Origin of the sequence: Leifsonia sp. NPDC056665, assembly GCF_042791795.1 — a bacterium.
Classification (GTDB): Bacteria; Actinomycetota; Actinomycetes; order Actinomycetales; family Microbacteriaceae; genus Leifsonia.
Map to the genome: position 1 here is coordinate 168278 of NZ_JBHTXK010000004.1, position 97852 is coordinate 266129.

Here is a 97852-nt window from a genome sequence, read left to right on the forward strand (position 1 = left end):
AAGCGAATCAAGGAGAAGGAATCATGACCAACCCTGTCGTCATCGATGCCGTACCCGGCACCTCGTACGCGGACATCACGCGGGAGTTCGAGGCTCCCGTCGAGGAGGTCTTCCGCGCCCACGCCGACCCCGAGCTGTACGTGCAGTGGATCGGCCCCCGAAGGCTCGACAACACGATCACCCACTGGGATTTCCGTACCGGAGGGGGCTACGCCTTCGAGCAGAAGGACGCCGGCGGCGCCGTTTACGCCTTCCGCGGCGTCATCCACACGGTCGTCGAGAACGAGCTGATCATCCAGACGTTCGAGTTCCTCGGCGCACCCGACCAGGTGAGCCTCGACCTCCTGCGCTTCGAGCCGCTCCCCGGCGGCCGCACCCGGCTCGCGGGCCACTCGGTGTTCCCGTCCAAGGAGGCGCTGGAGGCGATGGTCGCCTCGGGCATGGAGTACGGGATGTGTGAGGGCTACGAGAAGCTCGACGAGTTGCTGGCGCGGGGCTGATCGCGATGACCAGGGTCGTCGCCGACATCACCGTCTCGCTGGACGGTTACGTCACCGGGCCCGACGCCGGCCCCGGCAACGGGCTCGGCACCGGGGGAGAGCCGCTGCACCGCTGGGTGTTCTCCGACGACCCCGACGACAAGCGCATCCTCGCCGCGGCGACGGAGCGCTCGGGCGCCGTGGTGATGGGCCGCAACCTCTTCGACATCGTGGACGCCCCGGGAGGCTGGAGCGACGACATCGGCTACGGCGCCGCGGAGGTCGGCAAGCCGGACTTCCTGGTGGTCACGAGCTCGCCTCCGTCGACGGTGCGCCTCACCGGCCTGGACTGGACGTTCGTGACCACCGGTCTGGAGGACGCCGTCGCCGCCGCCCGCTCGCGCGCAGAAGCGGTCTCCGCGGAGCGCGGAGCCGACCTGGACGCGATCCTCATGGGCGGCGGCGGCCTCATCGGCTCGGCGCTCGCCGCGGGCCTGGTCGACACGCTCGTCCTGCACCTGTCACCGATCATCCTCGGCGCGGGCACGCCACTGTTCACCGGGTCGAGGCCGCGCGAGCTCGCGCAGCGGGAGGTCGTGGTCACCACGACGGCGACGCACCTGACGTACGAAGTGGGGTGAGCCGTCGTCTGCTCGTTCGAGCAGAGTGCGTTGCGGTGTGCGCGTCATGGCCGCAACGTGGGAAGCTCTTGATTAGTGAGGCGGGCCGCGACTGGCGACAACGGCCGGCGGCCCGCCGACTCACATCCCCAGCACGACCGTCCGCCCCACGGCTCGCGCATCCGCCGCCCGGTGCGCCGCCCACACCGCGTCGAACTCGATCACCTCCGGCTCGAACGTCCGCAGCCGCCCCTCCGCCACATCCGCGAGCAGTCCCGTCAGCATCCGCCGGTACTCGGGCCGCTTCCGCAGCACCCAGAACGGGACCGAGCACACGACCTCCCGCGGGTGCCCGAACCGCCGCAGCACGGCCGTCGCGGACCCGCGCACCGCGTCTTCCCGCTCGTGGCCCAAACGCCCCGCGAACGCTGTGCGGACGACGACCCCGGACGGGGCGACCGCCTCGCGCACCAGCGGCGAACCGGTGTGGTCGATCGCTGCCTCCACACCGCCCCCGGTCTGCTCGCGGACCGACGCGGGCCAGCCGGGGTCGCGGTAGTCGACGAGGGTCACGTCGGGCGCGGAAAGGCCGGGCGGTGGCGTCGTCCCCGTGCCGAGCACCGTCCGTCCGTCGCGCAGCGCGAGCTGGGCGGCGAGCGACCCGACAGCGCCGGTGATGCCCTGGATGAGGACGCTTCGCGCAGGCCCGGCGTACCGGAGGGCGAGCGCGGCGGTCACGCCGTTAAGGGGGAGGACGGCGGCAGCCTCCGAGGTCAGAGCGTCCGGGACGGCGACCAGGAAGGTCGGCGACACCACGAGCCGGGTCGCGTGGGCGCCCATCCGCGGGAGCACCCCGGCGACGCGCGCGCCGGTGCGGAGGCCGAGCGCCGCCGACACCGCGGACTCCGTCTCCAGCACGCCGACGAAGTCGTAGCCGGGGACGAAACCCGGCACCGGTTGGAGCGCGTAGCCGCCGCGCCGGGCCAGCACGTCCGTCGACCCGAGCGCCGCGTGCGTGACGCGGACGAGGACCTCGTTGCCGCGCGGCGGGCGCAGCGTCTCGCGGGCGATCGCGATCGCGGACGGGTCGCCGAAGCGGACCACGCGCGCCGCCATGCGTTCCACGGGGCGCTCCGCCCGGCCTCCCATCGCCGTCAGCCGGCGCGGCGCTGCAGCAGCCCCGCGCGCTCGGGGTGCGCGTCGAACCACTCCGCCACGTACCAGCACATCGGCACGATCCTCCGGTCGGAGGTGCGCTCGATGTCGTCGACCGCGTAGGCGACCAGGTCGGCCGCGTAGCCGTGGCCGCGGTGCGCGGGGACCGTGAACGCCCTGGTCAGCGAGACGGACGCGCCGAGCACGCTGTAGTCGAGGACGCCGACGAGCTCGCCGTCGATCCGCATGGCGTAGCGGTTCGCGTCCGTCTCGTTGCTGAACTCCGTGGACATGCGCCCATCGTACGTCCGTCGCGCCTCCCCGTCAGGAGAGGTATCGTGAACGAGGTGGGACCCGACCCGCACCGTTCGGGCCCGCGCGCACTCCGCGATCCAGCCACAGCAGGCCAGGCCGCGTGCGACGACCGTCGCCCGCGTCGCGCACCGAACCTGGAGCCGCACCCGTGCCGACCGACACCCCGTCGCCCGCTCTGTCCCCAGCCCACCAGGCCCTGCTCGAGCAGGTCCCGATCGGCGAGCACTCCGTGATCGACGCGGAGGTCGTCCCGTACGAGCACGAGGGCCTCCCGCTGGAGGGTTACCTCGCCAGGGACGTGCAGGCCGACGACCGCCGCCCGGCTGTGCTGATCCTCCACGACTGGCACGGCGTCGGCGACAACGTGCGGATGCGCGCGCAGATGCTGGCCCGCCGCGGCTACGTCGCGTTCGCCGCAGACCTGTACGGCGCCGACGTGCGGCCCAGCGGCGAGGAGGCGACGGCGGTCGCGGGACAGTACTACCGGGACCTCCCGCTGCTCCGCTCCCGCGTGGCGGCCGGTTTCAGCTGGCTGCAGCAGCACCCCGCGGTCGACCCCGCCCGGCTCGCGGTCATCGGCTACTGCTTCGGCGGGACGGCCGCCCTGGAGTTCGCCCGCACGGGTGCGCCGGCCCGCGGGGTGGTGTCGTTCCACGGCGGCCTGATCGCCCACGACCCGTCCGACGCGGCGGCGATCGCGGCCTCGCTGCTGGTGCTGAACGGAGGCGCGGACCCCGTCGTCCCCGACACGGCGGTCGCCGCCTTCCAGGACGAGCTGCGCGCCGCGCCGCACGTCGACTGGCAGCTCACGACGTACTCGGGAGCGCCGCACGCGTTCACGATCCCGGGCGGCGACCGCTACCGCCCGCTGGCCGACGCGCGGAGCTGGCGGGCGCTGGTGTGCTTCCTGGACGAGGTGTTCGCCTGACCTGATTGGCGGTCTGCGAGACCGTCATGTAAGCTCTAACAGGCCCGCGCGGAGAACGCGGTCGGGTCATGCGCCACTAGCTCAACGGATAGAGCATCTGACTACGGATCAGAAGGTTGGGGGTTCGAATCCCTCGTGGCGCACACTGGTTGAGACAGTAGAGAAAGCCCCGCTGAACAGGCAATATGCCGGAACAGCGGGGTTTTTGCTTTGGGGTGATGAGCGAAGCCGGCGTCGTCGAAGCCTGATTGACCGGATGCGCCGAACTCCTGCTTTCACTTCAGCGGTGATGTCGACATCAGACCAGCGGATCCTGAGCGCGCGCTCGTGAACGTCGTGGCGGGGTGTTTGGAAGCCGGTCTCGGCTGGACCCAGTTAGCGCATCTCGGGCAGGACGGGCCCTTCCGGAAGTTCTGCTGCGCTGTCGAATGTGTTCTGGAAGTCGCTGAAACTACGCGAGGCAATCTGTGATGCCCCGATCCTGCCGTTGTCGATCGACTGGCATCCCGTCGTGTTCCACCAGAGGCTGACGTCGGAATGGTGCGGGTAGGAGAAGGCGAGGATGGCGAACGCGCCCGTGTCGTCGGGGCAGTTGACCGTGCCTGTGGGCTGCGCGACGGAAAGGCGCTGAAGGGTGGCTGCGATCCGTCGTGCCTTGCTGGCATCCAGTGTCATCGCCAGGTGCTTGCTCGACGGGTTGAGTGGCCCGCTGTACGCACAGACGAGTACCGCATCCGGCCATGTACCGGCCGGTAAGAGACGTGAGTCGCCCGGGTCGGCGTTGGCCACATCCCGGGCACTTGTCACGGCTGCAGGGCAACCGGCTGCCACTGTGAGACCGATTGTCGGAGTGCGTGGAGTGTCCCAGGTGCCGTCGTCACCGCAGCCGGTCAACACCAGACAGCTACCGACAATCGAGAGCGCAGCGACCGTGATCCGTCCTAGGCGCATGCCACTCCGATCGTCGTGGTGTATCCCTGGCCTGACCCTACCCGCACAGGAATGATGGCAGTGGAAGCCGACCCTGCGGTCGCGAGGTGAATCCCCGAATCGTTGTCTCCGATCTTCAGCCGTCAAGGAGCGCTGGTGGCGAATGCCTCGATGAGTATGTCCGCGAGTGGCTGCGGAGCCTCTTGCGCGACATAGTGGCCGACCCCTTCTAGCTGGATGGCGGTCGCTTCCTGCGTAGTGACGCCGCGGAACGCTTCGTGGGTGAATCCACCGCCCCGAGAGCCGACGGTCGTCACGGGCGCCCGCAGCGGCACGTCTTGTGCGAGGTTGCGCAGCTCTTGGCCTTCCGTGAGCATGCCGCGGTAGAGGCCCACGGCACCCGAGAATCCGCCGGGCCTGCCGTAGGCGCGGGCGAACTCGGTGACGTCCGCAGGGCTGACTGCCGTAGGAGGGACTCCGTAAAGGGGGTACAGGTACTCCCCGACGAACGCGCGGGCTTCCTTCTCGAACAACAGACCGGCGACACCGGGGGATGCCAGGGCGCCGATGTACCAGACACCGCCGTGCGTGACATCTGCAAGTCCTTCAGCGCCGAAGCCTGCCAGGCTCGACTCGATCGCGGTGAGAGTGGCGACGTCCTCTGGGTGGGTGGCGGCGAGTCGATAAACCACACCACCGCTGATGTCCTGCCCCACCACATGAATCGGGCCGATGGAGAGGTGCTCGATCAGCGCGTGGAGATCCTCGGCGGCGACCGCACCCGAGTAGTTCTCGTCGGCGGCGTCAGAGTCGCCGAAGCCGCGGAGGTCGACCGCGTAGACGCGGTGACTGGCGGCGAGAAGCGGGACGAGCTTGTGGAAGGCCCACCACGTTTCCGGGAATCCGTGGACAAGGAGGACGGGCGCGCCTTGGTTCCCGGCGGTGACGTAGTGCAGTCGTGTGCCGTTCACTGCTGCAGTTTCGTGCCGGGCGCCGGGGATGGTTGCCTGGTCGGGTTTCATGAGCGCCTCCTGGCGAACCTCGAGTAGATAGACAACCAGGTTGTCACACGGTGATCGGATAAACAACTAGGTTGTCGATATATTCGGCGTTGCTAAGATCGGCACATGTCCCGAAGTGGTGCCGACCTGGCGTTGCTGCTCCTCGGCGGGTTCCGATTCATGGCCGAAGAGGCGACGGCCCGGCTTGCCGCGCGGGGGTACGCGGGGGTGCGACCCTCGCATGATTTCGCGCTGCGTGCTGTCGCGGCGGGAGCAGGATCGGTCTCCGAGGTGGGGCGTCGCACGTCGGTCTCGAAGCAAGCGGCAGCGAAGACGGTCGCGTTCCTCGAGGAGAGCGCCTACGTTCTCCGTAGCCCTGATCCGCACGACGGGCGAAGAGCACGCCTGATGGTGACCGATCGCGGGCACGCACTCATGCGTGAGGGCGAAGCGGTGTTCGACGAGCTCCGGGCGCAGTGGGAATCCCTCGTGGGCCGTGACCGCGTCGCGGACGTGCAGGACGCCCTGCTGCTCCTTCTCGGGACCGACGAGGCGTCCCTCGGCGGCTTGGCAGAGGACCCTTCGTCTTCTGTTCCGCTTTCGGCCAAAACCGATTCCGCGCTCGCCTGATCCCCCGGCCGTATGGGAGCGGATACCCCCCACTCCCACACGACATTCGGGTAAGACACCGGCGCGTCCGAGACGCCCCCTAACTGCGTGCGCTGCGCCGGTGACCCCTCCAGAGTAACCGCAGAGTAGACCGTACAGTTGACCCTGTTTCGGCGCGGCGGGCCCGGCCGCGGGAGTGCCGCAGGACGGGGCTGCCCCGCGCACCGACCCGCTGGCTATCATGTGCGCCATGAGCACGAAGAGCAGGCAGGCGCCGCATCAGGAGGAGACGCTGCACCTCGGTGCCCATCGCGGGATGTGGGGCGCGTTCGCCGGACTGATCACGGCGGTCCTGATCGCCTATCCCTTGTCGGCAAGCATTGCCTTCGCCACGCATCCGGCGACGCAGAAGCTGTTCGGGGAGCGGCTGGCGTCCGCGTCGCAGGCCGGCTTTCAGGCGTTCTGGTGGATCATCGCGATCGGATGCCTGGCGCTGCCCTTCATCGTGGGGTTCGGGATCGCGAGGATGTCGGGGCGGACGCTCGTCATCATCGGCGGCGTGGTCGTCGTGTTCCTCATCCTGGTGCTCGTGATGGGGCAGTTGTTCCTGTTCTGAGTCGGGCGGTCCGGGCGCCCGCTCAGAGGTCCACCCCGCCCAGGTCTTCCGCGTTGAGGTCGTCCGGCGAGCCCATGACGGCCGGCACGCACTCCGAGAACGCGTAGCGCAGCAGCACCGGCCACTCGCTCGCGTCGACCAGGTCGAACACGTCGACCACCGCCGCGCCCCCGATGTGGGAGGGCACGCGCAGCTCGAACGGGGGCTCGCTCGTGCGCTCGAACTCGATCTCGTACGCGATGTCGCCGCGCTCGAGGACCGCCAGCACGATGTCCATGCCTCCTGTCCTACCCGTTTCGGCGCGACGGCAGAACCCCTACGGGCCAAGAGCTGGCCTGCCTAGAGGTCGAGCAGTCCCCGCCGGAACCCCTCCGCCACGGCCGCGGCCCGGTCGCCGACCCCGAGCTTCGCGTAGATGCTGAGCAGGTGCGTCTTCACCGTCGCCTCGCTGAGGTGCAGGCGCTCCCCGGCGACGCGGTTCGTCGCGCCGTCGGCGACGAGGGCCAGCACCTCCAGTTCGCGAGGTGACAGCAGGTTCGCCTCCGGCGTCCGCACCCGGCCGACCAGCCGGGACGCGACGGACGGCGCGAGCACCGCGTCCCCGACCGCCGCGGCGCGGATCGCGCGCAGGAGGTCTTCCCGCGGCGCGTCCTTGAGCAGGTAGCCGGTCGCGCCGGCCTCGATCGCGGGCAGCACGTCCGAGTCGCCGTCGAAGGTCGTGAGGACCACCACGCGGCACGGCAGGCCGAGCCTGGTCAGCTCGCGGATCGCGGCGACGCCATCCATGCCGCGCATCCGCAGGTCCATGAGCACCACGTCCGGGAGGAGCACGCGGGCGAGCCGCACCGCCTCGGCTCCGTCGGACGCCTCGCCTACGACCTCCACGTCCGGATCGGAGGCCACCATGCCGACGATGCCGTCGCGGACGACGGGGTGGTCGTCCACGACCAGCAGCCGCACGGGGGCGCTCACGCGGGCACCTCCGCGCGGATCGACGTGCCGTGGCCCGGCCGCGACTCCACGACCAGGCCGCCCGCGACCGACTCGATGCGCTCGCGCATGGCGAGGAGGCCGTAGCCGCCGTCCTCCGCCCGGTCGGGGCCGACGGTGCGCGTGGCCGGGTCGAAGCCGCGGCCGTCGTCGCGGACCTCCAGCCGGGTTCCCGTGCCGTCCGTCCGGAGCGTCAGTCGCACGCGGTGCGCGCCGGCGTGCCGCTCGACGTTGGCGAGGGCCTCCTGCGCGGTCCGGAGCAGCGCGACCTCCACGTCGGTGGACAGAGCGCTCGCGTCGCCGGTCGTCGTGACGTCGGCCGGGATGCCGGTGCGCTCGGACCAGGTGCGCGCGAGCTGCCCGATCGCCTCCGGCAGCCGCATCGTGTCGAGGGCCGCGGGCCGGAGGGCACGGACCGAGCGGCGCGCCTCGGCCAGGCCGTCCCGGGCGAGCGCGAGGGCGGCGTCCGTGTGCCGCGTGCGGCCGGCGTCGTCCGGTGCCTGCTCCGCCGCCTGGAGCTGGGTCACGATCCCTGCGAAGCCCTGGGCGAGCGTGTCGTGGATCTCGCGCGCGAGCCGCGACCGCTCGACCTCCGTCGCGGTCAGGTTCACCTGGCGTTCGGCGAGCCGCAACGACCAGGACAGACCGCACATTGCGACGACATTGAGCAGCAGGATCCCGGTCATCCCGACGATCCCGGCGAGGTCGAAGCGCAGGGTGGAGCTCTGTGCGAGCCCCGCGACGACGGCGGTCGCGCCGACCGCCAGCAGCTCCCACGGCCACGGCACGATCGAGTACGCGAAGGTGAAGGTGGCGATCGTCAGGAACCCGAACCAGCTCTCCTGGAGCACCAGCGCCAGGTTGAGCGCGATGAGTCCGGTCATGAACACGGCGACGACGAGCGGCCGTTCACGGACCCGGGACGGCAGCCGCCGCATGGCGATGATCCACGCGACCGTCACCGCAGAGAGGACGAGCGTCGGTGCGAGTGCCGCCCAGTCGCCCCACCGCACTCCGAGCGTGAAGGCGACCAGAACCGCCAGCACCACGTACGGCGTGACCGTGAGGACAGTCCTCCAGCGCGAATCGATCACGTTCAGACCCTACGCGTTCGCGGTTTCCGCAGGGAACAGTGCTCGCGTCCGCGGCAGGTTGACGATGATGGCGACCGGCAGGACGAGCGCGCCGCAGACGGCCTGCTCGAGTCGCACCCAGTCCGGCAGGAAGCCGGGGATGGACACGATGACGACGATCGCGGTCAGCACGATCGGCGAGATGATCCGCAGCCGCAGCAGTGCGCTGCGGGAGCCGCGGGCGGCGGAGACGGCGAAGACGAGCAGCAGCACGGCGCTCGCGAGGACGAACGAGCCGCGGATCCAGATGGCGATGTCCGCGCCGATGCCGACGGCGGCGAGCACCGTGAGGAAGCCGAGCAGTGCGGCGCTGAGCGCGACGAAGCAGCTCAGGAGGACGAGCACCGGGCGGAGGGCCGCGCGGCGGGCCGTGGCGAGCGCGGCGGCGGGGGAGGTGGTGGTCTCGGTCATGGGTCCAGCCTCGCTGGGAGGCTCCGGGTGGCGGATCGACCGAACGGATGGACGCGGTCATCGAACGGTTGGTCTCGAAAAGGTACAAAAAGTACACAATGCATATAATTGCAATTGTGCACGCATGGATGGGCTACCATGTCCGTATGGCCCTTCTCGATGCTTCGATCAGTGCGCGCGACCTCCGTCAGGATCTCGCCGCCGCCGTCGGTCGCGCCGAGTACGGTCACGAGCGGCTGGGGATCACTCGGCACGGCAAGCTCGCCGCCGTCATGATCAGCGTCGAAGACCTCGAACTGCTCGAGCAGCTCGAACTGGAGCGCGACCGGCGCGAGCTGCGCGCCGCCAAGCGCGCCGACACCGGCGAGCGCATCTCGCTCAGCGACCTCCGGGCCGAGTTCGAGGGGTGACGTTCACCGTCGAGTTCACCGCGGCCTCGGCTCGGGAGCTCCGCAAGCTCGACCCCACGGCGCGAAACCGCGTGCTCGCGGCCGTCGCGCGGCTCGAGTCCGATCCGCGGCCCGGCGGAGCGCGTCGGCTGGTCGGGTTCACCGACGCCTGGCGGCTGCGAGTGGGCGACTATCGCGTCCTCTACGAAGTCGTCGACGACACGGTCCTGGTGACCGTCTTCCGCGTCGGTCATCGCCGCAGCGTCTACGCGCACTGATCGCCTCGACGCCGCCTGTTGCCTCCGCCCTCCAGGGGGTGTAGACGGGGTACGACACCCTCACCGACAGGAGGAGCCGGCATGTCTTCGATCGTGGTTCAGTCGTTCGTCACCCTCGACGGCGTCGTCCAGGGGCCGGGTGGCCCCGAGGAGGACACGGAGGGAGGTTTCCAGCACGGCGGCTGGCAGTTCGACTACGACGACGACGGCACCGTCGCGGAGTGGGAGAAGAGAACCGAGGCGCTGCTGCTCGGCCGGAGGACGTACGAGCTGTTCGCGGGCTCGTGGGGAGTCTGGCCGGAGGACGCCGAAGGATTCCAGGGGGAGCTCACCCGGCGGTACAACCGCATCCCCAAGTACGTCGCCTCGCGCTCGCTGACGGAGGTCGGCTGGACGAACTCGTACCTGCTCGGCCCGGACGTGGTGGGCGCCGTGGAGCGGCTGCGCGGCGAGCCGGGCGGCGAGATCCGGGTGTGGGGCAGCACGGAGCTGATCCGCACGCTCGCCGAGCACGACCAGATCGACGAGTACCGGCTGCTGGTGCACCCGCTCGTGCTCGGCGTCGGCAAGAAGCTGTTCGGCGACGGCTTCCCCTACACCCGCTTCGCGCTCGTGGAGTCGCGCTCGACGGCCTCCGGCATCGTGATCAACGTGTACCGTCGCGCGGCGGAGTCGTGATTAGTCGAACATCCGCTCTTTGGGACTTTAGGACTCTTATTGGATTCCAATAAACCCATCTAAACCCAGCTACGTCCCGCGAAAGAGGCCTACGAGGACAAGCTGGACAGTTCTTGCTTCCGGACGGGATCGTCGAGGTCGAACCCGGACTGGGTGAGCAGCAGGCGTGCCGCCGAGCCCGCGCCGAGGTCAGGGCGCGCTCCGACCTGCCCGCGGCGGCGGTCCTAAGCTGACCGCATGGCCGGTGGAGCTCAGGACGACCGCAGCGTTGCGGAACGCGTCTTCGCGATCGCCGACGCCTTCGAGCGCGGCGACGAGCTGACTCTCAGCGAGATCGCCCGCCGCGCCGGCCTCCCGGTGTCGACCACGCACCGGCTCCTGGCCGAGTGGGTCTCGTGGGGCGGTCTGGTCCGCGGGGAGGACGGCCGCTACCGCGTCGGCATCAAGCTCTGGCGGCTGGGTGTCAGGCAGCCGACCGCCCGCCGCCTCAGGCAGGCCGCGCGGCCCTACCTCGACGACCTCCTGGAGTCGACGGGCGAGCACGTGCACCTCGCCGTGCGCGACGGCCTGGGCGCGGTCTACCTGGAGCGGCTGTCCGGCCCCGGCGCGGTGCGCGTCATCAGCGACGTCGGGTCGCGGCTCCCGCTCCACGCCACCGGCGTCGGGCTGGTGCTGCTCGCCTACGCGCCGGAGGGCACGCTCGCGGAGGTGCTCGCCGACCACCCGCGCAAGTTCCAGCCCAACACGCTCACCGGCGAGAAGGAACTGCGCGCGCGGCTGGCCGGCATCCGCGCGACCGGGGTCTCCCACTCGGTCGAGGAGCTCACTCAGGGCGCCTTCTCCGTCGCCGCGCCGGTGCGGGACGCCACGGGCGAGGTCGTGGCCGCGGTCTCGATCATCGCCCACGCCGAGCGGGAGGCCGAGCCACAGTTCACGCTGGGCGTCCGGATGGCCGCGCGCGGCATCTCCGGGGTCCTCGGGCTCGACTACGAGGAGCCGCACAGGTGATCCTCCGGAGGAAACTCTTCCGCTGAGCGGAAACATCGGTCGGGCGCCCACCGGATTCGCACAGGATGGGACGACCTTCCCACCGAAGCGAAAGGCGGAACAATGCGCACCCAGGTCGCCATCATCGGGGCCGGGCCCGCCGGACTCCTGCTCGGGCACATCCTTCGGCGAGCGGGGATCGATTTCGTCATCCTCGAGCAGAAGAGCCGGGAGTACGTGCTCGGCCGGGTGCGCGCCGGCGTCCTGGAGCAGGGCTCGGTCGACGTGCTGCGCGACCTCGGACTCGACGCCGACCTCGCCGCCCGCGGGCTGACGCACCACGGCATCTACCTGCAGTACGAGGGCGAGCGCCACCACCTCGACTTCGACGACCTCGTCGGCCGCACCGTCACGGTGTACGGCCAGCAGGCGCTCGTGCGGCACCTGCTCGCCGAGCACGACCGCCTCGGCTCCGACGTCCGGTTCGAGGTGGAGGGCGTGGCGCCGCACGCCGTCGACACGGATGCGCCGTACGTCACCACCGGCGGCGACGAGCGTATCGACTGCGACGTCGTCGTCGGCGCCGACGGGTACCACGGCGTCTGCCGCCCGGCGATCCCGGGCATCCAGGCCCTCGAGCGCAGCTACCCCTACGCCTGGCTCGGCATCCTCGCCGACGTCGCGCCCTCCACCGACGACCTCATCTACGCGCTGCACCCTGACGGCTTCGCGATGCACTCGATGCGCTCGCTGGAGGTCTCCCGGCTCTACCTCCAGGTCGATCCGGGCGAGTCGGTCGACGACTGGTCGGACGAGCGGATCTGGGAGGCGCTTCAGACGCGTCTCGGCGTCCCCGGCTGGACGCTGAAAGAGGGGACGATCACCGAGAAGTCGATCACGCCGATGCGCAGCTTCGTCGCCTCCACGCTGGAGCACGGACGCCTCTTCCTCGCCGGCGACGCCGGTCACATCGTCCCGCCGACCGGCGCGAAGGGCCTCAACTCGGCCATCGCCGACGTCGCCCTGCTCGGCCGCTCGCTCGCCGCTCACTTCGGCGGCGACGACACCCTCCTGAAGCGCTACAGCGGCGCCGCCGTCGCCCGGCAGTGGAAGGTGCAGCAGTTCTCCCAGTGGATGACGGAGATGCTGCACGTCCACCGGGAGGTCCCCGACGAGGCGGCCCGCGCCTTCCGTTACCGCAGCCAGCTCGGCCAGCTGGAGTACACCACCGGATCGCGTCACGCGCAGGCGGCCCTCGCCGAGCAGTACGCGGGACTCCCCTTCTGAGGCATGTCATGAACGAAGAGCAGGACCAGATCAACGCGGAGATCGCCGCCGCGCACGCGGCTGCGGCGGCCGCCGGGCCGCTGCCCGCGCACCCGCTGCGCGACTTCGGGCCGTACCGCAGCTCGCGGCTGCGCCACCCCACCCACGAGCTGGTGCGGGCCGACCCGGAGGAGATCGAGCTCGTCTCGCCGGCGTTCGGCCACACCGACGTCGCGGCGGAGGAGAGCGACCTCACCATCCAGCACAGCGGAGAGCCGCTCGGCGAGCGCATCATCGTGACCGGGCGCGTGCTCGACGGCGAGGGGCGGCCCGTGCGCAACCAGCTCGTGGAGGTCTGGCAGGCGAACTCCTCCGGCCGCTACGTCCACAAGCGCGACCAGCATCCCGCGCCGCTCGACCCCAACTTCACCGGGGTGGGCCGCGCGATCACGGGCGAGGACGGCTCGTATCGGTTCGTCACGATCAAGCCCGGTCCCTATCCGTGGCGGAACCACCGCAACGCCTGGCGGCCGGCGCACATCCACTTCTCGCTGTTCGGGTCGGCGTTCACGCAGCGGCTCGTGACGCAGATGTACTTCCCGAGCGACCCGCTGTTCGCGCTCGACCCGATCTATCAGTCGATCGCCGACCCGGCCGCGCGCCAACGGCTGATCGCCACGTACGATCACGACGTGAGCGAGCCGGAGTGGGCGCTCGGCTACCGGTGGGACATCGTCCTCACCGGCGGCAACGCGACCTGGATGGAGCCGGAGGAGGGCGACCATGCCTGAGACGAACGAGCACGAGCAGTACCTGCAGACCCCGTCGCAGACGGTCGGGCCGTTCTTCGGCTACGCGCTGCCGTACGACGGCGGGCCGGAGGTCGCTCCGCCGTGGCAGGACGGTGCGATCCGCCTGCACGGCACCGTCTTCGACGGCGACGGCGTGCCGGTCCCCGACGCAATCATCGAGGTCTGGGGCGCCGACGCCGACGGCGCTCCGATCTCCCGGCAGGGCAGCCTCCAGCGCGACGGGCACACCATCACCGGCTTCGGGCGTGCCGCCGTCGACCGGGCGGGCCACTACTCGTTCACGACGGTCCGCCCTGGCGCGCCGGCGCCGGGCCGTGCCCCGTACCTGCTGGTGACCGTGTTCGCGCGCGGTCTCCTGCACCACCTCTTCACGCGCGCCTACCTCGAAGACGGCGACCCGTTCCTGGCGACCGTTCCGGAGGAACGGCGGAGCACGCTGCTCGCCACCCCGGACGGCGAGAGCAGCTACCGCTTCGACATCCGCCTCCAGGGCGACGACGAGACCGTCTTCCTCGACTTCGTGGGGGACGGGCGTGGCTGAACCCTTCGACTGGGGTCTCCTCGAGCCGGCCGGTGCAGTGGGTGTTCCGGCCGGCGACGATCGTGTGCTGGCTGCCATGATCGCGGTCGAGGAGGCCCTGGCCGGAGCCTGGGACGAGCTCGAAGGCTCGGCTGCGGGCCCCGGATACGAGCCGCTCGCGTTCGACGCCGCCGCGATCGACCGGGAGCGGCTGGTGGCGGGTGCACGGGAGGCCGGAGTGCCGGTCATCGCGCTCATCGAGCAGCTCCGCACGCAGGCGGGGGCGCACGCGGGCCGGGTGCATCGCGGCGCGACCAGTCAGGACATCGTGGACTCGGCGCTCGTGCTGGTGTCCCGGGAGTCCCTGGTGCGCGCGCGGGACGCCCTCGCCGTCGCAGCCGCGGAACTCGCGGCCCGTGCGATCCGCTCGCGCGCGACGCCGCTGCTGGCGCGCACCCTGACGCAACAGGCCGAGCCGACGACGCTCGGCGCGTCCCTGGCCTCCTGGCTGGACGCCGTGGTGTCGGCGCTGGAGGTCCTCGACCGGCTCGACTACCCCGTCCAGCTCGGCGGGGCCGTGGGCACGGGCGCGGCCTTCGCGCGGCTCGCCGCTAGCGCCGACGCACCGCAGACCCTCCGCGCCGGCGTCGCCTCCCGCCTCGGGCTGAGCGACCCCGGCCGGGCCTGGCACACCGATCGTGGCCCGGTGCTGGCGATCGTGGACGCCGCGGCGCGGGTCGCCGCGGTGGCCGGCCGGATCGGCCGCGACCTCGGCCTGGCGGCGCGCGACGGCGTGCTCCTGCCCGCCACCGGCGGCGGCTCGTCCGCGATGCCGCACAAGCAGAACCCGGTCGACGCCGTGCTGCTCACCGCGAACGGCCTCCGCGCCCCCGGACTCCTCGCCACGGTGCACACCGCGGCGCTCAGCTCGGACGCGCGGCCGGCGGGGGAGTGGCACGCCGAATGGCAGGCCTGGCGCGGGCTGCTGCGCCTCGCGGCCGAGAGTGCGGAGGTGCTCGCGCACGCGGTCGCGGACCTAGTGGTGGCGGACACCGTCCTGACATCCTCGCCGGTCACGGCAGACGCCGCCGACCTGGCCGCCGCGGGCGCCGTCGTGGACGCCGCCGTCGCGCGCTACCGTGCCCATGCCGAACCAGACCGAGAGGCGGACTCATGACCATCCCGCGACTGCGCGGCTCGATGACCGCAGCCTCCCCGTCCGCCGCCGCGCCCCGCCTCCTGGTGCTGCTGCCCTCCCTCGGCACGACCGCCGAGCTGTGGGACGGCGTCGTGGCGCGCCTGGCCGCCGCGCCTGACTCCCCGCGGATCCTGCGCATCGACCTCCCGGGTCACGGCGCGTCGCCCGCCACGCGCGCGCCGTTCACGGTCTCCGAGCTCGCGGCGGCGGTGCTGGGTCTCGTGGACGAGGTCGGCGGCGGCGCGTTCGACATCGCAGGCGACTCGCTCGGCGGAGCGGTCGCCCTGGAGGTGGCTCTCACCGCCCCGGAGCGCGTGCGCAGCCTGGCGATGTTCTGCTCCGGCGCGCGCATCGGCACGACGGAGGGCTGGGCCGACCGCGCCGCGCAGGTGCGCGCCTCCGGCACGGCGTCCGTGGTGGCGGGGAGCGCGCAGCGCTGGTTCGCGCAGGGATACCTGGCCGCGCACCCCGACGGTCCGGGCGGCCACGCGCTCAAGACCCTGCTCGACGTCGACGACGAGTCGTACGCGCTGTGCTGCGAGGCGCTCGGCGGGTTCGACCGCCGCGACGCCCTCCCGGGCATGCACGTGCCGTCGCTCCTCGTCGCCGGGGCGCACGACCAGGTGACCACCTCGGCACTGATGGCGGAGGACGCCAGGGCACTCCCCGACGCGCGATTCGTGGAGCTGGCGCACGCCGCCCACCTCGTCCCGCTCGAGGACCCGGCCGAGACCGCCGCCCTGCTGGCGGCGCTGCTCGCGGGCCGAGAGGCCGACGTCGTCGCCGCCTTCGAGCGCGGCATGGCCGTCCGGAGGGCGGTGCTGGGCGACGCCCATGTCGACCGCGCGACGGCGGCGATCACCCCGGAGACTGCGGAGTTCCAGGACTTCATCACCCGCTACGCGTGGGGCGAGGTCTGGGCCCGGCCGCAGCTCACCCGGCCGGAGCGTTCGATCGCGACCCTCGCCAGCCTGGTCACCGGCGGCCACGAGAACGAGCTGCGCATGCACGTGCGCGCCGCCCTGCGCAACGGCCTGACCCGCACGCAGATCGCGGAGGTCATCCACCACACCGCGCTGTACGCGGGGCTGCCCGCCGCCAATGGCGCGCTCGCGATCATGCGCGACGTATTCGCCGATGTGGACCAGACGGAGGAAACAATTGGATAAGACGTACGCGTCGGCCGCCGAGGCCGTCGCCGACATCCCGGACGGCGCCTCGCTCGCGGTCGGGGGGTTCGGCCTGTCCGGGGTGCCGATCGTGACGATCCGCGCGCTGCTGGCCCGCGGTGTCAGCGGCCTGGAGGTCGTGTCGAACAACTGCGGGGTGGACGGCTGGGGCCTGGGCGAGCTGCTGGCCGCCGGCCGCATCCGCCGGGTGATCGCCAGCTACATCGGCGAGAACAAGGAGTTCGCCCGCCAGTACCTCGGCGGCGAGGTGGCGGTCGAGCTCACCCCGCAGGGCACGCTGGCCGAGCGGCTGCGCGCGGGCGGCGTCGGCATCCCGGCCTTCTACACGGCGACCGGCGCCGGCACCGCGGTCTCTGACGGCGGCATGCCGATCCGCTACGCCTCCGACGGCTCGGTGGCGGAGGAGAGCGCGCCGAAGGAGCTGCGTCCGTTCGACGTGTTCGGCCGCAGCCGCGAGTACGTGCTGGAGACCGCCATCCGCACCGACTTCGGGCTCGTGCGCGCCGCGGTCGGCGACCGGCACGGCAACCTGCGCTTCGAGAAGTCGACCCGCAACTTCAACCCGCTGGCGGGCATGGCGGGCCGCATCACCATCGCCGAGGTGGACGAGCTGGTCGAGCCGGGCGTGCTCGGTCCCGACGACATCCACCTGCCCGGCATCTACGTGGACCGCGTGATCGCGCTGACCGCCGAGCAGTCGGCTGACCTGCCGATCGAGAAGGTCACCGTCCGCGCCCGACCGGAAGGGAACTGACATGCCCCGCACCCGCGACGAGATGGCCGCCCGCGCCGCCCTCGAACTGGAGGACGGCTCCTACGTGAACCTGGGCATCGGCCTCCCGACGCTCATCCCCAACCACCTGCCGGAGGGCGTGCACGTCGTACTGCATTCCGAGAACGGCATATTGGGCGTCGGGCCCTACCCGTGGGAGGGCGAGCAGGACCCGAAGCTCATCAACGCGGGCAAGGAGACGGTCACCGTCCGGCCCGGGGCGAGCTACTTCGACTCGGCCGCGAGCTTCGGGATGATCCGCGGCGGCCGCATCGCCACCGCCGTCCTCGGGGCCATGCAGGTCTCGGCATCCGGCGACATCGCCAACTGGGCGGTTCCGGGCAAGATGGTGAAGGGGATGGGCGGGGCGATGGACCTCGTCAACGGCGCCGAGCGCGTCATCGTGGTCATGGAGCACGTCGCCAAGGACGGCTCGGCCAAGCTGGTCGAGCAGTGCACCCTCCCGCTGACCGGGCGCGGCTGCGTCGACCGGATCATCACCGACCTCGCCGTGATCGACGTGACCGACGACGGCCTGGTGCTGCAGGAGGTGGCGCCGGGCGTGACCGTGGACGACGTGGTGGCCGCCACGGGCGCCCCGCTGACCATCCCGGCCGCGGTGACCGCGGGGTCGGAGGCGGCGCATGCCTGAGCTGCGCGAGGTCGTCGTCTGCTCGCCGCTGCGCACGCCGGTCGGCCGGATGGGCGGCGCGCTCGCCCCGGTCTCCGCGCTCGCGCTCGCCGAGACCGTGCTGCGCGCCCTGCTCGACCGCACCGGGCTCGACCCGGCCGCGGTGGAGGGCGTGATCGGCTCGCAGGGCTACCCCACGATGGAGGCACCCGCCTTCGGTCGCGTCGCCGCGCTCAACGCGGGCTTCCCGGTCACGACGACGGGCTACCAGCTCGACCGGCGCTGCGGCTCCGGTCTCCAGGCCGTGATCAACGCCGCGATGGAGGTGCAGACCGGCGCGAGCGACGTGCTGGTCGCGCTCGGCGCCGAGTCGATGTCGAACGCTCCTCTCTATACGGAACAGGGTCGCCGCGGCCTCCCCGCCGGCGGCCTGATGCTGCACGACGCTCTCGCGCGCGGCCGCGAGACGGTGGGTGGCCGCAACTTCCCGACGCCGGAGGGCAACGTCGGCTCGGCGGAGACGCTGCGCCGCGAGTACGGCATCCCGCGTGAAGCGCAGGATGAACTGGCGCTGCGGTCGCACCAGCGCGCGGTCGCCGCGCAGGAGTCGCACGCGTTCGACGCCGAGCTGGTCCCCGTGACCGTGCCGGGACGAAAGGGCGACGTCGTGGTCGACCGCGACGAGCATCCCCGCGCCGACACGACGCTGGCGGCGCTGGCCGGCCTGCGCCCGATCCTCGGTCGCAGCGACCCTGCCGCGACCGTCACCGCCGGCAACTCCAGCGGCCAGAACGACGCGGCGGCCGCCGCGATCGTCACGACGCCGGAGCGCGCCGCCTCCCTGGGGCTGGTGCCGATGCTGCGGCTGCGGTCGTGGGCGGTCGCGGGCAACGACCCCGCGGTGTTCGGTGTCGCGCCCGTCCCGGCGGCGAACAGAGCGCTCGAGCGCGCCGGCGTCGCCTGGGGCGACATCGACGTGATCGAGCTCAACGAGGCGTTCGCGGTGCAGGTGCTCGCGTGCCTGGCCGACTGGGGGATCGACGCGGAGGACCCGCGGCTCAACCCGCGCGGCAGCGGCATCTCCATCGGGCACCCCATCGGCGCCACCGGTCTCCGGATGCTGGCGACGCTCGCCCATGAGCTCCCGGCCCTCGACGGCACGCTCGCGGTCGAGACCATGTGCATCGGCGGAGGCCAGGGCCTCGCCGCCGTCTTCGAGCGCGTCTGACCCTCGCCGAAGGGCACGTAAACGCCCCTAAAAGTGCGTTTTAGGGGCGTTTACGTGCCCCTCGGCGCCAGGGCTGCTGCCCCTCGACGGGGGCGGTGTGTGCGTGGGCGGCTGCGCGTAGGGTGAGGTGGGCGTGTCGGACGGATTCCGGGAGCGCCCAGGGGAGGTTCGATGACGCAGGACGATGCGGTCGCGGTGGCGATCCGTGGTCTGCACAAGCGGTTCGGGGCGAAGACGGCGGTCGACGGGATCGACCTCGACGTGCCCTCCGGCAGCTTCTACGGGCTGGTCGGCCCGAACGGCGCGGGCAAGACCACGACGCTCAACATGGTCACCGGCCTGCTGCGGCCCGACGCCGGTCAGGTGCTCATCCACGGCGCCGACATGTGGCGCGACCCGCTGGCAGGCAAGGCGCTGGTCGGGGTGCTCTCCGACGGTGTCCGGCTGTTCGACCGGCTCACCGGCGAGCAGCTCGTTGAGTACGCCGGCCTCCTGAGCGGCATGGACCGCCCCACCGCGATCGAGCGCACCCACGACCTCCTGAACCTCCTCGACCTCGCCTCCGCCGGCGGGACGCTCGTGGTCGACTACTCCGCCGGTATGACGAAGAAGATCGCGCTGGCCGCCGCGATGGTGCACGCGCCGCGCGTCCTCGTGCTGGACGAGCCGTTCGAGTCCGTCGACCCGGTCTCCGCGGCGAACATCCGCGACATCCTGCACGGCTACGTCCGGAGCGGCGGCACCGTCATCGTCTCGTCGCACGTCATGGACCTGGTGGAGCGGATGTGCGACCACGTCGCCGTGATCAGCGACGGCCGCGTGCTCGTCGCAGGCGCCGTCGACGAGGTGCGCGCGGGCTCCACCCTGGAGGACCGCTTCGTGGAGCTGGTCGGCGGTCGCCGCGTCGGGGAGGGGCCGGAGTGGTTGCGACACTCGTAAGGCTGCGCCTGCTCGTCCTCCGCAACTCGTTCCGCCGCAGCACCTCGCAGCTCGTCGCGGTCATCCTGGGCGGCGTGTACGCGCTCGTCGCGCTCGTGGTCATCCTCGGCGGCCTCGTGCTGCTGGGCTTCGCGCCGACCGAGCTGGCTCGTACGGTCGTCGTCATCGGCGGCTCGGCCGCCGTGCTCGGCTGGGCGGTCTTCCCGCTGCTGCTCTCCGGCATCGAGCAGACCCTCGACCCTGCCAAGCTCGCCGTCTACCCGATCCCGCTGCGCCCGCTCATGCTCGGGATGCTGCTGAGCGCGCTCGTCGGAGTCGCGGGTGCGGCGACCACGCTCGCGTCGCTGGCCACCTCGCTGAGTTGGCTCCGGCTCCCCGGCGTCGCGGTGGTCGCCCTCGTGACGGGCGCGCTCGGTGCCGCGACCTGCGTCGTCGTGTCGCGCGCCGTCACCTCGGTGTCGAGCGGGCTGTCCGGCGGCCGGCGCTTCCGGGAGGCCAGCGGGCTGCTCATCCTCATCCCGCTGATCCTCGCCGGGCCGATCGTCATCGGCATCACGCGCGGCCTCCGCTCGTCGTCCGACGCGCTGCCCGCCATCGCGGACGGGCTGTCCTGGTCGCCGCTCGGCGCCGTCTGGGCGGTGCCGTCGCAGCTCGCGCTGGGCGACCCGCTCGGAGCGCTGGCGCGGTTCCTGATCGCGGTCGCGACGTTCGTCGTGCTGTGGCTGGTGTGGCGCTGGGGGCTCGCCCGGTCGCTGACGACCCCGGCGCGCGCGTCGTCGCGCGTCCGTGCCCAGGGCAAGCTCGGCTGGTTCGGCATCCTACCGGGCACGCAGTCGGGAGCGATCGCGGCCCGCTGCCTGACGTACTGGTTCCGCGACCCGCGCTACCTGCGGCAGCTCCTCGTGATCCCGCTGATGCCTGTGCTGTTCTGGTTCTACTCGAGCCTCAATCACTCGTCCGCGCTGCCGTTGATCGGGGCCCCGGTCGTGGCGTTCTCGCTCGGCATCGGGATGATCGCCGACGTCTCGTACGACTCGACCGCGTTCGCGCTGCACGTCGCGAAGGCCGTGCCCGGTCGCGCGGACCGCTGGGGCCGGGCGGCGGCGCTGCTCTCGTTCGCCGTGCCGGCGATCGTGCTCATCGCACTCTTCGGCGCGGCCGTGGGCGGCGATTGGCACATCCTCCCCGGTCTGATCGGCCTCTCGCTCGGCATCCTGCTCACCGGGGCGGCGGTGTGCGCGGTGACCTCGGCGCGGCTGGTGTTCCCGGTGCCGGAGCCGGGCGACAACCCGTTCCGGTCGCGGCCGGGCGCCAACATCTCGCTGCTCGGCCCGACTTTCGCCGCGTGGGGCGTGATCGCGGTGCTGTGCCTTCCCGAGATCGTCCTGTTCATCGTCGGGCTGGTGACCGGCGACGCGCTCTGGCTCTGGGCGGCGCTCGTCGTCGGCGTGGCGCTGGGCGGCGTGCTGGTGGGCGTCGGCGTGCGGATCGGCGGCAACATCCTCGACGCCAGGGCGCCGGAGCTGCTGCTGCAGTTGCGGAAGGACGCCTGATCATGGCCGGCCTCACGGTCGAGCGGGTCGTCCAGGCGCCCCCCGAGCGGGTCTGGCGCTCGTTCGCCGACCCCGTCGAGCTCTCCGCGTGGTTCTGGCCGCCCCGGCTGCAGCCGCAGGCGCGCATCGACGCGACGCCGGGAGGCGCACTGCGCATCCGTTCGGACGTCGCGGACCTCGGGATCACCGGCACGGTGACCGCGGCCGAGGATGGCCGGCTGCTGGTTACGACCTGGCGCTGGGACGGCGACGACGACGAGACGGCCGTCACGATCGAGCTCGCGCCGGAGCCGGACGGCACCCGCGTCACCGTCCGCCATGACGGTTTCGCCACCGAGCACGCCGTCCAGGAGCACATCACCGGATGGAACGACTGCCTCGACCGGCTGGTGGCGACGGCCTGAGCTGGCCCCTAAGCTGGCCGCATGGGCAGCATCGCAGTGCACGAGTTCGTCTCCCTCGACGGCGTCTTCGAAGACCCGAGCTGGACCGCTGAGTACGGGTTCGATCCTGAGATGGGCGACGACCTCGCGCGCATCACGGGCGCGTCGGAGCGCATCCTTCTCGGGCGCCGCACGTTCGAGATGTTCGCCCCGGCCTGGTCGGCGCGCACGTCCTCCGACGACCCGGGAGCGCCCTTCTTCAACGACACCGAGAAGCTCGTCGTCAGCTCGACGCTGGACGACGCGGGCGCCGAGGATGTCTGGGCCAACTCGCGGTCGCTCGGCGGCTATGACGCCGACCGGGTGCGGGAGGCCAAGGACAGCGTGAGCGGCAGCCTCTATATCAGCGGCAGCGGCACGCTCGTGCGTGCCCTGATCGCGGACGGGCTGGTCGACGCCCTCCACCTCTTCGTGTACCCGGTCGTCCGCGGCTCGGGTGCGCGGCTGTTCCCGGAGGGCACGCCGGAGGCGAAGCTGCGGCTGCGGCAGTACGACGCCTACGCCAACGGTGTCCTCCACCTCCTCTACTCGCCGGCCTGATCTCCACAGATCTCGAATGCGGTCACGAACTGACCGCTGTGCCGGATAGCGTCATATCCGACGGTGAACAGCGTCTCCTCACGGGGACGGATGTCACCGGTCCGCGCTAGCGTTAGTGCTGTACGGGGTCATCGCACAGCGCCGTGCCGGCGGGGGCCGGCGGCAGCGTGCGCCCGACAATCACTCCACCAGAGCAGAACCAGGAATCACCGTGACTCTTCTTCGTTTGGCGCTGCGGTTCATCCGCCCGTACTGGGGCGCGGTCGCGGCCGTGGTCGCGCTGCAGCTCATCGCGACCATCGCCGCCCTGTACCTGCCCACGCTCAACGCCGACATCATCGACAAGGGCGTCGTCAAGGGCGACACGAACTTCATCTGGTCGACGGGCGGCACGATGCTCATCGTCTGCTTCGTGCAGGTCGCCGCTGCCATCACGGCGACGTACTTCGGCGCCCGCTCCTCGATGTCGCTGGGGCGCGACATCCGCCGCTCCTTCTACCGCAAGGTCGACTCGCTCCCGGCGCTCGACCTCGCGCGCTGGGGCATGCCGACCCTCATCACGCGCAACACCAACGACGTCCAGCAGGTGCAGATGCTCGTGCTGATGACGCTCAACTTCATGGTGTCGACGCCGATCATGTGCGTCGCGGGCATCGTCCTCGCGGTGCGGGTGGACGCCGGGCTCTCCTGGCTCGTCTGGGTGTCCGTCGCCGTGCTGTTCGTGGTGGTCGGCATCCTGGTCTGGCTGCTGCTGCCGATGTTCCGCGTGATGCAGGAGCGCATCGACGGCGTCAATGGCGTCATCCGGGAGCAGATCGTCGGCATCCGCGTCATCCGCGCGTTCGTCCGCGAGAAGTTCGAGACAGCGCGCTACGACGACGCGAACGCCGCGCTCACCCGCATCTCGGTCAAGGTCGGCAACGTCTTCGTGCTGATGTTCCCGCTGATCATGCTCATCCTGAACGCCGCGACGGTCGCCGTGCTCTGGTTCGGCGGCCACCGGGTCGGCGCCGGGGACATCCAGGTCGGGGCGCTCACGGCGTTCCTGCAGTACCTGCTGCAGATCCTGGTCGCGGTGATGATGGGCGTGTTCATGGCCATGATGATCCCGCGCGCGATGGTGTGCGCCGAGCGCATCGACGAGGTGCTGAGCGCGGCGCCGTCCAGCGGCGCGGGGGCAGGCGCAGGCCACGTCCCCGCCGACGGCCGCGTGGAGGTCGCCGGAGTCACCTTCGGTTACCCCGGCGCCGAGAAGCCGGTGCTGAGCGACGTCCGCTTCACCGCGGAACCCGGGCAGGTGACCGCGATCGTCGGCTCGACCGGATCGGGCAAGTCGACGCTGGTCTCGGTCATCGCCGACCTGTTCACCCCGCAGAGCGGGCAGGTGCGCATCGGCGGCGTCCCGGTCGACTCGCTGAGCCGGGAGCAGCTCTCCGGCGTGCTCGGCCTGGTGCCGCAGAAGCCGTACCTCTTCTCCGGAACGGTCGCCAGCAACCTGCGGTTCGGCCGGCCGGACGCCACGGACGACGAGCTCTGGGAGGCGCTGCGGGTCGCCCAGGCCGAGGACTTCGTGCGTGCCAAGGAGCACGGCCTCGATGAGCGCATCGCCCAGGGCGGCACCAACGTCTCCGGCGGCCAGCGCCAGCGGCTCTGCATCGCCCGCGCGCTGGTGGCGGAGCCCAAGGTCCTGCTGTTCGACGACTCCTTCTCGGCCCTCGACGTCGCGACCGACGCCCGCCTGCGGAGCGCCCTGGCGCAGTCCACGGGCCACGCCACCGTCATCGTGGTGGCGCAGCGCGTCTCCACGATCCGGGAAGCCGATCAGATCATCGTGCTCGACGACGGCAGAGTCGTCGGCCGCGGCACCCACGACGAGTTGCTGGAGACGAGCGAGACGTATCGCGAGATCGTCGAGTCCCAGCTGAGCCTGGAGGTGGCCTGAGATGGCGCGCCAGAAGAAGAACCGCACCGGCCGCAGCGGCGCCCCGGAGCAGGACGGCCTCCTCACCGAGGCCGGCGTCGAGACGGCGATCGAAGAGCTCGAGCTCGAGTACGAGTACGAGCCCACCGAGGGCGACGGCGACATGTTCGGCGGCACGCCCGCCAAGAAGGCCGAGCACTTCTGGCCGTCGTTCAAGCGCCTGATGGGGCTGCTCAAGTCCGAGTGGCTCGCCATGTCGTTCGTGACCCTGCTGGTCGTCATCTCGGTGGCGCTCATCGTGATCGCGCCGAAGATCCTCGGTAACGCCACCGACGTGATCTTCAAGGGCGCTGTCGGGACGATCACGCCGACCGGCCTGGTGCCAGGGCACGGGATCGACTTCGTCGAGCTCGGCCGGCTGCTCACGATCGTGCTCGCGATGTACATCGCCGCGTCGCTCCTGCAGTGGTGGCAGGGCTACCTGCTGAACGCGCTCGTGATGCGGGTGATCTACCGCCTGCGCGCCGAGGTGGAGAGCAAGCTCAACAGGCTGCCGCTCAGCTACTTCGACACCCGGCAGCGCGGCGACCTGATGTCGCGCGTGACCAACGACGTCGACAACATCCAGACGGCGTTGCAGCAGGCGTTCTCGCAGCTCATCCAGTCGGTGCTGACGGTCATCGGCATCGGGATCATGATGTTCATCGTCTCGTGGCAGCTCGCACTCATCGCGCTCATCTCGATCCCGCTCTCCGGCGTGATCGCGGGCGTGATCGGCACGCGGTCGCAGAAGCTGTTCAAGCAGCAGTGGAACTCGACCGGCGCGCTCAACGGGCACATCGAGGAGTCGTACTCCGGGCTCGACCTGGTGCGGGCCTTCGGCCGCGACGCCGTGATGCTCGAGGAGTTCGACCAGCGCAACGACAAGCTGTGGAAGTCGACCGTCGGCGCCCAGTTCGTGTCCGGCATGATCATGCCGGCGATGAACTTCGTCTCCTACCTGTCGTACGTGCTGATCGCGGTCGTCGGCGGCCTCCGCGTCGCCTCCGGCCAGATGACGATCGGCGACGCGACCGCGTTCATTCAGTACTCGCGGGAGTTCTCGCAGCCGATCGGCCAGATCGCGGGCATGGCGAACATGCTGCAGTCCGGTGTCGCCTCGGCCGAGCGCACGTTCGAGTTCCTCGACGCGGAGGAGCAGTCGGCCGACGTCGATACCCAGCACCTGCCCGAGCGGGCCGATGGCCGCGTCGAGCTCGAGGGTGTGGACTTCTCCTACGACCCCGAGACCGAGCTGATCCGCGACCTGTCGCTATCGGTCGCGCCGGGCCACACGGTCGCGATCGTCGGTCCGACCGGCGCGGGCAAGACCACGTTGGTCAACCTGATCATGCGGTTCTACGAGCTGAACGGCGGCACCATCCGCCTCGACGGCATCGACACGACGGACCTGTCGCGCGCCGAGCTGCGGGGCCAGGTCGGCATGGTGCTGCAGGACGCGTGGCTGTTCTCCGGCACGATCCGCGAGAACATCCGCTACGGCCGGCTCGACGCGACGGACGAGGAGGTCGTGGAGGCCGCCAAGGCGACCATGGTCGACCGGTTCGTCCGCCAGCTCCCTGACGGGTACGACACGAAGATCGAGGCGGACGGCAGCAACGTGTCCGCCGGTGAGCGCCAGCTGCTCACGATCGCGCGGGCGTTCATCGCGAACCCGTCGCTGCTCATCCTCGACGAGGCCACCTCGTCGGTGGACACCCGCACCGAGCTACTGGTGCAACACGCGATGGCCGCACTGCGGAGCGACCGCACGTCGTTCGTGATCGCGCACCGGCTCTCCACGATCCGCGACGCCCACACCATCCTGGTGATGGAGCACGGCAGCATCGTGGAGCAGGGCGACCACGCGACCCTCCTCGCGAAGAAGGGCGCGTACTACGACCTGTACATGACCCAGTTCCGGGGTGCCGCCGCCGAGCAGGAGACCGAGGCCGACGCGGAGGCCGAGGAGGTCCCGACCGCGTAGCACGCGGGTCCCTTACCCCGAATCGTTCGAAATGTGAACGAGTTGAGCCGGTGCGGGAGGAGGTCGTAGAACAGCAGTATGACGATCGACTCCCGCGCCGCGCTCCCGCCCGGCCCCACCTACGACTACGGCGGCCACAGTGTGCAGATCACGCCCGAACCGGGGTCCGGCACCCGCTGGCGCGTGGCGGAGGACGACGGCTACCTCGGGATGATCGCCACGGCCGATCCGGTCAAGGGCGAGCCGGAGGTGCACTTCGCCGTGCACTTCGCGGGCGAGGAGGACATCCCGCCCATCAAGATCGTTCCGCTGTGGACGACCGCCGTCGAGTTCCTCATCGACGCGGGCGAGCCGCAGAGTCCGCCCGAGAGCTGACTCGACGGCCTGAATGGGTGTGCGGGCGGTGTCAGGGTTGAGCGGCCCGCCCGCACCTCACCAGCAAAACACCGGGGCACATCCCGGTCGATGCGATTGACAACGGCGAATCGCTGTGCCCGGACGCGACTGAGGTCAGGCGCGACTCGGCCCCGGCGCACTGGGCACCGGGGCCGGGGAGGCGGGCGTCGCGTGGACGCCGGCTTCTCATCGTCGCGTGGGCTCTCGCTAGGCGAGGGCGCCGATCGCGAAGCTCACTGCGCCCTGCTCGTCGACCTGGGCGTCGAGCACCTTGTTGTCGAGGGCGACAGCGGCGCCCTGCTCCAGGAAGAGCCGCGCCCCGGCGGACTCGACCACCTGGTCCGCGGGCTCCGGCTCGGGCGTGACGGCAGCGGCGAACGCGGTGTTCTGCGGGTTGCTGCTGCTGATGCGCAGCCCGGCGTCGTCCTGCGGCGCCTGGTCGGTGAGGGTCTTGACGATCGTGCTGGCGTTCTCTGTCAGGGTGAGCACGTGCTCTCCTTTCGTTGGTCCTCCAGGAGCCGCCCACGGTCCCGCGGTCCGCTCAGGAGCGCAACCCCGCGCGCTGTCATTGCCAGGAAACGTCCACGCAGCGGGGAGCGGGATGCCAGCCGGGAGAGAATGAACCCATGCCGAACATCCCCCAGCTCCAGCTCAACGACGGCAATCGCATCCCGCAGCTCGGCTTCGGCGTCTACAAGATCCCGGAGGCCGAGACGGTGGACGCGGTTTTGACCGCGCTGGAGGCCGGGTACCGGCACATCGACACGGCGACGTTCTACGCGAACGAGCGCGCCGTCGGCGAGGCCGTGCGGCGCAGCGGGCTGCCGCGCGACGACGTGTTCGTGACGACGAAGGTGTGGTGGACCGACAACGGCTACGACTCGACGCTGCGCTCGTTCGACGCGAGCCTGGAGCGCCTCGGCTTCGACACGGTCGACCTGTACCTCATCCACTGGCCGGCGCCCCAGCGCGACCAGTACGTGGAGACGTGGCGCGCGCTGGAGCACCTGAAGGCGGAGGGCCGCGCCCGGTCGATCGGCGTCGCCAACTTCCACACCCACCACCTCGACCGCCTCGCGGCCGAGACCGACGCAGTACCCGCGGTGAACCAGGTCGAGTTGCACCCGTGGCTGCCGCAGCGGGAGGTCCGTGCGTACGACGAGGCGCGCGGGATCGTGACGGAGTCGTGGTCGCCGCTCGCCCGTGGCCGTGTGCTGGACGACCCGCTGCTCGCGGGCCTCGCCGCGAAACACGGGGTGACCCCGGCGCAGGTGGTCATCCGCTGGCAGCTCCAGCTCGGCAACGTGGTCATCCCCAAGTCGTCCACGCCGGAGCGCATCCGCACCAACCTGGACGTCTTCGCCTTCACCCTCGACGCCGACGACCTCACCGCGATCGCCATCCTCGAGTCCGGCGAGCGCACCGGCAAGGACCCCGACGACCTCGGCTGACCCGCCCCGCTACTCGCCGGTCGGGTGCGCGCCCACCACATCGAGCAGCCACGCCAGCGAGAACGCGCGCTCGCGCCAGGCCGCGTACCGGCCGGACACCCCGCCGTGGCCCGCCGCCATCTCGGTCTTGAGCAGCGCGTCGGCGCCGACCTCCCGCAGCCTCGCCACCCACTTCGCCGGCTCGACGTACAGCACGCGGGTGTCGTTGAGGCTCGTGACGGCGAGGATGCGCGGGTAGGCGGTGCGGTGGATGTTCTCCACCGGCGCGTACGACTTCATGTAGTAGTACACGTCCTCGTCGTGCAGCGGGTCGCCCCACTCGTCCCACTCGATCACCGTGAGCGGGAGCGACGGGTCGAGGATCGTCGTCAGCGGGTCCACGAACGGCACCTCGGCCAGCACGCCGGCGAACAGCCGCGGCGCGAGGTTGGCGACCGCGCCCATCAGCAGGCCGCCGGCACTGCCGCCCTGCGCGGCGAGCTGCGACGGCGTCGTCCAGCCCTGGTCGACCAGATGCTTCCCGGCCGCCACGAAGTCGGTGAACGTGTTCTTCTTGTGCAGCTTCTTGCCGTGCTCGTACCACAGCCTCCCGAGCTCGCCGCCGCCGCGCACGTGCGCGATCGCGAAGACGACGCCGCGGTCGAGGAGGCTGAGCCGCGGGATGCCGAACGACGGATCCATGCTCGCCTCGTACGAGCCGTACCCGTAGAGCACGAGCGGCGCCGGCTCGCCGGGAGTCACCAGGTCGCGGCGGTAGACGAGCGAGATCGGGACGCGGGTGCCGTCCTCCGCGGTCGCCCACTCTCTGCGCTGCTCGAACAGGTCCGGCTCGAACTCGCCCAGCACCGGCTGCTGCTTGCGCAGGGTGAGCTCGCGCGTGCGCACGTCGTAGTCGTAGACGCTCGACGGCGTGACGAAGCTGCCGTAGCCGAGGCGCAGGAACGGCTGGGTCCACTCGGGGTTGCCTCCCGCGCCGACGGTGAAGAGCTCCTCGTCGAAGTGCAGCTCGTGGAGGATGTCGTCCACATCGCCGACCAGGCCGCCCTCCGTCGGCGCAGGGAGGCAGGCGACCGCGAGGCGGGTCATCCCCTCCCGGCGGTACTCGAGCGCGACGAAGTCGCGAAACGCGTCCACCCCTTCGATGCGCACGGCCGGGTCGTGCGGGAGCAGTGTCCGGCGCGGCCCCTGCGGGTCGTCGGCCGCCACGCTCACGAGCTCGAAGTTGACGGCGCCGTCGTTGTGGACGATGAGCAGCCGGTCGCGGCCGCCCGCCACCACGTGCTCGATGTCGTACTCGACGCCCTCCGTGCGAGGCCACACCACGCGGAACTCGCCCGTCGGGTCACCCGCGTCCAGCAGCCAGCTCTCGCTGGTGATGTTGGAGCCCGCCTCGATGACCAGGTACCGGCGGCTGCGGGTGAGGCCGACGCCGATCCAATACTTCTCGTCCGGCTCGTGGAAGACCTCCGTGTCGGCTTCGCCGTCGGGCCCCTGGCCGACCCGGTGCCGCCACACGGTGTCCGGCCGCCAGGCGTCGTCCACGGTCGTGTAGAACAGGTACTCGCCGCTCGGGTCGAAGAGCGCGCCGGCGCCCGTGCCCGCGATCTCGTCTGCGAACGTCGTGCCGTCGCAGGCCAGCGACCGCACCCGGACGGTGTACCGCTCGTCGCCCTCGGTGTCGACGCCGTAGAGCAGCCGGCTGCCGTCGGTGCTGACGTCGAAGCTGCCGAGTGCGTAGAAGTCGTGCCCTTCGGCCTCCGCGTTGTCGTCGAGCAGGATCTGCTCGCCAGGGAGGCCGTGCTGCTGCGCGTCCTCATCGAGCGCCGGCGGGTCCCAGTCGTCGGGGCCGTCGATGGGCGCGCGGCAGTGGATGCCGTACTGCTTGCCCTCCACCGTGCGCGTGTAGTACCACCAGTCGCCCTCGCGGGTGGGGACGCTCAGGTCGGTCTCCCGGGTGCGCGACTTGATCTCGTCGAAGATCTGCTCGCGCAGCACGGCGAGCTTCTCGGTGCGCGCGTTCGTGTACGCGTTCTCCTCGTGGAGGTGGGCGACGACCGCGGGATCGTCCTTGTCGCGCAGCCACTCGTAGTCGTCCACGACCACGTCCCCGTGGTGGCTGCGCTCGGTCGGCTTCTTCGCGGTGATCGGCGGGGTGAGCATCTCACCAGGCTACCCAACGCCGCCGACGGCGGCAGCGCCCGCCGCCGCCGCGCGATTCGGCACGAATGTCGACTTTGGCGCGGTGATTCGCGCGATTCGGCACGAATGTGCCGGGGTTAGCGCGCCGCCCCGAACGCGAGGAGGCCGGCGCCGGCGCGCCCGGCGTCGCCGCCGAGACCGCTGCGGACGATCGCCGGCCGCTCCCGCCAGGCGAGCCCCGCCGACACGTCGCGCTCCAGCGGGCTGAACAGCGCGTCGCCCGCGTGCGAGACGCCGCCGCCCAGCACGATCACCTTCGGGTCGAGCAGCAGGGTGAGGATGGTGAGGCCCTGCGCGAGCACGTCGACGGCCTCGCCCCAGATGCGGTCGGCCAGCGGGTCGCTGCCGAGGCGGGCGACGATCCGGCGCGTGCTGAGCGCGTCGCCTCCCGCCTCCCGGTAGCGTCGCGCCACGCCGGCCCCGGACATGTACACCTCCAGGCAGCCGCGCTGGCCGCACGTGCACTGCTCCCCGCCGGCGACCACGGGAATGTGGCCGAACTCGCCCGCCGCGCCGGTCGCGCCGGTGATGGTCCCGCCCGCGGTCACGAGCGCCGCGGCGACGCCGGTGCCGATCGGGACGAGGACGAAGTCGTCCGAGCCCTGGGCCGCGCCGAAGGTGCGCTCGGCCAGTCCCGCGGCGCGCACGTCGTGCCCGACCGCGACCGGCAGGTCGAGCTCGCCCTGCAGGATGTCGAGCAGCGGCACGTCGCGCCAGTCCAGGTTGGACGCGTAGTGGACGATGCCGCGCTGCTCGTCGAGCATGCCGGGGGTGGCGACGCCCGCGCCGACGACGTCGAGCTCAGCGGCGCCGGCGACTCCCCGGAGGTCGTGGAACAGCGTCACGAGCGCGCCGAGGATGTCGCTCCCCGGTGTGGGACGGGTCAGTTCGGCGACCACGGCGCCCCCCTCGGCCACCACGGCGCCCTTCATGGCGGTCCCGCCGAGGTCGATCGCGAGGACGACCGGGGCTCCGGAGTCCGCGCCGGCGACGCCGTCGCCCTGTTCGTCGGCGAGCGCTGTCGCCACGGTCGTCCCGCTCATGCCGCCGCCTCCTGCACCGCCGCGACGACGGCCGCGACGATCGCCGCCGAGGTCACCCGGCGGTGGCCCGGGTCGTACTGGCTCGGTGCGAGCGAACCGCTCTGGGCCGTGGTGGCCGCCCGCAGGTGCACCTCCCGCACCCCCGTCCGGCTGACCAGCTCGGCCACGTTCCCGGGGCGGACTCCGCCGCCGGCGAGCACCACGATCCGCTCGCCCGCCTGCGCGACCAGCGCGGCGAGCTCGTCGGCGCCCTCCAGCGTGGAGGCCGCACCGCCCGAGGTGAGGACGCGCGCCACCCCGAGTCCGGCGAGCTCCTCCAGGGCCGCGGCGCGGTCAGGCACCTGGTCGAAGGCCTTGTGGAAGGTGACCGGTGCGTCCCCGCAGGCCGCCACCAGCATGCCGGTCGCGTCCACGTCCACCGACCCGTCGGGACGGAGTGCGCCCACCACGAAGCCGACCGCCACACCTCGCGGGTTCGGCAGCGCTCGCACCGCCCGGATGTCGGCCACCATCGCGGCGAGCTCGTCGGCGTCGAACACGAAGTCGCCGGCCCGCTGGCGCACCAGGACGTTGACGCCCATCCGCCTGACCGACCGGAGTGCGGTCGCCACGGTGCCGATCGACGGGGTCAGGCCGCCGTCGGACAGCGCGCTGCACAGCTCGATGCGGTCGGCGCCCGCGTCCTCGGCGAGGCGCACGCCGGCGAGATCCTCGAGGCAGATCTCGACCAGGACTCCGCTCACGCGACGCGCTCCAGTGCCGCGGCCAGGTCCGCCCCGACCTCGATCCGCCCGACCGGCACGCCGCCGCCGAGCACCGGGAGGTCCACCAGGGCGCCCGCGCGGGAGATGTCCGTGCCGAGCGCCTCCAGCACCCGGAGGGCGATCAGGGTCGTCGCGCGCGGGCTGCCGTCCACGATCTTCATCGACACCGCGGTGCCGTCCGCCGCCGCGACGCCGATGACGCCCTCGGCGCCGCCCTTGGCCAGGGCGCCGGGGACGGTCTCCATCAGCGTCGAGTTCTGGTGTCCGCTGCCGCCGACGTAGAAGGGGTGCTCGCGGATCGCGTCGGCGACCGCGCGCTCGGGAGTGCCGGGCGCCGCGGTGACGAGCCGGCCGAACGAGCGGGCGACGCCGCGGACGGTCGTGGCGAACAGCGGGGCGCCGCAGCCGTCGATCGCATCGAGCGCGACGGGCACGCCGGTCAGCGCGGCCATCGTCTCGCGGACATGCTGCTGCACGGGATGGGCCGTGTCGAGATAGCCGTCGGTCGGCCAGCCGTTCGCGGCGGCGGCCAGCAGCATCGCGGCGTGCTTGCCGGAGCAGTTCATCCGGATGCGGCTGCGCGGCTCCCCGGCGCGGATCATCCGCTCGAAGGTGCCCTCGTCCTCCGGCCGGTCGACCGGGCAGCCCAGGGCCGACTCGTCGACGCCGGCCGCCGCCAGGATGTCGCGGACGACGCGCACGTGCTCGTCCTCGCCGGTGTGGCTCCCCGCCGCGATGGCCAACGACGGTCCGGAGAGGAGGGCGCCTGCCGTCAGGCACGCGAGCGCCTGCAGCGGCTTGACCGTGCTGCGCGGGAGCACGACCGCGTCCGGGTCGCCGAGCTCGATCAGGGTCCCGCCGTCCGGGTCGAGCGCGACGAGGCTGCCGAAGTGGCGGCTCTCGATCATCCCGGAGCGTCGCACGGCGGCGAGCTCGGCGAGTCCTGCGACGGCGGTGGTGCTAGACATGGGTCTCTTCCTGGTGCGGGGCAGCCGGCAGGGCCGGAAGCACGGGCTGTGCGGAGGGGCGTCGCCGGGGACCGCGCTGCAGGCGGGAGGCGAACGCCGAGAGGCTGCCGTTGACGACCAGGTAGATGACCGTCACGGCGACGTAGGTCGGGATGAGCAGGTGCAGGTACGAGGCCAGCACCTGACCGCGGTAGAGCAGCTCGGTGAAGGCCACGATGTAGCCGAGCGAGGTGTCCTTCAGGAGGCTCACGAACTGGGTGACCAGCGACGGCGCGACGTTCCTCGCGGCCTGCGGGAGTACAACGAAGCGCATCGCCTGACCGGGCCGCATCCCGAGGCTGAGCGCTGCTTCGCGCTGACCGCGGGGGAGGCTCAGGATGCCGGCGCGCACGATCTCGGCGAACACGGCCGAGTTGGCGATCGTCAGCGGGACGACCAGCTTCCACAACACCGGCAGGTTGATCCCGAGCTGCGGGAGGCCGAACAGCATCAGGTAGATCACCAGCAGCACGGGAACCGTGCGCGCGATCTCGATGTAGAGCCCGCACAGGAATCGCACCGCGCGCAGCCGGCTGATCCGGCCGAGGGCGAGCAGCACGCCGAGGAGGCCGCCGAGCACGGCGACGATCGCGGCGGCCTGCAGAGTCCCGAGCAGTCCGACCAGGAGGTAGTTCCAGATCGGCCACTCGGTGAACGGAGCCCAGCGCTCGGGCGCGAGCTGCCCGTGCGAGGCGAACTGCCACAGCCCGTAGCCGAGCAGCCCGGCGATGACGAGGCAGCTCAGGACGGTGCCGAGCAGGATGTTGCGACGCCCGCGCGGGCCGGGCACGTCGTACATGAACGCGGCGGCATATGCCCGGCGCGGACGCTTCGCGCGTGCGGCGCGCACCGGCGCTGGCCGGTCGGGGATCAGTTGTGCGGTCATCGTGCGATCGCCACCTTCCGCTCGACCCAGCCGGCGGTGAGGCCGATGGCCAGCGCGACCGCCATGTAGAGGATGCCGGCGCTGGAGAAGATCAGGATGGGCTGCGCCGCCACGAGGTTGATCTTGTTGACCTCGGCGGTCAGCTCCACGACGCCCACGGCGGCGGCGAGGGCGGTGTTCATCGCGAGCGCGATCATCACGTTTCCGATCGGCTGCACCACCGCGCGCAGCGCCTGCGGGATCACGACGAGGCGCAGCGACTGGCCGAGGGTGAAGCCGAGGGCGCGGGAGGCCTCCACCTGTCCGACCGGGACGGTGTTGACGCCCGAGCGGACTGCCTCCGCGACGTAGGCGGCCTCGTACACGGTGAGGACGATGATCGCGGTGGGCGTCAGCGGCAGCAGGAGGCCGGCGTCCGGGAGCGCGAACACGGCGAGCAGCAGCAGCGCCAGCAGCGGCACGTTGATGAAGAACTGCACGTACAGGAAGGCCGCAGTGCGCAGCACCGGGATCGGGCTCACGCGCGCGATCGTGACCAGCACGCCGAGCACGATCGAGCCGACGCCGGCCACGACCGCCATCATCAGCGTCGTGCCGAGGGCCTGCAGAAGCGGCCCGAGGTTGTCGATCAGGGGGTTCATCGCTCGCTCACTCGTGAGGAATGTCTGAGGGGGACGGGCGGAGCCGGTCGACCGGCTCCGCCCGCCGGGGCTCCCCGGCGCGAGGCCGGGGAACTCTGGGTCGGGTCAGGAACCCGGGACCGAGCCGATCTCCGGCGGGGTCGGGATGGCCGAGTCGGTCACGGTGCCGAGCGTGGTCTTCCACGCCTGGCCCCACTGGCCGCCCTTCTGGATGGTCTTCAGCCAGTTGTTGACGAACGACTTGAAGTCGCTGTCGCCGTGCGGGAGGCCGATGCCGTAGGGCTCCTTGGTGAACGGCTGGCCGACCACCTTGATCTGCTTCTCGCTCGCGGCGTCGCTGGCGAGGAGGGTGTAGTCCTGCACGTAGGCGTCGCCGCGGCCCTGGATGAGCGCCTGGACGGCGGCCGGGTCGGTGCCGAACGCGGTGACAGTGGCCTTCGGCGCGACCTTCGGCACCTCGGTGACGGCCGGCGTGTTCGCGCCGACGATCACGTTCTTGCCGTCGAGGTCCTTCTCGCTCTTGATCGACTTGTTGTCGCTCTTGACGGCGACCGACAGGCCGGACTCGAAGTACGGGCCGGCGAAGTCGACCTGCGTCGCGCGCTGCGGGGTGATCGTGTAGGTGTTGAAGACGACGTCGACGGTGCCGTTCTGCAGCATCGCCTCACGGGTCTCCGACGCCGGGGGCACGATCTCCACGTTCGGCTTGCCGAGGATGTAGATCGCGAGCAGCTTGGCCAGGTCGGCGTCGAAGCCGGTGATCTTGCTCGGGTCGGTCGGGTCCTGCTGCGAGAGCAGCGGGGCGTCGAGCGCCTCGGCGACGATCAGCTTGCCGCGCTTCTTGATCTTCTCCATCGTGGAGCCGGGGATGATCAGGGCGGCCTTGGCGACGGGGGCGCCGGAGAAGACCGTGTCGGTCTTGGCCGTGGAGCCGCCGTCGCCGGGGAGGGCCGAGGTGCCGGAGGAGCAGGCGGTGACGGCGAGCGTCACGGCCGCGAGCAGGGCGCCGGCGAAGGCGGCCCGGCGGCGGGTCGAGCGGATCGAGCTGCGGGTCATTGCATCCCTTTCAGTGTTCGGACGGGTGTGGTGCTGTGGAGGGGTGGTGCGGCGGCGTCAGTGCGAGAGCACGGAGGCCAGGAACGACTTGGCCCGCTCGGTGCGGGGCGAGTCGAAGAACTCGGCGGGCGTCGCCTGCTCGACGATCTGCCCGTGGTCCATGAAGACCACGCGGTCGGCGGCGCGGCGGGCGAAGCCCATCTCGTGGGTGACGACGATCATCGTCATCCCGTCGCGGGCCAGGGAGGTCATCACGTCGAGCACCTCGCCGACCATCTCGGGGTCGAGCGCGCTGGTGGGCTCGTCGAAGAGCATCACCTTCGGCTGCATCGCGAGCGCGCGGGCGATCGCGGCGCGCTGCTGCTGGCCGCCGGAGAGCTGGGCCGGGTGGCTGCCCGCCTTGTCGGCGATGCCCACCCGGTCGAGCAGCTCGAGGGCCTGGCGCTCGGCCTCGGCCTTCTTGACCTTGCGCACCTTGATCGGCGCGAGGGCGACGTTGTCGAGGACGGTGCGGTGCGCGAACAGGTTGAACGACTGGAAGACCATGCCGACCTCCGCGCGCAGGCGGGCCAGGTCGGCGCCCTCCTGGGGGAGCAGTGCGCCGTCGACGCGGATCTCGCCGCCGTCGATGGTCTCCAGTCGGTTGATCGAGCGGCAGAGCGTGGACTTGCCAGAGCCGGAGGGCCCGACGACCACCACGACCTCGCGCGGCGCGACGTCGAGGTCGATGGAGCGGAGGACGTGCAGGTCGCCGAAGTGCTTGTCGACGCCGCGCAGGCTCACCATCGGGTGAGCGTTCGGTGTTTCCATCGGGTTCCTCGTATCGTCATCGGTCGGGATGCGATGAGCGTACTAAGTAAGTCATGTTCTTGCAATTTTCGAATTTGGTTGGTTCGAAATCGAAGAAAGTCGGTACAGTATTCTCAACCGAGACCAGCACGCGACGGATGCGTGCGAACAGGGGGATGCGCTGAAATGAGCGGCACGCACACCGCGGCACCCGGGAACGCACCGGCAACACCCGGCGGCATCCTCCACCTCGTCCGTTCGGGCCGCGCAGGCTCCCGCGCCGACATCGCCCGCCACACCGGCCTGTCGCCCTCGACCGTCGCGCAGCGGGTCGACGCGCTTCTCTCCGCGGGCTTCCTCCGGGAGGCGGGGGAGGGCGTCTCGCACGGCGGCCGCCGCCCGCGGGCGCTGGAGGTCGACGCCGGCTCGGGCGTCGTCGCCGCAGCGGACCTCGGCTCGCACCACGCCACCTTCGGGCTGTTCGACCTGTCCGGGCGGCTGCTAGCCTCCCGCACCGCGGCGATGGACATCGGATCGGGACCCGACCGGGTCCTCGCCTGGATCGCCGCGAGCGCCGAGGAGCTCCGCGCGATGCACGGGGCGCCCGGCCAGGAGCTGCGCGGCATCGGGATCGGCATGCCCGGCCCGGTCGACTCCAGCACGGGCCGGATGGTCTCGCCGTCGCGGATGCCCGGCTGGAACGGCCTGGACGTCGCGGCCGCGCTGGCCTCCCGCACCGGGCTGACCGTCGCGGTCGACAACGACGCCAACCTGATGGCCCTCGGCGAGTTCGACGCCACCGCCCACACACCGGATGCGCTGACGGCCGACGGCCAGCTCGTCTTCGTCAAGGCCGGTTCGAGCATCGGCTGCGGGATCGTCGCGTTCGGCGGCGTCTATCGCGGCCACCACGGCATGGCGGGCGACATTAGCCACGTCACCGTGCCGGGCGCCCCGGACGTGCTGTGCTCGTGCGGCCGGGTCGGCTGCCTCGACGCCGTCGCCGGGGGCGCCGCCATCGTGCAGGCCCTGCGCCGGGCCGGGGTGGAGGTCGCCGACACCCGCGACGTCCTCGCGCTCGCCAGGGACGCGCACCCGCTCGCGACGCTCATGCTGCGGGAGGCCGGCCTCCGCACCGGCGGCGTGCTCGCGACGATCATGAACTTCTTCAACCCGCAGCGCCTGGTGCTCGGCGGGATCCTCGGCGAGGCGGAGGCGTTCGTCGCCGGGGTACGGTCGGCGATCTACTCCGACTGCCTGCCGATGATCACCGACCAGCTCGACATCGGGGTCAGCGCGGCGAAGCAGGAGGCCGGCATCCGCGGCGCCGGGCGGCTCGTACTCGACGCCCTGTTCGATCCCGCGCAGGTCGACCGCGCGGTGCGATGAGCGGGGTGTCCGCCGCTTCGCACGGCGCGATCGTGGTCGGCGCCGGCCGGATGGGCCACGCGCACGCGGCGGCCTGGGCGGCGTGCGGCGTCCCGGTCCGGTGGGTCGTGTCGCCGCGCACGCGCCCCGACCTCCCTGCTGCGCCGGACGGGCGCTGGGCGACCTCCCTCGACGAGGCGTTGGCCGACCCCGCCGCCGACCTCGTGTCGATCTGCACGCCGACCCCCACGCACGCCGACCTCGCCGTGCAGGCGCTCGCCGCGGGCCGGAGCGTGCTGCTCGAGAAGCCGATCGCGCTCACGGTGGCAGACGCCGAGCGGGTCGCCGCTGCCGCTGCCCGGGCGCCAGGAGTCCTCATGGTCGCCCACGTCGTGCGCTTCTTCCCGGGGTACGCGGCGCTCGCCGAGCGCGTCGCCGCAGGGTCGGTCGGTCTCCCGCGCGCCGTGCTCGGGTCGCGCCTGTCGGCCGTGCCGGACGGAACGGAGTGGCTGGCCGACGAGTCCCGCTCCGGCGGGATGATCGTGGACTTCGCGATCCACGACGTCGACCAGGCCAATTCGTACCTCGGCGAGCCGGTCGCGGTCAGCGCCATCCGTGCGCCAGGCGACGGGTTCGGGACACCGGCCGCGATCACCGTCGAGTACACCTCCAGCGGTGTGGCCCAGCTCCTCGCCGTCTCCGACCTCCCGGCCGGCACGCCGTTCCGCACCGCCCTGGAGGTCGTCGGCGACCGTGGGACCGACACCCTCACCGACCTCCCGGGCGACGCCTTCGCCGCGCAGGCCCGGTACTTCGTGGAGTGCGTCGAGAGCGGCGCCGAGCCGGTCCGCTCGCCGGTGGCCGCCGCGATCGACGCGCTGCGGGTCTGCCTGGCGGCGCGGGAGTCCGCGCGGACCGGCTCGCGCGTCGTGCTCGACCCCCGCCCCCGCTGAGCGGCCCGCGCGCCCAGACGCCCGCGGGTAAGGTGGGCGCGTGAGCGAGACATGGTGGAAATCGGCGGTCGTGTATCAGGTCTACCCGCGCAGTTTCGCGGACAGTGACGGCGACGGCATCGGCGACCTCCGCGGGATCATCCAGCACCTCGACCACCTGCAGGAGCTCGGCGTGGACGTCGTGTGGCTGTCGCCCATCTACGCCTCCCCGCACGACGACAACGGTTACGACATCAGCGACTACCGGGCGATCGACCCGCTGTTCGGCACCTTCGACGACTTCGACGAGCTGCTGGCCGGCCTGCACGCGCGCGGCATCAAGCTGGTCATGGACCTCGTCGTCAACCACACCTCCGACGAGCACCCGTGGTTCATCGAGTCCGCCTCCTCGCTCGACAGCCCGAAACGCGACTGGTACTGGTGGCGTCCGGCGCGCGACGGCCGGGAGCCCGGCGAGCACGGCGGCGAGCCGAACAACTGGGGGTCGTTCTTCTCCGGCCCCGCCTGGCAGCTCGATCCGGCCACCGGCGAGTACTACCTCCACCTCTTCTCGCGCAAGCAGCCCGACCTCAACTGGGAGAACCCGGAGGTCCGCGAGGCCGTCTACGACATGATGAACTGGTGGCTCGACCGCGGGGTGGACGGCTTCCGGATGGACGTCATCAACTTCATCTCGAAGGTGGTCGGGCTCCCCGACGGCGACATCCCGCCCGGACGGCTGTTCGGCGACGGCTACCCGTTCTTCGGCCAGGGGCCGCGCATCCACGAGTTCCTGCACGAGATGCACGAGCGCGTGTTCGCGGGCCGCGCCGACCGCATCCTCACCGTGGGCGAGATGCCCGGCGTCTCCGTCGAGGCGGCCCGGCTGTTCACCGACCCCGCCCGCGCGGAGCTCGACATGGTCTTCCAGTTCGAGCACGTCGACCTCGACCACGGGCCGGGCGGCAAGTGGGACGACCGGCCGGCGAGCGTGCTCGACCTCAAGCGCAACCTCGCCAAGTGGCAGGAGGGCCTCGCGGACGTGGGCTGGAACAGCCTGTACTGGAACAACCACGACCAGCCGCGGGTCGTCAGCCGGTTCGGCGACGACCGGCCGGAGCACCGCGTCGCCTCGGCGAAGGCGCTCGCCACGGTGCTGCACCTGATGCGCGGCACGCCGTACGTCTACCAGGGCGAGGAGCTCGGGATGGCGAACGTGCCCTTCGAGTCCATCGACGACTTCCGCGACATCGAGTCGCTCAACCACTACGCGGAGGCCGTCGACATCCAGGGCCAGGACGCCGGCACGGTGATGGCGGCGCTGCGCCGGACGAGCCGGGACAACGCCCGCACGCCGATGCAGTGGTCGGCCGCGCCGGCCGCCGGCTTCACAACAGGAACGCCGTGGATCGAGGCCAACCCGGACTACGTGCTGGTGAACGCGGAGGCCGAGCGCCGGGCCCCCGACTCGGTGTTCGCTCACTACCGGAGGCTGATCGAGCTCCGGCACCGGTCCGACGTCGTCGCCGACGGGGACTTCACCCTGGTGCTGGCCGACCATCCCCAGCTCTTCGCGTACACGCGCGAGCGGAACGGCAGCCGGTTGCTGGTCCTCGCCAACCTGAGCGGAGAGCCAGCGCACTACGACCCGGCGGAGCTGGACGGCTGGGCGGGTGCGGCCCTCGTGCTCGGCAATCTCGACGACTCGGCCGGCCGGGGACTGTCCGGCTCGGTGGAGCCGTGGGAGGCGCTCGTCTTCGAAGGCGCGTGAGCCGCGGGGTTGTGCTCCCCGCGCCGTGAGGTGTGTGATGGGCGTCAACGTCGCCCGAGGCGGCGACGGGAGCGGGAGTGGCGCGTCATGGGGAACTACGTCGCGAGAGCCGAGGCGGACATCCGCGCGCCTCGACGGGGGGTCTGGAACGTTCTGACGACCAGCGGGTCCCATCCCGAGATCCTGTTCGGGGCTGAGGTCGTCTCCGACTGGAGGCTCGGCTCGCGCATCGTCTGGCGCGGCGAATGGCAGGGGAAGTCGTTCGAGGACCACGGCCGGGTGATCGAGCTGGACGACCGTGAGGAGCCCTGGCGGATCGTGCTCACGCACTTCAGCCCGCTGAGCGGCCTGCCCGACATCCCCGAGAACTACCACGCGCTGCACTTCGAGCTCGACGCGACCCCGGAGGGCACCCACGTCACGCTCGATCAGGACAACAACCCGACGGTGGAGGCCGCCCGGCACTCCCGGGACAACTGGGTCGCCATGCTGCAGGGCGTCAAGACGGTCGCCGAGCGCTCAGCGGAGCGCCGGCCGGCCTGACCCTGCCGGCCGGAGCCCGCGGGGTCTCAGTCGATCAGGGCTTGCCTTTGCCCTTGCCGCCGCCCGGGGGCGTCTGCGCCGGCGGCCCGGCAGGCGCGCCCGGGGCCGCGGGAGCCGCCGGTGTGGCCGCCTTCGGCGGCGGTGCCGTCACCCCGAGGTACTTCGCGAGCGGCGCGGGGAACGCCGACCCGCCGTACGCGGCGTCGAGCGCGGTCTGGATGCGCTTGACGATCGAGAACTTGACGTTGCCGCCGCCGACGCCCTGGAAGGTCTGGCTGCGGAGGGCGACGCCGCCCGAGATGTTGCCCACCCAGGTGGCCTGCGCGACCTTCGTCGTGGAGGTCACCAGCCAGTTCTCGACCGAGTTGTCCGTCGTTCCGGTCTTGCCGAAGATCGGGACGCCGTCGTTCGGGTTGGCCGAGGCCGCGGTGCCGCCGCCGCGGAGCACACCTTGCAGGGCGTAGATCGCGGCCGCCGCCACTCCCGGATCGATCGGGGTCGTCGAGCACTGGGTCTTGGGCACCGCGTGTTCGGCGCCGTCTGTGGTGACGATCTTGTCGATCACGACCGGGCTGCACGCCTTGCCGTTGTTGGCGATTCCGGCGTACGCCGTCGCCATCGTGATCGGGGCGATGTAGTTCGTGCCGAGCACCGACGACGGGTTGGCCATGTACGGGTTGGTCGCCTCATCCGCACCGTGGACCAGGAGGTCCTGGGCGCCCTCCTTGATGCCGCAGAGGTCCATCTTGGTGGCCATCATCGCGAAGATCGAGTTGATGGAGGCCGCCGTCGCGTTCATCACCGACGTGGAGGTCACCGTCTCGCCCTCGTCGTTCGCGACGCTCCACGGTGCACCGCCGATGTCGTTGCAGGGGTCGCTCTCGTGGAACGCGGTCTGCGGGAAGACGTGCACGGTGCCGTTCACCGACTCGTTGAGGGTGTGGCCCTCCTTCAGCCATTCGAGCAGGTCGAACGCCTTGTAGGACGAACCCGTCTGGAAGCCCTCCGAGCCTCCGTAGTCGTAGTCGGCGTTGTAGTTGACGGCTGTGGTCCCTGCGGCGGGCGCGGCCGTGTTGTCGTAGGACCTGTTCTGGACCATCGTGACGACCCGGCCGGTGCCGACCTCCACGGAGACGTTGGACGAGCCGAGGTCGAGGGCGGGGCTGGACGGCGGGATGTACGAGGACACCGCCTGCTGCGCCTGGGTCTGGAGGTCGAGGTTGAGCGTCGTGTAGATCTTGAGCCCACCGCGCGTCAGGTAGCTGGACCGGTCGTCGGCGGTCTTGCCGAAGATCGGGTTCTGCTCGATGGTGCGCTCGACGTAGTCGCAGAAGAACGCCGCGTTGAACTGCTGCGCCGTCATGCAGCCGTTCGACATCTGGCTGATCTTGGGCTCCACCTTGGTCGCCTTCGCGGCGTCGTGCTCCTCTTTGGTGATCTTGCCGTTCACCAGCATGCGGTCGAGCACGTAGTTGCGCCGGGCGAGGGTCGCCGCGTAGCCGTTCGCCGCGCCGTTGTCCTTACTGTCCGGTTGGTCGATGCGGAGGTTGTCCGGGTTGTTGAGGATGGCGATGAGCGTCGCGGCCTGGGGGAGCGAGATGGCCGCCGCCGACACCCCGAAGTAGTACTCGGCCGCCGACTGGACGCCGTAGACGCGGCCTCCGAACAGAGCGATGTTGAGGTAGCTCTGCAGGATGTCGTTCTTGGAGTACTCCTTCTCGAGCCCGATCGCGTAGCGCATCTCCTTGAGCTTGCGCACCGGGTCGACCGCCGTCGCGTCGTTGTAGCAGGCCTGGTACACCGCGTACTGCTTCTTCTGGACGGCGTCCGTCGCGGTCGGGTCGGGCTGCTTGTTCTCGCAGCGCTGCACCAGGATGTTCTTGACGTACTGCTGCGTGATGGACGAGCCGCCCTGCACCGACTTGTGCAGCGCGGTCAGAACTGCGCCGCGGAGCGTGCCGGTGACGTCGACGCCGCCGTGCTCGTAGAAGCGCGGGTCCTCCGTCGCGATCGCGGCGTCCTTGAGGTTCTGGGAGATGGCGTCCCAGCCGACCTCCACGCGGTTCTGCGAGTAGAACGTGGCGATCGGCACCGGCTTGCCGCCGGAGGTCGCGTACATGGTGGACGCCTGCGCGAGCGGCTCCACCTTCATGTACTCGGGGAGGCCGTCGAAGACGCTGATGGTCGAGTCAGCGGCCGATCCGGTGAGGGCGACGGCGGGTGTGACCGCGGCGGCGGCGAGGAGCCCGGCGACACCGCTCAGTGCCACGAATCCGAGCAGCGCGGGCGCCCACTTCCATCTTCTGCGTCCGTCAGCCGTCATGCGCGCAATGATACGCGTGCCCCATGTCGGGTCCCCGAGGGTCCGCCCGCGTTGTGGAGAACTTATTCAGGAATGGGAATGTGGAGGAGGAACGTCCGTCAGACGTCGCCGCGCAGTTTGTCGCAGAGGGTGGCGAGCTGCTCCAGCTCCTCCGTGTCGAGCCGGGTGCCGACCCGCTGAGCGATCGAGCGCATGTGGTCGAACGCGACCCGGCGGAACATCTCGAACCCGGTGTCGGTCATCCTGATGATCGTCCCGCGCGCGTCGGACGGCTCAGGGCCCTTGACGACGAGCCCGCGGTCGACCAGCCGGTCGACGAGCCTGCTCACGCTCGGCTGGGTGAGGAGGACGTGCTTGTTGAGGTCGCGCAGGCGCAGCGAGCGGTCGGCCTGGCGGGAGAGGTTGAAGAGGACGTCGTACTCGTTGAACGAGATGTCCCTGGTCGGGAACTCGGCGGCCAGTGTCCGCATGACGGCGACCTGCGCGCGGAACAGCGACTCCCATGCCGAGACCGCGTTGGCCCTGGATCGCTTGGCCGAACCGGCCGCGGTCGTGCCCGTGCTCATGACGCCACCCCTTCGCGCTCGAGTAGTCGATGCGTTCGCATCTTCTCATCATGCGCCGACAGCGCTCATCCGTGCCAGCACGGCATTCGGGTCGGGGGAGGGAGAGGACGGTGCGATTAAAAGATTGAGGGCCGGCCGCAGAGGCTAGCGGCCGGCCCTCTCCCTTGCACCAAGAGTGTCCTGCAATCACATTCCGCGATGGCTGCCACAGCAAACAACCATTGCTCTTGAACTATATAACGAAGAGGTAACGGGTGCTAGTTATCAAGTCGTTATTTTTGCTGCGAATTGACTATGGGGCGGTTATCCCCTTGCTGAGGGTGGACAGGTCGGTCTGAGAGGAGTGCTTGACTCCCTACTCGATAGCGAATACTCTAAACAAAGTATTCGGAGGTGAGTAATGACGAAGCGAGCGGTGGCCAACCCCCTGGCGCTGGCCGTCCTGGCCTGCCTCTGGGAGAAGCCGATGTACCCGTACGAGATGACGACCACCATGCGGGAGCGCGGCAAGGAGGACAGCATCCGGCTCAACTTCGGCTCCCTCTACGCCGTCATCAAGTCGCTCGAGAAGCACGGCTTCGTCCGCGTCGCGCAGACCGAGCGCGAGGGCAACCGCCCCGAGCGCGTCGTGTACGAGATCACCGCCGCCGGGCGTGCGGAGGCCGACGACTGGATGCGGGAGCTCATCGCGTTCCCGGTCAAGGAGTATCCCGCGATCGAGACCGGGCTCTCCCTGCTGCCGATGCTCTCGCCGGAGGTCGCGGCCGACCTCCTCGAGCGCCGCCGTGACCTGCTCGACGCCGATCTGGCAGAGCGGGCGCGGGTCTACGAGGCCGCGCTGGCCATGCCCCTCCCCGAGCTGTTCATGATCGAGTCCCGCTACCGCGTCGCGGTGATGGAGGCCGAGCGCGCGTTCGTCGCCGACCTCGCCGCGCGCATCCGCGACCGGTCGCTGGGCGGCGTCGACTGGTGGGAGCGGCTCTGGGAGCTGTTCGGCCAGGGCCACGACATGTCCGAGATCCGGGAGCGGATCGCGGCAGGCGACTTCGGGCAGGAGGTGACCGAGTTGCTGGGGTCGTAAACAGAACGATGGCCGGAGAGCGGCAACTCTCCGGCCATCCACACCTTCGATTCGTTCCTTGCGGAACCTGCGTCAACAGTCACCGAGGGCTTCTCCCATGATATGCCCGCGTCGGTGGCTGCCCGAGATGAAAGGAAGCCACTCGTGGCATCACAGAACGGCCCGGCGATCGTCGCCGAGCACCTCGTCAAGTCCTACAGCGGAGGCCGGGGCAAGCCCGCCATCCGCGCCGTCGACGACCTCGGCTTCGAGGTCGCCTCCGGCACCGTCTTCGGACTGCTCGGCCCCAACGGCGCCGGCAAGTCCACCACCATGAAGATCCTGTCCACGCTGACCCGTGCCGACGCCGGAACGGCGTTCATCGCCGGGATCGACGTGAACCGCAACCCCGGCAGGGTGCGCCGGGCCCTCGGGTTCGTCGCCCAGAAGCCGGTGTCGGACCCCAACGACACCGGGGCCGAGAACCTCGTCCTCGCCGGACGGCTGCAGGGGATGAGCGGCCGCGACGCGAAGGCCCGCGCCCGCGAACTGCTCGACCGCTTCGGCCTCGCCGAGCACGCCAAGCGCCAGGTGAAGGCGTACTCCGGCGGCATGGCGCGCAAGCTGGACGTCGCGATCGGCCTCATGCACCGGCCGGAGGTGCTCTTCCTGGACGAGCCGACCACCGGACTCGACCCGGAGGCGCGCGCCGAGCTGTGGGCGGAGCTGGAGCGGATGACCGGCGCCGAGAACCTCACGGTCCTGCTCACGACGCACTACCTGGACGAGGCCGACCGCCTCGCCGACCGGCTCGCGATCGTGGACCACGGCCGCGTCGTCACCGGCGGCACTCCCGAGGAGCTCAAGAACGGCCTCCGCGGTGACGCCGTCATCGTGGAGCTGGCGCCGGACGCCGACCCGTTCGCCGCGCTCACGGCACTCGAGCGCGTGGACACCCTCCGCGAGGTCGGCGGCGACGGCCGGACGCTCCGCGCCCGCGCGGACAACGGCGCAGCCACCCTCCCGGCCGCGCTCGCCGCCCTGGAGGCCGCGGCCGTCGCCGTCGCCTCCGCCACCGTCGCGCGGCCCAGCCTCGACGACGTCTACCTGCGGCACACCGGCCGCACCTTCACGCGGGCGCAGGAGTCCGCCGAGCACGTTCTGGAGACCGCATCATGACCGCCATCGCAATCCCGCCCGCGCGCACCGCGCGCCGCTCCGGCCCGACCTTCCTGACCCACACGCTGCTGCTCACCGGCCGCCAGCTGCGCTGGGCGCTCCGGATGCCCGCGTTCCTGGTGATGAACCTGGTGCAGCCGGTGATCTGGCTGCTGCTCTTCGGGCAGCTCTTCAAGTCCGTCATCGAGATCCCCGGGTTCGGGGTGGGGCAGAGCTACCTGGAGTACCTGACGCCGGGCGTCGTGATGATGCTCGCTCTGTTCGGGAGCGCCTGGTCGGGCACGGTCTACATCCAGGACATGGACCGCGGCGTGATGGACCGCTTCCTCACCTCGCCCACCAACCGCGGCGCCATGATCGTCTCGACGCTCGTCTACCAGTCGATCCTCGCCGTCGTGCAGTCGCTGATCGTGGTCGGGATCGCCTTCTGGGCGGGTGCGCGCTTCGAGGGCGGGCTGGGCGGGATGCTGCTGCTCCTGCTCGGGGTGGTGCTGCTGACCGCGGTGTTCTGCTCGTTCTCGAACGCCGTGGCGCTGCTCGCCCGGGACCAGACCGCGCTGATCGGCATCTCGCAGCTCATCACGCTGCCGCTGATGTTCCTCAGCTCGGCGATCATGAACACCAAGCTGTCGCCGAAGTGGGTGCGGAACGCCGCCGCGTACAACCCGTTCGAGTGGGCCGTGATCGTCGGCCGCGAGGCCCTGAGCGCGGCCCCCGACTGGCCCTCCCTCTGGGCGCACGCCGGCCTCCTGGCCGCCCTCGCCGTCATCATGGCCGCCCTCGCCACCAGCGCCTTCCGCGTCTACCAGCGCAGCGCCTGACCCCAGCCAACAATTCCGGAGTTGTGTACGCGACACGCCGTCGCTAAACGTACACAACTCCGGAACTGTTGGTGTCAGAAGAGGTCGGGGGAGGGGGCGCTGGCGTGACGGATGGAGACGTCCGCGTGGCGGTCGAAGCGGTAGCCGACGCCGCGCACGGTGCGCACGATGTCCTCGTAGCGCGCCAGCTTGGCGCGCAGGCGGCGGACGTGGACGTCGATCGTGCGCTCGTTCGGGATCTCGTCCTCGTCGGCGTTCGACCAGAGCGAGGAGATCAGCTCGGCGCGCTCGATGGTGCGGCCCTCGCGCAGCACCAGGTACTGCAGGAGCTCGAACTCCTTGTAGGTGAGCGACACGGTCTGGTTGTCGAGGATGAGGCGCTTGCGCGAGATGTCGACCACGACGCCGGAGGCGGCGCGGTCCTCGTCCTCGTCGACCGTCGCGATGTGGCGGTGCTTGGCGATCGCGGCCGGGTCCTGCAGGGCGAGGCGGACGACGTCCACGTCGCGTCCGCCGGCGCCGGCGGGGGCCAGCGCCACGGCGGCGTAGGTCTCGGAGGACGGGGCGAGCTCGGCGGTCAGCTGCTTGAGGGCCTCGACGATGCGGCCGAGGTCGGTGCCGGAGGCCGCGGCCTTCAGCTCGTCGATGCCGACGTAGAGGACGAAGCCGCGGGCCTCGGTCCCCTCGGGGACGGCGCGGAGGCGCGGCGCGGGGGTGGCAGCGGCGGCCGGGATGACAGGAGTGGCGGGGCGGAAGGTGTCGACGGTTGCGAGAGACATGGGAGGGGAGTCCTTCGAGTGATGATGATGCGCCCGGACCCGGGTACGGCTGGTCTCTCCTGCGAGGATCTGCTGAGGAGGGTGCGCCGGTGACGGGTTTTCCGGTGTGACGAGGTGTCCCTGTTCAGAAAGGGACTGATGCACGGGTGCGTACGTGTGGCGCGCCCGGGGAGCTGTGCCCGGAGCCGACGCTCGTCTGCGTCGGAGGGCGACCGCTCGGCGAAAGGGTCGTCAGATTAGCGACACATTCGGCAACACATGACCGAGTCGCGGCCGGGCATCATCATGCCGGCATCCCCAGGGGCCTCGAAGGAGGTCAGGGTGCGCGAGTTGTCAGTCATGTTGAGAAGTAAACCGTCCCGTGACACGTCGTGTCAAATCGTTACGGATTGTTGCGGAGGGACTCGACACCCTACACAGTGCCGTACAGACGGTCTCCGGCGTCGCCGAGACCGGGCACAATGTATCCGTTCTCGTTCAGCCGTTCGTCCAGCGCGCCGAGCACGATGGTCACGTCACGGCCCACGGTCGCCTTCTCCAGGGCCTCCAGGCCCTCCGGTGCGGCGAGGATGCAGATGGCGGTGACGTCGACGGCGTTGCGCTTGAACAGGAAGTCGATCGCTGCTCCCAGCGAGCCTCCCGTGGCCAGCATCGGGTCGAGCACGAAGCACTGCCGGTCGGAGAGGTCCATCGGCAGGCGCTCGGCGTACGTGGTCGGCTCGAGCGTCTCCTCGTTGCGCGCCATCCCCAGGAAGCCCACCTCGGCGGTCGGCATCAGCCGGACCATGCCCTCCAGCATCCCGAGCCCCGCGCGCAGGATCGGCACGACCAGCGGACGCGGCTGGCTGAGGGTGACGCCCATCGTGGTGGTCACCGGGGTCTCGATCTCGACGGGCTCGACGCGAACGCCGCGGGTGGCCTCGTAGGCCAGCAGCGTGACGAGCTCCTCCGTGAGCGCCCGGAACACGGGCGACGGGGTCTCCTTGTTGCGGAGCACGGAGAGCTTGTGGGTGATCAGGGGGTGGTCCGCTACGTGCACTCGCATAGGCTCAAGGCTAGCCGAACCCTCCCCGGACGAGGACCCCACCCAGGAGCAGCCGTGACCCTTCCCGTGCCCGCCGACTACGAGCGGTGGATGCGCCGCGCCGTCGCCGACGCGCGGCTCGCCTTCGACACCGGCGACGTCCCTGTCGCGGCGCTCGTGCTGGACGAGCACGGCGAGGTCATCGGCACGGGACGCAACGAGCGCGAGCTGCTCGGCGACCCCACCGCGCACGCCGAGGTGCTGGCACTGCGGGCGGCGGCGGCGACCCGGGACGACTGGCACCTGGAGGGCTGCACGCTGGTCGTGACGCTGGAGCCGTGCGTGATGTGCGCGGGCGCGGTGCTGGCGGCGCGCGTCCCGACCGTCGTGTTCGGGGCCTGGGACGAGAAGGCCGGCGCGGCGGGCTCGGTCTACGACGTGCTGCGCGACCGGCGGCTCAACCACCAGGTCGCCGTTTATCCCGGCGTCCTGGCCGAGGAGTGCGCCGACCTGCTGCTCGACTTCTTCCGCGCCAAGCGCTGACACCGAGCGTCAGCGGGGCAGCGCCTCCAGCCACTCGGAGAAGGCGGCGCGGGAGGCCGCCTGCATCCGGGCGGAGTACAGCTCGCGGTCCTCGCGCAGGGCCTCCGGGTCGAGGGCGTGCTCGTCCAGCTCGTTGTATCCCTCGGACACCCACTGCTCGTGCATCTCGTCCGTCACCTCGGGATGGAACTGCACCGCCAGCGCGAAGCCGCCGATCGCGAACGCCTCGTTGGAGTAGTCGCTGGAGGACGCCAGCCGGGTCGCCCGCTCGGGCAGCTCGAACGTGTCGCCGTGCCACTCCACCACCGGCACACCGTCGAAGTGCCGGATGGGCGACGTCGAACCGGCCTCCGTCGGCTCAACGCGGCGGAAACCGATCTGCATGGTGTCGCCCTTGTAGACGCGCTCGCCGAGGGCGCCGGCCATGAGCTGCGCGCCCAGGCACACGCCGAGCGTTGGCCGCTCGGCGTCGAGGCGGCTGCGCAGCAGGTCGCGCTCGGCAGCCAGGAACGGGAACTCGTCGGTCTGGTACGCGCCCATCTCGCCGCCGAGCACGACGACGAGGTCGGCTTCCTGCGGGTCGAGCGCGGAAACGTCCTGCGTCGTCACATCCACGATGCGCAGGTCGTAGCCGTGCTCCACGAGGACGGGGCCGATGTTGCCGAGGTGGATGGACGGGTCGTGCTGCAGGATCAGCGCGGTGCGGGTCACTCGAGTCCTTTGAGGATGATGGTGTCGGTGGCGGGGTGCTGCTCGTTCGGGTCGACCCAGACGTCCGGCTCGATGTAGATGACCCGGGCGACGGGGACGGCGTCGCGGATGCGGCGCTCGATCGCGTCGATGGCGGCCGAGACCTCCAGCATGGTCTGCTCGCGCGAGACGGCGAGCTTGGCGCCGACGAGCAGCTCGTCCGGCCCCAGGTAGAGGGTGCGCATGTGGATGATGCGCTCGACCTCGTCGCCGGCCAGGATCGCCTGTTCGATGGCGGCGACATCCACGTCGGAGGCGCCCTCGCCCACCAGGAGGCTCTTGGTCTCGATGCCGAGCACGATCGCGACCGTGACCAGCAGGAGGCCGATCAGGACCGTCCCGATGCCGTCCCAGACGCCGTTGCCGGTGATGATCGTGAGCCCGACGCCGATCAGCGCGAAGACCAGGCCGATCAGCGCGGCGACATCCTCCAGCAGCACGACCGGCAGCTCGGGGGCCTTCGCGCGGCGGATGAACTGCGGCCACGACATCCCCTTGCGGAGCGGGTTGGACTCCTTCACCGCGGTCCGCAGCGAGAACGACTCCAGGCCGATCGCGATGAACAGCACCAGCAGCGGCAGCCACCAGTTCTCCAGCGGGTGCGGGTGCGTCAGCTTCTCGACGCCCTCGTAGAGCGAGAAGACGCCGCCGACCGAGAACAGGATGATCGACACGACGAACGCGTACACGTAGCGCTCGCGGCCGTAGCCGAACGGGTGCTCCTTGTCGGCCTTCTTCTTGGCCTGGCGCCCGCCCAGCAGCAGGAGCAGTTGGTTGCCGGAGTCGGCGACCGAGTGCACGCCCTCCGCGAGCATCGAGGAGGAGCCGGAGAACGCCCACGCGATGAACTTGGTCAGCGCGATCCCCAGGTTGGCGGCGAAGGCCGCGACGATAGCCCTGGTGCCACCTTCTGCGCTCATGACCTCATCCTAGGATGGGGCCCATGAGCGACACGAAGAACGTCACGCTGCCCACCATCGCGATGCTCGGGGCGGGCTCGATGGGGCGCGCCATCCTCTCCGGCCTGACCGCGCCCGGGGTGAGCGTTGACGGCGGCATCCGGGTGACCAACCGGTCGAAGGCGCGCGCTGCCGAGCTCGCCGGCATCCCCGGCGTGACCGCGTACTCGACCGAGCACGACGGCGACGCGAACCGTGCCGCGGTGGACGGCGCCGAGCTCGTGATCATCGCCGTCAAGCCCGGGATGGTGGCGGACCTCCTGCACGAGATCGCCGACTCCCTGACGCCGGGCGCCATCGTCGTGAGCGTGGCGGCGGGAGTCACCATCAAGACCTTCGAGTCGCTGCTGCCGCCGTCGGTGATCGTGGTCCGCTCGATGCCGAACACGCCCGCTGTCGTGGGCAAGGCCGTCACCGGGATCAGCCCGGGCACCCGCACGGAGCCGGACGACCTGGAGCTGGTCCGCGCACTGTTCGAGACCGTCGGGGAGGTGGTGGAGGTGCCGGAGTCGCAGCTCGACGCGCTCAGCACCATCTCCGGCTCGGGGCCGGCGTACGTGTTCTTCCTGGTGGAGGCGCTGACCGCCGCCGCCATCGAGAAGGGCTTCACGCCCGAGCAGGCGCGCACGCTGGTGAACGGCACGTTCCTTGGCGCGTCCGAGCTGCTGGTCTCCTCGGGTGAGGAGCCCGCCGAGCTCCGCCGCCGCGTGACCAGCCCCAACGGCACCACCGAGCGCGCCGTCGCGGTCCTCGCCGACGCCGACCTCCCCGCCCTCTTCACCCGCGCCACCTCCGCCGCCCTCGCCCGAGCCCGCGAACTCGCCGCCAGCTAGCCCCCGAGCAATCCGTTCCGGAGTTGTGTACGCAACACGCCGAAGTCGGCTGTGCATTACTCCGGAACTGATCGCGCGAGTGCTCGGCGGACGGTGAGGAGGGCGCGCGGTACGGGAGGTTTCAGGTCGTCTGCGGTGAGGAAGACGACGTTCCAGCCGCATTCGGTGAGTCGCTCTCGTCGCGCTACGTCCTCGCGGAATGCGCTTCGGTCGGTGCGGTGGATGTCGCCCAGATATTCGATCGCAACGCGTCGATCCGGGTAGGCGAGATCGACCATCGCGACGGATCGTCCGTCGCGGAGGACCCGGTGGTTAAGCTCGGGCTCGGGCAAGCCCGCGCCGACCAGAAGGAGCCGGAGGCGCGTCTCCTGGGGGGAGAGCGGGCCGTAGCGGACGGCCTCGAAGGCCTGGCGCAGGCGGCGGATGCCCGGTCTCCGCGCGTGGTGGCGGACGGCCCGATCAAGATCGACCATCTCCCACGCGGAAGCGACGTTCGAATGCGGCTCATCGCCGGTCACGAGCCAATCGCCGATGACGACCAGATCCTCGAACGGGAGGGTCCGCGAGAGTTGCGCCCAGGTGTCCTCAGCGGCAATCACGCGCAGGCCGTCGATGTTGACCACCTTGTGACCGATCGCTCGCAACTCGTGGCCGACGACCCCGATCATCTGCGGAGGCTTCGCCGGAGCGAACACGGCGACATGGATGTCTGTCGGAACCGCCCAGTGCGGGAGGGGAAAGCCGTGGATCATTGCTGCGGACTGGTGGCTGAACGTGTGTTGCCCACGTTCGAACGCCGAGTAGGCGCGGCACAAGTCCCTGTGATCGCGATACTCGACGCCGACGCTGCGCACGCCCCGAAACGGCCGCTGCATCGCGGTGCCGTCGAGTTGTCGCCGAGTCAGCCCCGCTGCGCGGCCGTGCTCAACCGTGAACCCCGTCTCGTCGACGAGTCTGTCGTGGGTCTCCATCCCAAAACCCTGCCGCGCCGACCATCACGCTTCCGACTTATCCACAGCCCCACTATCTGTCCCGGAGTTATGCACGCAACACGCCGGTTGGAGGCGTACACAATTCCGGAATTGTTGGAGACGGGGTTAGGCGTCGAGGGCGGCGAAGCGTTCGATGTCGGTGGAGGTGCCGGAGATGATGATGAGGTCTTGGTCGGAGACCACGGTGTCGGCGGTGGCGTAGGTGAAGGGTTTACCGTGGCTTTTCACGCCGACGACGGTGATGTTGTAGCGGCTGCGGACGCCCGACGTCGTGAGATCGACGCCTCGGATAGGCTTCGGCGGGTACATCTTGACCAGCGCGAAGTCGTCGTCGAACTCGATGAAGTCGAGCATCCGGCCCGACACCAGGTGCGCCACCCGCTCGCCGGCCTCCGCCTCCGGGTAGATGACGTGGTTGGCGCCGATCCGCTCCAGGATCTTGCCGTGCGACTGCGAGATGGCCTTCGCCCAGATCTGCGGCACGTGGAGGTCGACCAGGTTCGCCGTGATCAGCACGCTCGCTTCGATCGACGACCCGACCGCGACGACCGCGATCGAGAAGTCCTCCGCGCCGAGCTGGCGCAGCGCCTCGATCGAGCGGGCGTCCGCCTGCACCGTGTGGGTGACCCGGTCGGCCCACTTGCCGACCAGCCCGGCGTCGGTGTCGATCGCCAGCACCTCCCGGCCCAGCCGGTCGAGCTGCCCGGCGGTCGCGGCGCCGAAACGGCCGAGGCCGATCACGAGGACGGGCGCGTTGTGCTTGATCCGGTCAACCAACGAGCGGCCTCTCCTCGGGATTCTGGTAGAGCTGCTTGCGCTGGCTCTGCGCCAGCGCCGCGGCGAGTGTCACTGTACCAACGCGTCCGCAGAACATCGTCGCCGCCATCACGTAGACGCCGGGGTCCGGCAGGCCCTCGGTCAGCCCGGTCGACAGCCCGCAGGTCGCGAACGCCGAGATGACGTCGAAGAGCACGTGGTCCAGCGGCGCCTTCGTGATCTGCAGGATGAGGATGCTCGACACCGCCACGATCGTCGCGCCCCACAGCGCCACCGCCACAGACAGCCGCAGCACATCGATCGGGATGCGGCGCTTGAAGGCGTCCATCGACTCCACACCGCGCGCCTCGGCGAACGCCGCGAGGAACAGCACTGCGAGCGTCGTCACTTTGATGCCGCCGGCGGTGGAGGCCGAACCGCCGCCGATGAACATCAGCATGTCGGTCACCAGCAGGCTCGACCCGTGCAGGTCCGCGATCGGGATGGTGGCGAAGCCTCCCGAGCGCGTCATCGTCGACAGGAAGAACGACTGGAACACCGTGTGCCCGGCGTCCAGGTGCCCGAACGTCTTCGGATTGTCATATTCGAGCACGATGTACAGCACAGCGCCCGCGACGAGCAGGATGACCGACGTCAGCAGCGTGAGCTTGACATGGATGGACCAGCGCCGGCGCCGCTTCCGCAGGTTGGAGGCCAGCGCCAGGATCACCGGGAACCCGATCGAGCCGAGGAACACTCCGATCATGAGCGCGCCGAGGAACCAGTAGTCCTCCACGAACGGCGTCAGCCCTTCGGTGTTGGGCGCGAAGCCGGTGTTGGTGAAGGCCATCGCCGAGTAGTAGAGGCTCTCCCAGATCGACGTGCCGACCTCCATCCCCGCGATCAGCATGCGCGGGAAGAGCAGCAGAGCGACCCCGCCTTCGATCACGACCATGCTGATCGCGACCGTGCGCAGCAGCTTGCCCACATCGCCGAGCCGCACCGCCTGCCCCTCTGCGACGGGACCGGCGTGGATGCGCAGCGGATTGCTGTCGCTGGCCGCCATGAGCTTGGCGCGCAGTCCCAGACGGCGCGAGACGACCATCCCGAGGATGCTCGCCATCGTCAGCACGCCGACCGCGCCGACCTGCACGCCGAGGTAGACGAGCAGGTGGCCGAACACCGACCAGTGCGTCGCCATGTCAACGGTCGAGAGTCCGGTCACGCAGATCACGGACACCGCCGTGAAGAGCGAGTCGGCCAGGCCGGTCCACGTTCCGGAGGCCGACGCGATCGGGAGCGAGAACAGCAGGGTGAAGACGAGGATCAGCAGGGTGAAGACGAGGATCGCGAATCGCGACGGGCTGCGCTGCGCGAACCCGTTCAGTGCCGCCCTCAGACGTCCCCTCGCGGCAGCGGGCCCGCGCCGAATCGGCGACGTCGTGCGCATCGTCCGTTCCTCCCGACAGCCTCGGACCGACAGCTTCGGACATGGTACTCCGACACCCGTACGACTAGCCTGGTGCAATGGCCGACATCTTCGACGTGATCGCCGACCCGACGCGGCGCGACATCCTCAAAGTGCTGCTCGACCGCAACTCGGATGACGCGCGTCCCGTCGGGGAGATCTCGGTGTCGGAGATCGTGGCCACCCTGGAGCTGAGCCAGCCCACGGTGTCCAAGCACCTCAAGGTGCTGCGCGAGGCGTCGCTGGTGTCCGTCCGCGAGGAGGGCCAGCACCGCTACTACCGGCTCGACCCGACGCCGCTGGAGGCCGTGGAGGACTGGGTCATCCCCTTCACCGCGTCCGAGATCGACCTGTCTGCGTACTCGGTGCAGCTCGGCGACGAGACGCGCGAGTTCGCCAGCACGGTCGGCAAGGTGCTCGCCGACACCCGCCGTCGGGTGGAGCGCGTCACGCCGAAGAAGTGGCGCAGGGACTGATCCCCCGCTGGAGTCCGCGCCTGCGCAGAGACTAGAGTTCGCTAGTTCCTCGTCGTCACTACCCGAGTACGATGACGGGCAAGAAAGGGACACCGCATGGTTCACGATGGGGGCTCGAACGCTCTGCGCGACGTGCGCTTCCTGACGGTCGCCGAGGTGGCCGACATGATGCGCGTCTCCCGCATGACCGTCTACCGGCTCGTCCACTCCGGTGAGCTTCCGGCGATCCGTTTCGGCCGCTCGTTCCGCGTTCCGGAGTCCGCCGTGGCGCAGGCGCTGGAGGCTGTGCGGCCCCACCTGGACGGCGGCGTCGCAGACTCGGCGTGAAGTCGGGTAGACTGACTGCTCGTGTCGCCGCGTTTTTCGCGGCAAACCCCTAACTTTGTGAGGTCTACGTGGGTTCCGTTATCAAGAAGCGTCGCAAGCGTATGGCGAAGAAGAAGCACCGCAAGCTTCTTCGCAAGACGCGCCACCAGCGTCGCAACAAGAAGTAGACCTCAGCGTCTGCTGCTCGAGCGCCGGTCCGTGAGGTCCGGCGCTTTCTGCTGTGCAAGGGCGCAGCCTGCTGTCCGCTGGCGGCCACAGCGGCGGGTTAGGCTGGATCCCGTGTCCACCGTCACCGTCACGCTTATCGGCAAGCCGGGCTGTCACCTGTGCGACGACGCACGGGAGGCGATCCGCTCGGTGATCGACGGCCTCCCCTCCGGCGCCCCCGAGGTGCGCGTGGAGGAGCTCAGCATCCTGGAGGACGCCGAGCTGCACGAGCGCTACGTGGAGGACATCCCGGTCGTGCTCGTGGACGGCCGGCAGCATACTTACTGGCGCGTCGACCAGGCGCGCCTGCGCACCGCCCTGCTGGAGGAGGCCCGTTGACCCTGCGTCACGTCGTCATGTGGAAGCTCGCGTCGACCGTGGAGGCGGAGCGCGCCGACCAGGCCGCCCGCATCAAGGCGGGGCTGGAGTCCCTGCCCGCCGTCGTCCCGGAGATCCTGCGCTTCGAGGTGGGGATCAACTCCCTGCCGGTGAACGAGTTCGACATCGTGCTCGTCAGCGACTTCGAGGACGAGGCCGCCCTGCAGCGGTACGTCGTGCACCCCGAGCACGAGAAGGTCGCGTCGTACATCCGGTCCGTGGTTTCCGGCCGCGCCGCCGTGGACGCCGAGTACTGACCCCATAACGCACGCGTGCCCGGCGCCTGAGACAGGCGCCGGGCACGGGTGGACGGAGCGTCGCTCAGACCACGGGGCTCTCTTCGATGTCCTCGTCGCTGCGGCGGTAGTCCGAGAGGAACTGCGCGAGCGTCGGCGCGTACAGCGCGCGCACCAGGTCGCCGGCCTTCTCGCCGTCGTGCGCCTTGGCGGCGTCGTGGATCTCGGTGACGCGCGCGGGCAGCTCGTCGGTGTCGAACGGACGCTTCCACACGGCGATGTAGCGCAGCACCTGCGGGCTCAGGCCCTCGCTGATCGCGAGCAGCACGTCGTTGCCGCTGTTGCGCTCGAACTCCAGGAAGAAGTCGTTCACCGCGCGGCCGAGGGCCGGGAGGTTGCTCGACTTGGCGGCCTTGCGGATCTCCTTGACCGCCTTGTCCTGACGGCCGAGCGCCGCGCTGTCGAGGCCGGGGACCGAGGTCCGGGCCGCGTACTCGTGCAGGAGGCCTGTCGTGTAGATCGCCTCGTCGATCGCGCGGAGGTCGATCGGCGCGACGCGCGTGTAGCGGTTCGGGGCCATCTCGACGAGCCCGATGTCGGCGAGCTTCATCAGCGCCTCGCGGATCGGCGTGCGGGAGACGCCGAGCCACGCGGTGAGCTTCTCGTCCAGCAGGGTCTCGCCCGGCTCCAGCGTGCCGTCGAGGATGCCCTCGTAGAGGCGGTTGTAGACGACGTCGCGCAGGAGCTGGCGCTCGACGGGTGCGGAGTCTTTGACGGGGAGCGGCATCAGCGGGCCTCCTTCGTTCCGAACTCGTCCACCACGGTGACGAGCCCCTTGTTCCAGAAGTCGGACACGCCCTTGGCGGCCTTGGCGCCGTTGCCGGCGATGGCCGCGTCGACGGCGGACGCGACGTGGGCCGCGCCCTTCGTGAACGCCTTCGACGACGGCGCAGCGATCAGCGCACGGCGCACCTCGGGGAGGTGGCGCGTGAACAGCTTCGCGAGCGTGCGGTTGTCGAGCCGGCGGAGGAAGACGTTGACGAAGCCGTCGGTGAGCACGCGCTCCTTGACGAGCTGCGCCATGTCGTCGCCGTCGCCCATCCGCTCCTTGAAGGCGCGGAGGGCGTCCTTGTCGTCGTCGGTGAGGAGCGGCGTCGCGTCGCGCACGATGCCGACGAGGAGGCTGCCGACGGTGTCTATGAGGGCACGGAGGCGCACGGGGTCGATCGGCGTGACGCGGGTGCGCTTCTGGGGCATGATCTCCACGAGCCCCATTGCCGCGAGCTGGTTCAGGGCTTCGCGGACGGGGGTTCGGGAGACCCCGACCCACTTCTCGATCTCAGCGTCGTAGAGCTGCTCTCCTGGAGTGAGGTCCCCGTCGACGATAGCGTCGAGTAGACGAACGAAAACTTCGTCCCGGATGAGCCGTCGGGGACTGACGGCCTCTGCGATGGGTACAGGCATACATGAATATTACATCCACCTGCGTTGAGTGCAAGGCCATCGCGTGATGAAGTTAGGCGTGTCGTATCGCAGGATAGCCTGCCGAGCGCTCGAAAAGCCTCCGGTTCGTGCTCACGATCGCTTGAGAAGCGCTCAGAATCGGTTGCCGAGCGCCTTCGCCTTGAGCGCGTCGAACTCGTTCTGGCTGATCACGCCCTTGTCCAGGAGCGCCTTCGCCTGCTCGATGTCGGCGGCCGGCGTCGCCGACGGCGTCGGGTGCGTGTAGTAGTCCGTGTCCTCCGGGACGGTCCCGCGGTCCCGCGCGTTGCGCTCCGCCATGCCGCGGCCGCGCGCGATCAGGTACACCAGCGCGGTGAGGAAGGGCACGAAGATGAGGAAGATCACCCACACGGCCTTCCACCAGCCGCTCAGCTTGTCGTCGCGGAACAGGTCGACCAGGATCGTGAACAGCACCATCAGGTAGGCGACGAAGGCGAACGCCCAGAAGATCAGCCAGATGAAGTTCCAGAAACCGTTCACGACGGGCTCCTCTCGATCGGTGTGCACACCGTAGCCGCGCCGCGGCGCGCCTGGCTAGACGGCAGTGCTCGGCCGTCGCGACGGCGGGCGCGGTTAGGCTGACCGCATGCTCAGCCAGCTGCCCCCTCGCGTGTGGCGCGGGAGGACGCCCGGCGGCTGGGCGGCCCTCGTCGCCGGCCTGATCGTCGGCGTCCCTGTCGCGCTCGTGGCGGGGCTGGCGCTGCTCGCGCTCGGTGTCGCCGCGGTCGTCGTCGGAGCCGTGGTCGCCCTCCTGGCGCTCGCCGCCGAATGGGCCTGGTACGCCGTGCAGCGCGCGTCGCGCGTGCGGTACCCGTTCCCCGTGCCGGCGCCGCGCCGCCGCCGCGCCAGGCGCACCGCCCTGAGCGCGCTCTACCTCGCGGCCGCGCCCCGGCTGACCGGCGGGCTGGCCAGGGTCGCCGGCTGGGTGCTCGGGCCGGTCGCCCTCCTGATCGGGCTGGTCGGGATCGTGCTTCCGCGCTGGCGCGCCCAGCCCTACCTCGCCGTCTTCACCCTCCCGGCGCTGCTGCGCAAGACGGTCGCGCTCGGGCGCAGGCGCGGGCTGCTGCGCGACGGGCACGACGCGGTGCTGCTCGGCTACGACGACCTCCTGGAGCGACGGTTCCCGCTCCTGCACGACTTCCTGACCTGGTGGGGCGACCCGGCGCGCGGGGACGACTACACGCCGACGCCCGGCCTCCCCGACGTGCCGGCCGGCCTGCTCGGCCTGGAGCTCGGCCCGTCCCCCGACCCGCTCGGCCAGCCAGGGCTGGCCGCCGGGGCGATGCGGCGCCGGTCCGTGCACACGCTCCGCGACCTGCTGCTCAGCCAGCGCGAGATCGACGACCTCTGCGATCCCGACCTGGACGAGCGCATCGACACCGCGGTCATCCGGTTGGTCGAGCGCGAACACGAGGGCGTCCGGCACTGGATCGTGCAGTTCCCGAGCACCAAGTCCTGGAGCCCGCGGCCCGGCATCGCGCCCAACGACCTGACCGCGGACCTCGTCATCGGCGCTGAGCACGAGGCCACCATCACCCGGGCGGCGCTGGAAGCGATGCGGGAGGCCGGCATCCGATCGGGCGAGCCCGTCGTGCTGGCGGGGTTCAGCCTCGGCGGGATGATCGCCTCCCAGGTCGCGGTGCGTGCGCACGCCGCGGGGTTCGCGGTGACGCACCTGGTCGTCGCCGGCACGCCGCTCGGCCGCCTGCCCATCCCTGCCGGCATCCGCACCCTGGCCATCGAGCACGTGCTCGACCTCGTCCCGCGCATCGACGGCAGGGAGAACCCGGTGCGGCTTGACCTCGACGGCGCGCGGGTGCTGGTCACCGTCAAGGCCGGACCGGCGCTCGCGCCCGGCTTCCGGCTCGGCGCGCTGCACCAGGCGATCGCGTACGCGGACACCGCCGGCGCGATCGAGACCGACCCGCCGAGTGACGCCGTTGCCGCGCTCCTGGGCGAGCTGCGGCCGTTCTTCGGCCCGGGGCAGCGCGTCCACGACCGCTCGGCGCTCCGGGCGGGGAGCCTGACGGCGCAGCCCGCCGTGCCGCTGTACCTGCACAGCACCGTGGACGAAGGCATCACGCGCGGCGCGCTCCGGCAGTCGCTGCGCCGGCTCGCGGGCGTCTACGCGGTGGACGTGTACCAGTCGCGCGGCGGACTCGCGACGACGATCCTGTGGAGCGCGGACGTGCTGGTCCGCGCGCTCAGACCCTGGCTCGCCCCGACCAGGCGCGCGGCGATCTACCGCGGCCTCCTGTCGCTCCTCGGCCGGCGGCGCGCGGTCGGCATCCACCTGCGCCTGCAGGCCCGCGAGACGCCGGGGCTGACGTGGGAGGCCACGCTCCAGCGGATGCCGGACGGGCGCTGGCGGGAGACCATTGACGTCGTCGTGGACGATCGCGCCAGGCCGGAGGACGTGTCCCGGCTGTTCCCGGAGGGCGTGAGGACGCGGGTGGTCATGCACCGGCCGGACGCGTTCGAGCCGGTGCTCGACGCCGCCGGGGTGTGATCGCGTCGTACGATCGGCGGGACGGTCCACCGCGGAGGGTGCGATCGAGGGGCGAGGAGGGGACATGGGACGCGAGACGTTTTGGGCCGAGGACCCCGACCCGCTGCTGCGGGTCGGCGAACGCTTCCTGCTCGCCGGCAGCGACACCGCGGGGACGCCGGGATTCGACGGACGCAAGAAGGACGGCGCGGAGGCGCTCGCCGAGGGCGCTTCGATCCTCGCCGACCTCCAGGAACGCCTGTTCGCGGCCGGGACACTCGGCGACCGGCGCAGCGTGCTGCTCGTCCTGCAGGCGATGGACACGGCGGGCAAGGGCGGCATCGTCACCCACGTCGTCGGGCAGATGAACCTCGGCGGCGTGCGTTACGCGGGCTTCAAGAAGCCGACGCAGGTGGAGCTCGCCCACGACTTCCTCTGGCGGATCTGGAGCCACGTGCCTGCGGCGGGCGAGGTCGGCGTCTTCGACCGGTCGCACTACGAGGACGTCCTCATCGGCCGGGTCCGCAAGCTCGCGCCCGAGGAGGAGATCGAGCGTCGCTACGGCGCGATCAACGAGTTCGAGCTGGAGCTCGCGGAGTCGGGGACGACGATCGTCAAGGTGATGCTGAACCTGGGCAAGGACGAGCAGAAGAAGCGCCTCGGCGACCGGTTGAAGCGCGTCGACAAGCAGTGGAAGTACACGACGGGTGACGTGGACGAGCGGCTGCTCTGGGACAGCTACCAGGACGCGTACCAGCTCGTCTTCGACCGCACGTCGACGGCGTACGCGCCCTGGTACGTCGTGCCGGCCGACCGCAAGTGGTACGCGCGGCTCGCGGTCCAGCACCTCCTCATCCACGCCCTGGAGGAGCTGGAGCTGGAGTGGCCGGCGCCGGACTACGACGTGCAGGTCGAGAAGGCGCGGCTGGCGGCGAGCTAGCGGTCGGGCGTCGGGCGCGGTCAGCCGAAGGCTTCGACGATCGGCCGGAACTTCATGGTCGTCTCCGCGTACTCCTTGGCGGGGTCGGAGTCGGCCACGATGCCCGCGCCCGCGTAGGCGGTGAGATCGCCGGTCTCGGCGAGCTGTGCGCAGCGGAGGGCGATCGCCCACTCGCCGTCGCCGTCCCCGCCGACCCAGCCGACCGGTCCGGCGTACCGCCCGCGGTCGAACGGCTCCAGCTCGCGGATCAGCGCGAGCGCCTCCGGTGTCGGCGTCCCGGCGACGGCGGCCGTCGGGTGGAGCGCGTCCGCGAGGTCGAGCGAGCTCGACCCGTCGCTGAGCGTGCCCGCGATATCGGTCGCGAGGTGCCAGAGGTTCGGCAGCTTGAGCGTGAACGGCTCGTCGCTCGCCCCGAGGTCCGCGCTGTGCGGGCGGAGCGCGTCGAGCACGCTGGACACGGCGAAGCGGTGCTCGTCCTGGTCCTTGGTGGAACCCGCGAGGGCCAGCGCCGAATCGCGGTCGCTCTCGGCGTCGCGGCCGCGGGACATCGTGCCGGCGAGCACGCGGGCGGTCACCGTGCCGTGGTGCACGCGCACCAGCGTCTCGGGGGAGGACCCCACGAGCCCGTCGACGGCGAACGTCCAGCAGTCGGGGTAGCCGAGGGCCAGCTCCACGAGCGCGCGTCGCACGTCCGACTCGAGCGGCAGGTGCGCCGACAGCTCCCTGGCCAGGACCACCTTGGAGAGGTCGTGCTCGCGGATCCGCTCCACCGCCGTCGCGACGGCGGACTCGTAGCCGCCCTCGTCCAGTCCGGCGGGGAGGAGGCTGAGCCGGTACTCGTCCCCGAAGGCGATCGGCCGCGGGAGGTCCCGCGCCGTGCCGCGCTGCGTCCGCGGGTCGGCCGCGTTCGCTTCCGCGGGGGAATCGTCCACACGGGTGATCCGCGTGATCCAGCTCCGGCCGCCGCGGCGCCCGAGGACGGTCTGCGGCACGATCAGGACGCTCGTTGCCGAGCTCTCGTCGTCGAACGCGAAGGTCCCGAACGCCACCAGCCCGGTGCCCGGCGTGCGTACGTCGTCCGAGACGGTGGCCGCCTGGACGGTCGTCCGCCACGCGTCCGATGCCTGCCGGATGCGGTCCGGCCCGCGGAACTCCAGCCGCAGCGCCTCCCCGATGCCGGCGATTCCCTCGCCTTTGCGGATCCACACGAGGGGGCGGCGGGAGTCGAGGAAGGGAACGAGATGCCGGACGTCGTCGAGGGGGGTGGTCTCGACCGACAGGGCGGTCACGCCCGTAGCCCGGCGGGTGGTCGAGGGTGCGGTCACCGGACCAGCCTACGCCCGGGCCGCTGGGCGCCGGATGCGCGGCGGCTGGGCGTTGGCCCGGTGCGGGAGCCGCTGTGCGGCGCCCCGAAATGCACGGCATCTCGGCGCAGCCTAAGCTGGGGGGGTGAGTAAGGCCGACCTCAGCAAGCAGCCCTCCCAGGTCGCCGCCATGTTCGATGAGGTGTCGACCCACTACGACCGGACCAACACCGTCCTCTCGATGGGCAACGCGACGCTGTGGCGGCTGGCGACGACCCGAGCCGTCGGGCCGCGCGCCGGCGAGACGATCCTGGACGTCGCGGCAGGAACCGGCACCTCCAGTGCGTCCCTGGCGCGCAACGGGGCCAGCGTGGTCGCCGCCGATTTCTCGGAGGGGATGATCGAGGTCGGCCGGCGCAGGCAGGCGGGCAACCCGTTCGTCACATTCGTGCAGGCGGACGCCACGAAGCTTCCCTTCGACGACGACACGTTCGACGCGGTCACGATCTCGTTCGGCTTGCGCAACATCGTCGACCCGCGGGCGGCGCTCGCCGAGTTCTACCGGGTGACCAAGCCGGGCGGCCGGGTCGTGGTGTGCGAGTTCTCCCAGCCTCCGGTGGCCGCGATCCGTGCGGGCTACGGCGCATACCTGCGCTACGGAATGCCCGTGCTGGCCCGCGTCGCGAGCTCGAACCCCGCGGCGTACGAGTACCTGATGGAGTCCATCGAGGCCTGGCCGAACCAGCCGGCGCTGGCGGCCTGGATGCGCGAGGCCGGCTTCGAGCGCGTGGCCTGGCGCAACCTGACCGCGGGGATCGTGGCGCTCCACCGCGGGTGGAAGCCCGTGGAGGTGGCGAAGCCGGCCCCGAAGAAGCCAGCGGCCAAGAAGCCTGCGGCGAACAAGCCCGCAGCGAAGAAGCCTGCGGCGAAGAAGCCCGCAGCGACGAAGCCCACGACCGCCGTCCCATCCGAGGGGGAGTAAGTGCCACGTAGCGTTCCGGTGGTGCGGCGACCCGCGTCGCTCAGCAGCCAGCTCGGCCTGACCGAGCGGATCTTCGTCCGCGGCGAGGACCGCCAGGTCGCGAACGCCGTCGACGACGGCCTCGCGCTGGTCGAGGAGGCGCTGCACCGCGAGATGCGCTTCGCCGACAACCTCGCCGACGTCACCACGCGGTACCTCCTGGAGGCCGGCGGCAAGCGCGTCCGCCCGATGCTCACGCTCCTCACCGCGCAGCTCGGCGACGGCAACACCCCGCGCGTGCTCCAGGCCGCGCAGGCGGTCGAGATCACCCACCTCGCCTCCCTGTACCACGACGACGTCATGGACGACTCGCAGATGCGGCGCGGTGTGCCGACGGCGCAGTTCGTCTGGGGCAACTCCGTCGCCGTCCTCACCGGCGACCTCCTGTTCGCCCGGGCCAGCAAGCTCGTCTCCGCGCTGGGCGAGCGCGCCATCCAGCTCCAGGCCGACACGTTCGAGCGGCTGTGCCTCGGCCAGCTGCACGAGACCATCGGGCCGCAGGACGGCGAGGACCCGATCGCCCACTACATCCGGGTGCTGGAGGACAAGACCGGCTCGCTCATCGCCGTGGCCGCCCAGATGGGCGTGGCGTTCTCGAACGCCGACACCGCGTACGAGCAGCCCGTCGTGACCTTCGGTGAGAAGATCGGCGTTGCGTTCCAACTCATCGATGACGTCATCGACCTCTCCTCCGTCGGCGTCGCCGAGACCGGCAAGACCCCGGGCAACGACCTCCGCGCCGGCGTCGCCACCCTCCCCGTGCTGAAGCTGCGGGAGCGCGCCGACACCGACCCCGAGGCGCGCGCCCTGCTCGAGCGGCTCGAGCGCGACGTCATGGGCACGGCCGAGGAGGGCGAGATCACCCCGGAGGCCACCGCGGCCATCGCCGCGCTCCGGGAGCACCCGGTCACGGCGGACACACTCGAGGAGGCGCACCGCTGGGCCCGGGAGGCCGTGGAGGCGCTGGAGCCCCTGCCCGACGGCCCCGTGAAGAAGGCGCTCGTGCGGTTCTCCGACACGATCGTCGAACGTTCGAGCTGAGCACGAAGGAATCAACGCATGACCAAACTGCGACTGGCGATCGTCGGCGCCGGCCCGGCCGGGATCTACGCCGCTGACATCCTGCTCAAGGCGGAGCGCGGCTTCGACGTCTCGATCGACCTGTTCGAGGCCCTGCCGGCGCCGTACGGGCTGGTGCGCTACGGCGTCGCCCCGGACCACCCGCGCATCAAGGGCATCATCACCGCGCTGCGCGAGGTGCTCGACCGCGGCGACATCCGCATCTTCGGCAACGTCACCTACGGCGTCGACATCACGCTCGACGACCTGAAGCGCCACTACAACGCGGTGATCTTCGCCACCGGCGCGGTGCACGACTCCGACCTCGACATCCCGGGCATCGACCTCGGCGGCTCGTACGGCGCGGCCGACTTCGTGAGCTGGTTCGACGGCCACCCCGACGTACCGCGCACCTGGCCGCTGGAGGCGAAGTCCGTCGCGGTCATCGGCAACGGCAACGTCGCGCTCGACGTGTCCCGCATCCTGGCGAAGCACGCCGAGGACCTGCTGCCGACCGAGATCCCGGACAACGTCTACGAGATCCTGAAGAGCTCGCCGGTGACCGACGTGCACGTCTTCGGGCGCCGCGGCCCGGCGCAGGTGAAGTTCACGCCGCTGGAGCTGCGCGAGCTCGGCGAGCTGCGCGATGTCGACATGATCCTCTACGACGAGGACTTCGAGTACGACGAGCACTCCAAGGACGCGATCGCGAGCAACAAGCAGGTGCTGGTCATCGACCGCGTGCTGCAGCAGTGGCGGCAGCGCGAGGTGGGCGCGGCCTCCCGGCGCCTGCACCTGCACTTCTACGCCAAGCCGCTGGAGGTGCTCGCCGACGAGGACGGGAACGTGCGGGCGTACCGCTACGAGCGCACCGAGTCGGACGGCGCCGGCGGTGTGCGCGGCACCGGCGAGATCCGGGAGCTGGAGATCCAGGCGATCTACCGCGCGGTCGGCTATTTCGGGTCGCCGCTGCCCGGCATCCCGTTCGACAAGAAGCACGGCGTGATCCCGAACCACGAGGGCCAGGTGCTGCGCAACCGCGACAACGAGCGGATGTACGGCGTGTATGCGACGGGGTGGATCAAGCGGGGCCCGGTGGGCCTCATCGGTCACACGAAGTCGGATGCGATGGAGACGATCAAGCATGTGATCAACGATCAGGGCAACTGGTGGTCTCCCGCTTCCCCCTCCGAGGAATCTGTGGAGAACCTGCTGCGCGAGCGAGGTGTGGAGTACACGAACCTGAACGGCTGGCACAACCTCGACGCGCACGAGCAGGCGCTCGGCGCCGAGCGCGGCCGCGCCCGGATCAAGGTCGTCCCGCGCGAGGACATGCTGCGCGCGTCGAATGGCGCCGCGGTGGAGGCGACGGCGGCGGAGTAGACCCTCGCCTCCGGCCGCCCCGATCTGGCACGCTGGAGGCATGGTCGGCCCAGTGGAGTGGCGCCCCGACGTGCTCGGCGCCGGGTTCCAGCAGGCGACGCTCCCGCTCGGCCACGACGCCGAGGGCGAGGTCGTCGCGACCCTCGTGCGCTACGAGCCGTGGCCGCACCTGGCCGACCTCCGGCCCGGCCGTCCCGCCGACGAGACCGACGTGCTGTACGTGCACGGCTGGTCGGACTACTTCTTCCAGACCGGGCTCGCGCGGTTCTGGCACGACCAGGGCGCGCGGTTCTTCGCGCTGGACCTGCGCAAGTACGGCCGCAGCCTCCGCCCCGGCCAGACTCCCGGTTTCATCGACTCGCTGGACACCTACGACGCCGACATCGACGCGGCGCTCCGGGCAATGGGCCACGAGGAGGGCGAGCGCCCGCACCGCCGGCTGATCCTGCTCGGCCACTCGACGGGAGGCCTCACCCTGAGCCTGTGGGCGGACCGACACCCCGGCCGGGCGTCGGCGCTCGTGCTCAACAGCCCGTGGCTGGAGTTCCAGGCGCACTCGGCCGGCCGGGCGATGCTCGCGCCGCTGGTCGACCTCCAGTCCCGGCTCGAACCGAAGGCCGCGATGCCGAACGTGGACCTCGGCTTCTACACGCGGTCGGTGTCGCGGACGCTGGACGGCGAGTGGGACTACGACCTGACCTGGCGTCCGGTGCGCGGCTTCGCGGTGCACCCCGCCTGGCTCACGGCCATCCTCGCCGGGCACACCCGCGTCGCGGCCGGGCTCTCCATCGAGGTCCCGGTGCTCACGCTGCTGTCGGCCCGCTCGACGCTGCTGCCGTACTGGACGACGGACATGCTGAGCTCGGACGTGGTGCTGCTGGTGCAGGACATCGCGGTGCGCGCACTGCGGCTCGCGCCGACCGTGACGGTGGCGCGCATCGACGGCGCGCTGCACGACGTGTTCCTGTCGCAGGAGCAGGCGCGCGAGGCGGCCTACGGGCAGGTCGCCCGCTGGCTGCGCGGAGCGCTCAGCGGAAGTTCACGAACTGCAGGGCCACGTCCAGGTCGGCGCCCTTCAAGAGGGCCATTGTCGCCTGGAGGTCGTCCCGGCTCTTTGAGCTGACCCGGAGCTCGTCGCCCTGGATCTGCGACTTGACGCTCTTGGGCGCCTCGTCGCGGATCAGCTTGTTGATCTTCTTGGCGGCGTCCTGCTCGATGCCGTCCTTCAGGCCGACCTCGATGCGGAACTCCTTGCCCGACGGATACGGCTTGCCGGTGTCGAGCGACTTGAGGGTGATGCCGCGCTTGATGAACTTGGACTCGAGGACTTCGAGCACCGCCTTGACGCGCTCCTCGGTGTTGCCCTTGAGCAGCACCTTCTCGCCGCTCCACTCGACCGAGGCACCGACGTTCTTGAAGTCGTAGCGCTGCTCGACCTCCTTGCGGGCCTGGTTGACGGCGTTGTCCGCCTCCATCTTGTCGACCTTGCTGACGACGTCGAACGAGGAGTCTGCCACTGTACTGTTCCTTCCCGCGCAGGTGTCCGGCGATCGGAGCGGGCCGGACGGCATCCAGTCTACGGGCGGTGCGCGTCGCGCGCGGTGGTCAGGCCGTCTGCTGGAGCTCGGCGAAGTAGGTGACGTGGCAGCCGTCACCGTTGCACTCGACGCAGAGGGCGACCTCCTCGGAGTGCTGCCGGGGGTCGGCGCCGGTCCCGTCGCATCGTTCGCAGATCTCCAACGTTCTCATGCCCCCGATTGTGCGCGCGGCCACCGACATCGGCGGCAGGCGTCGGGGAGTGTCGCGAAGTCGTGGGCGTCCGGGCGAATTCTGCTGTGGGCGGAATCGGAAAATCGGATCGGCGCGGACCCGGGCCTCCGGCTTAGGCTTCAGGCATGTTGATGCGGCACGCGATCGGCTCCGTGCTCCGCCGCTTGCGGACGGAGCGGGGCGCGACGCTGCGCGAGCTCTCCGAGACATCGCGCATCAGCATCCCGTACCTGTCGGAGATCGAACGCGGCCGCAAGGAGGCGTCATCCGAGATCCTCGCGGCACTGTGCCGCGTGCTCGACGTGACGGAGGGGGAGCTGCTGTCGGAGGTGGTGGCGGAGTTCGCCCGCGTCGAGGTGCTGAGCCTGGTCCCGGAGCGGGTCCACGGGGCGACGATGGCGGACGAGCACGCGGTGTCCGACGTCGTGCAGCCGGTGCTGCTGGCCGCCTGAGCCTCCCGCGGGCTTTGCCCTTCAGTTCGCGAGCGCCCGCGTCGAGCCGATGACCTCGTCCACGAAGCCGTAGTCCCTGGCCTCGTCGGCGGTGAACCAGCGGTCGCGGTCACCGTCCTCGATGATCTGCTCGACGGTCTTGCCGGTCTGCTCGCTGGTCAGCTCCGCCATCCTGCGCTTGAAGTGCAGGATCTGCTTCGCCTGGGTCCGGATGTCCGCACTCGTGCCGCCGAAGCCTCCATGCGGCTGGTGCATCACGATGGACGAGTTCGGGAGCGCATACCGCTTGCCCGGCGCGCCGGACGACAGCAGGAACTGCCCCATCGAGGCCGCGAAGCCGAGCGCGACGGTCGCCACGTCGGCGCGGACGAAGTTCATCGTGTCGTAGACGGCGAACCCCGCGGTGATGGAGCCGCCCGGCGAGTTGATGTAGAGGAAGATGTCGCGATCGGAGGCGATGGAGTCGAGCAGCAGGAGCTGCGCGCAGACCTCGCCAGCCGACTCGTCGTTCACTTCGGTGCCGAGGAACACGATGCGCTCCTCGAGCAGCCGCTGCACGGGGGAGAAGGTCTCAGGAGTGGTCATGGCGTCATCCTGCGACCGGGGGTCGCCCTTTGTCGCGCGGTTCTGCCGTGTGCGAATTCGCGGGAGGCAGACGTGCGGCTCCTGGCGGTGGTCCGGCCGATTTCGTGAGACGGCGCGCGCCGAGTATTCTTACATGGCGCCTTTGCGGCGCGCTCATGGCGAGTTACCCAAGCGGCCAAAGGGATCTGACTGTAAATCAGCCGGCGTAGCCTTCGGGGGTTCGAATCCCTCACTCGCCACCCATGTGAAAGAGCCCGGCCGTATCGGCTGGGCTCTTTCGTTTCGGTCCGACGCCGAGAAGCCTCCGCGGTGCGGCGGTGTGCCAGGCTTGCCCCATGCCCACCCCCAACGAACTGCTCGAGATCGCCACCACCGTCGCGCGTCGCGCGGCCGCTCTCGCGTTGCAGCGGCGGCGGGACGGGGTGGAGATCGCGGCCTCCAAGTCGACCATCACCGACATCGTCACGCGCGCCGACCGGGAGGCCGAGGACCTGATCCGCGGCGCGCTGGAGGCGTCGCGGCCGCGGGACGGGTTCCTCGGGGAGGAGTCCGGCGGCGAGCGGGGGAGCAGCGGGCTCACCTGGGTGGTCGACCCGATCGACGGGACGGTCAACTACTTCTACGACATCCCGGCGTGGGCGGTCAGCGTCGCCGTCGTGGAGGGCGACCCCGATCCGGCGACGTGGCGGACGCTCGCCGGGGCGGTCGTGAATCCGTCGACCGGGGAGGTGTTCACAGCGGCGGCGGGAGGTGGCGCGCGGTTGAACGGCGAGCCGATCCGGGTCAATGAGGGGGTGGAGTTGCCGCTTGCGCTCGTCGGGACCGGGTTCGGGTACGACCCGGAGATCCGGCGCAAGCAGGCGGCCTTCGTGACCGAGCTGATCCCGCAGGTTCGCGACGTCCGGCGGATCGGGGCGGCCTCCCTCGACCTGTGCTCCGTCGCGTGCGGGCGGCTCGATGCCTACTACGAGCGCGGGCTGAACCCGTGGGATCACGCGGCCGGGGCGCTCATCGCGCAGGAGGCGGGGGCGACGGTCGGCGGGCTGGACGGCGCTCCGGCCGGCAAGGCTCTGTTGCTCGCGGCGGCGCCCGGCCTGTATGCGCAACTCGACCCGCTGGTGCAGGCGTACTACCAACGCTGGGAGTAACCGGCCGGCCTCCGAGTGGTGAGGCAGTTACCGTTTCGTTATATTGGGTCGGGTGCCCCAGACCCTGACCCGCCGCGAGCTCCGGCAGCGTGAGCAGGCGGCCCAGCGGGCACGCGAGCCGCGCTTCGGCCGCGGGGTGAGCACGCTTGCGATGCTCTCGGTCCTCGGGATCGCGGTCGCGACCACGGTCCCGGCGATGGCGCTCCTGACCGAGGACCAGGTCCGCGCGCGCACCGCCTCTGCCCCGTTCTCCAGCGCTCCGGCGTCGGAGCGGGAGGTCCAGGCGCTCGACAGCATCGCTCCGGGCGAGCGGGAGGCCATCGTCCGCGACGGCGGGGCCGCGACCTCCGGCGACCAGCTCGCCGCGCTGCGCTCGATGCGGATCGCGGACACCTTCCGCAACAACCCGGCTGGCGCCATCCAGTGGCCGTTCCCGGTCGGCGTGCCGATCACCTCCGGGTTCGGGCCGCGCGCCGCGCCGACCGAGGGCGCCTCCACCAACCACCTCGGGGTGGACTTCGCGCCGGGTGACGGCGTGCCCATCCAGATCATCGCCGACGGCGTGGTTAGGGAGGTCGTGACCGGCGACCGCGGCGGCTGCGGCGTGAACGTCACGATCGACCACCTGATCGACGGGCGGCTGGTCAGCAGCAAGTACTGCCACATGCAGACGGGGTCGGTGCGGGTCGCCGAGGGTCAGCGGGTGCGGGTGGCCGACATCGTGGGCAGGGTGGGGAACACCGGAGTCTCGACGGGGGCGCACCTGCACTTCGAGATCCGGCTGGACGGCACAGAGCCGGTCGATCCTGTTGTGTGGTTGAAGGCCAACGCGAGCTGAGGGGCCGTTGTGAACGGAGGAGATCCGAGCCGACACGCCGGCTGGGGGCAGCTGACGGAGGAGACCCGGGCCTGATCGGGGTGGGTCTCCTCCGTTGGCGACCGTGGTCAGATGAGCCAGGCGGTGGTGTCCTGCGGGAGCATGCCGTCAGCGAGCGGGCCGCTGGCCAGGATGACGGTGCCCTCGGGCAGGGGGAGCGGGGCCCTGCCGAAGTTGACGGCGACGGTGACGTTGCCCGAGCGGAACAGCAGCGCGCCCTCGCCGGCGTTCGACCACTGCAGCTCGCCGAAGGCGAGGTCGTGCTCGCGGCGGGCGGCCAGCGCCTCCTGGTACATGGTCAGCGTCGAGCCGGGCACGCCCTCCTGCGACGAGCGGGTGTACTCCGCCCAGGTCGCGGGCTGCGGCAGCCAGCTCTTCGGACCGGGGCCGAAACCGTACGACGGGTCGGCGCCCTCCCACGGGATCGGCACGCGGCAGCCGTCGCGGCCGTAGCGCTCGCCGTTCGTCCGGAACCAGGTGGGGTCCTGGCGGGCGTCGTCGGGGAGGTCGACGGCCTCCGGGAGGCCGAGCTCCTCACCCTGGTACAGGTACGCCGAGCCGGGGAGCGCGAGCATGAGGGCCGTCGCGGCGCGGGCGCGGCGCAGGGCGAAGGCCGGGTCCGGGATGCCGGTCGACTTCGGGCCGATGCCGTGACCCTGCGGGTTGTCGCCTGTCAGCGCCAGCCGGGTGGCGTGCCGGACGACGTCGTGGTTGGAGAGCACCCAGGTGCTCGGGGCGCCGACGCTGCCGAACACGGCGATCGAGCGGTCGATCACCGCGCGGAGCGCGACCGCGTCCCACGGCGTCTCCAGGTAACCGAAGTTGAAGGTCTGCTGCATCTCGTCGGGGCGGACCCAGTTCGCGAGCTTCTCCATCGGCTCCACCCAGGCCTCGCCGCAGAGCACGCGGTCGCCCTCGTACTCGTCGAGGACCGTGTGCCAGTCGCGGTAGATGTCGTGGACGCCGTCCTGCCCGAAGTACGGGGGCGTGACGGGCTCGCCCTCGGCGTGGGCGCTGATCTGCGGCTCCAGCACGATGCCGCCGGTCGTGGTCGCGATCGCGCCGCCGCCCATGCTGCCGGCGTTCGCGGGCGGGGTGTAGTCGGGGAGGCCGGCCTCCTTGATCATGCCGTGGGCGACGTCCACGCGGAAGCCGTCGACGCCGCGGTCGAGCCAGAACCGCAGCACGCCGCGGAACTGCTCCCGCACCCAGGGGTTCTCCCAGTCGAAGTCGGGCTGCGACTTGTCGAACAGGTGGAGGTACCACTGGCCGGGGGTGCCGTCGGCCTCGGTGACGCGGGTCCAGGCCGGGCCGCCGAAGATGGACTCCCAGTTGTTGGGAGCCTCGTCGCCGTTCACGCCCGTGCCGTCGCGGAACAGGTAGCGGGCGCGCTCTGCACTGCCCGGAGCCGAGGCGAGGGCCTCCTGGAACCAGGCGTGGTCGCTCGACGAGTGGTTGGGGACGATGTCGATGATGACGCGCAGCCCGAGGCCGTGCGCTGCCTGCAGCATCGCGTCGAAGTCGGCGAGCGTGCCGAAGCTGGGGTCGACGTCGCGGTAGTCGGCCACGTCGTAGCCCGCGTCGTTCTGGGGCGACGTGAAGAACGGCGACAGCCACACCGCGTCGACGCCCAGGTCGCGGAGCGCGGGGAGCCGGCTGGTGATGCCGTTGAGGTCGCCCATCCCGTCGCCGTCGGCGTCCGCGAAGGAGCGCGGGTACACCTGGTAGATGACGGCGGAGCGCCACCACTCGCGGCCGGGAGTACTGGGCGAGAGCGTGCGGGAGGATTCGGAAGTAATGGGGATCACCTGTCTTGGCTTCAGGACGGGGTGTCGCTGCGGGCACGCGTGGCGGGAACGATCGGGGGGCGCCGTCGTTCCTCGCACGCCGCCGCTTGCGGCACCGGGATCGGCGCGCCGTCGTCGGCGCTGGCAGCAATGCTAGCCCCCTCGACTGAGTGCGGGCTTGTGTGACGCCGGTCCGCGACGTGAACGGGAGGGGCGTGCGGCTCAGCGCGACGCGGTGCGCCAGTGCGACGGGCGGTGGAGCGCCGCGGGCAGCCGGGTGCTGTCATCCCCTCGTGCCGCGTCGACCTGGGGCTGAGTGAGGTAGATGGCGCGGTCGAGGACGGCGCCGTCGAGCCGGGCGTCGCGGAGGTCGGCGCCGATGAGCTCGGCGGCGGTCAGGTCGGCGTCGCGGAGGTCGGCGCCGATCAGGAGGGCGCCGCGCAGCTCGGCGCCGCGGAGGTCCGCGCCGCGCAGGTCCGCGCCGAGGAGGTCGGCTCCGGGAGAGAGGCGGGAGCGCTTGACGCGGAGCGGGGTGGAGGTGCGGCGGGTCTCGCGGGTGGCTGCATCGCGGGCCGCCTCGCGGGTCAGCCGGGCGGCCTCCCGCAGCAGGGCCGCCGCGGGGGCGCGGAGCTCGTCGACGTCGAGCTCGGGGATGAGCGCTGGGGCCGCGTCGACTGCCTCCGTGACCTCCTCCCAGGAGGCGCGCAACGCGTCGTGGAGGGACGCCGCGGCGGGCATCGCGAGGGCCTCGCGGAGGTACCAGAGCAGCTCGTGGAGCTGGCGGACGATCGGGAACACGGCGAACATCTCGGCGCGGACACCGGCGTCGTCGCGCCATGACCTGCCGCCGAAGGTGTGCCGGGTGACGAGCTGGCCGGCGCCGAAGCAGTCGAACACCGTGCAGCCCTTGAAGCCGCGCTCGCGGAGCTGCGGGTGGATGCGGCAGCCGAAGCCGTCCTCCAGGTTCACGCACTCCTCGCCCGCGGGCTTGTCGAACGCGAAGTCCGCGGAGCGTGCGAAGGCGAGCGCGACGCAGCAGAGCCCCGAGCAGGAGGCGCAGTCGGCGGCGAGGGCGCGCTCGGATGCGAGGGCGGGGGACATTCCTCCACAGTAGGGCCGCCCGTGTGAGCTCTCCACATCTTCGGACACATTCGGAATAGCCACGGAGACCGGGCGTTAGCGTGGAAGGACAGCCACGAAAGGAACACGGAATGACTTCACCGCGCCGCGCCATCGGAACCTCCGACCTCCAGGTCTTCCCTCTCTCACTGGGCGGAAACGTCTTCGGCTGGACGGCCGACCGCGACAGCTCCTTCGCGGTGCTCGACGCCTACACGGCGGCGGGCGGCAACTTCGTGGACACCGCTGACGGCTACTCGGCCTGGGTGCCGGGCAACACCGGCGGCGACTCGGAGCGCATCCTCGGCGAGTGGTTCACGGCCCGCGGCCGGCGCGACGACGTCGTGCTCGCGACCAAGGTCAGCCAGCACCCCGACTTCACGGGCCTGGCCGCCGACAACATCCGCCGCGCCGCCGACGCCTCCCTCGAGCGTCTGCAGAGCGACCACATCGACCTCTACTATGCGCACTTCGACGACCAGTCGGTGCCGCTGGAGGAGACCGTCGCCGCGCTCTCGGGTCTCGTGGACGCGGGCAAGGTCCGCCACATCGCCATCTCGAACTACTCGCCGGAGCGCATCGAGGAGTGGTTCGCGATCACCGAGCGCGAGGGTCTCCACCGTGCGGTCGCCCTCCAGCCGCACTACAACCTGGTCGAGCGCGCCTACGAGGAGAAGTACCGCCCGATCGTCGAGCGCGAGGGCCTCGGAGTGATGCCCTACTTCGCGCTCGCCGCGGGCTTCCTGACCGGCAAGTACCGCGACGGCGTGACCGTCGACAGCCCCCGCGCCGGCGGCGCCGCCAAGTACCTGGACGAGGCCGGACGGAGTGTGCTCGCCGCCCTGGACGAGGTCTCCGCCGCGCACGGCGTCTCCGTCGCGACCACCGCGCTCGCCTGGCTCGCGGCCCAGCCGACCATCACCGCGCCGATCGCGAGTGCCCGCACGCTGGAGCAGCTCCCCGACCTCCTGGCCTCGGTGGACCTCGTGCTGACGGCCGACGAGCTGGACGCGCTCGACGGCGCCTCGGAGGCCGCGAAGGCCGCGTGATCCGGGCGTGATTCGGGCGTGAACTCAGCATGATCCGGGGGTCCGGGTGGTACGAAGCACCCTCGCGAGGATGGTATCCTCGTACGGTTGCCGAAAACGGCCCGGACCCTTCCGGATGCCACGGCTTCGCCCCCTTAGCTCATTGGTAGAGCACTTCCTTGGTAAGGAAGAGGTAGTGGGTCCGATTCCCACAGGGGGCTCCGTCTCCCGGTCGCGACACCGGGAGGCTACGGCGGGGTAGCTCAGGTGGTTAGAGCACACGGCTCATAATCGTGGTGTCGCGGGTTCGAGTCCCGCCCTCGCTACAGACCAGTAAAACACTGGGAACGGCGGCTGTTGAACAGCCGCCGTTTTGTCGTTCGTGGGGCGATTTGCCCACATTTTGCCCACAATTGAATTCGACCGATCTGAATGCGTCGTCATCTCGGGGGTGGCGCTCTCTTCGCCATCGGCAGAGTCCGTGTCGCGACAAGGCGGAGATTTGTCGCCAATCGCTGGAATGATGTGACTACAGCGCACAGTGCGAAGGGTTGGCATGGCAGACACATTCAAGCGCGAGCTACAACTCTCTTTCGCTGATGAGCAGGATTGCTGGAACCTTCTCTCCGGCATCGAATCGCGATCGGTTTCGCGGCTTGAAAGAGATCAGCGAACACGTGTCGATTCCCGACTATCGAGTTAGGGCGGATACGGGGTCAACGTTTGGGCGCGACAGCTTGGATGCGGCTCGATTGTCCTTGCAGGAAAATGACGCTCAGCTCAGCGACGTGACACTTGAGCTGAGGGCAACAAGCGAGCCCAATAGTGAGTGGACATGGATAGCCAAGCTCTGGGTGCACGCGATGCTACGTCACCGCCTAATTGTGATTGAGATCTCTGGGAAGAGCCGGGTCGCTGTCGAGGGGCTTGCTGGGACACTCTCCTCCTTCGTGGAGAGTGTTGCTGATGAGCCCTCGCTCGCCCATTCGAATAGGAACTCAGTAGCTTCCGCAGAGGCTGTAACCCGTGCGACCGTAAACGCAGAGCCTAGGAACGATTCGTCTTCAGTCAGCACGGCTCCTTTGCCTGCCCGATCGTGGTGGGCAGCGACATGGCGCGATCACACCGCAGGTCTCGTCGTCACCGTTGTAGGCGGCGTGCTCGTGATCGCGGTAGCCGTAGCAATCGGTATTGCTCACCCTTGAACATCTAGATCGCTTGGCCGGCGCTTTGATATCAAGTGTGCGCTTCGCTCCAGACGCGGGATATGTGAATCGACGCTTTCTCATCTAGGCGGACCGCCACAGAGTCGAGGTCGTCGTCAAACAGGTCGCTGTACGTATCGAGCGTCATCGCCGCAGAGGCATGTCCGAGCATTCGCTGAACGGCCTTCACGTTCGCGCCCGCGCTGACAGCGAGGGACGCAGCCGTATGACGTAGGTCGTGGATCGTCATTGGTGGTAGATCTGCCGTCACGAGGGCGCGGTCCCACCACGAGTTGACCGTCATGGTGGGAGTCTTTTGGTACTCGCCCCGACCATCGTCGAACACGAGGTCGTCACGCGCCTTGCCTGTGCATGCCGCGGACAGCGGCGCGGACAGGAACTGTGGGTACGGCACGCTGCGACGTTCGTATGTCTTGGGCGTGCCAACCACGATCGATCCGTTCACGTATACGGCGTTTTCCTCGACGGAAAGTCGGCGTCGGCGCGCATCGACATCGCGAACCCGCAGAGCTGACGCTTCGCCCCAACGAAGGCCTGTGTAGGCGAGCGTTGCAACGATCGGGGCGTGTTCCGCGCATGCCACGAGGAGCTCGGCGACCTGTGCGTTGGTCAAGTAAGTGTGCGCGCGAGACCTACGCCTCGGTAGCTTTACGCCCCTCGCAGGATTCGAAGGGATGAGGTGGTCGCGAACAGCGGTGTCGAGAATGCCGGCGAGGATGTCGTGGCTTCTACGAACGATTGTCGGCGACTTCGGCTTCGTGCCTTCTGTCCCATTACTCAGCTCTGTGATCCAAGTCTGGACCTCGCTGTGCCGGATGCTGCCGATCATCGCGTTGCCCCATCGCGGCTGAACGTGCAGTCTCCACGCGGACTCGTAGACATAGGCCGACGACGGTTTCAGGTGGGACCGAGAGGCAAGCCAGGCCGTGCCAAGTCGATCGACGGTCGCGCGGGCGGCGGTGGGGTCGATGTACTCGCCAGTGGCCTTCTTGGTCTCGACAGATGCCAGGAAAAGTTCGGCCTCGCGCTTGGTCCGGAAGCCGCGTTTGTCGGTCTGCGAATGATCGGGCTTGCGGTAGCGAACCCGGTATCGCTTGCCGGCGGCTGACTCGTACGGGGTGATGCTGCCCATGACTACTCCGAATCGTCGTCCTCGCTCGCGACGTCCACGAATCCGCCGGACTCAAGCAGGCCGACCAGCCGGGCGGCCTCCTTCGAGACGGTGTCGATCTGGCGCTTGATGTCCTTGTTCGCCCGGACGAGGTCGGCGTCGCCTGACGCTGACTGCACGTTCATGACGAGGCGAAGTCGCTCGAGTTCGCGTTGGAAGGTCCCGAGCTGTCGCAGCGAGCCGAGCGCCTCGATGTCAACGCGTTCACCGGCCCATCTCGGGCGATACGAACTCAATGGCGTTGCCGAAAGCCAGCAGTCGAACTCGGCGGCCGTCATGTCGGCGAGCTCGTCGTTGAGATTCGGGAGGTCCATTTTCGCGTTCGGCCTGCCGATCGGCGCCAGCAGATACGAGGGCGGGGTGCCTAGCCCGTGGGCGATATTGAGCAGCTGGGTGATGCTGATGTCAGCCTTGCGGCCCGACTCGATGTTCTCGACGACAGCTGCCGTGACATTGCCTCCAGAGAGCGAGTCAGCGAACTCGCGCGCTGTGCGAAATCCTCGCTCCCGACGCGCGAACTTGATCCGTGCGCCCACGTTGTCCTCGATACGGAAGTCAGCCATTTCAACAGCATAGACCACTCCCTATTGTCAAACCAAGGAATGCACGCTATCGTAAATTCCACTGAAACAGTGCTCCTTTCTAGTCGAAATGGAGAAGATGAGATGACTGGAGAATACATTCGGCCCGTAGAGGTGGCCGAGATGACGGGACTGTCCGTCGCCGCGCTGGCACAGCTTCGCTACAAGGGGAAGGGTCCGCGCTACTACAAGCCCACGCCACATCAGGTGGTCTACAAGCCGGCGGAGGTGATCGCATGGGTGGAGGCGAGCGTACAGACCGGGACGGCGGTGCTGATGTGACCGGTTTGCCCATCCCAGACGCGCCGTCCACCCCGGGCGTCATCCGGGACTTCGTGGACGGGTATCTCGTACCGGTCGATCCGATCGATGACTTGCAGTGCGAAGGCTGTCAGTAGAACAGGCAGTAACCCGCGGCGTGGTCACTACGGGCTACCCCCGTTCGGGGGTAGCGTGCGGCACCAGATGGAACGGCTGATTCTTACCCCGGTTGCCGAGGTCCTGGGCTCGCGATTCGAGTCAGGACAGCGGTGACACATCGTGGCTGAGGCTCCCGAACTTCAGAGTCGAAGTCACCTCTCCATCGCTGAACGCGGAGGACGTCGCCCCGAGAGTTCCATTCGCGACGCCCATCTGTACGAACATCCTCCCTTCACGAGCTGAGCTGCCGCGCGCCCTCGCGGCTGGAAAGACGGAATTCTGACGGGTCCTCTCGGACTCGAACCCGAGCCTTCGCAGTAGCCACCTCCATGCAAGGAAGGTTGTGATCTCGTGGCTGGAGGAATTCAAGTCGGCAGCAGGGCGGATGCCCGCATAGCGGAGCTCATCCGTGAAGTCGACACTCTGCGCAGTTTCGTCGTCTACAGCATTGGACGACGGCACTCGCTGGATCCCGATGATGTGATGCAGCAGATCCGTGAATCGGTCTGGCGCCGCAGCAGTACCTACGACCCGAGATCGGGAACGCCGAACGCGTTCGTGTTCGGTGTCGCCCGCAACGTCCTGCGCAACGAACTGCGCAGGCACATCCCGCCCTACATGGGCCACTGGGACCAATTCGAGTCCCTCGTCCAACCGGACGCACTCACCCTGCTCATCGAACGGTACGACGTCGGTCGGTGGATGAAGCTCGTCGCGGAGTTCGTCGCACCACGCGACTGGGCTGTCGTGGGCGAGATCGCGCTGGCCGACGGCGACGCCGAGCGCGTCGGGCTCGAACGCGACCTCTCCATTCGCAGCGTCCGAACGATCCGCGATCGAGTATTCCTGACCGCTAGCACTGTTCGCGCTGCTCTCGCAGCTGTTGATGCGGACCTCCCCATGACCGGCCCGGTGATCGTACGGTGCATCCCCGATCAGGGCGGCATCCGCGAGGTCGCAAGGATGCTCGGCGACAGTTCGGAGGCAATCGCCAAGAAGCTGGACATCCACCCCGGCTCGGCCCGAGCAAGGATCGCCCAAGCCAAACGACTGGTCTACATTGCCCACACCGTGATGCGCCAGGAGCAGGCCGCATGATCGGGGTCGGAGCCGCGGCCCAGGCGCTCGCCCATCCGAAGACGACGCGGAACCTCCTGATCGTCGCGATGGTCATCCTGCTGGTGGTCCCGGTGGGGCTCGTCGCCCTGCCGGTCACCATGGTCCTCGCCATGGGCCCCAACTCGGCCGCCGGAACCGGAGGAGGGTGCGGCGGGTCTGCTCCTGCCGTCGCCTCGGGTCAAACCGTCGACGGGTATGGGCCGGACCAGTTGAAGGTTGCCTCGACGATCATCACCGTCGGCCAGGAGTTGAACGTCCCACCGCATGGTCAGGTCCTCGCGTTGATGGTGGCCATGGGGGAGTCCGGGCTTCGCAACCTGAACCATGGCGACGCGGTCGACAACACGACGATCGGCGTTTTCCAGCAGGGCGTCGGCTACGGCAGCATCGAAAAGCGCATGGACCCGGCCACTGCGGCAGGCGCGTTCTACACACGGATGCTGACCGTGGCGGACTGGCAGACCGCGGCCCCGACCCTGGTGGCCAACGCAGTCCAGATCAACGCGGACCCGAACCACTACACACGGTTCTGGACTCCAGCACAGCACGTTCTGATCGCACTGACCGGCACCGCCACGAGCACCTGCCAGGTACCAGCCGACGCCAAAGCGGCCGCCGTGGCGTTGGTCGCCGACGTACAGGCGGGGAAGCTGACATTCCTCGAGCCGAGGTACGAGCAGCAAGTGATCAACATGGCTGACGGCACCGCCACACCGGAGTGCACCGTCGACGCTCGTGTCCTGCAACTGATGGTCGTCGCAGCCCAAGCCTTCCAAACCGTCGGGGTGAGCGACCTCAACCGACGCTGCACCGGCATGACACCGGGAGCGGGCACCGCGTCCGCGCACTGGAAGGGCAAAGCGGTCGACTTCTACGCCCTCAATCATCGCTCCCTCACCGGATCCGATGACCTCTCCCTGCAACTGATCCATGTCCTGGACCCGTACGCCCCGAACGGATCCAGCCTCGGCCAAAGCGACTGCCGAGCCCGTGCCAAGGTGCACACCGGGCTGCTGCTGAACTTCACCGACGCCTTTCCCGATACCTGCACACACCAGCACATCCAGGTGCCCTGAGAAATGAATTTCCGATTTGCGCGTCAAAACTCGCCCCGACACACAACGTGTAGGTGAAGGGCGCATACGAAACCGAGGTGAACCACGATGAACAAGAAACTGATCGCACTCGCTGCCCTCCTCGCATGCCTGGCCCTGGTCGGCTGCGTCAGCACTGCTGCACCAGACCGAGATCGCTCCTTCACGACTGTGACACCGGTCGCGACGCCGACGGCGGATCCGACGATGCCCATCGCCGACGGCATCGTGGACACCGTGTGGGTCGAAGTCTTCGGCGGCACCACCTTCGCCGCCAGGACCGGCTGCAAATGCACGCTCCCCAGGGCCACCGCAGAACTCTTCCCGGCCGGCACACCGGTGCTGTTCCTGAAGGTCACCCTCACCGGCGAGTGGAAGCCGTCGCAGGGCAGCCAGACCATCCAGGACGTCACCGGCACCACTCTCAAGGGAACCCAGTTCGACGGCCGACCTGAGCCCGCCGTCCTGGACACCGTCGACGGACCGGCCGCTGCGAAAGCCGCCGGACTGCCGTGGCTTCCCGGCGGCCTCTTCCACGGCAAGTCGGACTGGACCATCCAGAACAACAAAGGCCGCTCCTTCGCGGCCGCCTTCTACCTCCCGGCCGGCGTCGACCGTCTCGTCCTCACCGTCGACGTTCCTTCCGAAGGACAGGCCACGCACCTCTTCGTGACCATCCCGGAAGCCGCCGTCCGGGCCTCGACCGCGAGCGGGGAGTGAACCCCAATGGACCTCGTCAACACCCTGCTCGGCCTGTTGGCCATCATCTGTCTCTGCCTCGCAGGAATCGCCGCCTCCGGCTACCTCGCCGCCAAACGACTCAACGACGCGCCTGCCAACGAACCAACCACCCCCGACCGCACCGATGAGAGGAACACCGAATCATGAACGCACTCAACGAAGCCCTGGTCACCGTCCACGCACGCATCGTCACCGTCGCGGCGGTACCGAACCCGAGCCCGGACTTCTCCGGTCCCGGCGTCGGAGCGCTGCAGGCAATCGCCAACGTCGTGTTCGCGATCGTGCTCATCCTCGCCATCATCGGCGGGCTGATCGCGGCCGGGTTCATCGTCGTCGGCCACATCTCCAGCAATGGGCGCGTCCAGAAGGCCGGCATCGTCGGCCTGATCAGCTGCATCGCCGGCGTAGCCGTCGCTGGCGGCATCGCTGGGCTGATCAACTGGGGCCAGTCGCTCCACGTGGCGTGATCACCATGATCGACATCCTCGCCGCAGCTCCACCGGATCCGTTCACGCCGAACTATGGATGCTTCGTCTCCGACTTCGGCTGCCAAGCCTCGCAAACCGTCGCCGGGTTCATGGCCTCCACCATCGTCAACCTCGGCAACTTCATCGCCACGATGATCGCCGGATCGTTCAACACGAACATCGACCAGGGCAGCTGGAGCATTGCCCACTCGCAGTTCCTGTTCTGGGTGGCCGTCACCGCCCCGGTCATCCTGATCGTCGCGCTCGTCCACATCGGGATCGCGATGATCCTGCAGGACTGGGGCAGGATCGGACGCACCGCAGCGGGTGCCGCACTCGCCATCCCGTTCAGCGCGATCTGCGTGTGGGCCATGCAACAGTTCTCCGGGATCACCGACAACGTCACCCGCAGTCTTACGACCGCGGCCCAGGGCGGCGACCTCAGCCAGAGTCTGCTGCGCGTGGTCGGTCTGTTCGACCTGCCGAAGCAATCCGCCAACACTGTCATGCACAGTGCCCAGTTCACCCAGGGCGGCGTCATTTTCGTGATGGCGCAGCAAGGTGCCCAGGGCCCCGAAGGCATCGGCGAATACGTCATGGCGCTGCTCGTCGTCGGACTCATGATGATCGCCTCCCTCTTCCTGTTCATTGCCATGTCGATCCGCGAATTCGGACTCCTCGCCCTCGCCGCGATGGCTCCGATCGGGCTGATGATGATCGGCCAACCCAAGCTCACCGCCTGGGCGCAACGCTGGATGAACCTCTCGGTCGGACTGCTGATCGCCAAACCCCTCGCGGCGGGCGTCGTCCTACTCGCGGTCGAGCTGACCAAGGCGAGCCTCAGCATCGGCGTGATCCTCGTCGCCGCTGGCGCGGTCATCGCCGCCTCGTTCAGCCCGCTGTGGGCGACAAAACTCGTCTCCTTCGCGGGCGCCGAGGTCGGCACGGCCCTTCATCACCGGTTCTCGGTACGCGATCAGTTCTCGCGTGCCTCCACCGCTTCCGCGCCCGTCCGCAGTGCGGCACGGGTCATCAAGGTTGGGAGATAACCCATGACTACCTTCACTGCAGACCAAGTCATCGCCGACGAAGGCGCTCCCCGGGTCCGTTTCGCCGCCCGCGAGCGTCGTGGGATCTTCCTGGGCCTCACCTTCATGCAGCTCATGGTCATCGGAGGCGCCGTCGCGATCCTGCTCGGGACACTGTTCGCGGACCCGAACGGATTGTGGGTGATGTTGCCGGTCATCGCCGCGATCACCTTCTTCGCGCTCGCCACCTACCGGCGCGAACCCGTCATCGTGATCGTCGCCCAAGCCGCCCGCTACCTCCTTCGGAGCATGGCCGGGCAGACGATGTTCCGTCGGGACGTCTGGTTCCGTGTCTCCGTCGCCTCGCTCAACGTGGGGCATGCGCAGATCGCGGCGGCCACCCCGGTCGTGACCTCCAAGTTCCTTCTGCCGGGTGCGCTCGGCGACGTGCAGATCGTTCAGATCCCCGGCGCCGGCGGCTTCATCTACAACGCCCGCGGACGGCTCGCCTCGGTAACCGTCCGGGTCGGGTCCAAAGCGTGGGCGCTCCGCGATAAGGGCACTCAGGAGGCCGCCTACGACGGCTTCGTGGAATGGCTCAGCTCCCTGGAGAACCTGCCCGGCATCCGGGAAACCAGCATCCGAATCCGCGTCGACCGGGCATCGTCCACCCAGCTGAGGGACTACCTCGTTGCCCGTGAGGGCGATTTCGATCCCCAGGTCAGCGCCGAGCTGCGCGGCGAGTATTGGGCGTTGACGCGGGCGGCGTCGAAGCGGTCGATGGGGTTCACCAACTACGTCACCCTCACCTTCGACACCGCCGCCCTCAACGGCGCCATCCGCGACGCAGGCAAGGGCCTGACCGGGCTCGCCGCCGTGCTCAAGGAGCGGGTGGCGGGCATCGAGACCTCGATGGAGCACGCCCGGCTCACCCCGGCCGGCTGGCTGACCTCGGACGAGCTCGATGAGCTCAACGCTCTGTCCGCAGACCCTGTGGCCGCGGCCACCCGCCGTGAGCAGGACTCGAGTGTGGTATCTGCGCCGTCGCCGGTGATGGGGATCGACGAGGGCTGGGATTCGCTGCGGGTGGACGAGTCCTGGCACCAGACGTTCTGGGTCGCCGAATGGCCCCGCACCGACGTCCGCACCGGATTCCTCGAACCGCTCCTCTACGCCGGTGACGCGACCCGGGTGATCACCCTGCAGGTGCGGCCGGTGGCGACGCACAAGGCGCTGGCCCAGCTGAACCGGGCCCAGTCCGACATGGAAACCGCCGCCACCATCCGGATGAAGCTGTCCTCCCGGATCCCCCTCACCCACCTCCGCGAAGAGGAAGACCTCGCGGTGCGCGAGCACGACCTCGTCGACGGGTTCGGCGACGTCCAGTACCGCGGATTCGTCACCATCTCCGCCGAATCCAAAGACGCCCTCGCCAAGGCCCGCACCGACATAGAGCAGGCCTCGCACCCGGCACGGCTGGTGCTGGCGTCGATGTCGGGACAGCAGGCGGCCGGGTTCGTGACCGCGGCGTTGCCGGTGCCGGTGGAAGGGGAGTGAGCGCGATGAAGCCGAACACGGTCATCGGCCGCATCCCCGCGAACGAGAAGCCGGGAGCCAACGGCCGCCACCGCCAGACCGCTGCGGAAGACAAGGACTCGAGTTGGAAGCTGCAGAGTGCGGAGTTGCCGGCGTCGAAGATGCCGGCGTGGGGGTGGAAGCAGCCGCACAATCTGCGTGGCCCACTGCGCGTCACCCCTCCCGCGCACCGCTGCTCCTCTAAGGTCCTCGGCGGGGCTTATCCGTTCCTGGCCGAGACCGGGGACATCCTCACCGGTGCGTACATCGGCGAGAACCTGCTCTCCCGTGCGCCGTTCTGCTTCGACCCGTGGGACGCCTATTCCGCCGAGGCCGTTCGCTCTCACTCTGTCGCCATCCTCGGAGTGAAGGGGACCGGGAAGTCGATGTTGGCGAAGTCCTGGTCCTCCCGGCTGGCGCGGTTGGGGCGGAAGATCGCGGTGCCGCACGACCCGAACGGTGAGTGGGTGCGTGTCGCCGCCTATGTCGGGGGCACCTCCATCAGCGTCGGGCCCGGTAAAGCCGCCCGGATCAACCTGCTCGATGAAGGGCCACGGGATCTCTCCTTCTCGGATGAGGACTGGAACCAGAACGTCCTCCAGTACCGGCGGGCGACGGTGAAGACGATCATCCGCCGCCTCCGCGAGGGCGGGAACCTGGAACCGGTGGAGCACACCGCGCTCGACGTCGCTCTCGACGCTCTCCGCGGGCAGTCGACCGTGACCATCACGCACGTCTACAACCGCCTCGTCGAACCCGACGGAGCGCTCCCGGTCGAGGTCGCAGAGGCCGGACATCGGCTCGCGCACTCTCTGCGTCGGATGGTGTCCGGTGACCTCACCGGGTTCTTCGACGGACCCTCCACCGTCCGGTTCGACGCGGACGCCCCAATGATGGTCGTTGACACCTCCGCGCTCAAGGGCGCATCGCCAGAGGCGCAGGCGCTGGCCCGGCTGGCGACGGCGAACTGGATCCGCCGCTCCAGCCTGGGTGCAAACCGGCAGGCGCGGGTCATCATCCACGAAGAGGCCGCGGTAGAGCTCCTCAACGATGTCTCCGGCGGAGACGGCCTCGCTGACAGGGTCGAGGACGAGAAGGTCGCCCGCCACCTCGGCACCTCCAACTGGTACCTCCTCCACCGCGTCGCGGACCTGGACGCCTTGGGTGATCGCAACAGCGCCCTCCACTCCCGCGCCCTCGGGCTACTCGCTGACTGCGAGACCCGCATCTCGTACGCGCAGCATTCTGGAGAGATCGCGCGGTCGCGGGAGATCCTCGGCTGGAACGACACCCAGGCCGACCTGGTCCGCAAACTTCACAAAGGCGAAGGGCTCTGGCAGATCGGCCAGGACCGGATCGCGAAGGTGCGCAACATCTGCACCGACTTCGAACTCGGGATCTTCCGCACCGACGCCATGGGCGGTGAACGAGGATGAGAACCCACGGCTCCTCCTGGACCCAGCTCGCGCTCTACTGCCTCTTCGCCATCGTCGCCGCCGGCGCCCTCACCACCGGCATCGCCAGCGCCACACTCACCGCAACCTGCGGCGGAGGCGGCCAGCCCGGAAGTGTGTTCGCTGGCCTCCAACTGGCCATCGGCGGCGACCCCAGCGGGTTCGCACTCGCTCCCGGATGCACGGCACCTGTGACCCTGATCCGAGCCCTCGACATCCTCGCGGTCCTTCTACTTCTCAGCGTGGTGGCGGCAGCGGTTGTTTGGTGGCTGCACTACCGCCAGTCTGATCGACACTTCATAAACGAGCTCCGCGGCCGGGACGGACTCGCAAAGCCCGGTGAGGTCCGCAAGCACACCTCCGCCCGCACTGCGCTTCAGCGCGCCAAGACGCTCCGGCCATCGCTTGCCTACCCAACACCGTCCGCGGCGGGGTGGAAGGTCGGCAGTGCGCACGGGCAGGACGTCTACGTATCGATCGAGGACTCGATCGTCGTCGAAGGCGCACCTCGCTCCGGCAAGGGCTACCGGTTCATCATCAACGCCATCCTCGACTGGGACGGGCCGGTCATCACCACCTCAACCCGTAACGACAACCTCGCTGCCACGATGCGCGAGCGCGCTCGTCTCGGCGAGGTCACGGTGTTCGACCCGCAGGAACTATCCGGGGTACGGTCACCGCTTCGCATCTCTCCTGTGACCGGGTGTGAGGAACCGCTCGTCGCCGACCAGCGCGGACAGGCCATCGTCGCCGGCACCGCTCTCGGGGCATCCAAAACGAATCAGGAATGGGCGCAGGTCTCCTCGTCCGTGCTCTCCCGGCTGCTGCACGCGGCCGCGGTGTCGGGCCGCGGCGTCGAGGCCCTCGCCCGCTGGGGCTCCAACCCCCGCCTCGCCCTCGAGGCGGTCAGCGTCCTCGCCACTGAAGGCACGCCGGGCTGGTCAGAGGATCTCGACGCGATCATCAACGGCGACCAGAAGCTCCTCGCCAACTCGTGGTTCGGCGTCGCCGGCGCCATCCGTCCCCTCGCCATCCCCGCCATCCGTAGGGCTATGACACCGGGACCGGGGGAGCAGTTCGACCCCGACGCATTCCTCGCCGGATCCAACAGCCTCTACCTCGTCGGCACCGGAGCCGGCGCGGGCTCCGTCGGCGGATTCCTCGGTGCGATCCTTGACGACATCGTCGAGACCGCACGCCGCAAAGCCCTCGCCTCACCAGGCTCCCGGCTGGACCCGCCGCTCGCGCTGATCTTGGACGAGATCGCGAACATGTTCTCCTGGCCTGCATTGCCGCGGATCATGGCCGACGGTGGCGGCATCGGCATCTCCACGATCGTCGTCCTCCAGGCACTGTCCCAGGCAGAGACCGCTTGGTCTCGTTCTGAGGCGGACACGATTTGGTCGGCTGCCACCGCCAAGCTCCTCCTCGGTGGTGCATCCGACGTCGACCACCTCCGCGACATCGAAGCCCTGCTCGGCGGCCGACGCATCCACAACACCGGTCACTCGTACAACGACTCCGGATCCTCCACCAACATCAGCAACGAGAAGGTGCCCGTCATGGCCCTCGACGAAATCCGGCGCATGCCCGAAACCATCGGCCTGCTCGCCTACCGAAACCGGCGCGGCATCCTCCTCGACCTCCGTGGCTGGACTGAGCGCGACGACGCCGGGCAGGTGAAGTCGGGCAAGCAGCTCACCGAACTCGACCAGCAGGTCGTGTTCGCCGAACAGTACCAAGCCGCCGTCGACCGTCGGCATGCAGCAGAGGAGCGGAACTGATGTCCAACCGTCGTCGCCCAGCCAGGGCCAACACTTACCGCACCCGCTACCTGCACTCGCCGGCCTGGTTCGCGCGCCGCGACCGCTGGTTCACCGAAGAGCACGCCCGCGCCGGCGAAGTCCGCTGCGCACTCTGCCTCGGCATCGGGAGCACTCACACCCTCGAACTCCACCACCTCGACTACAACGGCGTCAGCCAGACCCCACGCGGCTGGGCTGCACGCGAACGTCACGAGGACCTCACCGCCCTGCACCCGCGTTGCCATGAGTACGTCCACCAGCTCATCGACCGCGACCGTGCGCTCTCCGGGTTCGTCTCCCGCCGTACCGCCTCCACTCAGGCGATCTCTCGCCTGCAGGCCAAGATCGCCCGCTTCATAGAAGCATCGGAGTGGCCGTGACCGACAAGCCGCGAATCGAGGAACTCCTCGACTCGCTCCCGGAAGGCTGGGACGACCAAACACCGAGGCGCAGCCCCGGGATACTCGGCGTCGCCGTCGTCAACTGGCGCACCCTCGAAGACGCAGAGGCGCCCCAAGTGTGGACGGAACTCCGCCACTGGGTGACCTGGTTCATCCGTCGCTACGACCTTCCGTCGCGCAAGATCCCGCCGTGCTGGTACCAGCACGGCGCCCTCGTCGAAGAGCTCTCCGCTCTTCACACCGCCTGGCTCGTCTCCTACGACGCCCTTGACGCTGGTTACGGACCTATCGGCTGGCACGAACGCCTCGCCGCCGCCCTCCCGCGTCTTGCCGGTTGGTACAACGGCGAATGCCACAACGGACACACGGAACTCCCGCATGCCATCGACACCGCCATCGCGACCGACTGGGCCGACTGGATCCATACCTCTCACGCCAGTTAGGCGGATGCGCGTCACGACGACGTCGTCCCGCGACCGAAAACACAACGTGTAAGTGAAAGCGACCAAAAGGCCGCACCCATCGAAAGGAAAAGGAATCATGAGCACACGAGTCCCGATCAGCATCGAAGGCAACCTCGTCGCCGACCCCGACTACGGCGAATCACAGAACGGCACCAAGTTCGCGAAGTTCACCGTCGCCGTCACCGACCGCAAGCTCGAAGACGGCAAGTGGGTCGACGGCGACACCCAGTACCACCGCACCACCGTGTTCGGTCGCACCGCCGAGAACGTCACGGCGAGCCTCGCCAAAGGCGACACCGTCATCGTCAACGGCAACCTCGAGTTCCGCCACTGGACCGACCAGGCCACCGGGGAGCCGCGTGCCGCGACTGAAGTAGTTGCCGACAGCGTTGGGCCATCGCTCCGTTACACGACAGCAGAGGTCGCCAGGCGCCCAAAAGTTGACGGCCCGGACGTATCGGCGACCGGGCCTGTGTATTCTGCTGGCGCCACGGAGTCGATCTCCTCGATTCACGCCTAGGGCCTACGGGAGGTAAAGGGAGCCGATCGGAAGGTCGGCTCCCTTTCGCATGTCAGCTAAACCGCAATAGACCGAAGGATCGCCGCGCGCCCCCGAATTGGGATGTGAAATGACTAGAGCCTTGATCGCAATATAGTGTCTGAGTCTGCCGCTCCACGAATGCGATTTTCGTATGGGTTTGGGCAGATGGCAGTCGGACCGGGGTAGACGTGCAATTCAATTGGGCTCAGGTTGTGGCGGGCCTACTGGCCGCATCGGTTGCTATCTGGATAGCACGCGTGAATAGGCGTGAGGACGAACTCGGCCGAGCAGTTCGGTTGACAGCCGTATCAGAAAAGATGAGTGTGGGGGCTGCCAAGCAGCTCGTGGATGAGCTTCGCGATCAGTTCGTTATTGAGTGGTCATTGCGGCAACGAGCGCCTGTCTTCGCACATTTTGGCTTTGCCGCGGCGGCACTATATACCGCAGGAGGACTCCTCTTTGTGGTGTGGATTCTCTCAGTGGTGTTAGCGAAGGCCGCCGCATGGACTTGGGCGATCTACGTAACTTCACTAGTCGCCTTGAACGTGGCTCAGGCAACGAAGCTCAGGCAGATTCGCAAAAGGCGAGCCTGGATCGAGCAAGAGCGGCAGTGGCGCGGACTATCCTCAGAGATTCCTGAGGCAACAAAGACGATGAGCCGGACCGAGGAAGCGCGGCTCCTCAAACGCGGCCGTAGCTGAGCGCGGGATGTGCGTGGCGTGGTTTGAGCAGCGGTCGACACCGTCGAAGGGAACTTGAGTGGTCGTAACGCCTTCAGCACCAAGGTATGTGGCGCAGCACGGATTTTCGATTCCAGCAGAGTTCTTGCCAAACGACGCGACTGGCGCGATGGACCTCAGCAAGCTCCGAGAGCGTCACGCGACCCTGCTTCTGGGGGAGCCGGGTTCAGGTAAGTCCACTGCTATTCGAGAGCTTCACCGAGAGCTTTCGAGCACCCAAGACGAAACCGCCCTCATCGCTTTTAGCGACATTGGCACACTTACAGATCTGGAACGCCAGCTCTCGATCATCGAGTTCGGGGACTCGTCGCTGGAACGAACGTTGCTGCTTGACGGCATCGATGAAATCCGTGGCGTCCAAAAGGTGGTTCCATTCGTCCGAGGAATCGTCGAGAAGTGTCAGTCCAACGGCTGGAGGCTCGTAGCGACCTCTCGCACTGCCGAAACATTGCCTGGCATCCCCGCCGTCTTCGACGAGGTTGAAGCCGGTGCTGTCCACGTCTTGCTGCCGCTGCGACGGCCTGATGCGGCGAAGCTCGCGGCTGACCTGGGAGTGGCCGACGCTGAACGATTTCTTAGCGCGGTCACTAGTAACGATGTGGGCGAACTCGCGGCGAATCCTCTGACACTTGCGCTTCTGGTTCAGATGTTCCTCTTGGACGGAGATCTGCCTCCCGGGCGCGTCAGGCTCTTAGACCGGGCGACTTCTCTCTTGCTTAGCACCGCGGCAAGACCTGACGACCAGCCGTTGTTTCCACCCGACAACGATGCCACGACGCAGCGGACAGCTGTTGCACGTCTAGCAGCATTTATGGCTCTGACCGGGGCTACCGGGGCGGGCCTCGCAGTCCCCGGAAGCGAAGCGGCCGGATTTCCGACCGAGTCCGCGGCCGGGCGCGAACAAATCGACAATGCGCCACGAGATGTTACGAATGCTCATCTGCAAGCGGCGCTTCTCACCCCGCTGTTTCTAGACGCGGGAAATGGGGAACGACACTTTGCGCATCGAATCTTGCGCGACTTTCTGGCGGCTGAAGCGTTGACGAGGTGGGGGCTAAGTCGCCAACAATTGTCGTCATTGCTGACTACGTCTTCCGGGGGTGCGTCCTCGATTCCTCCGCAAATGTTGGATGTCGCAACCGCACTTGTCGCTGGGTCGACGACGTTCGATTGGCTATTGCAAATTGATCCCCTGAATCTGGCGAGGAACAAGCTCGGCCGTTTGCGTCCTGACCTGTCTTCCACTCTCGTTGCTGGGCTGCTCAAAGAACCGATGAAGGCCGATTATTTGATTGGGTGGGCGGATCAGCTGGGCGGCCTCGCACACCGGGAGCTTGCGCCGCAGCTACGCAGCAGTTTGCAGGGACACGACGAGTCCTCGATGTTTGTATCACTTCGCGTGCTGGTGGACTCCTACACACCCGGATTGGAGGCCGAGTTGGTCGCTATCGCTCGTGGGGAAAGCACACCGATTCGCTGTCGCGCTGAAGCCGTCCGCGTACTCGCGGCGAACGGAAGGATCGATGAAGTTCGTGCCCTTCCTCTCAATGATCCATCCTTTTTCGAGGCTGATATGCAATGTCAGCTTCGAGGAACCATTCTCGAAGTGTTGTATCCAACGTCGCTCACTCTTGGCGATCTCTTGGACCTTCTAGTGCCAGAGCCGGAATCTTTCTACGGAAGCTACAGTTCTTTCCTTCACGATTTTGGACAAGGGCTCTCAACCCGGGATGCGGGACAGGTCTTGCGCTGGTGGGCGTCGGGTCCGGCAGCATTTCGAGGTGTGGACGCTGATCCTCCGGGTCGTTTTGGGATACTGAGGCTGATCGATGCGGCGAGCGCAGAGTGGGTAGCGCGAAGCGTCACGGACGATCGCACCGACGACGCCCTGATTGCTGTACTCGTCCCATTGATTGAAGGTTCGGCATCGAGTCTGCCCATCGCGCGCGGGGAATCCTCTCGTGAGCGTTGGCAGGAGATTATGACCCGACTAGTCATCCGCCTTGGCGCGAGCGCCGACCGAATTACATGGTTCCGCGACTCACAGAACAAGAATCTGATTGGAGTAGATGACTTTATTTGGGTCGTTGCGCGCGCAAACGAAGATGATGCGGCTCCGAGTTCTATATGGTCACGCCTCGCAGGTCGCATTCTGAGTGTCGGCTCTGCAGAGCATCTCGCCTTCATATGGAGGTGCGCAGGGACTCCGATGTGGGAAAGCCTTTCTCGACGGTATGTCCTAATGGACCTGCAGTCGGATGAGGCGCTTGAGGAAAAGCGACACTGGAACCAGCTCCAGTCCATCGATACGCCGAAAGCGAAGGAGCCCATTCCGCGCTCCGATTACGTCGAGGACATCCATGCGTGGATTGACGAGGTTACTAGGGCGCCCGAGCTCTTTTGGAGACTCGCCCGCGCACTCGATGCGGACCCGCAATTGCAAGCCTATTCGCTTCGTGGAAACCCAGATCTCCTCGGTTCCGCTGCCGGCGACCTCCTCGATCGGGGAAGCCGCCAGGAGATTCTTGCCCAAGCGCTTCGGTATCTCACGGCTGCGCCAATGGTCTTACCGAAGCGTCGTCGCCCAGATCGTATCTACTACGCTGCCGAAGCGCTGTTTCGGGCGGCATACACGCTGGAGATTCACGCGCCAGGACTGTATGAGGGAGATCGAGAAGTCGCATGGGACGCGCTCGCAGCGGCGACCTTGGAATATGAGAATTACGGGGACGTACGGGAGAAGGTCTCTTCAGTGCGACGCATAATCCTGAAGCGAATTGAGCAGGCGTCGCCGGATGAGTTGCAGAATGCGATTGCCAAGCACCTAAGGAGCGTCGCGCGGATGGAGTTCCCGCCGCCTTCGGTAAATGACATTGAAGATGTGATTAATGGTCGTAACGTCCGTTTGGTTCGGCGACTCATTCCGCTCGCCTCTTCGAGCGTTCGCGATGGACTTCTGGAACTGCTGAGACGAGTCGACCCGGATTCCGCGATCAACGCCTCAATACTGCTCGCATCGAAATCCGCCGAAGTCGCCGTGATGGCAAGTTGCCTCCGCGTCCTATTCGCAGACTCTCCAAAAGCTGCAGTTCGAATAGCTCGTGCTCGGTCCAAGACAGCACCGGAGCTAACACGACTAGCACTCCTGGTCGTTGCGTCGAGCCGCCACGGCATTTCGCGCTTCCCATCAACAATGACTGACGAACTGAAGGCAAATCTGTACGAGTTGCTGGCGGAGATCTTCCCACCAACCAGCGACGAGCATCAGCTTGGAGTTCATTCGGTTACTTCTCGCGAAGAGGCGGCTCGATGGAGGGACGGTCAGCTTAGTGATCTAATTCAGGAGGGCACAGACGACGCGATTCGAGTGCTGACCCGACTAGACCGCCGTCACATGGGGCTCGAATGGGCGGTGATCATGGCGTTCGAAACCTTTCGGCAATCCTCGTGGCGACCGCCCACCGTCAGCGAGATTAATCTTTTGCTTTCGCGTCGCGATACAAGGCTGATAAACAGTTCCGATGACCTTTTGCGAGAAGTTGTCAACGCACTGTCGACCATTCAGGAATGGCTTGTAGGCGAGACACCTCAGTCGTTTGCGCTCTGGAACCGAATCGGATCGCAGGCAATACCGAAGGACGAGGGGCGAATATCTGACTGGTACTGTCACGCCTTGGCTACAGAGCTTCGGGACACCAACGTCTTGATCAATCGCGAAGTCGAAGTGCGGAACAAGACAGGCAAAGGCGTGGGAGATCGAAACGACATACGCGTTGCCGTTCGTGACCGGGAAGCCGATCGGAACTATGTCGTAGTGATCGAGGTAAAAGGCATCTGGAATACCGAAGTGCGGACCCACCTGCTTGACCAGCTCGCTGACAGATATTTGGAGCAGAACGGTCTGACCCATGGCGTGTATCTAGTCGTCAAATTCAAACCCAGTGAGATTACGAACGTCGATAAGCGGAGAGCATCGTTAAACAATGCTCGAGGGGTCCGGAAACTGTTGACGGACCAAGCGAATTCGAGGCGACCCGAACTTCAGATCGAACCGATTATTCATCACGCTATCTTCGGATGAGCGCCGTGACAGTCGTCGCATGCCTACTGCAAACTGGAGTTGTGAGAGCTGAAGCACCAAAACCCATGTCCCACGGCGTATCGGCCGAGCAGGCCGTGCACCTGTGTCGGGATTGGATGGTGCACTTGGGAGCGATTGACACGCTCGAGGCCCCAGAAGCGCTTAGGGAGGTCTGTGACCTCTATAGCCATCACTACCTGGCCTGGGTTGATAACACTCGCGGAAACCTGGACTCGAGCTTGGTGTTCAAGGCAGCGCAGACTGCTTCAACTGACGGACGTCAAGCTTTGATATTCAGCAGGGGCGGCGCAGGACCTGACGCACAACGCCAGGCTCAAACCTTTTCCGTGGCGCTGTTCTCGTTTGTAGCTGTTGACGCGGTGCTCGAGGGAGCTAATCCACTCGGTTATCAATTGCGTGCGTCCGGATTGCGATCTTAGGATCTGGCCAAATCGATCAAGCCGAGAGTGGAATCGGTTGGAGAAGGCGAAGTCACGCCGTTTTGCGCGGCCCCGGGAACTGCTGCCCGCCGAAGCTCCCGGCGAGCGGCATCACGAGATCGTTCGATCGATTCTTCTATGGGCTGTCGTCGCATCATTTGGACCAACTCGGCCTTCGCGGCCGTTCTCGTCGGTGCGAGAAGAACGACCGAGTTTTGCTCGCGACCGCGGGTAAGCCCTACGTACAGGCCGGCTGCATCGACGCCGGGCCCCACAAGCGAGCGATCGGTAGTCTCCCCCTGGACGCCGTAAACCGTCGATGCGTAGCCAAGGTGCACATGTTCGGATGCGTATGAAATTGTCACCTTTCGGAGATCCGCTGCATCCCCAACAGATTCCAGAATGACATGGTCAATTGTGATTCTCTTGACGGTCCAGCTTTGACGATTATCTACACCGGAGTCTGCGTCGTTCCGCCGTGTCTGAACGATGTCGCCCTCCACGATGGATTGTCCGTTTTGCCCGGTAACCATTCGCGCGGCCGATATGGAGCCGGCATTCAACCGCCGCGCCTGAATGGCCTCGTTGATCGTCTGCGCCTCTGCATGGGTCGCCGTGACGAGGGAAATGGATCGGTTCGCGCGATCTGCCTCGAGCCAGCTCTCGACCATCGCGTCGCGCGCGGCGAGATCGCTGTCCACCATGGCCACACGGCCTGAATCGATCAGTTCGTCGGCGACCGACTCGGAGTCCGCGACGCTGTCCGGCTCGCGGAGCCGGAGCGTAATCTCTGCCCATGCTGGGTCCTCGAAGCGATGGATTTCGGTTAGCTCAACGCGAGTCGACGCTCGCCTCCAGAAGAGCGCCATGGCCCCGGAATGACCTACCGGGAGCGCTTGCCGCTGGTCTCCGACAAGCGCGATCGTTGCTCTTGTTTGTTGTACCAATTCGATGAGTGCACTCGCGGCTTCAAGCTCCATCATTCCTGCCTCGTCGACCACGATTCGATCGCCCATCGCGATCGGGCGAGTGGGTCCGTCATAGATCCGTCCTGTTCTGGAATCGATATGTCCGGGAACGAGCCGCGACCACTTGGCGGCGCCGCTGGCAGTGGTCTCCCACCGCCAGCCGTAGTCGTAAAGCAATTGGTGCAGGGACGACGCAGTGCTCGCGGCTTCTCGCCCCGCCACGGATGATGCCTTCTTGGTGGGGGCGACAATAATCATGTCGTGACCGTTGCGTCGAAGGGCAGCGCCGGCGACCTTGAGCATCGTCGTTTTCCCTGTCCCGGCGGCTCCACTCACACAGATGACTGCGCCACTGCCGCCAATGGCCGCAGCTCCCTCTCGCTGTTCGGCGTTGAGAACTCTCCCGGGCTCGACCAGTCGAGCGATAGCAACAACCTCTTCCGCGTTCAGTGGCTCGCCCGGTCCGGCCATCAGCTCGACGCGGCGGGCAACACTGGCCTTGAGCGCCGCCGTAGACGTCGCCATCAGGTGCTTAATGTGGCGCGGCACATCAGGCTCGTTCAAGAGGGTGACCGTGTGAGTCTGGACCGCCGTCTCCTCGATCTGGTCAATCAGGGGCTCGAGCTCGGATCGAGCGGCGACGGCCCCCGATTTAGATAGGGCCCGGATCACGCCTGCGCGAATGTCCATCTCGCTGAATCGCCCGCCCGTCCCGGTCGACCGGGCATCCGCATCGACGATAGCCATCGCAGCCAGGAGGTCCAGATCAAGGCTGTTGGGCGACCGGACTGCGACCGGCTTCGCGTCCCGCTCTCGTCCGAGCGTTGGATCAGCAGTTAGTAGTTCTTTCTGAACGGTTGTCGCCCAGTCCTCGGCGTCCAGGTCACCCGGCTTGTCCGGGCGCCCGTAGGCCCACGCCCAGCGATCGATCTGGTTCAGCACTTCGTGCGACGGCTCTTGCTCCGCATGTTGGGCCTTCCACTCGGCGACGCGCGCCGCCTTGTTGGCCTCGATCTGCGTAGACCGCTTCGACAGCGGTTGCACAAGGTGCGTCAGCTGCGTGATCTCGCCGTCGACGTTCAAGGTGAAGCCCTTGGCGGCCAGCGCGGTGATCCATGCCGGGTCCGTTCGGGAGGCGAGGTCGCCTTCGGCGTTGATCACGTTTTGGAACCGCAAGGCGACCCGGGTGTCGATGTTGGACCACTTGCCGTCGACACCTTGGACTTTGACGTTGAGCCACAGGTGGCGGTGCTTGTGCGGGTCCAATGAACGCGAACGCTCGTGCCGCAGTTCCACAACTTCGACCCGGGCGAGGTCCTCGCGGATGCAGCCCTGCTTTCCTCGCCGAGCGTTGAGCTCGGTCTGCCAAAGTTTGATGATCCGATCTCGGAGCCTGTCTTGGAGGTCTTCGTAGGCGGTGGCGATGTCGGGGTCGAGCATGGCCGCGATCGAGTACGACTTGGGGGCGTTGATCGTCGCGTCCAGGATCAGGTCAGCGACTGGCGACTCGAGATCCCGTCCGCGACGTTCACCGGTCAACGGGTCGACACCGTCCACCCAGTTCTTCAACTGCGACCGGGTGAGAAGGTCGTCGCGGATGTGGCCGTCCTCTACGACGTAGCGAGTCATCACTGCGTTCGCGTATCCGGCCGCCGCGATCGCGCCCTGGGCGGTCTTCGCCGTCAGCGTCGCATCACAGACCCCCGCGAAGGCGTACTGGACCGCCTGCTTCACTCCCTGTGAAGTCTGGCCGCGCTTCCATCGCTGAACCCCACCCCTCATACCTACACGTTGTGTTAATCAGGCGATTTTGACGCGCAAATCGGAAATTCATCTCAAAGAGTGCCTGCGTGCATTCGCTCTTTCTCTTCGGTCGCTTCTACCTTCGTTGCCCTGTGGTGTTCCCCCGTTTCTTCGGTCACTTATCATCGGCCTTGTTTGGTTCGGGAGGTTGGTCTTTATGGCTAGACGTTTCCCTCGGGAGTTCCGTG

103 protein-coding genes and 4 tRNA genes (1 of these 107 only partly in view) are annotated in these 97852 nt (G+C 69.1%); 69 read left to right on the plus strand and 38 right to left on the minus strand.

The features are described 5' to 3' along the window. The 3 genes in view from ACFQ9V_RS06380 to ACFQ9V_RS06390 are tightly spaced (at most 5 nt apart) and all read left to right on the plus strand, a layout consistent with a single transcriptional unit that may run on beyond the window. Positions 1-27: the 3' end of an ArsR/SmtB family transcription factor gene (locus ACFQ9V_RS06380; protein WP_382458330.1), read on the plus strand. It extends 339 nt beyond the left edge of the window; the window shows 27 of its 366 coding nt (coding positions 340-366); its start codon lies off the left edge, out of view; the stop codon is at positions 25-27. Further along, positions 24-500 carry an SRPBCC family protein gene (locus ACFQ9V_RS06385; protein WP_382458331.1) on the plus strand — a complete coding sequence of 159 codons (477 nt, stop codon included), beginning with the start codon at positions 24-26 and terminating at the stop codon, positions 498-500. The genes ACFQ9V_RS06380 and ACFQ9V_RS06385 overlap by 4 nt, the downstream gene beginning before the upstream one ends. A gap of 5 nt (positions 501-505) precedes the next feature. Continuing rightward, positions 506-1120 (plus strand): dihydrofolate reductase family protein, encoded by a 615-nt coding sequence (locus ACFQ9V_RS06390; RefSeq protein WP_382458332.1) that lies wholly within the window; start codon positions 506-508, stop codon positions 1118-1120. 120 nt (positions 1121-1240) lie between these two features. On the opposite strand, the gene ACFQ9V_RS06395 is transcribed toward ACFQ9V_RS06390, so the two are convergent. Together ACFQ9V_RS06395 and ACFQ9V_RS06400 are read right to left on the minus strand one after the other, a co-directional pair. After that, on the minus strand, positions 1241-2215 hold the full coding sequence (locus ACFQ9V_RS06395) for a zinc-binding alcohol dehydrogenase family protein (RefSeq protein WP_382458427.1): 975 nt from the start codon (positions 2213-2215) through the stop codon (positions 1241-1243). 38 nt (positions 2216-2253) lie between these two features. Beyond that, positions 2254-2547: a GNAT family N-acetyltransferase gene (locus ACFQ9V_RS06400; protein WP_382458333.1), complete on the minus strand. Its 294-nt coding sequence runs from the start codon at positions 2545-2547 to the stop codon at positions 2254-2256. Between the two features lie 170 nt (positions 2548-2717). Between ACFQ9V_RS06400 and ACFQ9V_RS06405 the strand changes: the two genes are divergently transcribed. Beyond that, positions 2718-3497 carry a dienelactone hydrolase family protein gene (locus ACFQ9V_RS06405; RefSeq protein WP_382458334.1) on the plus strand — a complete coding sequence of 260 codons (780 nt, stop codon included), beginning with the start codon at positions 2718-2720 and terminating at the stop codon, positions 3495-3497. A gap of 70 nt (positions 3498-3567) precedes the next feature. Continuing rightward, positions 3568-3640, plus strand: a tRNA-Arg gene (locus tag ACFQ9V_RS06410). A gap of 232 nt (positions 3641-3872) precedes the next feature. On the opposite strand, the gene ACFQ9V_RS06415 is transcribed toward ACFQ9V_RS06410, so the two are convergent. Beyond that, complete coding sequence (locus ACFQ9V_RS06415; RefSeq protein WP_382458335.1) at positions 3873-4172, minus strand: hypothetical protein; 300 nt, start codon at positions 4170-4172, stop codon at positions 3873-3875. Between the two features lie 398 nt (positions 4173-4570). Continuing rightward, positions 4571-5449, minus strand: a complete 879-nt coding sequence (locus ACFQ9V_RS06420) for an alpha/beta fold hydrolase (protein WP_382458336.1) — start codon at positions 5447-5449, stop codon at positions 4571-4573. Positions 5450-5554: 105 nt separating this feature from the next. Here ACFQ9V_RS06420 and ACFQ9V_RS06425 point away from each other — a divergent pair, with 105 nt between their 5' ends. Both ACFQ9V_RS06425 and ACFQ9V_RS06430 read left to right on the plus strand, forming a co-directional pair. After that, positions 5555-6058: a MarR family winged helix-turn-helix transcriptional regulator gene (locus ACFQ9V_RS06425; protein WP_382458337.1), complete on the plus strand. Its 504-nt coding sequence runs from the start codon at positions 5555-5557 to the stop codon at positions 6056-6058. 229 nt (positions 6059-6287) lie between these two features. Further along, a complete protein-coding gene (locus tag ACFQ9V_RS06430; RefSeq protein ID WP_382458338.1) occupies positions 6288-6653 on the plus strand; it encodes a hypothetical protein in 366 nt (121 codons plus the stop codon). Positions 6654-6675: 22 nt separating this feature from the next. Here ACFQ9V_RS06430 and ACFQ9V_RS06435 read toward each other — a convergent pair whose 3' ends face one another. From ACFQ9V_RS06435 to ACFQ9V_RS06450, 4 genes are all read right to left on the minus strand, one after another. Continuing rightward, positions 6676-6930 carry a hypothetical protein gene (locus ACFQ9V_RS06435; RefSeq protein WP_382458339.1) on the minus strand — a complete coding sequence of 85 codons (255 nt, stop codon included), beginning with the start codon at positions 6928-6930 and terminating at the stop codon, positions 6676-6678. 62 nt (positions 6931-6992) lie between these two features. Further along, on the minus strand, positions 6993-7625 hold the full coding sequence (locus ACFQ9V_RS06440) for a response regulator (RefSeq protein WP_382458340.1): 633 nt from the start codon (positions 7623-7625) through the stop codon (positions 6993-6995). Next, positions 7622-8737, minus strand: a complete 1116-nt coding sequence (locus ACFQ9V_RS06445; protein WP_382458341.1) for a sensor histidine kinase — start codon at positions 8735-8737, stop codon at positions 7622-7624. Before ACFQ9V_RS06445 ends, ACFQ9V_RS06440 begins: the two co-directional genes overlap by 4 nt. A gap of 9 nt (positions 8738-8746) precedes the next feature. After that, positions 8747-9187, minus strand: a complete 441-nt coding sequence (locus ACFQ9V_RS06450) for a hypothetical protein (protein WP_382458342.1) — start codon at positions 9185-9187, stop codon at positions 8747-8749. Between the two features lie 146 nt (positions 9188-9333). On the opposite strand from ACFQ9V_RS06450, the gene ACFQ9V_RS06455 reads away from it, so the two are divergent. The 19 genes from ACFQ9V_RS06455 to ACFQ9V_RS06545 all read left to right on the plus strand — a co-directional run bounded on the left by ACFQ9V_RS06455 (position 9334) and on the right by ACFQ9V_RS06545 (position 26933). Further along, positions 9334-9597 carry a type II toxin-antitoxin system prevent-host-death family antitoxin gene (locus ACFQ9V_RS06455; protein WP_382458343.1) on the plus strand — a complete coding sequence of 88 codons (264 nt, stop codon included), beginning with the start codon at positions 9334-9336 and terminating at the stop codon, positions 9595-9597. Next, a complete protein-coding gene (locus tag ACFQ9V_RS06460; RefSeq protein WP_382458344.1) occupies positions 9594-9854 on the plus strand; it encodes a type II toxin-antitoxin system RelE/ParE family toxin in 261 nt (86 codons plus the stop codon). Before ACFQ9V_RS06455 ends, ACFQ9V_RS06460 begins: the two co-directional genes overlap by 4 nt. An 81-nt stretch (positions 9855-9935) precedes the next feature. Continuing rightward, the gene (locus tag ACFQ9V_RS06465; RefSeq protein WP_382458345.1) at positions 9936-10532 is read left to right on the plus strand and encodes a dihydrofolate reductase family protein; all 597 of its coding nucleotides are present in this window, start codon (positions 9936-9938) and stop codon (positions 10530-10532) included. A gap of 237 nt (positions 10533-10769) precedes the next feature. Next, complete coding sequence (locus ACFQ9V_RS06470; RefSeq protein WP_382458346.1) at positions 10770-11540, plus strand: IclR family transcriptional regulator; 771 nt, start codon at positions 10770-10772, stop codon at positions 11538-11540. A gap of 102 nt (positions 11541-11642) precedes the next feature. Then, a complete protein-coding gene (locus ACFQ9V_RS06475; RefSeq protein WP_382458347.1) occupies positions 11643-12806 on the plus strand; it encodes a 4-hydroxybenzoate 3-monooxygenase in 1164 nt (387 codons plus the stop codon). Between the two features lie 8 nt (positions 12807-12814). Then, the gene (pcaH, locus tag ACFQ9V_RS06480) at positions 12815-13576 is read left to right on the plus strand and encodes a protocatechuate 3,4-dioxygenase subunit beta (protein ID WP_382458348.1); all 762 of its coding nucleotides are present in this window, start codon (positions 12815-12817) and stop codon (positions 13574-13576) included. Next, on the plus strand, positions 13569-14138 hold the full coding sequence (pcaG, locus tag ACFQ9V_RS06485; protein ID WP_382458349.1) for a protocatechuate 3,4-dioxygenase subunit alpha: 570 nt from the start codon (positions 13569-13571) through the stop codon (positions 14136-14138). Before pcaH ends, pcaG begins: the two co-directional genes overlap by 8 nt. Then, positions 14131-15294, plus strand: coding sequence for a lyase family protein (locus ACFQ9V_RS06490; protein WP_382458350.1), 1164 nt, complete (start codon positions 14131-14133; stop codon positions 15292-15294). The genes pcaG and ACFQ9V_RS06490 overlap by 8 nt, the downstream gene beginning before the upstream one ends. Next, a complete protein-coding gene (locus ACFQ9V_RS06495; RefSeq protein ID WP_382458351.1) occupies positions 15291-16484 on the plus strand; it encodes an alpha/beta fold hydrolase in 1194 nt (397 codons plus the stop codon). The genes ACFQ9V_RS06490 and ACFQ9V_RS06495 overlap by 4 nt, the downstream gene beginning before the upstream one ends. Further along, the gene (locus ACFQ9V_RS06500) at positions 16477-17259 is read left to right on the plus strand and encodes a CoA transferase subunit A (RefSeq protein WP_382458352.1); all 783 of its coding nucleotides are present in this window, start codon (positions 16477-16479) and stop codon (positions 17257-17259) included. The genes ACFQ9V_RS06495 and ACFQ9V_RS06500 overlap by 8 nt, the downstream gene beginning before the upstream one ends. Before the next feature lies 1 nt (position 17260). Then, a complete protein-coding gene (locus ACFQ9V_RS06505) occupies positions 17261-17929 on the plus strand; it encodes a CoA transferase subunit B (protein WP_382458353.1) in 669 nt (222 codons plus the stop codon). Beyond that, positions 17922-19136, plus strand: a complete 1215-nt coding sequence (locus ACFQ9V_RS06510) for an acetyl-CoA C-acetyltransferase (RefSeq protein ID WP_382458354.1) — start codon at positions 17922-17924, stop codon at positions 19134-19136. Before ACFQ9V_RS06505 ends, ACFQ9V_RS06510 begins: the two co-directional genes overlap by 8 nt. A 171-nt stretch (positions 19137-19307) precedes the next feature. Next, entirely contained in the window at positions 19308-20075 is a 768-nt protein-coding gene (locus ACFQ9V_RS06515) for an ABC transporter ATP-binding protein (protein WP_382458355.1), read from the plus strand. After that, positions 20057-21628, plus strand: coding sequence for a transporter (locus tag ACFQ9V_RS06520; RefSeq protein ID WP_382458356.1), 1572 nt, complete (start codon positions 20057-20059; stop codon positions 21626-21628). The genes ACFQ9V_RS06515 and ACFQ9V_RS06520 overlap by 19 nt, the downstream gene beginning before the upstream one ends. 2 nt (positions 21629-21630) lie before the next feature. Next, a complete protein-coding gene (locus ACFQ9V_RS06525) occupies positions 21631-22032 on the plus strand; it encodes an SRPBCC domain-containing protein (protein WP_382458357.1) in 402 nt (133 codons plus the stop codon). A 21-nt stretch (positions 22033-22053) separates the two neighbouring features. Then, positions 22054-22611 (plus strand): dihydrofolate reductase family protein, encoded by a 558-nt coding sequence (locus ACFQ9V_RS06530; RefSeq protein WP_382458358.1) that lies wholly within the window; start codon positions 22054-22056, stop codon positions 22609-22611. A 211-nt stretch (positions 22612-22822) separates the two neighbouring features. Further along, entirely contained in the window at positions 22823-24553 is a 1731-nt protein-coding gene (locus ACFQ9V_RS06535; RefSeq protein ID WP_382458359.1) for an ABC transporter ATP-binding protein, read from the plus strand. A 1-nt stretch (position 24554) separates the two neighbouring features. Continuing rightward, entirely contained in the window at positions 24555-26558 is a 2004-nt protein-coding gene (locus ACFQ9V_RS06540; protein WP_382458360.1) for an ABC transporter ATP-binding protein, read from the plus strand. A gap of 78 nt (positions 26559-26636) precedes the next feature. After that, positions 26637-26933 carry a hypothetical protein gene (locus tag ACFQ9V_RS06545; protein WP_382458361.1) on the plus strand — a complete coding sequence of 99 codons (297 nt, stop codon included), beginning with the start codon at positions 26637-26639 and terminating at the stop codon, positions 26931-26933. Positions 26934-27161: 228 nt separating this feature from the next. Here ACFQ9V_RS06545 and ACFQ9V_RS06550 read toward each other — a convergent pair whose 3' ends face one another. Further along, positions 27162-27443, minus strand: a complete 282-nt coding sequence (locus ACFQ9V_RS06550; protein ID WP_382458362.1) for a Fe-S cluster assembly protein HesB — start codon at positions 27441-27443, stop codon at positions 27162-27164. A gap of 137 nt (positions 27444-27580) precedes the next feature. Here ACFQ9V_RS06550 and ACFQ9V_RS06555 point away from each other — a divergent pair, with 137 nt between their 5' ends. Then, a complete protein-coding gene (locus ACFQ9V_RS06555; RefSeq protein ID WP_382458363.1) occupies positions 27581-28405 on the plus strand; it encodes an aldo/keto reductase in 825 nt (274 codons plus the stop codon). 9 nt (positions 28406-28414) lie between these two features. On the opposite strand, the gene ACFQ9V_RS06560 is transcribed toward ACFQ9V_RS06555, so the two are convergent. The 8 genes from ACFQ9V_RS06560 to ACFQ9V_RS06595 form a co-directional block, all read right to left on the minus strand. Continuing rightward, positions 28415-30565, minus strand: a complete 2151-nt coding sequence (locus ACFQ9V_RS06560) for a S9 family peptidase (RefSeq protein ID WP_382458364.1) — start codon at positions 30563-30565, stop codon at positions 28415-28417. Between the two features lie 116 nt (positions 30566-30681). After that, complete coding sequence (locus tag ACFQ9V_RS06565) at positions 30682-31647, minus strand: ROK family protein (RefSeq protein ID WP_382458365.1); 966 nt, start codon at positions 31645-31647, stop codon at positions 30682-30684. Then, positions 31644-32390: a copper homeostasis protein CutC gene (locus ACFQ9V_RS06570; protein ID WP_382458366.1), complete on the minus strand. Its 747-nt coding sequence runs from the start codon at positions 32388-32390 to the stop codon at positions 31644-31646. Before ACFQ9V_RS06570 ends, ACFQ9V_RS06565 begins: the two co-directional genes overlap by 4 nt. Continuing rightward, entirely contained in the window at positions 32387-33379 is a 993-nt protein-coding gene (locus tag ACFQ9V_RS06575; RefSeq protein ID WP_382458367.1) for an asparaginase, read from the minus strand. Before ACFQ9V_RS06575 ends, ACFQ9V_RS06570 begins: the two co-directional genes overlap by 4 nt. Beyond that, a complete protein-coding gene (locus ACFQ9V_RS06580; RefSeq protein WP_382458368.1) occupies positions 33372-34304 on the minus strand; it encodes an amino acid ABC transporter permease in 933 nt (310 codons plus the stop codon). The genes ACFQ9V_RS06575 and ACFQ9V_RS06580 overlap by 8 nt, the downstream gene beginning before the upstream one ends. Further along, on the minus strand, positions 34301-34945 hold the full coding sequence (locus tag ACFQ9V_RS06585; protein WP_382458369.1) for an amino acid ABC transporter permease: 645 nt from the start codon (positions 34943-34945) through the stop codon (positions 34301-34303). The genes ACFQ9V_RS06580 and ACFQ9V_RS06585 overlap by 4 nt, the downstream gene beginning before the upstream one ends. 105 nt (positions 34946-35050) lie before the next feature. After that, a complete protein-coding gene (locus ACFQ9V_RS06590; RefSeq protein ID WP_382458370.1) occupies positions 35051-36001 on the minus strand; it encodes a glutamate ABC transporter substrate-binding protein in 951 nt (316 codons plus the stop codon). A 57-nt stretch (positions 36002-36058) separates the two neighbouring features. After that, entirely contained in the window at positions 36059-36811 is a 753-nt protein-coding gene (locus ACFQ9V_RS06595; RefSeq protein WP_382458371.1) for an amino acid ABC transporter ATP-binding protein, read from the minus strand. Positions 36812-36976: 165 nt separating this feature from the next. Between ACFQ9V_RS06595 and ACFQ9V_RS06600 the strand changes: the two genes are divergently transcribed. The 4 genes from ACFQ9V_RS06600 to ACFQ9V_RS06615 all read left to right on the plus strand — a co-directional run bounded on the left by ACFQ9V_RS06600 (position 36977) and on the right by ACFQ9V_RS06615 (position 41404). Further along, positions 36977-38179, plus strand: coding sequence for an ROK family protein (locus ACFQ9V_RS06600; protein ID WP_382458372.1), 1203 nt, complete (start codon positions 36977-36979; stop codon positions 38177-38179). A 5-nt stretch (positions 38180-38184) separates the two neighbouring features. Next, complete coding sequence (locus tag ACFQ9V_RS06605; protein ID WP_382458373.1) at positions 38185-39111, plus strand: Gfo/Idh/MocA family protein; 927 nt, start codon at positions 38185-38187, stop codon at positions 39109-39111. Positions 39112-39151: 40 nt separating this feature from the next. Next, a complete protein-coding gene (locus tag ACFQ9V_RS06610) occupies positions 39152-40861 on the plus strand; it encodes an alpha-glucosidase (RefSeq protein ID WP_382458374.1) in 1710 nt (569 codons plus the stop codon). Between the two features lie 87 nt (positions 40862-40948). Beyond that, positions 40949-41404 (plus strand): SRPBCC domain-containing protein, encoded by a 456-nt coding sequence (locus ACFQ9V_RS06615; protein WP_382458375.1) that lies wholly within the window; start codon positions 40949-40951, stop codon positions 41402-41404. Between the two features lie 34 nt (positions 41405-41438). On the opposite strand, the gene ACFQ9V_RS06620 is transcribed toward ACFQ9V_RS06615, so the two are convergent. Further along, the gene (locus tag ACFQ9V_RS06620; RefSeq protein ID WP_382458376.1) at positions 41439-43727 is read right to left on the minus strand and encodes a transglycosylase domain-containing protein; all 2289 of its coding nucleotides are present in this window, start codon (positions 43725-43727) and stop codon (positions 41439-41441) included. A gap of 98 nt (positions 43728-43825) precedes the next feature. Beyond that, entirely contained in the window at positions 43826-44293 is a 468-nt protein-coding gene (locus ACFQ9V_RS06625) for a MarR family winged helix-turn-helix transcriptional regulator (RefSeq protein WP_382458377.1), read from the minus strand. Between the two features lie 400 nt (positions 44294-44693). On the opposite strand from ACFQ9V_RS06625, the gene ACFQ9V_RS06630 reads away from it, so the two are divergent. The 3 genes from ACFQ9V_RS06630 to ACFQ9V_RS06640 all read left to right on the plus strand — a co-directional run bounded on the left by ACFQ9V_RS06630 (position 44694) and on the right by ACFQ9V_RS06640 (position 47353). Next, positions 44694-45374 (plus strand): PadR family transcriptional regulator, encoded by a 681-nt coding sequence (locus ACFQ9V_RS06630; protein WP_382458378.1) that lies wholly within the window; start codon positions 44694-44696, stop codon positions 45372-45374. A 144-nt stretch (positions 45375-45518) separates the two neighbouring features. Further along, positions 45519-46532, plus strand: coding sequence for an ABC transporter ATP-binding protein (locus ACFQ9V_RS06635; protein WP_382458379.1), 1014 nt, complete (start codon positions 45519-45521; stop codon positions 46530-46532). Further along, on the plus strand, positions 46529-47353 hold the full coding sequence (locus ACFQ9V_RS06640) for an ABC transporter permease (protein WP_382458380.1): 825 nt from the start codon (positions 46529-46531) through the stop codon (positions 47351-47353). The genes ACFQ9V_RS06635 and ACFQ9V_RS06640 overlap by 4 nt, the downstream gene beginning before the upstream one ends. Before the next feature lie 74 nt (positions 47354-47427). On the opposite strand, the gene ACFQ9V_RS06645 is transcribed toward ACFQ9V_RS06640, so the two are convergent. Next, positions 47428-48132, minus strand: a complete 705-nt coding sequence (locus ACFQ9V_RS06645; protein ID WP_382458381.1) for a winged helix-turn-helix domain-containing protein — start codon at positions 48130-48132, stop codon at positions 47428-47430. A 412-nt stretch (positions 48133-48544) separates the two neighbouring features. Continuing rightward, on the minus strand, positions 48545-49177 hold the full coding sequence (gene upp, locus ACFQ9V_RS06650; RefSeq protein ID WP_382458382.1) for a uracil phosphoribosyltransferase: 633 nt from the start codon (positions 49175-49177) through the stop codon (positions 48545-48547). A gap of 54 nt (positions 49178-49231) precedes the next feature. Here upp and tadA point away from each other — a divergent pair, with 54 nt between their 5' ends. Beyond that, positions 49232-49699: a tRNA adenosine(34) deaminase TadA gene (tadA, locus tag ACFQ9V_RS06655; protein WP_382458383.1), complete on the plus strand. Its 468-nt coding sequence runs from the start codon at positions 49232-49234 to the stop codon at positions 49697-49699. Positions 49700-49708: 9 nt separating this feature from the next. On the opposite strand, the gene ACFQ9V_RS06660 is transcribed toward tadA, so the two are convergent. Next, positions 49709-50410 (minus strand): glutamine amidotransferase, encoded by a 702-nt coding sequence (locus ACFQ9V_RS06660; protein ID WP_382458384.1) that lies wholly within the window; start codon positions 50408-50410, stop codon positions 49709-49711. Beyond that, positions 50407-51369 carry a cation diffusion facilitator family transporter gene (locus ACFQ9V_RS06665; protein WP_382458385.1) on the minus strand — a complete coding sequence of 321 codons (963 nt, stop codon included), beginning with the start codon at positions 51367-51369 and terminating at the stop codon, positions 50407-50409. The genes ACFQ9V_RS06660 and ACFQ9V_RS06665 overlap by 4 nt, the downstream gene beginning before the upstream one ends. Before the next feature lie 23 nt (positions 51370-51392). Between ACFQ9V_RS06665 and proC the strand changes: the two genes are divergently transcribed. Beyond that, positions 51393-52241 carry a pyrroline-5-carboxylate reductase gene (gene proC / locus ACFQ9V_RS06670; RefSeq protein ID WP_382458386.1) on the plus strand — a complete coding sequence of 283 codons (849 nt, stop codon included), beginning with the start codon at positions 51393-51395 and terminating at the stop codon, positions 52239-52241. Positions 52242-52297: 56 nt separating this feature from the next. Here the strand turns inward: proC and ACFQ9V_RS06675 are convergent, their stop codons facing one another. From ACFQ9V_RS06675 to ACFQ9V_RS06685, 3 genes are all read right to left on the minus strand, one after another. Continuing rightward, positions 52298-53212, minus strand: coding sequence for a hypothetical protein (locus ACFQ9V_RS06675; protein WP_382458387.1), 915 nt, complete (start codon positions 53210-53212; stop codon positions 52298-52300). 126 nt (positions 53213-53338) lie between these two features. Beyond that, the gene (locus ACFQ9V_RS06680; RefSeq protein ID WP_382458388.1) at positions 53339-54010 is read right to left on the minus strand and encodes a potassium channel family protein; all 672 of its coding nucleotides are present in this window, start codon (positions 54008-54010) and stop codon (positions 53339-53341) included. Beyond that, positions 54003-55439: a TrkH family potassium uptake protein gene (locus tag ACFQ9V_RS06685; protein ID WP_382458389.1), complete on the minus strand. Its 1437-nt coding sequence runs from the start codon at positions 55437-55439 to the stop codon at positions 54003-54005. Before ACFQ9V_RS06685 ends, ACFQ9V_RS06680 begins: the two co-directional genes overlap by 8 nt. 77 nt (positions 55440-55516) lie before the next feature. Between ACFQ9V_RS06685 and ACFQ9V_RS06690 the strand changes: the two genes are divergently transcribed. The 5 genes from ACFQ9V_RS06690 to ACFQ9V_RS06710 all read left to right on the plus strand — a co-directional run bounded on the left by ACFQ9V_RS06690 (position 55517) and on the right by ACFQ9V_RS06710 (position 57102). After that, positions 55517-55933 carry an ArsR/SmtB family transcription factor gene (locus tag ACFQ9V_RS06690; RefSeq protein ID WP_370055941.1) on the plus strand — a complete coding sequence of 139 codons (417 nt, stop codon included), beginning with the start codon at positions 55517-55519 and terminating at the stop codon, positions 55931-55933. Positions 55934-56029: 96 nt separating this feature from the next. Further along, positions 56030-56260, plus strand: coding sequence for a helix-turn-helix domain-containing protein (locus ACFQ9V_RS06695; protein ID WP_382458390.1), 231 nt, complete (start codon positions 56030-56032; stop codon positions 56258-56260). Positions 56261-56328: 68 nt separating this feature from the next. Continuing rightward, on the plus strand, positions 56329-56427 hold the full coding sequence (locus ACFQ9V_RS06700) for a 30S ribosomal protein bS22 (RefSeq protein WP_003792170.1): 99 nt from the start codon (positions 56329-56331) through the stop codon (positions 56425-56427). Between the two features lie 112 nt (positions 56428-56539). Next, positions 56540-56806, plus strand: a complete 267-nt coding sequence (locus tag ACFQ9V_RS06705) for a glutaredoxin family protein (protein WP_370055943.1) — start codon at positions 56540-56542, stop codon at positions 56804-56806. Continuing rightward, positions 56803-57102: a Dabb family protein gene (locus ACFQ9V_RS06710; protein WP_382458391.1), complete on the plus strand. Its 300-nt coding sequence runs from the start codon at positions 56803-56805 to the stop codon at positions 57100-57102. The genes ACFQ9V_RS06705 and ACFQ9V_RS06710 overlap by 4 nt, the downstream gene beginning before the upstream one ends. A gap of 64 nt (positions 57103-57166) precedes the next feature. Here ACFQ9V_RS06710 and ACFQ9V_RS06715 read toward each other — a convergent pair whose 3' ends face one another. The 3 genes from ACFQ9V_RS06715 to ACFQ9V_RS06725 form a co-directional block, all read right to left on the minus strand. Next, the gene (locus ACFQ9V_RS06715) at positions 57167-57868 is read right to left on the minus strand and encodes a GntR family transcriptional regulator (RefSeq protein ID WP_382458392.1); all 702 of its coding nucleotides are present in this window, start codon (positions 57866-57868) and stop codon (positions 57167-57169) included. Further along, positions 57868-58545: a GntR family transcriptional regulator gene (locus ACFQ9V_RS06720; protein ID WP_382458393.1), complete on the minus strand. Its 678-nt coding sequence runs from the start codon at positions 58543-58545 to the stop codon at positions 57868-57870. Before ACFQ9V_RS06720 ends, ACFQ9V_RS06715 begins: the two co-directional genes overlap by 1 nt. A 132-nt stretch (positions 58546-58677) precedes the next feature. Next, entirely contained in the window at positions 58678-59064 is a 387-nt protein-coding gene (locus tag ACFQ9V_RS06725) for an SHOCT domain-containing protein (RefSeq protein ID WP_382458394.1), read from the minus strand. A 106-nt stretch (positions 59065-59170) separates the two neighbouring features. Between ACFQ9V_RS06725 and ACFQ9V_RS06730 the strand changes: the two genes are divergently transcribed. Both ACFQ9V_RS06730 and ACFQ9V_RS06735 read left to right on the plus strand, forming a co-directional pair. Next, a complete protein-coding gene (locus ACFQ9V_RS06730) occupies positions 59171-61093 on the plus strand; it encodes a hypothetical protein (RefSeq protein WP_382458395.1) in 1923 nt (640 codons plus the stop codon). A 64-nt stretch (positions 61094-61157) separates the two neighbouring features. Continuing rightward, positions 61158-62012, plus strand: a complete 855-nt coding sequence (locus tag ACFQ9V_RS06735) for a PPK2 family polyphosphate kinase (protein ID WP_382458396.1) — start codon at positions 61158-61160, stop codon at positions 62010-62012. Between the two features lie 20 nt (positions 62013-62032). Here ACFQ9V_RS06735 and ACFQ9V_RS06740 read toward each other — a convergent pair whose 3' ends face one another. Next, a complete protein-coding gene (locus ACFQ9V_RS06740) occupies positions 62033-63337 on the minus strand; it encodes an isochorismate synthase MenF (RefSeq protein WP_382458397.1) in 1305 nt (434 codons plus the stop codon). A 124-nt stretch (positions 63338-63461) separates the two neighbouring features. On the opposite strand from ACFQ9V_RS06740, the gene ACFQ9V_RS06745 reads away from it, so the two are divergent. From ACFQ9V_RS06745 to ACFQ9V_RS06760, 4 genes are read left to right on the plus strand one after another with little or no spacing between them, the layout of a single operon-like run. Continuing rightward, entirely contained in the window at positions 63462-64298 is an 837-nt protein-coding gene (locus tag ACFQ9V_RS06745) for a demethylmenaquinone methyltransferase (protein WP_382458398.1), read from the plus strand. Positions 64299-64319: 21 nt separating this feature from the next. Beyond that, positions 64320-65378, plus strand: coding sequence for a polyprenyl synthetase family protein (locus tag ACFQ9V_RS06750; RefSeq protein WP_382458428.1), 1059 nt, complete (start codon positions 64320-64322; stop codon positions 65376-65378). A gap of 18 nt (positions 65379-65396) precedes the next feature. Further along, entirely contained in the window at positions 65397-66779 is a 1383-nt protein-coding gene (locus tag ACFQ9V_RS06755; protein WP_382458399.1) for an FAD-dependent oxidoreductase, read from the plus strand. Positions 66780-66819: 40 nt separating this feature from the next. Beyond that, positions 66820-67902: an alpha/beta hydrolase gene (locus ACFQ9V_RS06760; RefSeq protein ID WP_382458400.1), complete on the plus strand. Its 1083-nt coding sequence runs from the start codon at positions 66820-66822 to the stop codon at positions 67900-67902. Here the strand turns inward: ACFQ9V_RS06760 and ACFQ9V_RS06765 are convergent. Further along, the gene (locus ACFQ9V_RS06765) at positions 67808-68296 is read right to left on the minus strand and encodes a YajQ family cyclic di-GMP-binding protein (RefSeq protein ID WP_370055954.1); all 489 of its coding nucleotides are present in this window, start codon (positions 68294-68296) and stop codon (positions 67808-67810) included. The two genes, ACFQ9V_RS06760 and ACFQ9V_RS06765, sit on opposite strands and share 95 nt — an antisense overlap. An 88-nt stretch (positions 68297-68384) precedes the next feature. Beyond that, on the minus strand, positions 68385-68528 hold the full coding sequence (locus tag ACFQ9V_RS06770; RefSeq protein WP_382458401.1) for a hypothetical protein: 144 nt from the start codon (positions 68526-68528) through the stop codon (positions 68385-68387). A gap of 146 nt (positions 68529-68674) precedes the next feature. Here ACFQ9V_RS06770 and ACFQ9V_RS06775 point away from each other — a divergent pair, with 146 nt between their 5' ends. After that, the gene (locus ACFQ9V_RS06775) at positions 68675-69001 is read left to right on the plus strand and encodes a helix-turn-helix domain-containing protein (RefSeq protein ID WP_382458402.1); all 327 of its coding nucleotides are present in this window, start codon (positions 68675-68677) and stop codon (positions 68999-69001) included. Positions 69002-69022: 21 nt separating this feature from the next. Here the strand turns inward: ACFQ9V_RS06775 and ACFQ9V_RS06780 are convergent, their stop codons facing one another. Next, entirely contained in the window at positions 69023-69643 is a 621-nt protein-coding gene (locus ACFQ9V_RS06780; protein WP_382458429.1) for an ATP-dependent Clp protease proteolytic subunit, read from the minus strand. Between the two features lie 100 nt (positions 69644-69743). On the opposite strand from ACFQ9V_RS06780, the gene ACFQ9V_RS06785 reads away from it, so the two are divergent. The 3 genes from ACFQ9V_RS06785 (at position 69744) to ACFQ9V_RS06795 (ending at position 71572) form a co-directional block, all read left to right on the plus strand. Further along, positions 69744-69825 (plus strand) — tRNA-Tyr (locus ACFQ9V_RS06785). 96 nt (positions 69826-69921) lie between these two features. After that, positions 69922-70734: an inositol monophosphatase family protein gene (locus tag ACFQ9V_RS06790; RefSeq protein WP_382458403.1), complete on the plus strand. Its 813-nt coding sequence runs from the start codon at positions 69922-69924 to the stop codon at positions 70732-70734. Positions 70735-70786: 52 nt separating this feature from the next. Further along, a complete protein-coding gene (locus ACFQ9V_RS06795; protein WP_382458404.1) occupies positions 70787-71572 on the plus strand; it encodes a M23 family metallopeptidase in 786 nt (261 codons plus the stop codon). A gap of 107 nt (positions 71573-71679) precedes the next feature. Here ACFQ9V_RS06795 and ACFQ9V_RS06800 read toward each other — a convergent pair whose 3' ends face one another. Continuing rightward, positions 71680-73416 carry a glycoside hydrolase family 13 protein gene (locus ACFQ9V_RS06800; RefSeq protein ID WP_382458430.1) on the minus strand — a complete coding sequence of 579 codons (1737 nt, stop codon included), beginning with the start codon at positions 73414-73416 and terminating at the stop codon, positions 71680-71682. Between the two features lie 204 nt (positions 73417-73620). Continuing rightward, on the minus strand, positions 73621-74499 hold the full coding sequence (locus ACFQ9V_RS06805) for a pentapeptide repeat-containing protein (protein ID WP_382458405.1): 879 nt from the start codon (positions 74497-74499) through the stop codon (positions 73621-73623). Between the two features lie 110 nt (positions 74500-74609). Between ACFQ9V_RS06805 and ACFQ9V_RS06810 the strand changes: the two genes are divergently transcribed. The 3 genes from ACFQ9V_RS06810 to ACFQ9V_RS06820 all read left to right on the plus strand — a co-directional run bounded on the left by ACFQ9V_RS06810 (position 74610) and on the right by ACFQ9V_RS06820 (position 75871). Continuing rightward, the gene (locus ACFQ9V_RS06810; RefSeq protein WP_382458406.1) at positions 74610-75566 is read left to right on the plus strand and encodes an aldo/keto reductase; all 957 of its coding nucleotides are present in this window, start codon (positions 74610-74612) and stop codon (positions 75564-75566) included. A gap of 128 nt (positions 75567-75694) precedes the next feature. Further along, a tRNA-Thr gene (locus tag ACFQ9V_RS06815) sits at positions 75695-75766 on the plus strand. 31 nt (positions 75767-75797) lie between these two features. Further along, a tRNA-Met gene (locus tag ACFQ9V_RS06820) sits at positions 75798-75871 on the plus strand. A 910-nt stretch (positions 75872-76781) separates the two neighbouring features. Here the strand turns inward: ACFQ9V_RS06820 and ACFQ9V_RS06825 are convergent. After that, a complete protein-coding gene (locus tag ACFQ9V_RS06825; RefSeq protein ID WP_382458407.1) occupies positions 76782-77903 on the minus strand; it encodes a tyrosine-type recombinase/integrase in 1122 nt (373 codons plus the stop codon). A gap of 2 nt (positions 77904-77905) precedes the next feature. Beyond that, the gene (locus ACFQ9V_RS06830; RefSeq protein WP_382458408.1) at positions 77906-78505 is read right to left on the minus strand and encodes a helix-turn-helix domain-containing protein; all 600 of its coding nucleotides are present in this window, start codon (positions 78503-78505) and stop codon (positions 77906-77908) included. A gap of 141 nt (positions 78506-78646) precedes the next feature. On the opposite strand from ACFQ9V_RS06830, the gene ACFQ9V_RS06835 reads away from it, so the two are divergent. From ACFQ9V_RS06835 to ACFQ9V_RS06905, 15 genes are all read left to right on the plus strand, one after another. Further along, positions 78647-78805 (plus strand): helix-turn-helix transcriptional regulator, encoded by a 159-nt coding sequence (locus ACFQ9V_RS06835; RefSeq protein WP_382458431.1) that lies wholly within the window; start codon positions 78647-78649, stop codon positions 78803-78805. Positions 78806-79294: 489 nt separating this feature from the next. Beyond that, a complete protein-coding gene (locus ACFQ9V_RS06840; protein WP_382458409.1) occupies positions 79295-80041 on the plus strand; it encodes an RNA polymerase sigma factor in 747 nt (248 codons plus the stop codon). Next, a complete protein-coding gene (locus tag ACFQ9V_RS06845; protein ID WP_382458410.1) occupies positions 80038-81138 on the plus strand; it encodes a hypothetical protein in 1101 nt (366 codons plus the stop codon). The genes ACFQ9V_RS06840 and ACFQ9V_RS06845 overlap by 4 nt, the downstream gene beginning before the upstream one ends. An 87-nt stretch (positions 81139-81225) precedes the next feature. Beyond that, entirely contained in the window at positions 81226-81876 is a 651-nt protein-coding gene (locus ACFQ9V_RS06850) for a hypothetical protein (RefSeq protein WP_382458411.1), read from the plus strand. 6 nt (positions 81877-81882) lie between these two features. Beyond that, positions 81883-82044: a hypothetical protein gene (locus ACFQ9V_RS06855; RefSeq protein WP_345840016.1), complete on the plus strand. Its 162-nt coding sequence runs from the start codon at positions 81883-81885 to the stop codon at positions 82042-82044. Beyond that, positions 82041-82364 (plus strand): hypothetical protein, encoded by a 324-nt coding sequence (locus tag ACFQ9V_RS06860; protein ID WP_345840015.1) that lies wholly within the window; start codon positions 82041-82043, stop codon positions 82362-82364. Before ACFQ9V_RS06855 ends, ACFQ9V_RS06860 begins: the two co-directional genes overlap by 4 nt. A 5-nt stretch (positions 82365-82369) precedes the next feature. Continuing rightward, positions 82370-83413, plus strand: coding sequence for a hypothetical protein (locus ACFQ9V_RS06865; RefSeq protein ID WP_382458412.1), 1044 nt, complete (start codon positions 82370-82372; stop codon positions 83411-83413). A gap of 3 nt (positions 83414-83416) precedes the next feature. Next, on the plus strand, positions 83417-84949 hold the full coding sequence (locus ACFQ9V_RS06870) for an SCO6880 family protein (protein WP_382458413.1): 1533 nt from the start codon (positions 83417-83419) through the stop codon (positions 84947-84949). 5 nt (positions 84950-84954) lie between these two features. Beyond that, positions 84955-86403: an ATP-binding protein gene (locus ACFQ9V_RS06875; RefSeq protein ID WP_382458414.1), complete on the plus strand. Its 1449-nt coding sequence runs from the start codon at positions 84955-84957 to the stop codon at positions 86401-86403. After that, positions 86400-88205 carry a type IV secretory system conjugative DNA transfer family protein gene (locus ACFQ9V_RS06880; protein WP_382458415.1) on the plus strand — a complete coding sequence of 602 codons (1806 nt, stop codon included), beginning with the start codon at positions 86400-86402 and terminating at the stop codon, positions 88203-88205. The genes ACFQ9V_RS06875 and ACFQ9V_RS06880 overlap by 4 nt, the downstream gene beginning before the upstream one ends. Continuing rightward, the gene (locus tag ACFQ9V_RS06885; RefSeq protein WP_382458416.1) at positions 88205-88606 is read left to right on the plus strand and encodes a hypothetical protein; all 402 of its coding nucleotides are present in this window, start codon (positions 88205-88207) and stop codon (positions 88604-88606) included. The genes ACFQ9V_RS06880 and ACFQ9V_RS06885 overlap by 1 nt, the downstream gene beginning before the upstream one ends. Further along, entirely contained in the window at positions 88603-89070 is a 468-nt protein-coding gene (locus ACFQ9V_RS06890; protein WP_382458417.1) for a hypothetical protein, read from the plus strand. Before ACFQ9V_RS06885 ends, ACFQ9V_RS06890 begins: the two co-directional genes overlap by 4 nt. A 97-nt stretch (positions 89071-89167) precedes the next feature. Continuing rightward, positions 89168-89611: a single-stranded DNA-binding protein gene (locus ACFQ9V_RS06895; RefSeq protein WP_382458418.1), complete on the plus strand. Its 444-nt coding sequence runs from the start codon at positions 89168-89170 to the stop codon at positions 89609-89611. A gap of 317 nt (positions 89612-89928) precedes the next feature. Next, on the plus strand, positions 89929-90333 hold the full coding sequence (locus ACFQ9V_RS06900) for a hypothetical protein (protein WP_382458419.1): 405 nt from the start codon (positions 89929-89931) through the stop codon (positions 90331-90333). Positions 90334-90481: 148 nt separating this feature from the next. Beyond that, positions 90482-94453 carry an NACHT domain-containing protein gene (locus ACFQ9V_RS06905; protein ID WP_382458420.1) on the plus strand — a complete coding sequence of 1324 codons (3972 nt, stop codon included), beginning with the start codon at positions 90482-90484 and terminating at the stop codon, positions 94451-94453. Positions 94454-94889: 436 nt separating this feature from the next. Here the strand turns inward: ACFQ9V_RS06905 and ACFQ9V_RS06910 are convergent, their stop codons facing one another. Next, positions 94890-97595 (minus strand): AAA family ATPase, encoded by a 2706-nt coding sequence (locus ACFQ9V_RS06910; RefSeq protein WP_382458421.1) that lies wholly within the window; start codon positions 97593-97595, stop codon positions 94890-94892. Positions 97596-97852 lie beyond the last annotated feature (257 nt).

Coding starts and splice junctions, on each gene's coding strand:
- ACFQ9V_RS06835 (WP_382458431.1), top strand. CDS start 78,647: ATGACGGGACTGTCCGTCGCCGCGCTGGCACAGCTTCGCTACAAGGGG.
- ACFQ9V_RS06415 (WP_382458335.1), bottom strand. CDS start 4,172: ATGACACTGGATGCCAGCAAGGCACGACGGATCGCAGCCACCCTTCAG.
- ACFQ9V_RS06845 (WP_382458410.1), top strand. CDS start 80,038: ATGATCGGGGTCGGAGCCGCGGCCCAGGCGCTCGCCCATCCGAAGACG.
- ACFQ9V_RS06760 (WP_382458400.1), top strand. CDS start 66,820: ATGGTCGGCCCAGTGGAGTGGCGCCCCGACGTGCTCGGCGCCGGGTTC.
- ACFQ9V_RS06575 (WP_382458367.1), bottom strand. CDS start 33,379: ATGTCTAGCACCACCGCCGTCGCAGGACTCGCCGAGCTCGCCGCCGTG.
- ACFQ9V_RS06505 (WP_382458353.1), top strand. CDS start 17,261: ATGCCCCGCACCCGCGACGAGATGGCCGCCCGCGCCGCCCTCGAACTG.
- ACFQ9V_RS06465 (WP_382458345.1), top strand. CDS start 9,936: ATGTCTTCGATCGTGGTTCAGTCGTTCGTCACCCTCGACGGCGTCGTC.
- ACFQ9V_RS06425 (WP_382458337.1), top strand. CDS start 5,555: ATGTCCCGAAGTGGTGCCGACCTGGCGTTGCTGCTCCTCGGCGGGTTC.
- ACFQ9V_RS06695 (WP_382458390.1), top strand. CDS start 56,030: ATGGTTCACGATGGGGGCTCGAACGCTCTGCGCGACGTGCGCTTCCTG.
- ACFQ9V_RS06430 (WP_382458338.1), top strand. CDS start 6,288: ATGAGCACGAAGAGCAGGCAGGCGCCGCATCAGGAGGAGACGCTGCAC.
- ACFQ9V_RS06685 (WP_382458389.1), bottom strand. CDS start 55,439: ATGCGCACGACGTCGCCGATTCGGCGCGGGCCCGCTGCCGCGAGGGGA.
- ACFQ9V_RS06615 (WP_382458375.1), top strand. CDS start 40,949: ATGGGGAACTACGTCGCGAGAGCCGAGGCGGACATCCGCGCGCCTCGA.
- ACFQ9V_RS06865 (WP_382458412.1), top strand. CDS start 82,370: ATGATCGACATCCTCGCCGCAGCTCCACCGGATCCGTTCACGCCGAAC.
- ACFQ9V_RS06390 (WP_382458332.1), top strand. CDS start 506: ATGACCAGGGTCGTCGCCGACATCACCGTCTCGCTGGACGGTTACGTC.
- ACFQ9V_RS06690 (WP_370055941.1), top strand. CDS start 55,517: ATGGCCGACATCTTCGACGTGATCGCCGACCCGACGCGGCGCGACATC.
- ACFQ9V_RS06560 (WP_382458364.1), bottom strand. CDS start 30,565: ATGCTCACCCCGCCGATCACCGCGAAGAAGCCGACCGAGCGCAGCCAC.
- ACFQ9V_RS06665 (WP_382458385.1), bottom strand. CDS start 51,369: ATGAGCGCAGAAGGTGGCACCAGGGCTATCGTCGCGGCCTTCGCCGCC.
- ACFQ9V_RS06580 (WP_382458368.1), bottom strand. CDS start 34,304: ATGACCGCACAACTGATCCCCGACCGGCCAGCGCCGGTGCGCGCCGCA.
- ACFQ9V_RS06515 (WP_382458355.1), top strand. CDS start 19,308: ATGACGCAGGACGATGCGGTCGCGGTGGCGATCCGTGGTCTGCACAAG.
- ACFQ9V_RS06395 (WP_382458427.1), bottom strand. CDS start 2,215: ATGGCGGCGCGCGTGGTCCGCTTCGGCGACCCGTCCGCGATCGCGATC.
- ACFQ9V_RS06805 (WP_382458405.1), bottom strand. CDS start 74,499: ATGTCCCCCGCCCTCGCATCCGAGCGCGCCCTCGCCGCCGACTGCGCC.
- ACFQ9V_RS06885 (WP_382458416.1), top strand. CDS start 88,205: ATGTCCAACCGTCGTCGCCCAGCCAGGGCCAACACTTACCGCACCCGC.
- ACFQ9V_RS06565 (WP_382458365.1), bottom strand. CDS start 31,647: ATGAGCGGGACGACCGTGGCGACAGCGCTCGCCGACGAACAGGGCGAC.
- ACFQ9V_RS06545 (WP_382458361.1), top strand. CDS start 26,637: ATGACGATCGACTCCCGCGCCGCGCTCCCGCCCGGCCCCACCTACGAC.
- ACFQ9V_RS06875 (WP_382458414.1), top strand. CDS start 84,955: ATGAAGCCGAACACGGTCATCGGCCGCATCCCCGCGAACGAGAAGCCG.
- ACFQ9V_RS06675 (WP_382458387.1), bottom strand. CDS start 53,212: ATGGAGACCCACGACAGACTCGTCGACGAGACGGGGTTCACGGTTGAG.
- ACFQ9V_RS06385 (WP_382458331.1), top strand. CDS start 24: ATGACCAACCCTGTCGTCATCGATGCCGTACCCGGCACCTCGTACGCG.
- ACFQ9V_RS06870 (WP_382458413.1), top strand. CDS start 83,417: ATGACTACCTTCACTGCAGACCAAGTCATCGCCGACGAAGGCGCTCCC.
- ACFQ9V_RS06860 (WP_345840015.1), top strand. CDS start 82,041: ATGAACGCACTCAACGAAGCCCTGGTCACCGTCCACGCACGCATCGTC.
- ACFQ9V_RS06855 (WP_345840016.1), top strand. CDS start 81,883: ATGGACCTCGTCAACACCCTGCTCGGCCTGTTGGCCATCATCTGTCTC.
- ACFQ9V_RS06790 (WP_382458403.1), top strand. CDS start 69,922: ATGCCCACCCCCAACGAACTGCTCGAGATCGCCACCACCGTCGCGCGT.
- proC (WP_382458386.1), top strand. CDS start 51,393: ATGAGCGACACGAAGAACGTCACGCTGCCCACCATCGCGATGCTCGGG.
- ACFQ9V_RS06590 (WP_382458370.1), bottom strand. CDS start 36,001: ATGACCCGCAGCTCGATCCGCTCGACCCGCCGCCGGGCCGCCTTCGCC.
- ACFQ9V_RS06510 (WP_382458354.1), top strand. CDS start 17,922: ATGCCTGAGCTGCGCGAGGTCGTCGTCTGCTCGCCGCTGCGCACGCCG.
- pcaG (WP_382458349.1), top strand. CDS start 13,569: ATGCCTGAGACGAACGAGCACGAGCAGTACCTGCAGACCCCGTCGCAG.
- ACFQ9V_RS06830 (WP_382458408.1), bottom strand. CDS start 78,505: ATGGCTGACTTCCGTATCGAGGACAACGTGGGCGCACGGATCAAGTTC.
- ACFQ9V_RS06525 (WP_382458357.1), top strand. CDS start 21,631: ATGGCCGGCCTCACGGTCGAGCGGGTCGTCCAGGCGCCCCCCGAGCGG.
- pcaH (WP_382458348.1), top strand. CDS start 12,815: ATGAACGAAGAGCAGGACCAGATCAACGCGGAGATCGCCGCCGCGCAC.
- ACFQ9V_RS06880 (WP_382458415.1), top strand. CDS start 86,400: ATGAGAACCCACGGCTCCTCCTGGACCCAGCTCGCGCTCTACTGCCTC.
- ACFQ9V_RS06775 (WP_382458402.1), top strand. CDS start 68,675: ATGTTGATGCGGCACGCGATCGGCTCCGTGCTCCGCCGCTTGCGGACG.
- ACFQ9V_RS06595 (WP_382458371.1), bottom strand. CDS start 36,811: ATGGAAACACCGAACGCTCACCCGATGGTGAGCCTGCGCGGCGTCGAC.
- ACFQ9V_RS06735 (WP_382458396.1), top strand. CDS start 61,158: ATGGGACGCGAGACGTTTTGGGCCGAGGACCCCGACCCGCTGCTGCGG.
- ACFQ9V_RS06455 (WP_382458343.1), top strand. CDS start 9,334: ATGGCCCTTCTCGATGCTTCGATCAGTGCGCGCGACCTCCGTCAGGAT.
- ACFQ9V_RS06810 (WP_382458406.1), top strand. CDS start 74,610: ATGACTTCACCGCGCCGCGCCATCGGAACCTCCGACCTCCAGGTCTTC.
- ACFQ9V_RS06905 (WP_382458420.1), top strand. CDS start 90,482: ATGGACCTCAGCAAGCTCCGAGAGCGTCACGCGACCCTGCTTCTGGGG.
- ACFQ9V_RS06625 (WP_382458377.1), bottom strand. CDS start 44,293: ATGAGCACGGGCACGACCGCGGCCGGTTCGGCCAAGCGATCCAGGGCC.
- ACFQ9V_RS06475 (WP_382458347.1), top strand. CDS start 11,643: ATGCGCACCCAGGTCGCCATCATCGGGGCCGGGCCCGCCGGACTCCTG.
- ACFQ9V_RS06585 (WP_382458369.1), bottom strand. CDS start 34,945: ATGAACCCCCTGATCGACAACCTCGGGCCGCTTCTGCAGGCCCTCGGC.
- ACFQ9V_RS06540 (WP_382458360.1), top strand. CDS start 24,555: ATGGCGCGCCAGAAGAAGAACCGCACCGGCCGCAGCGGCGCCCCGGAG.
- upp (WP_382458382.1), bottom strand. CDS start 49,177: ATGCGAGTGCACGTAGCGGACCACCCCCTGATCACCCACAAGCTCTCC.
- ACFQ9V_RS06555 (WP_382458363.1), top strand. CDS start 27,581: ATGCCGAACATCCCCCAGCTCCAGCTCAACGACGGCAATCGCATCCCG.
- ACFQ9V_RS06530 (WP_382458358.1), top strand. CDS start 22,054: ATGGGCAGCATCGCAGTGCACGAGTTCGTCTCCCTCGACGGCGTCTTC.
- ACFQ9V_RS06630 (WP_382458378.1), top strand. CDS start 44,694: ATGACGAAGCGAGCGGTGGCCAACCCCCTGGCGCTGGCCGTCCTGGCC.
- ACFQ9V_RS06755 (WP_382458399.1), top strand. CDS start 65,397: ATGACCAAACTGCGACTGGCGATCGTCGGCGCCGGCCCGGCCGGGATC.
- ACFQ9V_RS06450 (WP_382458342.1), bottom strand. CDS start 9,187: ATGACCGAGACCACCACCTCCCCCGCCGCCGCGCTCGCCACGGCCCGC.
- ACFQ9V_RS06730 (WP_382458395.1), top strand. CDS start 59,171: ATGCTCAGCCAGCTGCCCCCTCGCGTGTGGCGCGGGAGGACGCCCGGC.
- ACFQ9V_RS06715 (WP_382458392.1), bottom strand. CDS start 57,868: ATGCCGCTCCCCGTCAAAGACTCCGCACCCGTCGAGCGCCAGCTCCTG.
- ACFQ9V_RS06435 (WP_382458339.1), bottom strand. CDS start 6,930: ATGGACATCGTGCTGGCGGTCCTCGAGCGCGGCGACATCGCGTACGAG.
- ACFQ9V_RS06850 (WP_382458411.1), top strand. CDS start 81,226: ATGAACAAGAAACTGATCGCACTCGCTGCCCTCCTCGCATGCCTGGCC.
- ACFQ9V_RS06825 (WP_382458407.1), bottom strand. CDS start 77,903: ATGGGCAGCATCACCCCGTACGAGTCAGCCGCCGGCAAGCGATACCGG.
- ACFQ9V_RS06470 (WP_382458346.1), top strand. CDS start 10,770: ATGGCCGGTGGAGCTCAGGACGACCGCAGCGTTGCGGAACGCGTCTTC.
- ACFQ9V_RS06400 (WP_382458333.1), bottom strand. CDS start 2,547: ATGTCCACGGAGTTCAGCAACGAGACGGACGCGAACCGCTACGCCATG.
- ACFQ9V_RS06645 (WP_382458381.1), bottom strand. CDS start 48,132: ATGTCTCTCGCAACCGTCGACACCTTCCGCCCCGCCACTCCTGTCATC.
- ACFQ9V_RS06420 (WP_382458336.1), bottom strand. CDS start 5,449: ATGAAACCCGACCAGGCAACCATCCCCGGCGCCCGGCACGAAACTGCA.
- ACFQ9V_RS06720 (WP_382458393.1), bottom strand. CDS start 58,545: ATGCCTGTACCCATCGCAGAGGCCGTCAGTCCCCGACGGCTCATCCGG.
- ACFQ9V_RS06620 (WP_382458376.1), bottom strand. CDS start 43,727: ATGACGGCTGACGGACGCAGAAGATGGAAGTGGGCGCCCGCGCTGCTC.
- ACFQ9V_RS06600 (WP_382458372.1), top strand. CDS start 36,977: ATGAGCGGCACGCACACCGCGGCACCCGGGAACGCACCGGCAACACCC.
- ACFQ9V_RS06640 (WP_382458380.1), top strand. CDS start 46,529: ATGACCGCCATCGCAATCCCGCCCGCGCGCACCGCGCGCCGCTCCGGC.
- ACFQ9V_RS06770 (WP_382458401.1), bottom strand. CDS start 68,528: ATGAGAACGTTGGAGATCTGCGAACGATGCGACGGGACCGGCGCCGAC.
- ACFQ9V_RS06895 (WP_382458418.1), top strand. CDS start 89,168: ATGAGCACACGAGTCCCGATCAGCATCGAAGGCAACCTCGTCGCCGAC.
- ACFQ9V_RS06495 (WP_382458351.1), top strand. CDS start 15,291: ATGACCATCCCGCGACTGCGCGGCTCGATGACCGCAGCCTCCCCGTCC.